Source organism: Rhodococcus sp. 2G (genome assembly GCF_001886355.1).
Classification (GTDB): Bacteria; Actinomycetota; Actinomycetes; order Mycobacteriales; family Mycobacteriaceae; genus Rhodococcus; species Rhodococcus pyridinivorans.
In genome coordinates this window covers 4,189,426-4,302,395 of the sequence record NZ_CP018063.1, presented here as the reverse complement: position 1 = coordinate 4,302,395, position 112,970 = coordinate 4,189,426, and the positions used below count along the sequence as shown (strand labels likewise).

The 112,970-nt window shown below is 67.7% G+C and carries 113 protein-coding genes and 4 pseudogenes (1 of these 117 running past the window's edge); 64 read left to right on the top strand and 53 right to left on the bottom strand.

Going from position 1 to position 112,970, the window contains the following annotated elements; translation table 11 throughout:
• From yidC to BO226_RS20430, 6 genes are all read left to right on the top strand, one after another.
• Positions 1–883 carry the 3' portion of a membrane protein insertase YidC gene (gene yidC / locus BO226_RS20455; protein WP_006550907.1) on the top strand. 212 nt of this gene lie to the left of the window's left edge, so 883 of the gene's 1,095 nt are visible here — the last part of the coding sequence; its start codon lies off the left edge, out of view; it ends in the stop codon at positions 881–883.
• Positions 884–905: 22 nt separating this feature from the next.
• Positions 906–1,451 carry a Jag family protein gene (locus BO226_RS20450; RefSeq protein WP_006550906.1) on the top strand — a complete coding sequence of 182 codons (546 nt, stop codon included), beginning with the start codon at positions 906–908 and terminating at the stop codon, positions 1,449–1,451.
• A gap of 110 nt (positions 1,452–1,561) precedes the next feature.
• Positions 1,562–2,242: a 16S rRNA (guanine(527)-N(7))-methyltransferase RsmG gene (gene rsmG, locus BO226_RS20445; protein WP_064256045.1), complete on the top strand. Its 681-nt coding sequence runs from the start codon at positions 1,562–1,564 to the stop codon at positions 2,240–2,242.
• Positions 2,243–2,865: 623 nt separating this feature from the next.
• Positions 2,866–3,837 carry a ParA family protein gene (locus tag BO226_RS20440; protein WP_064256046.1) on the top strand — a complete coding sequence of 324 codons (972 nt, stop codon included), beginning with the start codon at positions 2,866–2,868 and terminating at the stop codon, positions 3,835–3,837.
• Positions 3,834–5,066 (top strand): ParB/RepB/Spo0J family partition protein, encoded by a 1,233-nt coding sequence (locus BO226_RS20435; protein ID WP_071935973.1) that lies wholly within the window; start codon positions 3,834–3,836, stop codon positions 5,064–5,066. Before BO226_RS20440 ends, BO226_RS20435 begins: the two co-directional genes overlap by 4 nt.
• Before the next feature lie 58 nt (positions 5,067–5,124).
• Complete coding sequence (locus tag BO226_RS20430) at positions 5,125–5,814, top strand: hypothetical protein (protein ID WP_064256100.1); 690 nt, start codon at positions 5,125–5,127, stop codon at positions 5,812–5,814.
• Between the two features lie 75 nt (positions 5,815–5,889).
• Here BO226_RS20430 and BO226_RS20425 read toward each other — a convergent pair whose 3' ends face one another.
• From BO226_RS20425 to BO226_RS20410, 4 genes are all read right to left on the bottom strand, one after another.
• Entirely contained in the window at positions 5,890–7,068 is a 1,179-nt protein-coding gene (locus BO226_RS20425; RefSeq protein ID WP_024102537.1) for an N-acetylmuramoyl-L-alanine amidase, read from the bottom strand.
• 135 nt (positions 7,069–7,203) lie between these two features.
• Positions 7,204–7,533: a thioredoxin gene (trxA, locus tag BO226_RS20420; protein ID WP_006550900.1), complete on the bottom strand. Its 330-nt coding sequence runs from the start codon at positions 7,531–7,533 to the stop codon at positions 7,204–7,206.
• 46 nt (positions 7,534–7,579) lie between these two features.
• The gene (gene trxB / locus BO226_RS20415) at positions 7,580–8,545 is read right to left on the bottom strand and encodes a thioredoxin-disulfide reductase (protein WP_006550899.1); all 966 of its coding nucleotides are present in this window, start codon (positions 8,543–8,545) and stop codon (positions 7,580–7,582) included.
• A 200-nt stretch (positions 8,546–8,745) separates the two neighbouring features.
• A complete protein-coding gene (locus tag BO226_RS20410; protein WP_006550898.1) occupies positions 8,746–9,945 on the bottom strand; it encodes an NADH:flavin oxidoreductase in 1,200 nt (399 codons plus the stop codon).
• Positions 9,946–10,050: 105 nt separating this feature from the next.
• On the opposite strand from BO226_RS20410, the gene BO226_RS20405 reads away from it, so the two are divergent.
• Complete coding sequence (locus tag BO226_RS20405) at positions 10,051–10,602, top strand: TetR family transcriptional regulator (protein ID WP_064256047.1); 552 nt, start codon at positions 10,051–10,053, stop codon at positions 10,600–10,602.
• Positions 10,603–10,638: 36 nt separating this feature from the next.
• On the opposite strand, the gene BO226_RS20400 is transcribed toward BO226_RS20405, so the two are convergent.
• The 5 genes from BO226_RS20400 to BO226_RS20380 all read right to left on the bottom strand — a co-directional run bounded on the left by BO226_RS20400 (position 10,639) and on the right by BO226_RS20380 (position 19,007).
• Complete coding sequence (locus BO226_RS20400; RefSeq protein WP_064256101.1) at positions 10,639–11,361, bottom strand: hypothetical protein; 723 nt, start codon at positions 11,359–11,361, stop codon at positions 10,639–10,641.
• Positions 11,362–11,415: 54 nt separating this feature from the next.
• On the bottom strand, positions 11,416–11,964 hold the full coding sequence (gene sigM, locus BO226_RS20395; protein WP_064256102.1) for an RNA polymerase sigma factor SigM: 549 nt from the start codon (positions 11,962–11,964) through the stop codon (positions 11,416–11,418).
• Between the two features lie 142 nt (positions 11,965–12,106).
• Complete coding sequence (murJ, locus tag BO226_RS20390) at positions 12,107–15,925, bottom strand: murein biosynthesis integral membrane protein MurJ (protein WP_064256048.1); 3,819 nt, start codon at positions 15,923–15,925, stop codon at positions 12,107–12,109.
• Positions 15,922–18,405: a DUF6049 family protein gene (locus BO226_RS20385; protein WP_071935972.1), complete on the bottom strand. Its 2,484-nt coding sequence runs from the start codon at positions 18,403–18,405 to the stop codon at positions 15,922–15,924. Before BO226_RS20385 ends, murJ begins: the two co-directional genes overlap by 4 nt.
• Positions 18,402–19,007, bottom strand: coding sequence for an NUDIX hydrolase (locus BO226_RS20380; protein ID WP_033098068.1), 606 nt, complete (start codon positions 19,005–19,007; stop codon positions 18,402–18,404). The genes BO226_RS20385 and BO226_RS20380 overlap by 4 nt, the downstream gene beginning before the upstream one ends.
• A gap of 75 nt (positions 19,008–19,082) precedes the next feature.
• On the opposite strand from BO226_RS20380, the gene BO226_RS20375 reads away from it, so the two are divergent.
• The 6 genes from BO226_RS20375 (at position 19,083) to BO226_RS20350 (ending at position 27,792) form a co-directional block, all read left to right on the top strand.
• Complete coding sequence (locus tag BO226_RS20375) at positions 19,083–20,537, top strand: CCA tRNA nucleotidyltransferase (RefSeq protein WP_006550891.1); 1,455 nt, start codon at positions 19,083–19,085, stop codon at positions 20,535–20,537.
• Positions 20,538–20,678: 141 nt separating this feature from the next.
• Entirely contained in the window at positions 20,679–24,734 is a 4,056-nt protein-coding gene (locus BO226_RS20370) for a bifunctional nitrate reductase/sulfite reductase flavoprotein subunit alpha (protein WP_064256049.1), read from the top strand.
• 64 nt (positions 24,735–24,798) lie between these two features.
• A complete protein-coding gene (locus BO226_RS20365) occupies positions 24,799–25,203 on the top strand; it encodes a TOBE domain-containing protein (protein ID WP_064256050.1) in 405 nt (134 codons plus the stop codon).
• Entirely contained in the window at positions 25,200–25,952 is a 753-nt protein-coding gene (modA, locus tag BO226_RS20360; RefSeq protein WP_064256051.1) for a molybdate ABC transporter substrate-binding protein, read from the top strand. Before BO226_RS20365 ends, modA begins: the two co-directional genes overlap by 4 nt.
• Entirely contained in the window at positions 25,949–26,734 is a 786-nt protein-coding gene (locus BO226_RS20355) for an ABC transporter permease (protein ID WP_033098065.1), read from the top strand. The genes modA and BO226_RS20355 overlap by 4 nt, the downstream gene beginning before the upstream one ends.
• Positions 26,731–27,792 carry a sulfate/molybdate ABC transporter ATP-binding protein gene (locus tag BO226_RS20350; RefSeq protein ID WP_006550885.1) on the top strand — a complete coding sequence of 354 codons (1,062 nt, stop codon included), beginning with the start codon at positions 26,731–26,733 and terminating at the stop codon, positions 27,790–27,792. The genes BO226_RS20355 and BO226_RS20350 overlap by 4 nt, the downstream gene beginning before the upstream one ends.
• 3 nt (positions 27,793–27,795) lie before the next feature.
• Here the strand turns inward: BO226_RS20350 and BO226_RS20345 are convergent, their stop codons facing one another.
• Together BO226_RS20345 and BO226_RS20340 are read right to left on the bottom strand one after the other, a co-directional pair.
• Positions 27,796–29,088, bottom strand: coding sequence for an MFS transporter (locus BO226_RS20345; RefSeq protein WP_064256052.1), 1,293 nt, complete (start codon positions 29,086–29,088; stop codon positions 27,796–27,798).
• Between the two features lie 10 nt (positions 29,089–29,098).
• A complete protein-coding gene (locus BO226_RS20340) occupies positions 29,099–30,046 on the bottom strand; it encodes an NAD-dependent epimerase/dehydratase family protein (RefSeq protein WP_064256053.1) in 948 nt (315 codons plus the stop codon).
• Between the two features lie 166 nt (positions 30,047–30,212).
• Between BO226_RS20340 and BO226_RS20335 the strand changes: the two genes are divergently transcribed.
• Positions 30,213–30,881, top strand: a complete 669-nt coding sequence (locus BO226_RS20335; RefSeq protein ID WP_019290493.1) for a TetR/AcrR family transcriptional regulator — start codon at positions 30,213–30,215, stop codon at positions 30,879–30,881.
• Between the two features lie 13 nt (positions 30,882–30,894).
• Entirely contained in the window at positions 30,895–31,512 is a 618-nt protein-coding gene (locus tag BO226_RS20330; protein ID WP_019290494.1) for a YqgE/AlgH family protein, read from the top strand.
• A gap of 25 nt (positions 31,513–31,537) precedes the next feature.
• On the opposite strand, the gene BO226_RS20325 is transcribed toward BO226_RS20330, so the two are convergent.
• Both BO226_RS20325 and BO226_RS20320 read right to left on the bottom strand, forming a co-directional pair.
• Positions 31,538–32,491: a DUF1648 domain-containing protein gene (locus tag BO226_RS20325; RefSeq protein ID WP_064256054.1), complete on the bottom strand. Its 954-nt coding sequence runs from the start codon at positions 32,489–32,491 to the stop codon at positions 31,538–31,540.
• A gap of 5 nt (positions 32,492–32,496) precedes the next feature.
• A complete protein-coding gene (locus BO226_RS20320; RefSeq protein ID WP_064256055.1) occupies positions 32,497–33,657 on the bottom strand; it encodes a helix-turn-helix transcriptional regulator in 1,161 nt (386 codons plus the stop codon).
• A gap of 101 nt (positions 33,658–33,758) precedes the next feature.
• Here BO226_RS20320 and BO226_RS20315 point away from each other — a divergent pair, with 101 nt between their 5' ends.
• The gene (locus tag BO226_RS20315) at positions 33,759–34,412 is read left to right on the top strand and encodes a hemerythrin domain-containing protein (RefSeq protein ID WP_024102523.1); all 654 of its coding nucleotides are present in this window, start codon (positions 33,759–33,761) and stop codon (positions 34,410–34,412) included.
• A gap of 21 nt (positions 34,413–34,433) precedes the next feature.
• Here BO226_RS20315 and BO226_RS20310 read toward each other — a convergent pair whose 3' ends face one another.
• On the bottom strand, positions 34,434–34,838 hold the full coding sequence (locus tag BO226_RS20310; protein WP_064256056.1) for an SdpI family protein: 405 nt from the start codon (positions 34,836–34,838) through the stop codon (positions 34,434–34,436).
• A 96-nt stretch (positions 34,839–34,934) separates the two neighbouring features.
• Here BO226_RS20310 and leuS point away from each other — a divergent pair, with 96 nt between their 5' ends.
• Complete coding sequence (leuS, locus tag BO226_RS20305) at positions 34,935–37,802, top strand: leucine--tRNA ligase (protein WP_064256057.1); 2,868 nt, start codon at positions 34,935–34,937, stop codon at positions 37,800–37,802.
• Positions 37,803–37,870: 68 nt separating this feature from the next.
• Here the strand turns inward: leuS and BO226_RS20300 are convergent, their stop codons facing one another.
• From BO226_RS20300 to BO226_RS20290, 3 genes are all read right to left on the bottom strand, one after another.
• Positions 37,871–38,530: a hypothetical protein gene (locus BO226_RS20300; RefSeq protein WP_064256058.1), complete on the bottom strand. Its 660-nt coding sequence runs from the start codon at positions 38,528–38,530 to the stop codon at positions 37,871–37,873.
• Between the two features lie 59 nt (positions 38,531–38,589).
• Positions 38,590–39,186 carry a CsbD family protein gene (locus tag BO226_RS20295; RefSeq protein WP_024102519.1) on the bottom strand — a complete coding sequence of 199 codons (597 nt, stop codon included), beginning with the start codon at positions 39,184–39,186 and terminating at the stop codon, positions 38,590–38,592.
• 64 nt (positions 39,187–39,250) lie between these two features.
• Complete coding sequence (locus tag BO226_RS20290; protein ID WP_064256059.1) at positions 39,251–40,078, bottom strand: alpha/beta hydrolase; 828 nt, start codon at positions 40,076–40,078, stop codon at positions 39,251–39,253.
• Positions 40,079–40,221: 143 nt separating this feature from the next.
• Here BO226_RS20290 and BO226_RS20285 point away from each other — a divergent pair, with 143 nt between their 5' ends.
• Genes BO226_RS20285 through BO226_RS20275 form a run of 3 tightly spaced genes read left to right on the top strand, consistent with a single transcriptional unit; the run spans position 40,222 to position 42,132 of the window.
• A complete protein-coding gene (locus tag BO226_RS20285) occupies positions 40,222–40,605 on the top strand; it encodes a nuclear transport factor 2 family protein (protein ID WP_064256060.1) in 384 nt (127 codons plus the stop codon).
• Positions 40,606–40,629: 24 nt separating this feature from the next.
• Entirely contained in the window at positions 40,630–41,073 is a 444-nt protein-coding gene (locus tag BO226_RS26800; RefSeq protein WP_231911991.1) for a hypothetical protein, read from the top strand.
• Between the two features lie 9 nt (positions 41,074–41,082).
• Positions 41,083–42,132: a DUF6777 domain-containing protein gene (locus tag BO226_RS20275; RefSeq protein ID WP_064256062.1), complete on the top strand. Its 1,050-nt coding sequence runs from the start codon at positions 41,083–41,085 to the stop codon at positions 42,130–42,132.
• A gap of 55 nt (positions 42,133–42,187) precedes the next feature.
• Here the strand turns inward: BO226_RS20275 and BO226_RS20270 are convergent, their stop codons facing one another.
• Entirely contained in the window at positions 42,188–42,859 is a 672-nt protein-coding gene (locus BO226_RS20270; protein ID WP_037217432.1) for an SDR family oxidoreductase, read from the bottom strand.
• A 10-nt stretch (positions 42,860–42,869) separates the two neighbouring features.
• Positions 42,870–43,574, bottom strand: coding sequence for a SanA/YdcF family protein (locus tag BO226_RS20265; RefSeq protein WP_006550869.1), 705 nt, complete (start codon positions 43,572–43,574; stop codon positions 42,870–42,872).
• Between the two features lie 40 nt (positions 43,575–43,614).
• Between BO226_RS20265 and BO226_RS20260 the strand changes: the two genes are divergently transcribed.
• Together BO226_RS20260 and BO226_RS20255 are read left to right on the top strand one after the other, a co-directional pair.
• On the top strand, positions 43,615–44,625 hold the full coding sequence (locus BO226_RS20260) for a PHP domain-containing protein (RefSeq protein WP_064256063.1): 1,011 nt from the start codon (positions 43,615–43,617) through the stop codon (positions 44,623–44,625).
• A 3-nt stretch (positions 44,626–44,628) separates the two neighbouring features.
• Positions 44,629–46,071, top strand: coding sequence for a flavin-containing monooxygenase (locus BO226_RS20255; protein ID WP_064256064.1), 1,443 nt, complete (start codon positions 44,629–44,631; stop codon positions 46,069–46,071).
• Between the two features lie 4 nt (positions 46,072–46,075).
• On the opposite strand, the gene BO226_RS20250 is transcribed toward BO226_RS20255, so the two are convergent.
• Complete coding sequence (locus BO226_RS20250) at positions 46,076–46,696, bottom strand: class I SAM-dependent methyltransferase (protein WP_064256065.1); 621 nt, start codon at positions 46,694–46,696, stop codon at positions 46,076–46,078.
• 86 nt (positions 46,697–46,782) lie between these two features.
• On the opposite strand from BO226_RS20250, the gene BO226_RS20245 reads away from it, so the two are divergent.
• Positions 46,783–47,073, top strand: coding sequence for a putative quinol monooxygenase (locus tag BO226_RS20245; protein ID WP_064256066.1), 291 nt, complete (start codon positions 46,783–46,785; stop codon positions 47,071–47,073).
• A 47-nt stretch (positions 47,074–47,120) separates the two neighbouring features.
• On the opposite strand, the gene BO226_RS20240 is transcribed toward BO226_RS20245, so the two are convergent.
• From BO226_RS20240 to BO226_RS20230, 3 genes and pseudogenes are all read right to left on the bottom strand, one after another.
• The gene (locus BO226_RS20240; RefSeq protein WP_064256067.1) at positions 47,121–48,101 is read right to left on the bottom strand and encodes a pirin family protein; all 981 of its coding nucleotides are present in this window, start codon (positions 48,099–48,101) and stop codon (positions 47,121–47,123) included.
• 59 nt (positions 48,102–48,160) lie between these two features.
• Positions 48,161–49,060 (bottom strand): spermidine synthase, encoded by a 900-nt coding sequence (locus BO226_RS20235; RefSeq protein ID WP_064256068.1) that lies wholly within the window; start codon positions 49,058–49,060, stop codon positions 48,161–48,163.
• A gap of 65 nt (positions 49,061–49,125) precedes the next feature.
• Positions 49,126–49,416, bottom strand: a pseudogene (locus BO226_RS20230) (MFS transporter); the annotation flags it as partial.
• A 71-nt stretch (positions 49,417–49,487) separates the two neighbouring features.
• On the opposite strand from BO226_RS20230, the pseudogene BO226_RS20225 reads away from it, so the two are divergent.
• Both BO226_RS20225 and ggh read left to right on the top strand, forming a co-directional pair.
• Positions 49,488–50,211 (top strand): annotated as a pseudogene (locus tag BO226_RS20225) (LLM class flavin-dependent oxidoreductase); the annotation flags it as partial.
• A 120-nt stretch (positions 50,212–50,331) separates the two neighbouring features.
• Positions 50,332–51,669, top strand: a complete 1,338-nt coding sequence (gene ggh, locus BO226_RS20220; protein ID WP_064256070.1) for a glucosylglycerate hydrolase — start codon at positions 50,332–50,334, stop codon at positions 51,667–51,669.
• 49 nt (positions 51,670–51,718) lie between these two features.
• Here ggh and BO226_RS20215 read toward each other — a convergent pair whose 3' ends face one another.
• The 3 genes from BO226_RS20215 to BO226_RS20205 form a co-directional block, all read right to left on the bottom strand.
• Positions 51,719–53,797 carry a PhoX family protein gene (locus BO226_RS20215; protein WP_064256071.1) on the bottom strand — a complete coding sequence of 693 codons (2,079 nt, stop codon included), beginning with the start codon at positions 53,795–53,797 and terminating at the stop codon, positions 51,719–51,721.
• A 111-nt stretch (positions 53,798–53,908) separates the two neighbouring features.
• Positions 53,909–55,159, bottom strand: coding sequence for an alpha/beta fold hydrolase (locus BO226_RS20210; RefSeq protein WP_064256072.1), 1,251 nt, complete (start codon positions 55,157–55,159; stop codon positions 53,909–53,911).
• 60 nt (positions 55,160–55,219) lie between these two features.
• Positions 55,220–56,014 (bottom strand): LLM class F420-dependent oxidoreductase, encoded by a 795-nt coding sequence (locus tag BO226_RS20205; RefSeq protein WP_006550857.1) that lies wholly within the window; start codon positions 56,012–56,014, stop codon positions 55,220–55,222.
• Positions 56,015–56,380: 366 nt separating this feature from the next.
• Between BO226_RS20205 and BO226_RS20200 the strand changes: the two genes are divergently transcribed.
• The 3 genes from BO226_RS20200 (at position 56,381) to BO226_RS20190 (ending at position 58,112) form a co-directional block, all read left to right on the top strand.
• Entirely contained in the window at positions 56,381–57,337 is a 957-nt protein-coding gene (locus BO226_RS20200; protein WP_019290518.1) for an ERCC4 domain-containing protein, read from the top strand.
• Between the two features lie 367 nt (positions 57,338–57,704).
• A complete protein-coding gene (locus BO226_RS20195; RefSeq protein WP_019290519.1) occupies positions 57,705–57,893 on the top strand; it encodes a hypothetical protein in 189 nt (62 codons plus the stop codon).
• 6 nt (positions 57,894–57,899) lie between these two features.
• On the top strand, positions 57,900–58,112 hold the full coding sequence (locus BO226_RS20190) for a transposase (protein WP_024102496.1): 213 nt from the start codon (positions 57,900–57,902) through the stop codon (positions 58,110–58,112).
• 157 nt (positions 58,113–58,269) lie between these two features.
• On the opposite strand, the gene BO226_RS20185 is transcribed toward BO226_RS20190, so the two are convergent.
• On the bottom strand, positions 58,270–58,896 hold the full coding sequence (locus BO226_RS20185; RefSeq protein WP_006550849.1) for a TetR/AcrR family transcriptional regulator: 627 nt from the start codon (positions 58,894–58,896) through the stop codon (positions 58,270–58,272).
• 102 nt (positions 58,897–58,998) lie between these two features.
• On the opposite strand from BO226_RS20185, the gene BO226_RS20180 reads away from it, so the two are divergent.
• Positions 58,999–60,168 (top strand): acyl-CoA dehydrogenase family protein, encoded by a 1,170-nt coding sequence (locus BO226_RS20180; protein WP_064256074.1) that lies wholly within the window; start codon positions 58,999–59,001, stop codon positions 60,166–60,168.
• Between the two features lie 10 nt (positions 60,169–60,178).
• Positions 60,179–61,315: an acyl-CoA dehydrogenase family protein gene (locus tag BO226_RS20175; protein WP_064256075.1), complete on the top strand. Its 1,137-nt coding sequence runs from the start codon at positions 60,179–60,181 to the stop codon at positions 61,313–61,315.
• 10 nt (positions 61,316–61,325) lie between these two features.
• Here the strand turns inward: BO226_RS20175 and BO226_RS20170 are convergent, their stop codons facing one another.
• The 12 genes from BO226_RS20170 to BO226_RS20115 all read right to left on the bottom strand — a co-directional run bounded on the left by BO226_RS20170 (position 61,326) and on the right by BO226_RS20115 (position 68,405).
• Positions 61,326–61,619, bottom strand: a complete 294-nt coding sequence (locus BO226_RS20170; protein WP_064256076.1) for a gas vesicle protein K — start codon at positions 61,617–61,619, stop codon at positions 61,326–61,328.
• Positions 61,616–61,843 (bottom strand): gas vesicle protein, encoded by a 228-nt coding sequence (locus BO226_RS20165; protein WP_060652494.1) that lies wholly within the window; start codon positions 61,841–61,843, stop codon positions 61,616–61,618. Before BO226_RS20165 ends, BO226_RS20170 begins: the two co-directional genes overlap by 4 nt.
• Positions 61,840–62,628: a GvpL/GvpF family gas vesicle protein gene (locus tag BO226_RS20160; protein WP_006550844.1), complete on the bottom strand. Its 789-nt coding sequence runs from the start codon at positions 62,626–62,628 to the stop codon at positions 61,840–61,842. Before BO226_RS20160 ends, BO226_RS20165 begins: the two co-directional genes overlap by 4 nt.
• The gene (gvpJ, locus tag BO226_RS20155) at positions 62,621–63,019 is read right to left on the bottom strand and encodes a gas vesicle protein GvpJ (RefSeq protein ID WP_024102486.1); all 399 of its coding nucleotides are present in this window, start codon (positions 63,017–63,019) and stop codon (positions 62,621–62,623) included. The genes BO226_RS20160 and gvpJ (BO226_RS20155) overlap by 8 nt, the downstream gene beginning before the upstream one ends.
• Positions 63,016–63,312, bottom strand: coding sequence for a gas vesicle protein GvpO (gvpO, locus tag BO226_RS20150; protein WP_064256077.1), 297 nt, complete (start codon positions 63,310–63,312; stop codon positions 63,016–63,018). The genes gvpJ (BO226_RS20155) and gvpO overlap by 4 nt, the downstream gene beginning before the upstream one ends.
• A 4-nt stretch (positions 63,313–63,316) precedes the next feature.
• Entirely contained in the window at positions 63,317–63,571 is a 255-nt protein-coding gene (locus BO226_RS20145; protein ID WP_019290525.1) for a gas vesicle protein GvpG, read from the bottom strand.
• Positions 63,572–63,573: 2 nt separating this feature from the next.
• Complete coding sequence (locus BO226_RS20140; RefSeq protein ID WP_064256078.1) at positions 63,574–64,386, bottom strand: GvpL/GvpF family gas vesicle protein; 813 nt, start codon at positions 64,384–64,386, stop codon at positions 63,574–63,576.
• The gene (gene gvpJ, locus BO226_RS20135) at positions 64,386–64,796 is read right to left on the bottom strand and encodes a gas vesicle protein GvpJ (RefSeq protein ID WP_024102484.1); all 411 of its coding nucleotides are present in this window, start codon (positions 64,794–64,796) and stop codon (positions 64,386–64,388) included. Before gvpJ (BO226_RS20135) ends, BO226_RS20140 begins: the two co-directional genes overlap by 1 nt.
• Positions 64,793–66,061: an SRPBCC family protein gene (locus BO226_RS20130; protein WP_064256079.1), complete on the bottom strand. Its 1,269-nt coding sequence runs from the start codon at positions 66,059–66,061 to the stop codon at positions 64,793–64,795. Before BO226_RS20130 ends, gvpJ (BO226_RS20135) begins: the two co-directional genes overlap by 4 nt.
• Before the next feature lie 5 nt (positions 66,062–66,066).
• On the bottom strand, positions 66,067–66,774 hold the full coding sequence (locus BO226_RS20125; RefSeq protein ID WP_071935971.1) for a hypothetical protein: 708 nt from the start codon (positions 66,772–66,774) through the stop codon (positions 66,067–66,069).
• Between the two features lie 297 nt (positions 66,775–67,071).
• On the bottom strand, positions 67,072–67,599 hold the full coding sequence (locus BO226_RS20120; protein WP_019290529.1) for a TIGR04338 family metallohydrolase: 528 nt from the start codon (positions 67,597–67,599) through the stop codon (positions 67,072–67,074).
• Positions 67,596–68,405: a DUF2786 domain-containing protein gene (locus BO226_RS20115; RefSeq protein WP_037217436.1), complete on the bottom strand. Its 810-nt coding sequence runs from the start codon at positions 68,403–68,405 to the stop codon at positions 67,596–67,598. The genes BO226_RS20120 and BO226_RS20115 overlap by 4 nt, the downstream gene beginning before the upstream one ends.
• Positions 68,406–68,502: 97 nt before the next feature.
• On the opposite strand from BO226_RS20115, the gene BO226_RS20110 reads away from it, so the two are divergent.
• From BO226_RS20110 to BO226_RS20080, 7 genes are all read left to right on the top strand, one after another.
• Positions 68,503–69,957, top strand: a complete 1,455-nt coding sequence (locus BO226_RS20110) for an alanine/glycine:cation symporter family protein (protein ID WP_019290531.1) — start codon at positions 68,503–68,505, stop codon at positions 69,955–69,957.
• 47 nt (positions 69,958–70,004) lie between these two features.
• Positions 70,005–71,078: an ABC transporter ATP-binding protein gene (locus tag BO226_RS20105; protein ID WP_064256081.1), complete on the top strand. Its 1,074-nt coding sequence runs from the start codon at positions 70,005–70,007 to the stop codon at positions 71,076–71,078.
• Positions 71,079–71,235: 157 nt separating this feature from the next.
• The gene (locus BO226_RS20100) at positions 71,236–72,519 is read left to right on the top strand and encodes an ABC transporter substrate-binding protein (RefSeq protein ID WP_006550832.1); all 1,284 of its coding nucleotides are present in this window, start codon (positions 71,236–71,238) and stop codon (positions 72,517–72,519) included.
• 17 nt (positions 72,520–72,536) lie between these two features.
• The gene (locus BO226_RS20095) at positions 72,537–73,610 is read left to right on the top strand and encodes a carbohydrate ABC transporter permease (RefSeq protein WP_019290533.1); all 1,074 of its coding nucleotides are present in this window, start codon (positions 72,537–72,539) and stop codon (positions 73,608–73,610) included.
• 83 nt (positions 73,611–73,693) lie between these two features.
• Positions 73,694–74,515: a carbohydrate ABC transporter permease gene (locus BO226_RS20090; protein ID WP_064256104.1), complete on the top strand. Its 822-nt coding sequence runs from the start codon at positions 73,694–73,696 to the stop codon at positions 74,513–74,515.
• The gene (locus tag BO226_RS20085; protein ID WP_064256082.1) at positions 74,512–74,703 is read left to right on the top strand and encodes a hypothetical protein; all 192 of its coding nucleotides are present in this window, start codon (positions 74,512–74,514) and stop codon (positions 74,701–74,703) included. The genes BO226_RS20090 and BO226_RS20085 overlap by 4 nt, the downstream gene beginning before the upstream one ends.
• Positions 74,704–74,845: 142 nt before the next feature.
• Positions 74,846–76,975 (top strand): transglycosylase domain-containing protein, encoded by a 2,130-nt coding sequence (locus BO226_RS20080; protein ID WP_064256083.1) that lies wholly within the window; start codon positions 74,846–74,848, stop codon positions 76,973–76,975.
• Positions 76,976–77,012: 37 nt separating this feature from the next.
• Here the strand turns inward: BO226_RS20080 and BO226_RS20075 are convergent, their stop codons facing one another.
• Complete coding sequence (locus BO226_RS20075; RefSeq protein WP_024102478.1) at positions 77,013–77,600, bottom strand: TetR/AcrR family transcriptional regulator; 588 nt, start codon at positions 77,598–77,600, stop codon at positions 77,013–77,015.
• A gap of 81 nt (positions 77,601–77,681) precedes the next feature.
• On the opposite strand from BO226_RS20075, the gene BO226_RS20070 reads away from it, so the two are divergent.
• Genes BO226_RS20070 through BO226_RS20060 form a run of 3 tightly spaced genes read left to right on the top strand, consistent with a single transcriptional unit; the run spans position 77,682 to position 80,759 of the window.
• The gene (locus BO226_RS20070) at positions 77,682–78,914 is read left to right on the top strand and encodes an acyl-CoA dehydrogenase family protein (protein WP_006550825.1); all 1,233 of its coding nucleotides are present in this window, start codon (positions 77,682–77,684) and stop codon (positions 78,912–78,914) included.
• Positions 78,915–78,930: 16 nt separating this feature from the next.
• The gene (locus BO226_RS20065) at positions 78,931–80,004 is read left to right on the top strand and encodes a phosphotransferase family protein (protein ID WP_064060737.1); all 1,074 of its coding nucleotides are present in this window, start codon (positions 78,931–78,933) and stop codon (positions 80,002–80,004) included.
• Positions 80,001–80,759 carry an SDR family oxidoreductase gene (locus tag BO226_RS20060; protein ID WP_006550823.1) on the top strand — a complete coding sequence of 253 codons (759 nt, stop codon included), beginning with the start codon at positions 80,001–80,003 and terminating at the stop codon, positions 80,757–80,759. The genes BO226_RS20065 and BO226_RS20060 overlap by 4 nt, the downstream gene beginning before the upstream one ends.
• A gap of 88 nt (positions 80,760–80,847) precedes the next feature.
• On the opposite strand, the gene BO226_RS20055 is transcribed toward BO226_RS20060, so the two are convergent.
• Positions 80,848–81,948: an inositol-3-phosphate synthase gene (locus BO226_RS20055; protein WP_006550822.1), complete on the bottom strand. Its 1,101-nt coding sequence runs from the start codon at positions 81,946–81,948 to the stop codon at positions 80,848–80,850.
• Positions 81,941–82,498: a PadR family transcriptional regulator gene (locus BO226_RS20050; protein ID WP_064256085.1), complete on the bottom strand. Its 558-nt coding sequence runs from the start codon at positions 82,496–82,498 to the stop codon at positions 81,941–81,943. The genes BO226_RS20055 and BO226_RS20050 overlap by 8 nt, the downstream gene beginning before the upstream one ends.
• A gap of 253 nt (positions 82,499–82,751) precedes the next feature.
• On the opposite strand from BO226_RS20050, the gene BO226_RS20045 reads away from it, so the two are divergent.
• The 5 genes from BO226_RS20045 (at position 82,752) to BO226_RS20030 (ending at position 88,677) form a co-directional block, all read left to right on the top strand.
• Positions 82,752–83,153, top strand: a complete 402-nt coding sequence (locus BO226_RS20045; protein WP_082921003.1) for a DUF5318 family protein — start codon at positions 82,752–82,754, stop codon at positions 83,151–83,153.
• Positions 83,154–83,168: 15 nt separating this feature from the next.
• Complete coding sequence (locus tag BO226_RS27285) at positions 83,169–83,345, top strand: hypothetical protein (protein ID WP_153811623.1); 177 nt, start codon at positions 83,169–83,171, stop codon at positions 83,343–83,345.
• Positions 83,346–83,895: 550 nt separating this feature from the next.
• Positions 83,896–86,565 (top strand): transglycosylase domain-containing protein, encoded by a 2,670-nt coding sequence (locus tag BO226_RS20040; protein WP_064256106.1) that lies wholly within the window; start codon positions 83,896–83,898, stop codon positions 86,563–86,565.
• Between the two features lie 9 nt (positions 86,566–86,574).
• Positions 86,575–88,167, top strand: coding sequence for a glycosyltransferase family 87 protein (locus BO226_RS20035; RefSeq protein ID WP_039584401.1), 1,593 nt, complete (start codon positions 86,575–86,577; stop codon positions 88,165–88,167).
• Positions 88,168–88,194: 27 nt separating this feature from the next.
• Complete coding sequence (locus BO226_RS20030) at positions 88,195–88,677, top strand: hypothetical protein (RefSeq protein WP_064256086.1); 483 nt, start codon at positions 88,195–88,197, stop codon at positions 88,675–88,677.
• A 291-nt stretch (positions 88,678–88,968) separates the two neighbouring features.
• On the opposite strand, the gene BO226_RS28775 is transcribed toward BO226_RS20030, so the two are convergent.
• Positions 88,969–89,241 carry a hypothetical protein gene (locus BO226_RS28775; protein WP_019290541.1) on the bottom strand — a complete coding sequence of 91 codons (273 nt, stop codon included), beginning with the start codon at positions 89,239–89,241 and terminating at the stop codon, positions 88,969–88,971.
• Positions 89,242–89,284: 43 nt separating this feature from the next.
• Here BO226_RS28775 and BO226_RS20025 point away from each other — a divergent pair, with 43 nt between their 5' ends.
• The 10 genes and pseudogenes from BO226_RS20025 to BO226_RS19985 all read left to right on the top strand — a co-directional run bounded on the left by BO226_RS20025 (position 89,285) and on the right by BO226_RS19985 (position 95,933).
• Entirely contained in the window at positions 89,285–89,584 is a 300-nt protein-coding gene (locus BO226_RS20025; protein WP_019290542.1) for a YrhK family protein, read from the top strand.
• An 89-nt stretch (positions 89,585–89,673) separates the two neighbouring features.
• The gene (locus BO226_RS20020) at positions 89,674–90,921 is read left to right on the top strand and encodes a cation:proton antiporter domain-containing protein (protein ID WP_064256087.1); all 1,248 of its coding nucleotides are present in this window, start codon (positions 89,674–89,676) and stop codon (positions 90,919–90,921) included.
• A gap of 100 nt (positions 90,922–91,021) precedes the next feature.
• Positions 91,022–91,309 (top strand): annotated as a pseudogene (locus BO226_RS20015) (response regulator); the annotation flags it as partial.
• A gap of 521 nt (positions 91,310–91,830) precedes the next feature.
• Positions 91,831–92,049, top strand: a complete 219-nt coding sequence (locus BO226_RS20010; RefSeq protein WP_006550812.1) for a hypothetical protein — start codon at positions 91,831–91,833, stop codon at positions 92,047–92,049.
• 8 nt (positions 92,050–92,057) lie between these two features.
• The gene (locus BO226_RS27275) at positions 92,058–92,210 is read left to right on the top strand and encodes a hypothetical protein (protein WP_019290544.1); all 153 of its coding nucleotides are present in this window, start codon (positions 92,058–92,060) and stop codon (positions 92,208–92,210) included.
• A gap of 261 nt (positions 92,211–92,471) precedes the next feature.
• The gene (locus BO226_RS28190; RefSeq protein WP_231911992.1) at positions 92,472–92,813 is read left to right on the top strand and encodes a lipopolysaccharide assembly protein LapA domain-containing protein; all 342 of its coding nucleotides are present in this window, start codon (positions 92,472–92,474) and stop codon (positions 92,811–92,813) included.
• Between the two features lie 52 nt (positions 92,814–92,865).
• Positions 92,866–93,477, top strand: a complete 612-nt coding sequence (locus BO226_RS20000; protein ID WP_024102470.1) for a hypothetical protein — start codon at positions 92,866–92,868, stop codon at positions 93,475–93,477.
• A gap of 295 nt (positions 93,478–93,772) precedes the next feature.
• Positions 93,773–94,279 (top strand): annotated as a pseudogene (locus BO226_RS19995) (IS1634 family transposase); the annotation flags it as partial.
• Between the two features lie 261 nt (positions 94,280–94,540).
• A complete protein-coding gene (locus BO226_RS19990; protein WP_064256090.1) occupies positions 94,541–95,275 on the top strand; it encodes a WD40 repeat domain-containing protein in 735 nt (244 codons plus the stop codon).
• A gap of 121 nt (positions 95,276–95,396) precedes the next feature.
• The gene (locus BO226_RS19985; protein ID WP_064256091.1) at positions 95,397–95,933 is read left to right on the top strand and encodes a hypothetical protein; all 537 of its coding nucleotides are present in this window, start codon (positions 95,397–95,399) and stop codon (positions 95,931–95,933) included.
• Positions 95,934–95,936: 3 nt separating this feature from the next.
• Here the strand turns inward: BO226_RS19985 and BO226_RS19980 are convergent, their stop codons facing one another.
• From BO226_RS19980 to BO226_RS19970, 3 genes are read right to left on the bottom strand one after another with little or no spacing between them, the layout of a single operon-like run.
• Positions 95,937–96,317, bottom strand: a complete 381-nt coding sequence (locus BO226_RS19980) for a DUF2752 domain-containing protein (RefSeq protein ID WP_039584396.1) — start codon at positions 96,315–96,317, stop codon at positions 95,937–95,939.
• 26 nt (positions 96,318–96,343) lie between these two features.
• Positions 96,344–96,931 carry a GNAT family N-acetyltransferase gene (locus BO226_RS19975; protein ID WP_064256092.1) on the bottom strand — a complete coding sequence of 196 codons (588 nt, stop codon included), beginning with the start codon at positions 96,929–96,931 and terminating at the stop codon, positions 96,344–96,346.
• Positions 96,928–98,271, bottom strand: coding sequence for a glycosyltransferase 87 family protein (locus tag BO226_RS19970; RefSeq protein ID WP_064256093.1), 1,344 nt, complete (start codon positions 98,269–98,271; stop codon positions 96,928–96,930). The genes BO226_RS19975 and BO226_RS19970 overlap by 4 nt, the downstream gene beginning before the upstream one ends.
• A 154-nt stretch (positions 98,272–98,425) precedes the next feature.
• Here BO226_RS19970 and rpsF point away from each other — a divergent pair, with 154 nt between their 5' ends.
• From rpsF to dnaB, 5 genes are all read left to right on the top strand, one after another.
• Positions 98,426–98,713 carry a 30S ribosomal protein S6 gene (gene rpsF, locus BO226_RS19965; RefSeq protein WP_006550802.1) on the top strand — a complete coding sequence of 96 codons (288 nt, stop codon included), beginning with the start codon at positions 98,426–98,428 and terminating at the stop codon, positions 98,711–98,713.
• A gap of 64 nt (positions 98,714–98,777) precedes the next feature.
• Positions 98,778–99,296: a single-stranded DNA-binding protein gene (locus BO226_RS19960; protein ID WP_006550801.1), complete on the top strand. Its 519-nt coding sequence runs from the start codon at positions 98,778–98,780 to the stop codon at positions 99,294–99,296.
• Positions 99,297–99,337: 41 nt separating this feature from the next.
• Entirely contained in the window at positions 99,338–99,580 is a 243-nt protein-coding gene (gene rpsR, locus BO226_RS19955; protein ID WP_006550800.1) for a 30S ribosomal protein S18, read from the top strand.
• A 17-nt stretch (positions 99,581–99,597) separates the two neighbouring features.
• Positions 99,598–100,053: a 50S ribosomal protein L9 gene (gene rplI, locus BO226_RS19950; protein ID WP_006550799.1), complete on the top strand. Its 456-nt coding sequence runs from the start codon at positions 99,598–99,600 to the stop codon at positions 100,051–100,053.
• Between the two features lie 469 nt (positions 100,054–100,522).
• Positions 100,523–103,747 carry a replicative DNA helicase gene (dnaB, locus tag BO226_RS19945; protein ID WP_071935970.1) on the top strand — a complete coding sequence of 1,075 codons (3,225 nt, stop codon included), beginning with the start codon at positions 100,523–100,525 and terminating at the stop codon, positions 103,745–103,747.
• Between the two features lie 75 nt (positions 103,748–103,822).
• Here dnaB and BO226_RS19940 read toward each other — a convergent pair whose 3' ends face one another.
• The gene (locus BO226_RS19940) at positions 103,823–104,323 is read right to left on the bottom strand and encodes an ArsI/CadI family heavy metal resistance metalloenzyme (protein WP_006550796.1); all 501 of its coding nucleotides are present in this window, start codon (positions 104,321–104,323) and stop codon (positions 103,823–103,825) included.
• Between the two features lie 93 nt (positions 104,324–104,416).
• On the opposite strand from BO226_RS19940, the gene BO226_RS19935 reads away from it, so the two are divergent.
• Positions 104,417–104,776 carry an Rv2640c family ArsR-like transcriptional regulator gene (locus BO226_RS19935; RefSeq protein ID WP_006550795.1) on the top strand — a complete coding sequence of 120 codons (360 nt, stop codon included), beginning with the start codon at positions 104,417–104,419 and terminating at the stop codon, positions 104,774–104,776.
• A gap of 48 nt (positions 104,777–104,824) precedes the next feature.
• Positions 104,825–105,430, top strand: coding sequence for a phosphoribosylanthranilate isomerase (locus tag BO226_RS19930; protein WP_064256095.1), 606 nt, complete (start codon positions 104,825–104,827; stop codon positions 105,428–105,430).
• Positions 105,431–105,453: 23 nt separating this feature from the next.
• Here the strand turns inward: BO226_RS19930 and BO226_RS19925 are convergent, their stop codons facing one another.
• The 4 genes from BO226_RS19925 to BO226_RS19910 all read right to left on the bottom strand — a co-directional run bounded on the left by BO226_RS19925 (position 105,454) and on the right by BO226_RS19910 (position 108,449).
• Positions 105,454–106,404: a DUF808 domain-containing protein gene (locus tag BO226_RS19925; RefSeq protein WP_197481825.1), complete on the bottom strand. Its 951-nt coding sequence runs from the start codon at positions 106,402–106,404 to the stop codon at positions 105,454–105,456.
• Positions 106,405–106,609: 205 nt separating this feature from the next.
• Positions 106,610–107,017, bottom strand: a complete 408-nt coding sequence (locus tag BO226_RS19920) for an arsenate reductase ArsC (RefSeq protein WP_019290558.1) — start codon at positions 107,015–107,017, stop codon at positions 106,610–106,612.
• On the bottom strand, positions 107,014–108,093 hold the full coding sequence (arsB, locus tag BO226_RS19915; RefSeq protein ID WP_071935969.1) for an ACR3 family arsenite efflux transporter: 1,080 nt from the start codon (positions 108,091–108,093) through the stop codon (positions 107,014–107,016). Before arsB ends, BO226_RS19920 begins: the two co-directional genes overlap by 4 nt.
• A complete protein-coding gene (locus BO226_RS19910) occupies positions 108,090–108,449 on the bottom strand; it encodes an ArsR/SmtB family transcription factor (RefSeq protein ID WP_064256789.1) in 360 nt (119 codons plus the stop codon). The genes arsB and BO226_RS19910 overlap by 4 nt, the downstream gene beginning before the upstream one ends.
• Positions 108,450–108,530: 81 nt before the next feature.
• Between BO226_RS19910 and BO226_RS19905 the strand changes: the two genes are divergently transcribed.
• Positions 108,531–109,289, top strand: coding sequence for an IclR family transcriptional regulator (locus BO226_RS19905; RefSeq protein WP_006550790.1), 759 nt, complete (start codon positions 108,531–108,533; stop codon positions 109,287–109,289).
• A 103-nt stretch (positions 109,290–109,392) separates the two neighbouring features.
• Positions 109,393–110,589, top strand: coding sequence for a 4-hydroxybenzoate 3-monooxygenase (locus BO226_RS19900; protein ID WP_064256839.1), 1,197 nt, complete (start codon positions 109,393–109,395; stop codon positions 110,587–110,589).
• A 3-nt stretch (positions 110,590–110,592) separates the two neighbouring features.
• On the opposite strand, the gene BO226_RS19895 is transcribed toward BO226_RS19900, so the two are convergent.
• Positions 110,593–111,810 carry an alpha/beta hydrolase gene (locus BO226_RS19895; protein WP_064256790.1) on the bottom strand — a complete coding sequence of 406 codons (1,218 nt, stop codon included), beginning with the start codon at positions 111,808–111,810 and terminating at the stop codon, positions 110,593–110,595.
• Positions 111,811–111,944: 134 nt separating this feature from the next.
• A complete protein-coding gene (locus tag BO226_RS19890; protein WP_050993543.1) occupies positions 111,945–112,934 on the bottom strand; it encodes a bile acid:sodium symporter family protein in 990 nt (329 codons plus the stop codon).
• Positions 112,935–112,970 lie beyond the last annotated feature (36 nt).

The following is a 112,970-nucleotide window of genomic DNA, read 5'->3' as shown; positions in this document are numbered from 1 at the left end:
GGCACTTCAGAAGAAGTACGCCAAGGACCGGCAGCGCCAGGCACTCGAGATGCAGAAGCTCCAGAAGGAGCACGGCTTCAATCCGTTGATGGGCTGTCTGCCCGTTCTGCTGCAGGTCCCGGTCTTCATCGGCTTGTTCCACGTGCTGCGTTCGTTCAACCGCACGGGTACCGGCTTCGGCCAGCTCGGGCTGACTCCGGAGGAGAACGCGCAGATCGGCAACTATGCGTTCAGCCCGGAGGACGTCCAGTCGTTCCTGAGCGCCCGCCTGTTCGGTGCTCCGATTTCGTCGTGGATCACGCAGCCGATGGCGTCGCTCGAGGCGTTCGAGCCTTTCGGCGGCATTCCGACGCGCTGGCAAATTGCCGCCGTCGCGGTGCCGCTCATGATCGTCGCCGGCGTCGCCACGCACTTCAACGCTCGTGCCTCGGTCTCCCGCCAGAGCGCGCAGGCCGCCGCGAACCCGCAGGCCGCGATCATGAACAAGCTGGCCCTGTACGTCTTCCCACTCGGTGTGCTCGTCGGTGGTCCGTTCCTGCCGATCGCCGTCATCATCTACTGGGTCAGCAACAACATCTGGACCTACGGACAGCAGCACCTCGTCTTCCGCCGTATCGACAAGGAGGAAGAGGAGAAGAAGGCTGCGGCTCTGGCCCGCCGGAACGAGAACGCACCGAAGCCGGGTGCTCGCCCCGACAAGTCCAAGAAGAAGGGCTCGGCCGCAGCGTCCGACGCCGTCGATGCCACGGTCGACGAGACCGGCGAGGTGTCGCTGCAGAAGGACGCCGCGGCCGGCGACGGCTCCCCTGCGGCTTCGAAGTCCGGTGCGTCCGCTCCCAAGCCGGGTAGCCGACCCAAGAACTCCAAGCGCAAGCGGCGCTGACCGAAGTAGAAGAGAGCTGAATATGGCCAGTGACCTGGACAAGGTGGAAGAGGACCTCGCGGTGGCACCCGAGGAGCGCGACACTGCGGCGGACGCCGATCTCGATGACGACTACCTCATCGAAGAAGGCGAGATCGCCGGCGACTACCTGGAGCAGTTGCTCGACGTTCTCGATTTCGACGGTGACATCGACCTCGACGTCGAGGGCGACCGCGCGGTCGTGAGCATCGACGGCGGTAAGGATCTGACCAAGCTGGTGGGTCGCAACGGTGAGGTTCTCGACGCTCTGCAGGAGCTCACCCGTCTCGCCGTGCAGCAGGCGACCGGCGAGCGCAGCAAGCTCATGCTCGACATCGCCGGGTGGCGTGCAGGCAAGCGTGCCGAGCTCTCCTCGCTCGGCGCGTCGGCCGCGAAGCGCGTGCTCGAGACCAGCAAGCGCGAAGAGCTCGAGCCGATGACGCCGTTCGAGCGCAAGATCGTGCACGACGCCGTCGCGAAGATCGACGGTGTGTCCAGCGAGAGCGAGGGTGCGGAACCGCACCGCCGTGTGGTGATCGTCAAGGATTGAGTCGGCCGTGCCGACCGAAGAGGGACTCTGCGTCGTCAGGGTCCCTCTTCGCCTTTTCGTAACTGATGCTGTGGGTCCCGATGTTGTTTCGGGTGAGCCGACAGGAAAGGATGTTTCACGTGGAACAGCACGAGGCGGAACTGTCGACGGTCGCGCAGCGGGTCTTCGGGGATCGGACCGAACTTGCCGAGCGGTACCACCATTCGTTGTCGACGGCAGGTGTCGAGCGGGGGCTCATCGGGCCGCGTGAGGTGCCGCGCCTGTGGGAACGACACATTCTCAACTGCGCCGTGGTGGGCGAACTCATCCAGGAGGGTGAGACAGTCGTCGACGTGGGCAGCGGTGCCGGTCTTCCGGGTATTCCTCTCGCACTTGCCCGTCCCGACCTCCAGGTCACGCTCGTCGAGCCGCTTCTGCGCCGCACCGTCTATCTGGCGGAGTTCGTCGAATCCCACGGGATCGAGAACATTCTCGTGGTCCGTGGCCGTGCTGAGCAGCCGAGCGTCCTCCAGGAGGTGGGCGGCGCAGACGTCGTGACTTCCCGTGCCGTCGCACCTCTCGCCAAGCTCGCCAAGTGGTCGCTCCCCCTCGTCCACGAGGGAGGCCGGATGCTGGCGTTGAAGGGTTCGTCCGCTCGAGAAGAGATCGACCGCGATCACGACGAACTCGCTCGCCTCGGTGCCGGCAATCTCGAGGTGCTCGAGTGCGGAGGCAATCTCCTTCCGACACCCACGATCGTCGTGAAGGCCGAGCGGATTCCGCGGCCGGCGCGGCGTCGCAAGAAGCGCTGAGCGAATCGCCTGGCACGACGATCGCCCCGACACCCTCCCCTCCCCTACCGGGTCGGGAGGGTGTTGCCGTTTCCGAGACATTCTTTCCGACTCGAGGAATCTACTCGAGTACATTACCGGTGCAAAACGGTTGTTTCGGACGTTGTCACACCAGACCCGATCACCCCATGACGTTTCGTCACTGTGATGTTTCAGATTCTCTGAAATGTATTTATCAAACGAATTATCTTCCTGTGCACTACGATTGAAACTCACTAATGTGAATAGCATTGCGGACCAGAGCATTTCAGTCTGGGTGTTCGCGGTTCTCGAGCCCACTCGTATGGGTCGGGATTGTTTCACGTGAAACCACCGAGCCGCTCCTCCGCGTGTTTCACGTGAAACAACTCCGCTCCCCGTTTCACGTGAAACGTCACCCGGCCATGTCGCCGACGGAACCTAGAATGCGGATGGGATACTGACCAACTGAGAATGCGTGCGCGTGGTCGGAAGGCCGGGGACAGCTCCGGGCCCGGGACTCGCATTCTCCCTTCGGCGCCTCGACCCGGTCTTCGAAGTCGCGACCGGGAAGCGACGAGGATGTAGCGTGCGAACCGAGCGGATCTACGTGTAAGGAGTGTTCTATGACGGGTGGATCTGAATCCGCTGTTTCACGTGAAACCGGAGGCGCCGAGGACGACTTCTCCCCCGTACCCTTCGACGGTTTCTCCACCGTCGACACCCCGATCGGCGCGGCTGCTCATCGCGCCACCCAGGTCCTGCATCCGAGCGACGCCAACGCACTGCCCAAGCCGCGCGAGCGTCGCGTCTTCACGATCGCCAATCAGAAGGGCGGGGTCGGTAAGACCACCACGGCGGTGAACATCGCCTCCGCGCTCGCCGTGCAAGGATTGTCGGTCCTCGTGGTCGACCTCGATCCGCAGGGCAACGCGAGCACCGCCCTGGGCGTGCCGCACTATTCCGGTGTGCCCTCGAGCTACGAGATCCTCCTCGGCGAGATCAATGCCGCCGAGGCCGTGCAGCAGAGCCCGCACAACGAACGCCTCTTCTGTATCCCCGCCACGATCGATCTCGCCGGTGCCGAGATCGAACTCGTCTCGATGGTCGCGCGCGAGAACCGCCTCCGGAACGCCCTCACCAAGGAGGCGCTAGGCGACCGCGAGTTCGACTACGTGATCATCGACTGCCCGCCGTCGCTCGGTCTGCTCACGGTCAACGCGCTCGTCGCGGCGAAGGAAGTTCTCATACCCATCCAATGCGAGTACTACGCACTCGAAGGTGTCGGGCAGCTCCTGCGCAACATCGAGCTCGTCCAGTCGCACCTCAACCCCGAACTGCACGTCTCCACCGTCCTCCTGACGATGTACGACGGTCGCACCAAGCTGGCCGATCAGGTCGCCGCAGAGGTGCGTGCGCACTTCGGCAGCGCGGTGCTGCGTTCGGTCATTCCCCGCAGCGTGAAGGTTTCCGAAGCTCCCGGTTACGGGATGACCGTTCTCGACTACGATCCTGGATCGCGCGGCGCGATGAGCTACCTCGACGCCGGGCGCGAGTTGGCGGCACGCGGGGTACACGAGAATCAGGGGAACAGATGAGCGCGACACGTAAAGGCGGGCTCGGTCGAGGTCTGGCAGCGCTCATCCCCACCGGTCCCCCGGTGGATGCAGAGCAGAAGCCCACGGCCGCCCCGAGTTCCACTGCCACCGCTCCCACGGCCACCGCTCCCACCAATACCGCGGCTCCGGCCGTTCCTGCGCCGGCCAAGTCCGCACCGGCCGCGGGTGAACCGTCGAAGCCTGCTTCGGGCGGACAGTCCAAGTCGGCTGCGTCGCGTCGCCCCGGCTCGTCGGTCCTGAACCTCCCGTCCTCGGGTCTGGGCATGGCAGCCGCCGATCTCATCATCGGCGACGGCAGAACGCCGGCGCCCGCGTCCCCGGCGGAGCCCGTCGAGGACGACGCGGCACGGGCGTCCGGAGCGGCATCCGAAAGCGAACCCCTCCCCTCCCCCACCGGAGCGGTGTACCTCGAGATCCCGATCGACCGGATCGAGCCCAACCCGAAGCAGCCGCGGCAGGTCTTCGACGAGGAAGCGCTCGCCGAGCTCGTCCACTCCGTCCGCGAGTTCGGGCTCATGCAGCCGGTCGTGGTCCGCCGTCTCGAAGGCGACCGATTCCAGCTCGTGATGGGTGAGCGTCGCTGGCGTGCCGTCCAGGAGGCAGGCCTCGGCACGATCCCCGCGATCGTCCGCGACACCGAGGACGAATCGCTGTTGCGCGACGCGCTGCTCGAGAACATCCACCGGGTGCAGCTCAACCCCCTCGAAGAGGCCGCGGCCTATCAGCAGTTGCTCGAGGAGTTCGAGGTCACCCACGAGGAACTCGCGAGTCGGCTCGGACGGTCGCGGCCGGTCATCACGAACATGATCCGGCTGCTCAAATTGCCGGTCGCGGTGCAACGACGCGTGGCGGCCGGAGTGCTGTCGGCCGGGCACGCGCGTGCCTTGTTGGCGCTCGAGGCCGGTGCCGACGCTCAGGAGGCACTCGCCGCACGCATCGTCGCCGAGGGCCTGTCCGTGCGGGCGACGGAAGAAGCCGTCGTGCTCGCCAACCGCAACGACACCCCCGACGCTCCGCAGCAGAAGCGTCGGAAGCCCATCCAGATGCCGGGGCTGCAGGACGTCGCGGAGCGCCTGTCGAACTCCTTCGACACGCGCGTGACCGTGAGCCTCGGCAAGCGCAAGGGCAAGATCGTGGTGGAGTTCGGTTCGGTCGACGACCTCGAACGCATCGTGAAGATGATGGAGTCTCAGACCGACCTTTCTTGACTCCTCGTCGGAGCAAGACAACAGTCTGTAGACGAAAGACGTGGAGGCGAGCTATCCCGTGTCGACCCGAGTATCACCGCTCACGTTGAGTGGGATCGAGCAGTTGCCTGCTCATGCGCGACGGTGCGTTTTCTGGGAGCTGGATCCCACCTCATCGTCCGACGTTCAGCAATTCGCCGACCCCGAATTCGAGAAGGAAGCATGGCTGTCCATGGTCCTTCTCGAATGGGGGTCGTGCGGCCAGATCGCGACGATCGGCGACAAGGCCGCCGGGTGCGCGCTCTACGCTCCGCCGGGCATGGTTCCCCGCGCGCAGGCCTTCCCTACCGCGCCCGTCAGCGCCGACGCGATCCTGCTGACATCCATGCGGACCGAACCGCACGCGGACGAGCCGGATGTCGGAGCCGACCTCATCCGCGGTGTCGTCTCCGATCTCGTCCGTCGTAACGTCCGTGCCATCGAGGCCTTCGGGATCCGACGTACCGCCGACCTAGAAGCGAGCGATGTGCCGCACGCGACGGCCGCACTCGGGTGCTCCGACACGGAGTGCATGATCGACGGAGACTTCCTCGAGGACATGGGCTTCGAGGTCGTCGCCCCGCACTACCGCTACCCGCGGCTGCGTCTCGAGCTCGACCGCGACCACGAGTGGAAGTTCGCCGTGGAGGCCGCCCTCGATCGGCTCCTCGAGGAGTCCTCTCTCACCGTCGCGGATCTGACCGCAGGTTCGGCCGTCGGCGCCCACTGACGTACACCGGACACCGACGAAGAAGGACCGCCCCGCAGACTCTGCGGGGCGGTCCTTTTCTCGTCTACGGGCCTGCTAGCGACTGTCGGAGATGGACAACTCTTCGGCAAGCAACTCGGCGAAGGTGTACGTGCCGGTCGGCTGGTCGTCCTGGCCGAGCAGGTACAGCCGCTTCACCGCGATGAGGATCGCCTCGGCGATGATGTCGCGGCTGCGCGGATCGGCGAGCAGCGCGGCGTCCTGCTCGTTGGTGAGGTAACCGAGATCGATCTGCACCGTCGGCATGTTCGTCAGGCGCAGCAGATCCCAGGTGCGGCCGTGGCTGCGGCAGTCCTGCAGGCTCGTGCGGGCGACGATCTCGCGCTGGATGTAACCGGAGAGCACCTGTCCGATCATCGACTCGGACCCGTGCGAGTTGCCGTAGTGGAAGCTCGCGATGCCGTTCGCGGCGGGGCTGTGGCTCGCGTCGCACCGCAGCGAGATCATGAGGTCGGCACCGAACGCGTTGGACGTGCCCGCGCGTTCGACGTCGGTCGGATTCACGTGGTACGGCCGCGACAGGAAGGTCTCCATGCCCGTCGCCGCCATCCGGCCCTCGAGCCGACGCGCGAGATCCCACAGGATGTCGGCCTCGGAGATCGGGCCGTGGGGGCTCGGCACGATGATGCCGTGGGTGTTGCCGCCGAGACCCGGGTCGATGACGATGCGCTTGCCGCTGAGCTGCGGACCGGAGCGGCGCACGATCTCCTCCTCGGAGATCGCGTGGGGCGACCCGCCCGACACGCGCGTGCCGAGCAGTTCGAGCGAGCGCAGTGTCTCGGCACCGCAGATGCCGTCGGAGGCGAGTCCGATCTCGCGCTGGAAGGAGCACAGACCCTCGTGGGTCTTCGGACCGAAGTAGCCGTCCACGCGGTCGACGTAGAAGCCGAGATCCTGCAGACGGGTCTGCAGGGCCGCGACGTCGTCGCCGTAGAGCGGAGCGGAGAGCTGATACATCAGGGTGCGCGCACCGAGCTTGTACGACGCTTCCTTCAAGGAACGGTAGGTCGCGGGGCCTACGGTCCCGTCGACGAGCAGACCGCGCTGCTGCTGGAACGCGCGCACGGCTCCGTCGAGTTCACGATCGAAGGGGACGTCCGATCCCATCCAGTCGCCCGACTCCTCGGGCTCGTTGTGCAGGAAGCCCAGGCCGGCCAAGGTGCTCCGGATCTCGGCGACCGCCGGACCGTGGTCGCCGTGACGAAGAGGGCGCATGTATCGGGCCTTTCCGTGCTGACAGGATCGGTGCCCGGCGTGAGGGCTGGGCAGCATCGAACGGGGGTTGGATGAAGGATGTGCCCGTGAAGACGGGCTCACGGGCACATCCGAGAGGTTGATCCTGGGACGGTACTACAGGACGTCCGCGAGATCCCGAAGCAACGCCGCCTTGCCCTTGGCCCCCACGATCGTCTTCGTCGGCTTGCCACCGGAGAAGAGGATCATCGTGGGAATCGACATGACCTGGTAGTCGCGTGCGGCCGACGGATTGGCGTCGATGTCGAGCTTGGCGACGGTCAGCTTGTCGCCGTGTTCGGCCGCGATCTCCTCGAGAACCGGAGCGACCATCTTGCACGGACCGCACCAGGTGGCCCAGAAGTCGACGAGGACGGGCTTCTCGGACTGCAGTACGTCCTCGACGAACGACGAGTCGGTGATGGTGACGGTGTTCTTGTCGGCCACGGATGTCTCCTGAATCTCGGGGTGGAATGTGGAACGGGGTGGTGGATCAGGCCTCGGCGAGCGTCGGCGCCTCGACCTCGCGGTTCGCGACGAGCCACCGCTCCGCGTCGATGGACGCCGAGCATCCGGTGCCGGCGGCGGTGATCGCCTGGCGGTAGGTGTGGTCGACGAGGTCGCCCGCGGCGAAGACACCCGGCACGGAGGTCGCGGTGGACGGCGCCGAGACCTTCACGTAGCCCTCGTCGTCGAGGTCGACCTGACCCTTGACGAGCGAGCTGCGCGGGTCGTGGCCGACGGCGACGAACAAGCCGGTGACCGGCAGGTCGCTGCGCTCGCCGGTGACGGTGTCCTCGAGGACGAGGTTGGTGACGCTGTTCTCGCCCTGCACCTCGGCGACCTTCGCGTTGGTGACGAAGCGGATCTTCTCGTTGGCGCGGGCGCGCTCGAGCATGATCTTCGAGGCGCGGAACTCCTCGCGGCGGTGGATGAGGGTGACGCTGCGCGCGAAGCGCGTCAGGAAGGTCGCCTCCTCCATCGCGGAGTCGCCACCGCCGACGACGGCGATGTCCTGGTCGCGGAAGAAGAAGCCGTCGCAGGTCGCGCAGGCGGAAACGCCGCGGCCGAGCAGCTGCGACTCCCCGGGCACACCGAGGTAACGCGGCTCGGCGCCCATCGCGAGGATGACGGCGTGGCTGCGGTAGGTCTCGCCATTGGCGACGACCGTCTTGACCGGGCCCGTGAGGTCCATCTCGTCGACGTCCTCGGTGCGCAGATCGGCGCCGAAACGCAGTGCCTGCTCGCGCATCTGGTCCATGAGCTCCGGGCCCATGATCCCGTCCTTGAAGCCCGGGAAGTTCTCGACCTCGGTGGTGGTCATGAGCTCGCCACCGAACTGCGTTCCCTCGAAGACGAGCGGGGTGAGTTCGGCGCGGGCCGCGTAGATGGCGGCGGTGTATCCGGCCGGTCCCGAACCGACGATGATGAGGTCGTGAATCGTGGGCGAGGTCGTCATGCGGCGGAGCCTTCCGGTTGGGTGAACGGGGGCGCGAGGACTGCGGGCGATCCGGTCGGAACCGGACGGCAGCCTACAGATACTGTCAACACCAGGGTAAACGGTGTTGTTCCCCTTCCGCCGTGCGTCCCGCCACAGACGCCCCGTACGGACCGGCCGGTGGCCCGACCGGCCCGCCCTCGATGCGAACCGGTACGGTCTCAGGCCGCGCCGGGCACGTCCCGCAGCGTCTCGCGGATCACGCAACGCGTGCCCGTATAGATGGTCGGCATGCACTTGTTGCAGTGGATGCACAGACCTTCGTGTGCCGTCTTCTCCTCGAACTTGCGGACGAGATACGGATCACGCAGCAGCGCGCGGCCCATGGCGACGAACTCGAAGCCTTCGTCGAGCGCCGTCTCGATAGTGTCGAGCCGGTTGATGCCGCCGAGCAGGATCAGCGGGATCTTCAGTTCCTCCCGGAACTGCCGGGCCATGGGCAGGAAGAATGCCTCCTCGAACGGGAGCTTCGGGAAGATCTTCGGCCCGTAGACCTTCAGTCCCCAGCCGACGACCTTCGGCTGCGACGCCTGGAACTCCTTCATGGGGACGTCGCCGCGGAAGAAGTACATCCCGTTCAACAGCGAGCTCCCGCCGGTGAGCTGCATGGCATGGATGGTGCCGTCGGACTCGATGAGCTTGGCCATGGGCAGGGACTCGTCGAGCCACAGACCCTGGGGCACGCCGTCGGTCATGTTGAACTTCGCGATGACGGCCACCCCCTCCCCCACTGCCGTGCGGACGGCCTCGAGCACGCGACGCGGGAAGGCGGTACGGCCCTCGATACTGCCGCCGTACTTGTCGGAGCGCTTGTTGAGATTCGGGCTCATGAAGGAGCTGAGCAGGTAGTTGTGCCCGAGGTGGACCTCGACGGCGTCGAATCCGGCCTCGACGGCGAAGCGCGCGGCGCGTGCGTAGTCCTCGACCACCCGATCGAGCTGCTCGAGTGTCGCGCCGCGGACGAGCCCCATGGCGGGGGCGCTGATGCGCGTGGACGGCGCGAGCGTCTTCATCTTGTTGGAGATCTGGTTGGCGACGAGTCCGGCGTGGCCGATCTGCGCGGAGGCCAGACCCCCGGCGGCGTGCACGGCGTCGGTGAGCCGGGTCAGGCCGGGGACGGAGTCGGCGTCGAGCACGAGGGTGTCGCGGTGGACGCGGCCGTCGTGGGAGACCGAGCAGTAGGCGACGGTCGTGAGGGCGGTGCCGCCGCGGGCGACCTCGGCGTGGAATTCGACGAGTTCGTCGCTGACGGCTCCTCGAGGCATGACCCCTTCGAAGGTTGCCGCCTTGACGATGCGGTTGCGGAGGGTGAGCGGCCCGAGTCGGGCCGGTTCGAACACGGTGGGTCGCGGCGAAGACATGCCCCTACTTTCGATGCCAGTGGTATCGTAATTGCGCTTCGACTATAACGCTCGTCACACTCCGCGCCAGATCGATTCCCACTCGGTCCCGACATCACGGATCCCATGCCCAGCACCGCTCCGGGGCGCCCCCGCGACCCCCGAATAGACAACTACGTCCTCACCGCCACCCGCGAGATGCTCCGCTCCCACGGCTGGGACGGGCTGAGCCTGCGGGCGGTCGCCGCCCGCGCCGGCGTCGGCCGCGCCGCACTCACGCGTCGGTGGCCGACGAAGGCCCACCTGGTGCTCGACGCACTGCTCGGTTCCGCACCCGATCTGACGCCCTACGACGGCATCGATCGCAAGGGCTGGATCGAATGGGTGGTCACCGGGAGCATCGAATTGTTCTCCCGGCCGGAGGTCCGCGCTGCGCTCCCGGGGCTTCTCGCGGCACTGCGGGACCACGACGACCTCCGCAACACGCTCTGGCGCACGTTCAGCGGCCCCAGCACCGCCCTGTTCGCCGACGGCGACGGCTCGGACGTCGAGATCGACGCCAAGGCCGTGCTCGTGATGGCAGCGGGGGCGGCGTTGTTCGCCGGCCTCATCGCCGCGGAGGACGACACACCCGCGCTGCGCGCGCGGATCCTGGAACTGTTGTCGACCGTGGCGTAGCGCCGGACCCGAGCGCCGGACCCGAGCGCCGAAAGGTCAGCCGATCGTCTTGCGGACCAATATCGCGGGATCATCTGCGTCGCAGTCGGTTCCGACCACCAGAGCGGTGAGCGCCGGTGCGTCCGGTCCGCTCAACAGGACGAGGACGGCATCGTCGCCGGCGTACCGCACCGCGCGTGAACCGATCGGGGACCGGCCTTCGAAACCGTTCGCGTCCAAGCATTCTCGGAGACGATCGGCTCCACCGAAGAGATCGGGATCGGTGTCGCCGATCATCGCCCGCAAGGTGGAGGGTTCGAACAGGGCCTCGTCCTCCGCTGCCGCGACGGGAACACCGGTCGGGTCGTCGCTACCGAAAGCCGTTCCGCGCACGACCACCACGAGCATCACCGCCACTGCGGCCGCGACCGCGGCACCGGCCACCGCCCACCGGCGACGCCGTGCGATGCGGGACGGTGTGGACCGGACATCGGACCGGTCGTCGGATCGATCCTCCGCGAGAGCGGCACCGATACGCGCGGCGATCTCGGGCGGAATCGATTCCTTCGGTGGAGCGCCGCGCAGGGCCGACAACCGCGCCTGCGTCGCGTCGAGCCGCGCCAGATACGCGACGGCCCCGGGATCGCGGCGCACGCGCGGCCACAACCGGGCGGCGAGCTCCTCGTCGAGCACCCCGGCATGCAGATCGGCGAGCAACTCCGCGGAGTACGGCGGACGCATCTCGGCGGAGTTCGACGGACGCATCTCGTCCTCGTTCATGCGCGACTCTCCTCCGCGGTTCGGCATCCCTCACCAGAGTAAGACGGAGGAGGATCACGATCGGTTCCCCTCGGAGCGAAGGTCGTCGAGAAGAACTGCGAGCCGGCTCCGCGCGCGGGCGCAGCGGCTCTTGACCGTTCCCTCCGGAACACCGAGACGTTGCGCCGCCTCCCGGACGGAGAAACCTTCCACATCCACCGCGACGACGGCTGCCCGCTGGTCGGGTGGCAGTGTGAACAGGGCGGATTCGATGTCGAGTGCGATCTCGGTGTCGTGGATGGGATCGCGCGGGGTACGCAGGTCGTGCGAATCGTCCTCGAACAGTGGGACGGTCACGCGGACACGATTGCGGCGGATGCGATCGAGGCACGCGTTGACGACGATCGAATGCAACCAGCTGCGGACCGCGGCGTCCTCCCGGAAACCCGAAGCCCTCCGGTGCGCCGAGAGCAGTGCCTCCTGCAGCGCGTCGGCCGCGTCCTCGTTCGAGTAACTCGTCCGCCGCGCGACCTGCCACAGATGGTCGTGATGTCGTGCCAGCAAGGCGGAGAAGGCATGCCGATCGCCTGCGACGTGTGCTGCGAGCAGCTCGGCATCCGACACTGCTCCATCGGACGCCACCCCGTCCGACACGCTTCCGCCGTCGTCGACACCCCCGTCGGGCACGGCGATTTTTGCGATCCCCCCGAAAATTCGCACGCGCGGATGGTAGCCGATCCGGACGATTCCGCCCGGCTGTCCGCGGTCAGCGTGCGGCTTCGAATTCCACTTCGGAGAGGGAACTCTTGTTGCTTCCGCCGCTCGAGCTCAGATCGGTGATCCACACCAGCACGTGCGAAGTCTGGCCGTCCGCCTCGACCGGGATCGTGGTCTCACCGGAAGCCAGTGTGCCCGAACCGATCACCTGCGTCTGATCGAGCGACGTCGACTCGGACGGTGCGCTGCGCACCTCGACGACCGTGCCCGGCGTGTCGGTGGTGACCTTCACCGCGGACAGTTCCGACGCGTCGGCGAGCGTGAACAGAAGTCCGACACCGTTCTTCAGCGACGGGAACGGATCGAAGTAGGCATCGGTGCTCCACGCGGTGGACGGATCACCGTCGATCGCCTGCGACGCGGTGGCGGGCGAATCGGGTGTGCCCTGAGGCGAGAACACCGACACGGAGGTCGCGGAGACCGGAGCGCTCGCCGCCGGTCGCGGCGGCGCGGCCTCGACCTGCTCGTCGCCCGCCCCCTCCTCGGCGGGTGCCTCGGCAGTGGGAGTCAGACCGAACTCCTGACTCGTCAGCGGAGCATCGTCGGCATCGCCGGCGAGCAGGTTCGCGATCCACCATCCGATGAGCGCGAGCAACAGCACCGTCGTGGCACCGAGCGCGGCCAGGGCGATGAGCATCCGCTGCGAATGTTTCTTCTTCTGTTCCAACGCTTCGGGATCCGCGAGTGCATGCGTCTCCGCGGCGGCAGCGCGCTGCCCGATCCGCAGTGCCGGGATCATCTCGGTCTTCTGATCGACGACCGACGCCTGGTCGAGGATGTGCTGCACGGTCGCGGCGGTCCGGATACCGCCGTCCTCGGACAGGGCACGCACCGCGACCGCCGAGATCTCGAACGGCACATCGGGACGCAGGACGCGCGGCTCCACCGGCACACCGTCCTTGCGGTCGGGCTCCGGCATTCCGCCGACGGTGGCACCGCTGTGGTGCGGGACGGGAACGCCGCCCGGAGCCGACGGCTCACCGAGCGGCCACCGTCCGGTGATGAGTCCGTACAGGCTCGCGCCGAGACCGCGCACGTCGGACATCGCGTCGGAATCGGAGAAGGTCGCGGGGAAGGCCAGCACGGCGTCACCCGCCACGCTGATGCGGATGCGATCCGGGTGGTCGATCGACAGGGCACTGCCCGCACGGTGCGACGCCTCGGCGGCGGCCGCAAGCGCGCGGATCGCGCGTGCTGCACCGATCGGCGACGGCTCGGTGGTGGACATCTCCTTCAGCGACCGGCCGGGAGTCCACTCCGAGATGACGATGCCGCCCGAGCTGCCGCGCACCACGTCGAGGACGCGGGCGAGTCCGGGCGAATTGATACGACCGAGGCGCAGGGTGCGCGAGAGCACGGCCTGCGGCGAGTCGGGGCCGGTGCCGTCGGCCGCGCGCTGTTCCGCGTCGACGAAGGTCAGCGCGACCTCGCGATCGAGCTTGACGTCGAGTGCCTGCCAGAAACGCAGACCGCGCGCGCCTCCGTGCGGAGCGAGCAGACGGTAGCGACCACCGGCGACCGAGGCACCGGCGATGAGATCGGGGCCGCGCATCGGACGGCGCGGCTGGGAGGCCGGGCCCGCGACACGCACCGGCGGGAGCTGCGGGGATCCGACGGGGATGACACCCGTGTCGAGGTTCGGATCGCGCGGCGGGCGCTTGCCGTCCTTGTCGGCAGACTTCTGCCGTGCGGCGGCATCGATGGTGGACTTGCCGGCAGCGTGGTCGTCGCTCACCCTCACTCCTTCGTTGTCGACTCGTCCACTTCCGGTGTGCAGACGCGGGTCGCCGCTGGGGGCCGCGAAGAACCGTGGTCGACGGCTCCCGGACCGTACCTGCTGCTGATCAGGGTACGGGAGTTGTCCGTGCGCATTGCTGCGACCGGGCACGTCCCTGATGGCGGGCATGACCTCTGTGATGGCGTCATAAGGTCCGACGCCGTACTCGCCGTAGTCGATACGCGGCAGGATGACGGTCTTCTCGGCATCCGATTCGGCGTAGCGCGGACGCGGGACGGGGGCGGGAGCCGGTGCCTCGTCGGAGGTGGTTCCGGTCTCGGGTCCGGAGGGGGCCTCCTCGACCGGGGCGGTGCCGCGCAGTGCCGCGACCTTCCGTCGCACGGCCGCTTCGATCGCGAGGATCTCGGACACCTTGAGCAGGTACATCCCGACCAGCGCGACGAGCACCATGAGCACACCGTTGAGCCCGACCCGCACGAGCGAGCCGATGCCCCCGAAGCGGTCGGCAAGGACGTCGAGTTGCAGGAGACGATCGGTGACGAGCACGACAATCGCCGCGGCGAGCGACGCGAGCACGACGTGCCAGACGGTGCGTCCGACGTTCGCCATCTGCAGGTCGCCGAGTGTGCGGTGCAGCAGATAGCCGCCGATGAACGCTCCGACGGTGAACGCGACGCCCGTGGCCGCGCCGAGGAGCAGCACCACCTGCTCGTCGTTCGCCGCGACGACGGGCGCCAGCGCGGACAGGCCGATCTTGACGGCGGTGATGCCGAGGATGATCCAGGTGGGGGTCCAGGCCTGTTCCCTGGCATAGAACACGCGCAGGTGGATGAGCACCAGCGCGTACGGGATGAGCGTGAACGCCGACCAGCTCACCGCCTGGCCGAGGCGTTCGGCGTTGCTGCCGCCGAAGTTGCCGTAGCCGTACAGCGCGGCGCCGACCTGCGAACCCGCGATCGTCAGGAAGGTGACGATCGGGATGAGCGAGATCATGGTGAGGCGGGTCGCGACGGACAGGTCGTCGACGACGGCCGGGGTGTCGTCCGCGGCGGCGTTGCGACTCAGGCGCGGCATGATCGCGGTGAGCACGGTGACACCGAGGACGCCGTAGGGCAGCTGCAGCAGCAGCCACGCGTTGTTGTAGATCGCGGGACCTGCCTCGTCGGCGCCTGACGACACACGCGTGGCGAAGACCATCCCGGCCTGGCTGATCAGCACGTACAGCACGATCGCGGCGGCCATGCCACCGAACTGCCGGAGCCGGTCGTCGAGACCCCACAACGGCCTGAGATTGATGCCTTCGCGGCGCAGCGCGGGTACCAGGCACATCGCCTGCGTGATGACGCCGAGCAGCACGCCGATGCCGAGGACGAGCAGTTTCGGATCGCTCATCCGCACCGGATCGAGGGTGATCTCGCCCGGCATCAGGTAGTAGATCACCAGCACGGTGAGCACCACGAGGTTGTTGCACACCGGGGCCCAGGCGCCCGGCTTGAACACCTGCCGGGTGTTGAGGATGCCCGTGAACAGGCCCGACAACCCGTAGAACATGATCGCGGGCAGGAGCAGGTACGACAGCGCTGTGGTCAGCGACGTCGAGACCTTGCCGGACTCGTCGAGGAAGACGTGGGTGGTCAGGACCGGGGCCGCGGCCACCGCGAGAACGGTCGCCGTGCCGAGCAGCACCAGCGCCGCGGTGAACAGTCGCCGGACGAAGGCCTCACCGCCGTCGGGGTCCTCCCGCTCGGCCCGCACCAGCACCGGCACGACGATCGAGGTCAGGACGGCGCCGAGCACCAGCTCGGAGATCATGTTGGGGATCTGGTGCGCCACGGTGAAGGACGACGCGACGCTAGCACCGAGCAGGGTCAGGATGAGCAGCTGCTTGAGGAAGCCGGTGATGCGGCTGACCAGAGTCGCCACGGCGATGGAGCCGGTCGCCGCGAGCAGGCTCTGCGGCCTGCGGCGACCCACACCGGCACCCGTGACGTCCGGTGAGGTGGTGGGAGAGTCCGACGGTCCCGGGTTCGGGTGTGTCTCCACGTCGTCCCGTGTGGAGTTCCCGGTCATTTCTCATACCCTTCGTCGGCTGGATCCGGCTCTCCCCGGAACCGGTGCAGAAGTCGCCTGCCCGCCAGGAACAGCAGGAGGGCTCCCGCACATCCCGTGACGACGGCGAGGATCTGGCCGTACGCATTGGAACGTACCGTCACCGTCGTCGAGCTGCCGAGAGGCAGGCCGGAGTCGGTGGTGAGTGCGAACTCCAACCGGAGGTTCCGCGAGTCGCTGATCTGAGCCGGCACCGTGAGGGTGCGGCTGCCGCGCGGCGGGAGCTGGGTCGGCCCGATGTCGGTGATGTCCACCGTGTCGGGCGCGTCCACCTGCAGTCGCACGGTGATGCCCACGGGCAGGTCGTTGCGCGCGGTGAGCAGCAGCGGACTCTGTTCGGACGTCAGGGTGTAGACACCGCCGGTCGAGATGACCGTCACTGCGTCGTAGATGTCGTCGACGGCCTCCCGCACCTCGGAGGCGCGGTGCTCGCCGGTCGCGTAGGCACCGTCGGCGTCGGCACCGCGACGACCGGCCAGGCTCATCGCGCGCAGCAGGTCCTCGCGCAGCGGGGCGGTGAACTGCTGCGGGGTGAGCTGGGCCTGCGGGTCCTCGACCAGCGCCGTCTGGATCGCGTCGAGGCGGCCGATCTGTTCCTCGGCCTCGGACACGACCGCCGCGGAGGCGCCGTCGGTGATCGCCTGCTCGGGATAGACGAGCATCGAGGCCGTCGGGTCGTTCGCGGTGTTCGCGGCCGCGTCGACGAGCGCGGCGAGCGGTCGCGGCGTGGTCAGGCCCGAGCGGACGAGCGTGGAGAGCATCGACAGCACGGAGGCGGCGTCGTCGGGCGATGCCGACCAGTTCTGCGGCGGCGCGAACAGCACCGATCGGCCCGCGGCCGGCAGTGCCGCCCCGGTGACCTCGCTGACCGTCGGCACCATGGCCGGCCAGGCCAGCGCGCCGAGGGCGTCCTGCAGGCGGGCCGTCGAGGAATCGCGGGAGAGGTCGTAGCGCGCCGAGGAGGGGACGAAGGACGGCGTCTGAGGGTCGGTGCCCATCCCGGCCAGTGCCGCGGACGCGGACGAGTCGAACAGGGCGGCGGTGAGGCCGGAGACACCGGAGATCCGGAAGCCGTTGCCGCCCGGCGCGGTGGACGGCGTCGACGACGTGCCCGCGAGCAGGGCGCGTCCGCCCTCGACGGCGTTGTCGGACACCAGAGCGGTCACCGGGCCGTCGGCGGCGAGCATCGATCCGGTCTTCTCGGTGAGTACGCCGGAGTCGGGCCACATCACGCCCGGGGTGGAGGTGACGCCGAGGATGGAGTCGACGATCGTCGCCGGTGATTCGAGCGCGGAGTCGGTCAGGGACGAGTCGGCGAGGTCACCGAGCGCGGTCAGGTCGACCTGCGCGAACGGCACGGCCAACGTGCAGGTCGTCGCCGCGAGGGCACGCAACCGCTCGAGCCAGGCGACCGCGGCATCCGTGCCCGAGCCCGGACGCGCATCGCCGGTCGGTTCGTTCGGATCCTCGACGACGAGATAATCGCGCGTCATGTTCGCGACGGTCACGAGCAGGTCCGGGTCCACGGCCAGGCACAGTCCCTCGAGGACGCGGGGTTCGGTGCGGGCGGTGTCCTCGACGGCGCGCAGCAGACCGTCGAGCCTCCCGCCCTCGGTGAGCGAGGCCGCGAGGTCGTCGTCGACCAGGCGTACCGGCTCGGTGCCGGAACCGGCCACGCCGGCGGCGAGCCTCGGCCGATCGGCCAGTGGCCACAGCATCGTGACCGCGGCGGGGCGGGACACGTCGGGCGGTACGGCGGGGAACGCCTTCTCCTCGCGGTCGAGCCGGCCGTCGTCGGACGAGCGGGTCGTGCCCCGCGACCCGCCGTTCCCGGTTTCGGTCTCCTCGGTGACCTCGTCGCTCGCGGGAACCGCGAGCACGGGCAGCAGGAAGCGTGCGTCGTCGAGCCGGGCCGCCCCGCCGTATTCGGGGACCCCGTTGACGTTCACCAGCAGCGGGTAGACGCCGGGAGTGTCGATGTCGAGCGACGGCACGAGATCGGAGCGCAGCGGCAGTTCGAGTTCGAAGTCGGCACGTTCGCCCTGTCCCAGCCGGTCGGCGACCTCCTCGAACTCACCGACCGTGTCGAATCCGGCCTGGTCGAGGGACAGCGAGGTGCGCAGCGCTGCGGAGTCGGAGACCACCGGTGCGCGCTGCAGCCGCACCCAGACGTCCTCGACGTCCCGGTCGCCGATGTTCGCCACCGTGCCGCGGACCGTGACGACGGACTCGCTCGTGATAGTCACCGTCTGCGGCGTCACCTCGTCGATGCTCAACTCGAGGAAGCGCGGCTCGTCGGGGTCGGTCTGGGCTGCGGCCGGGTTCGCCGTGGCCGTCGGGAGAAGAGTCGTCGGCAGAAGAGGCGTCACGCCTGCCGTTGTGAGGACGAGTACGAGCACGGCGAGCACCGCGGCGCCCGCCCGGGACACCACCACCGTCATCCGCGTGGGGCCCCCGGTTCGTCGGCATCGGGGAGTCGTGTGTGGTCCATCTCGGCGATGAGCTGATCGGCGATGTCGGCGAGCTTGCGTTCGTCGGCGTACGCCAGGCGGGTCCGCAGTTCGCGCAGCGGCACCCACGCCACCTCGGTGACCTCGACGTCCGCGTCGGAGAGTTCTCCGCCGAGATAACGCAGCAGATAGTGGTGCACGGTCTTGTGGACCCGGCGGCCCTCGGTGACGAACCAGTAGTCGATGCTGCCCAGCTCGGCGAGCACCGAACTGCGCACGCCGGTCTCCTCGCGGACCTCGCGCATCGCGGTTTCCTCGGCGGTCTCACCCTGCTCGATGTGGCCCTTCGGCAACGACCACAGCAGGCGTCCCCGCCGGTCGGTGCGGCCGATCAGGGCTGCGCAGAGTTTCTCGGGCGGACCACCGAGTCCGTCGACCACCAGACCTCCCGCGGAAGTCTCGCGGACGGTCCGCATGCGAGGTCCGGGCGAAGCGGACGATCCGGGCGAAGCACCGTGTGCGGTCTTCTTTGCGCCCGCGCCACGCCGCCGCGAGCTGCGGCGGTTGCGGTTGGCACGTTCGGCGGGCGACACCTCATAGATAGTAGATGGACCGACGTCGGTCCCGGCTCAACCACACGAACGCGCTGCTCGGTAAGGTGCAAAGACGTGAACTCCCCCACCGCAGACACCGACCGTCGTACCCGGCTGCTCGCCGGAGCCGAGGCCACTCTGCGCGATCTGTCCGACATCCTCGCCCCGCTGGGGGCGCGATTCGCCGAAGCCGGACACGAGCTGTATCTCGTCGGGGGCAGCGTGCGCGACGCGGTGCTCGGTCGCCTCGGCACCGACCTCGACTTCACCACCGATGCGCGTCCGGAGGTCGTGCAGGAGCTGCTGCGCGGATTCGTCGACCACCAGTGGGACACGGGTATCGACTTCGGGACCATCAGTGCGGTGAAGGGACTCGAGCAACTCGAGATCACCACCTTCCGCAGCGACGCTTACGACCGTGTCACGCGTCACCCCATCGTGAAGTACGGCACGAGTCTCGAGGACGATCTCGTGCGCCGCGACTTCACCGTCAACGCGATGGCCGTGCGGATCGGACCGGACGGTGCGGGTGAGTTCGTCGACCCGCTCGGCGGCATGGACTCCCTGCTCGCCGGCGTGCTCGACACCCCGGCGAAGCCCGAGGACTCCTTCCACGACGATCCGCTGCGCATGCTGCGCGCGGCGCGGTTCGTCTCCCAGCTCGGCTTCGCCCTCACCGAGCGCGTGCACACCGCGATCGTCTCGATGGCCGACGAGATCCTGCGGATCAGCGCCGAGCGGGTGCAGGCCGAGCTCGACAAGCTGATCCTCGGCGACTATCCGATCGAGGGCATCGACACGATGGTCGAGACCGGTCTGGCGCAGCGGGTGATCCCCGAGATCCCCGCGATGAAGCTCGAGATCGACGAGCACCACCAGCACAAGGACGTGTACTGGCACTCGCTGACCGTCCTGAAGCAGGCCATCGACCTCGAGGACGGCGATCCCGATCTCGTCCTGCGGTGGGCCGCGCTGCTGCACGACATCGGCAAGCCCGACACCAAACGCAACGAGCCGCAGGGCGGCGTCAGCTTCCACCACCACGAGGTGGTCGGAGCGAAGCTCGTGCGCAAGCGCATGCGCGCCCTCAAGTACTCGAAGCAGATGATCGAGGACGTCAGCCGTCTGGTCTTCCTGCACCTGCGCTTCCACGGCTACGGCAGGGGACAGTGGACGGATTCGGCCGTGCGCCGTTACGTGCACGACGCCGGGCCGCTGCTGCCGAAGCTCCACAAGCTGGTGCGCGCCGATTGCACGACCCGCAACAAGCGTCGGGCCGCCGCGCTGCAGGCCACCTACGACGGTCTCGAGGAACGGATCGAGCGCATCGCCGCCGAGGAGGATCTCGCCAAGGTCCGGCCCGACCTCGACGGCAACGCGATCATGGAACTGCTGGGTATCTCCGCAGGTCCGACGGTCGGCAAGGCGTGGAACTTCCTCAAGGAACTGCGGCTCGACCGCGGCCCGCTCGAGCGCGACGAGGCCGAGGCCGCGCTGCTCGAGTGGTGGGCACAGCAGCAGGAGGCCTGACTCCGAACGTCTGATCTCACATCGTCGTGACGGCGGCGTGAGCCAGATGTCACCGCGTGCTCACCGCGGGTGACGCCACCGCAACACCGCTTCTCCAGCATGGACACCGGCGTAGTCGAGACGGTGTCGAGGAGTTGCGGGATGCAGGACGAGATCACCACGGTGAAATCCACCTGCTCCTACTGCGGTGTGGGATGCGGGATGCTCCTCGACGTCGCCGTCGACCCGGAGACGGGTGACCGACGCGTGGTGAGGGCATACGGAGACAAGGATCACCCGACCAACAGGGGTCGGTTGTGCACGAAGGGCGCGACCAGCGCGGAGATGCTCGCGGCCGGGGGCCGGCTCGATACGGCGTGGATGCGTTCCGAGCGGGCGGCCGAGGTCGCCCCGCTCCCCTTCGACGATGCGATCGCCGAGACCGCGCGGCGCCTGAACGATATCGTCTCGGCCCACGGCTCCGACGCGGTGGCTCTCTACGTCTCGGGACAGATGTCGCTCGAGGCCCAGTATCTCGCGACGAAGCTCGCGAAGGGATACCTGCGCACCTCGCACATGGAATCGAACTCGAGACTGTGCATGGCCGGCGCCGCGACCGGGTACAAGCAGTCGCTCGGATCCGACGGCCCGCCCGGCTCGTACGAGGACTTCGACCGCGCCGACGTCTTCTTCGTGTCGGGTTCCAATATGGCCGACTGCCATCCCATTCTGTTCCTGCGCATGATGGATCGGGTCAAGGCGGGAGCGCGACTGATCGTCGTCGATCCGCGGCGCAGCGCGACCGCCGACAAGGCCGACCTGTTTCTGCAGATCGCGCCGGGCACCGACCTGGCGCTTCTCAACGGTCTGCTGCACCTGATCGTCGAGAACGGACACGTCGACCGCGACTTCGTCGAGAAGCACACCGACGGCTGGGACGCGATGGAGTCCTTCCTCGCCGACTACCCACCGCACGTCGTCGCCGAAGTCACCGGTCTGGCCGAGGCCGACATCCGCACCGCGGCGCAGTGGATCGGCGAGGCCGGGGAGTGGATGAGTTGCTGGACGATGGGTCTGAACCAGAGCACCCACGGCACGTGGAACACCAACGCGATCTGCAATCTGCACCTCGCGACCGGGGCGATCTCCCGCACCGGCAGCGGGCCGTTCTCCCTCACCGGCCAGCCCAACGCGATGGGCGGCCGCGAGATGGGATACATGGGACCGGGTCTGCCCGGTCAGCGCAGTGTCCTCTCCGACGACGACCGCGCGTTCGTCGAAGATCGCTGGTCGCTGCCGCGCGGCACGCTGCGCACCGAGGGCGGCGCCGGCACCGTCGACATGTTCGAGCGCATGGCCGCCGGAGAGATCAAGGCGTGCTGGATCATCTGCACCAATCCCGTGGCGTCGATCGCGAATCGGAGCACCGTTCTCGAGGCACTCGGGAAGGCCGAGCTGGTGATCGTGCAGGACGTCTATCGCGAGACCGAAACCGCTTCGTACGCAGACGTTCTCCTACCCGCAGCTCTGTGGGCCGAATCCGAGTATGTCACCGTCGGATCCGACCGTACCGTCAATCTTCTACAGCAGGCCGTCGAACCCGTCGGTGAGTCGCTGCCCGACTGGGAGATCATCGCGCGAGTCGCGCAGGAGATGGGTTTCGGCGACGCCTTCGACTATTCGAGTGCCGAGGAAATCTTCGAGGAGATCACCGGATTCGCGAATCCGCAGACCGGCTACGACCTGCGCGGCATGACCTACGACCGACTGCGGGAAGGGCCCGTGCAATGGCCGTGCCCGCCGGAGTCGGCCGCGACACGGCACCCCGTCCGCTATCTCAACGACGGGACGAGCCGGACCCCGGTGGTGCGCGAGGACGGTTCCCGTCCGCAACTGGCGTTCGCGACCCCCGACGGCCGCGCTCGTTTCTTCCCTCGCCCGCACATGCCCGCCGCGGAAATGCCGGACGACGACCACCCCTTCGTCCTGAACACCGGACGCGTCCCGCACCAGTGGCACACCCTCACCAAGACCGGGAAGGTCGAGAAACTCACCAAACTGAATCCCGGACCGTTCGTCGAGATCAATCCCGATGATGCACAGCGACTGTCGATCGTCGACGGCGACCGGGTCGAGATCGCATCGCGGCGCGGCCGGGCCGTGCTGCCGGCCGTCGTCACCGACCGGGTGCTGCCCGGGAACTGCTTCGCCCCCTTCCACTGGAACGACCTCTTCGGCGACGATCTCGCCATCAACGCCGTGACGAACGACGCCGTCGACCCGGCATCCCTGCAGCCCGAATTCAAGGTCTGCGCCGTGTCGGTGGAGAAGGTCGCGGGTGCGGTCGAACCGGTGCTCGAGAGCGGTTCGGTGCTCGACCGTCTCGAGTCTGCGCTGGGACTCGGGACGATTCCCGCACCCACCTTCGACGACGCCGAACGAGGGTATCTCGCAGGTCTTCTCGCCGGACTCAGGACGGCGGAGATCACTGCCGCGCCGACCCTTCCGCCGACCGCGCCGTTCCCGGCCGACAAGCGGGTATGGGTCGACGGACTGCTCGCCGGGATGTACGCGCACTCGGCCCCGGTTCCCGACGCGACGCCCACCGAGGCGGTGCCGGACGGGCCGGTCGTCGTGGTGGCCTGGGCGTCGCAGACGGGCAACGCCGAATCCTTCGCGGCGAGTTGCGCACAACGGCTCCGCGATGCCGGTCGGGCCGTGCGGCTGAGGGGGCTGAACGAACTCGACGTCGCCGCGCTGGCCGACATCGACGACCTCGTGGTCGTCACGAGCACCTTCGGCGACGGCGACCCACCCGACAACGGCGGGTCGTTCTGGCGGTCGCTCGCGGCGGACACCGCGCCCGAACTGAGCGGAACGCGTTACGCAGTAATGGCTTTCGGAGATTCGAGCTACGACGATTTCTGCGGCTTCGGGCGCCGTGTCGATGACCGTCTGAGCACTCTCGGTGCGACCCGCCTGGCCGAGCGCGTCGACTGCGAACCCGGAGAGGACGAGCGCGCGCAGAACTGGCTCGACGCCCTCGTACCGCTGCTGGGAGGCTCGACGACCCCGGTCGCATCGGCTGCTCCCGCAGCCCCTGCCTATACCCGCAACTCGCCGCTCGTCACCCGGATCACCCGCAACATCGCACTGAGCGGTGCGGGTTCGGCGAAGGACGTACGTCAGTTCGGATTCGAGATCTTCGATCCAGCATTCGAATACGAGGCCGGCGACGCACTCGGGGTGATGCCGACGAACGGCCCGGAGGCCGTCGACGAATGGCTGCAGGTCACCGCCCTCGACCCGGAGACCGCCGTCGAACTCGGCGACCGTCCTACCGTGCCGCTGCGCGAGGCCGCGACCCGTCACCTCGACATCACCCGGGTGACACCGGAACTGCTCCGGTTCGTGCAGAAGCAGAGCGGCAGTGCCGAACTCGCGAAACTCCTGCGACCGGGCAACAAGATCGAGCTGCAGCAGTGGCTGTACGGGAGGCAGGCGATGGACGTCATCGCCGAGTACCCGTTCAAGGCGCCCTGGGACGAATGGAAGGACCTCCTCGGCCGTCTGCGTCCGCGCCTGTACTCGATCTCGTCGAGCCCGAAGACGAACCCGCGCGAGGTACAACTGACGGTGTCGGTGGTGCGCTACGAATTCGAGGGTCGATCCCGGGCGGGCGTGTGCTCGTCGTTCCTCGCGGATCACAGCAAGGGTGTGGACATCCCGATCTTCGTGCAGCGCAACGAGCACTTCCGGCCACCGGCACCCGAGACCGACATGATCATGGTCGGTCCCGGTACGGGCATCGCACCGTTCCGCGGTTTCCTCCACGACCGTCGCGAGGCCGGGCACACGGGCCGCAACTGGTTGTTCTTCGGCGACCAGCGATCCGAGACCGACTATCTCTACCGCGACGAGATCGAGTCGATGCACGCCGACGGTTTCCTCACCGAGCTGGGACTGTCCTTCTCCCGCGACCAGCGGCAGAAGATCTACGTGCAGGACCGGATGCGCGAGCATGGTGCGCAGGTGTGGAAGTGGCTGCAGAACGGTGCCCACTTCTATGTGTGCGGCGACGCCGGACGTATGGCGAAGGACGTCGACGCGGCCCTGCGCGAGGTGGTGCAGGCACACGGACGGCTCGACCGCGACGCCGCCGCGGCGTACGTCGAGCAGATGGCCGCCGACAAGCGGTACGTCCGCGACGTCTACTGATCTGCTTGCCGGTCCGCAGATGCGGATATAACGTAGCGTTCATGACGCATCTGCGGAGACACGCGTGACCGCCCTCCGGATCCGCGACGCCGCGTCGCTGCTGGGGGTCAGCGACGACACGGTCCGTCGCTGGATCGACCAGGGGCTGCTGCGCGCCGGCAAGGATTCCGCCGGACGCAAGACAGTCGACGGTCGCGAGCTGGCGGAGTTCGCCCGCGCTCAGGCCGACGCCGGTCCCGATCCGCTCGGGGTGGGCAGCTCCGCTCGCAATCGCTTCGTCGGGCTGGTTACGCGCGTCGTCTCCGACACCGTCATGTCGCAGGTGGAGATGCAGTGCGGTCCGCACCGCATCGTCTCGCTCATGAGCACCGAGGCCGTGAACGAACTCGGTCTCGAGCCGGGCAGCATCGGGGTGGCCGTCGTCAAGGCGACCACCGTCATCGTCGAGACACCCGGAGGGGACGGATGAGGCGCCGGGCGCTCGCCGCGTTCGCTGCCGGTCTCACCGCTGCGGCACTGACGTCGTGCGGCACCGGCGGTGGCTCGGATGTCCTCACCGTCTATGCGGCGGCCTCGCTCCGGGCGCCGTTCACCGAGATCGCCGAACGATTCGAGAAGGCGAACCCCGGAGTGACGGTGGAATTCTCGTTCGCCGGCTCGTCCGATCTCGAGACCCAACTCGAGCAGGGGGCACCCGCCGACGTCTTCGCCTCCGCCGACACCCGGACGATGGACACCGCCGTCGCGGCCGGACTCGTTGCCGGTGAGCCGATCCCGTTCGCGACCAACACGCTCACGATCGTCACCGAACCGGGGAACCCGAAGAACGTCACCTCGTTCGACGATCTCACCGGCGACGGTCTCTCGGTGGTCGTGTGCGCGCCCCAGGTGCCGTGCGGGGCGGCCACCGAGCGACTCGAGGAGACCGCCGGTGTCGAGCTCGCGCCGGTGTCCGAGGAATCGTCGGTGACCGACGTGCTCGGCAAGGTCACCTCCGGTCAGGCCGACGCCGGTCTGGTCTACGTCACGGACGCGAGGGGGGCCGGCGAGAAGGTCACCGTCGTCCCCGTCCCGGAAGCCGCGGAGATCGTCAACATCTATCCCGTTGCACCATTGTCGAATTCCCGAAATCCCGGTCGCGCCGACGCCTTCGTGCGCTTCGTCACCGGCACGGGCGGTCGTGCCGTCCTGGCCGACGCAGGATTCGGTGCACCGTGACCGCGACGGGACTGCCCCGGTGGTTGTTCGTTCCCGCGGCACTCGGGTTGCTGTTCGTCGTCGTGCCCCTGGTGTCGATGCTGCTCACCGTCGACTGGACGACCTTCCCCTCGCTGGTGACATCCCCGGCGTCCCTCGACGCGCTCGTCCTGAGCCTGCGTACCTCCGCGGCCGCCACGATCCTGTGCATCCTGCTCGGCGTGCCTCTCGCAATGGTGCTGGCGCGCAGTAGCTTCCGGTGGATATCGGTGATCCGCGGGTTCGTCCTGCTGCCGCTCGTGCTGCCCCCGGTCGTGGGCGGTATCGCCCTGCTCTACACCTTCGGTCGTCGCGGACTGATCGGTGAGCACCTCGATGCGCTCGGGATCCACATCGCCTTCACCACCACCGCGGTCGTGCTCGCGCAGACCTTCGTCGCACTGCCCTTTCTCGTCACGAGTCTCGAAGGTGCGCTGCGCAGTGCGGGTTCACGCTACGAGGACGTCGCGGCGACACTCGGTGCGCGTCCCACGACGGTCTTCCGGCGCATCACCCTGCCCCTCGTGCTGCCCGGCCTGGTCTCCGGTTCGGTACTCGCATTCGCCCGCGCACTGGGCGAATTCGGCGCGACCCTCACCTTCGCCGGCAGCCTCCAGGGTGTGACGCGCACGCTGCCGCTCGAGATCTATCTGCAGCGGGAAACCGATCCCGATGCCGCCGTCGCGCTGTCGCTCGTGTTGATCCTGGTGGCCGTCGTGATCGTCGTGGCCGTGTACTCGCGGCGGAAGGACCGCCCGCTGTGAGCCTGACGGTGCGGGCCCGGGTCGCCGCACGCGACGTCGACGTCGACCTCGAGGTCGCGCAGGGTGAGATCGTCGCGGTGCTCGGCCCCAACGGAGCCGGCAAGTCGACGCTGCTGGGAGTGGTCTCCGGTCTGCTGCGTCCCGATGCGGGTCGCGTGGAACTCGACGGTCGCGTCCTCACCGATACCGCGACCGGCGTCGCCGTCGCTCCGCACGACCGGTCGGTGGTGCTGCTCGCCCAGCAGGCGCTGCTCTTCCCGCACCTGACGGTCGCGGACAACGTCGAGTTCGCACCGCGCAGTGCGGGTGCGGGTCGGCGTGAGGCCCGTGTGCGCGCCGAGAGGTGGCTGCAGGAGGTCGATGCCGCAGCACTCGCCGATCGTCGTCCGCACGAGTTATCGGGTGGGCAGGCGCAACGGGTCGCACTCGCACGTGCCCTCGCGGCCGAACCGCACCTGCTGTTGCTCGACGAGCCGATGGCCGCGCTCGACGTCACCGCGACACCGGTGTTGCGGTCGTTGCTGCGACGCGTCCTGCGCGACAGTGGACGCACGGGCCTGCTCGTCACCCACGACCCGCTCGACGTGCTCGCCCTCGCCGATCGGGTGATCGTGATCGAGGCCGGGCGGATCGTCGAGGACGGGCCGGTGCGCCGGGTGCTGACCCGGCCGCGCAGTGCCTTCGCCGCCCGCATCGCGGGGAGCAATCTCGTCACCGGCATCGTGCGAGCTGAGGCGCTGGAATCCGCGGACGGTCTCGTCCACGGCCGCGTCCACGACGACTGCGTCCCGGGTACGGCCGCCGTCGCCGTCTTCGCGCCGTCGGCGGTCGCCGTCTACACCGAGGCCCCGCACGGGAGCCCGCGCAACGCCCTGAGGGTGAGGATCGCGGAACTCGAGGCGCAGGGTTCGTCGGTGCTCGTGCGATCGGATACGGGTATCGCGGCGGAGATCACGACGGCGGCACTCGCCGACCTCGACGTCCATCCGGGTGACTCCGTATGGTTCGTCGTCAAGGCCACGGAGGTGGGGATCCATCCGGCCGCGCTGAGCGCGTGATCGCTACTGCCGCGTGCGGCGCACGACGAGCACGGCGACGAGCCCGATCAGGTAGACGACCCCACCTGCGACGGCCAGCTCGGGTGTGCGCCCGTCGGGGTCGATGACGAAGGCCGCCACGACGATCGCGCCGAGGAAGGCGATGTTGAAGACGGTGTCCTGCAGCGCGAAGACCTGACCTCGGCGCGCGTCGTCGATATCGATCTGCATCGCGGCGTCGCCGGTGAGTTTGATGGTCTGACCGGCGAGGCCGAGCAGGAAGGCCGCGACGAGCAACGGTCCGGCCGACACGGTGGTGACGAACGCGAACTGCACGATCGCGGCGGCGATCAACCCGACTGTGACGGTGCGCGGCCGGCCCAGCCGCGGGATCAGGATCGGTGCGAGCACCGCTGCGAGGAGCATGCCGGTGGCGGTGCAGGCGACCGCGACACCGAATCCGGAGAATCCCGCGAGCAGGTCGGAGCCATTCTCCTCGGCACGCAGGACGAGCACCATGATGAGCGTGTCGACGCCGAACACGATGCGGTGCGCGCCGATTCCGAGCATCGCGATCGTCACGCCAGGAGCTTCGAGGACGGCTCCTGCACCGGTCCGCAGACCCGACAGGACAGTGCGGATCACGGTCCGGGGACGTATTCCCTCGGGGCCGAGGGCATTCGCGGCGAATCCCGCTGCGGCGACCGCACCGACGAGCGAACCGCTCACTCCGAGGAGGACGGCCGTCCCGGAGCCAGTGTCGCCCGCGCCCACGAATCCTATGGTCGCGACCGCCGTGGCGGCCCCGACCGCCGAGACACCCGAACCGACCGTCGCCAGAACGGAATTGACCGGGACGAACCACGACTGGGCGACCACGTGTGGGAGCGAGGCCGAGACGCCCGCCAGGACGAATCTGCTCACACCGACGGCGGCGAGCGCGAGCAGCATGAGTGGGGTCTGCGGTCCCCCGAGGAGCAACACGGCCGCCGCTGCCGCGATGAACACTCCGCGGAGCAGGTTGGCCCAGACGAGGACGAGGCGCCGGTCCCACCGGTCGAGCAGGGCGCCGGCGAACGGACCGATCACCGAGTACGGCAACAGCAGCACCGCGAAGCCTGCCGCGATCGTCACCGGGTCGGTGTGACGTTCGGGGTTGAACAGGATCGCCCCGCCGAGTGCGGCCTGGAACAGTCCGTCACCGAACTGGCTCGCGAACCGCACTCCGGTCAGTCGTACGAGACCCGGCGAGTTCCGCAGGGCGGTTGCGGTCGATCGCCACGCCCGCTGCCTGGACTGCTGCCCGGAGTCTCGCACAAGCACGACACTATCGGCTCCGCCACCATTCGACGGTGCGGGCGGCCGCCTCGTCGAGCGGGGTGGGCGACAGGCCGAGTACCTGTTCGGTGCGGGTCGAGTCCATGACGAACGGGGCATCGAACTGGTAGAGCATCTCGGCGAGTTCCTCCATGTCCCGGTTCACGTGGCCGCCGGCCCGCACCAGCCAGGACGGGATCGTCCCCACCGCGGGCGCGGGCAGGCCGGCCGTCCGCGTGAAGGCGGTGGCGATCTCGCGCTGTGCCACGGCCGGTCCGGTGGGTGCGTGGATCACGGTGTTCCACACGGTCGGCTCCCCCGCTGCCGCGATCATCGCCGCGGCCAGGTCGGGAACGTAGGTGAACGAATGCGGGACGTCGGCCGAGCCGAGCACCCGCACCTTCTTCCCGGCGAGCACGGTGGGCACCATGCGTTCGCCGGCCATCGCGTTCAGTACCCGCGGACCGAAGAAGTCCGACGCGACCACGCTCACCGTCGGTGCGCGATGCGCTGCCCGGGCGGCGAGGAGCTGCCGTCGGACCCCGCGCTTGCCGGTGTCGGCCTCGCGGGGCGAGTCCTCGGTCATGACCCGGTCGGGTTCGCTGTACGAGTAGAGGCTCTCGGGGAAGACGACGACCGTCTTCTCCGACAGGTTCGCGGCGGCGTCGAGAACGACCCGCTCGGCGACGGGGAGTTCGCGTGCCCACACGTCGGCGCGGTAGGCCGACCCGTGGACGCACATGTACACCGCGTCGGCAACAAGTCCGTCTTCGTCGACGAGTGCTGCGGCCACGGCCTCGGGATCCGTGACGTCGACACGCAGGCGTTCGATGCCCGCGCCTTCCGGTCCACTGCCCGATCGGGTGAGAACGCGCACGCGATGTCCTTGTGCGGCAATCTGTTCGGCGACGGTCCAGCCGACGGGTCCGGCTCCTGCGACCACCTGGAGATGCGACATGATTCCTCGCTTCGGAAAAGTGTGAGCACTGCTCTCTGATGACGTCGACGATCCTCCGTGCAGCCGTGCTTGTCAAGAGCAGTGCTCTCATTTGTTGACGGTGCTCTCTGTTCGACGGCAGAATGGTCCGGTGACGACACCACGGGCGCGCGCACGCGCACAGACGATGGCCGACATCCTCCGGATCGGCCGCGAGCATCTCGGCACCCACGGAGCGGCGGCGCTGTCGCTGCGTGCCGTCGCCCGAGACCTGGGCGTCGTCTCCTCCGCCGTCTACCGCTACGTCTCGAGCCGCGACGAGCTGCTCACCCTGCTCGTCGTCGACGCCTACGACGAACTCGGCGACAGTGTCGACCGTGCCGTCGACGCAGTCGACCCCTCCGATCACCGCGAACGGTTTCTCACCCTCGGCCGGGCGGTGCGCTCGTGGGCGCTGGCCGAACCGGCCCGCTACGGGTTGCTGTTCGGCAGTCCGGTGCCCGGTTACGCTGCCCCGGCCGAGCGCACCACCGCACCCGGTATCCGCGTGGTCCTGCGACTGGCCCGGATCGTGGACGAGGCCCACGCCGCGGGTGTATTGGACGACACGGCCGCTGCCCCACCTCCGGAGAGCCTGGGGGAACCGCTGGGCCGGATCCGGGACGAGTTCTCCCTCACGGCCCCGGATTCCGTACTGGCACGCGGTCTCTGGGTGTGGCCGTCGTTGTTCGGGTCCGTGAGCTTCGAGGTCTTCGGGCAGTACGGCCCCGACACTTTTCCGGACCGCGAGGTCCTGTTCGAACATCATCTCGCCCTGTTGGCACAGACCGTCGGGTTCCACCCCACGCGCCGGTGACGGCGGTGACAGAATGGCTGACGTGGCGCAGCATCAGGACGAACCCGAGGACCGCACCGCACCCTCGACACCCAGGGTGCGGGCCGGAAGCCTGCTCGTCTCCGCCACCGATCTCACCGAGCCGACCTTCCGCCGCACCGTCGTCTACATCATCGAGCACACCGATGCCGGCAGCTTCGGTGTCGTCCTGAACCGCATCAGCGACACCTCCGTCGACGCCATGCTGCCGCAATGGTCGTGGCTCGCCGCCGAACCGAAGACCCTGTTCGTAGGCGGTCCCGTCCACCGCAGTTCGGCGCTGTGCCTCGGCACGCTGCGGGTGGGGGCCGACATCACCGACGTCCCCGGCATCCGCCACGTCGACGGCCGAGTGGTGATGATCGACCTCGATGTCGATCCCGGGCACATCGCCCACTACGTCGAGGGTGTGCGGATCTTCGCGGGATACGCGGGGTGGAGCGCAGGTCAGCTCGACGGCGAACTACGCAACGACGACTGGATGGTGGTCTCGGCACTGCCCACCGATGTGCTCGCCCCCGCGCACCTCGACGTGTGGGCGAGGGTGCTGCGCCGGCAGCCGCTGCCGATGGCGTTGCTCGCGACGCACCCCATCGAGGTCGAGCGCAACTGAGCCCCCCTCGGGCGACCGGGACCGGTCAGCGGGCGTCGGCGAGAGTGTTGAGCGCGCCGGCCATCTCCTCGGCCCTCGTTGCGGTCACGGTGAATTCGTGTCCCGAGGCCGTGGTCACCACGACGGCAGGCCCGGTGCGCGTGACCAGGCCGTACCGCTTGCCGCCCTTGGCCCGCAGGCCCCAGCCGCCCCAGTCCTGGAACGGGCGGGTCTCGGTGACCTTCGCCCCGACGATCTCGTCGAGGTCGTATCCGAGCGCGTCGGTGGCCAGATTCGACACCCGGATCCCGTCCGCGTCGACCACCACGGTGTAGCGGAGCAGACCCAGCACGAGCAGAGCGACGGGCGCGATCAAACCCAGCGGCCACCAGCTCTGCGTCGCACCGCACACGACGAGCGCGGGGATCAGGACGAGCAGCGACAGTCCCGCCGTCGTGCCCACACCGGTGCCCACCTGCTCGACGATCGGCAGTTCGGCACGACCGCGCGGCAGCGCCGGATCCGGAGCGGCGGTCGCCGCCTTCCGCTCCCGACCGTCGCGCAGGAGCCGTCCCCCGAACCAGCCCACCGCGATACCCACCCACATGCCGAGCACCGCCGGCCAGCCCTCCAACGCGGCCTGCGTGGCGTCGGTCGTGTCGAGCTGCCCCGCGAGACCGGCCAGGAACAGTGCGGTGATCGTGCCGGTGACCCCGAGACCGATCGCGAGCATGTAGCGACGCATGAGCAGTTGCGCCTGCGCGATCGCGGCGATCGCGCAGCACCCTCCCCCGACGAGCACGATCAGCAGGGCGGCGGTCCACGCCGAGGTCATGGGTGGTCCGAACGAATCGGGTGTCGTGCCCGACCAGTGCGTGGCGATCTCCTCGGGCAATCGTGGGATCCACGAGCGGGTGAGCACGAGTACGGCCACGGCACACAGCAACGGAACGGCCAGTCCGAGCAGCGCACCGACGGGGTCGACCTGACGCGTCGTCATGGGGGTCAGCCTAGGGTGCGGGCCTCCACCGGCGCCGTCCTCGTTCCGCTCTCGTCGAACCATCCGTCGGGTCGCAGGTCGCCACCGAACCGGGGCATGTACTCGGTACACGCGAGTCGCGAGACGAGGCTGCGCCGGCTGTTCACACCGGTCTTGGTGAAGATGTTCTTCAGGTGGTCCTGCACGGTGTACGGGCTGATGAACAACCGACTCGCGATCTCGTTGCGAGACCGTCCGGCGAGCACTTCGACGAGTACTTCCGATTCGCGTGGCGTCAGACCGTAGGCGGCGGTGACCAGGGCGACGATCTCGGGCAGGCGTGCCCGCTCGAAGGTCATGACGACGCGGCCGGTCTCGTCGAAGATCGCGGCGCGCAGTACGAGCCATTCGCCGTCGAGGGTGCGGACACGCACATCCGCGGGCACGGGTCGTGTTCTACGGACCTGACGGGCGATCACATGCGCCGGTCCGGGGCGCCCCCGAGCGGGACTCTCCCAGCCGAGGCGTTCGAAGAAGACCATCGCTGCGGCAGTGACGGAATCGAATTCGTCGTCCGCCCCGATTACCACCACGGCCGGACCCGAGCATTCGCAGGCGGTGCCCTCGACGACCGTGTTCCGTGTTCGTGCGGATGCGTGCCGGATCAACGTGGTGCGGAATCCGTTCGCGATGTCGTCGAGAACGTCGTCGAGCATCGTGAGTTCGGCGTCGGAGAAACCTCGGCCCGACGCGCGGAGCAGATCACCGACACCCCAGCACCGACGGTCTCCGTCCCGGAAGACCAGCTGCACTTCGTGTCCCATGCCCAGATGCGACACGAGTTCGAGATACCGCCTGTTGCCGTATCCCGGTCCGCGGCCGGAGGGTTCTTCGATCCGCCGCACTCCGGACCGGTGCTGCATGAGCGCGTAGAGGCTGTCCGGATCGAGGTCCGGACCGTACTCGAACTCGATCGACAATCGGAGTACCTCGGCCGGGTCGTCGAGGCCGCGGGTGGTGAAGCCGGTGGGAACCCCGACGGCCGGGTCCACGGGTGCGACACAACCACCGTCGTACGGAATGAAAGCGCCGAGCACATCCATCACGAACTCGCGAAACTGCGCCCCGTCCGCAGCCGCGGATGCTGCGTCGTGGATGCCTGCCCTCAACCGCTGTGCAGAGCGCATATCCCGAAGTATCCCCCTCGAATGTGGGATTGAGAACACCTCACGCGGCGACGAGGCTCCATGGGCACGGGGACATTCATACGGAAGTCGAGGTACCCGCCATGACCACCACTCACGCCACGCCGTTGTCCGCCGAGGATCTGGAGGTCGTGCATCTGATCCACTCCGCTCTACGCCGGGACACCGAACGTCTCGCCGACTTCGCGCAGAAGTGGCGGACCGCCGATCCCGGCACGCACGATGCGCTGCTCCTCGGCTGGCACGGATTCAGCACCGAACTGCACACGCACCACTCCGTCGAGGACGTCTACGTCTGGCCGTTCATGCGGCCACGCCTCGCACACGATGCGGGGGCGATGGAGGTGCTCGATGCGATGGAGGCCGAACATTCCGTGATCGACCCGGCGTTGGCGGAGATCGAGGCTGCGCTCGACGACCGGGAGACGGCGACCGAGCGGCTCGGCGGTCTGCTCGACGGTCTCGTCACGTCGCTGGGTGCTCACCTCGCGCACGAGGAACGGGACGCCTTCCCGCTGATCGAACAATCCATCACCAAGGAGGAATGGCACGACATCTCGATGCGGGCGTTCGCGCAACTGGACAAGCGCGAGGTCTCCGAAATGCTGCCCTACCTCTTCGAGGGAGCACCGAAGGACCGCGTGGCCGTCGTGCTGAAGAGTCTCCCGGTACCGGTGCGGGTGCTCAACCGGTTCTGGTGGACACCGCGCTACGCACGGGAGCGCCGCTGGGCGTGAGGACTGCCGGTGGGAGGACCGTCAGGCGGTCGGCTCGCACGCCCCGCGCAGGCTGCACGCCCCGCACGAGGTACCGCAGCCGGCTGTCTCCTCCGGCTTCGTCGCCGCAGCGACCCGCGCTGCGACGGATCCGCCGGCTCCGGCGGTGATCAGGGCGGCCATCACGGTGACGACGACTGCGATGATCCCGGCGACGGTGGGCAGCGTCAGCGACGCGACACCACCGAGGGCGAGGAGCACCGCGGACCCGAGCATGCTGGGTGCGGCGACCTTGTTGGCCAGGGCGAACGCCTCGTCGTCACGCAGCGCGTCGGGGGTGCGCACACCGGCCCAGCGGTTGCGCGGGAGCTTGCCGGTCAGTGCCGCGACACCCACCGCGCCGACGACGAGAACGAGCACGAAGAGCAGGACAGCGACGATGAGCACCCGACCAGGATACGCGGCCGGTGGTGCCACCGGTCTGCGCGGGTGCGGGCACGTTCTACCCTGGTGGGAGCACTCACACGCCCGGCCGAGTAGATAGTGATCACCGTGACCCGTCCCGAACAGACCTCCCAGCACGAACCCGGCAGCACTCCGCAGCATCGGTACACCGCCGAGCTCGCGGGGCGGATCGAGCAGCGCTGGCAGGAGCTCTGGCGCGAGCGCGGCACCTTCCACGCCCCCAATCCGGTGGGCGATCTCGCCGGCGAGGTGCCCTCCGACAAGCTGTTCGTGCAGGACATGTTCCCGTACCCCTCGGGCTCGGGCCTGCACGTGGGGCACCCGCTCGGGTACATCGCCACCGACGTGTATGCGCGCTTCAACCGCATGCAGGGCCGCAACGTGCTGCACACCCTCGGTTACGACGCCTTCGGTCTGCCGGCCGAGCAGTACGCCGTGCAGACGGGCACGCACCCGCGCACGACCACCGAGGCCAACATCGGGAACATGAAGCGGCAGCTCTCCCGGCTCGGTCTCGGGCACGACGAGCGTCGCTCGGTCGCGACGACCGACGTCGACTTCTACCGCTGGACGCAGTGGATCTTCCTGACGATCTACAACGCCTGGTACGACCGCGAGGCCGGCCGGGCGCGTCGCATCTCCGAACTCGAGGCCGAATTCGCCGACGGCACGCGTCGTCTCGAGGACGGACGCGACTGGGCGTCGCTGTCGGAGGGTGAGCGCGCCGACGTCATCGACTCGTACCGCTTGGTCTACCGGTCGGATTCGCTCGTCAACTGGTGCCCGGGTCTGGGCACGGTGCTCGCCAACGAGGAGGTCACGGCCGACGGCCGCTCCGAGCGCGGCAACTTCCCGGTCTTCCGGAAGAACCTGCGCCAGTGGATGATGCGGATCACCGCCTACTCCGACCGCCTGATCGACGATCTCGAGCATCTGGACTGGACCGACAAGGTCAAGTCCATGCAGCGCAACTGGATCGGGCGCTCGCACGGCGCCCAGGTGAAGTTCGCCGTCGCCGACCACGATTCGGCGATCGAGGTGTTCACCACCCGGCCCGACACCCTGTTCGGTGCCAGCTACGTGACCCTCGCTCCCGAGCACGAACTCGTCGACCGGATCGTCGCCGCGTCCTGGCCCGAGGGCGTCGACCAGCGCTGGACCGGTGGCGCCGCCGATCCGGCTGCCGCGGTCGCGGCCTACCGCGCGTCGATCGCCGCGAAGTCCGATCTCGAGCGGCAGGAGTCGAAGGAGAAGACCGGTGTCTTCCTCGGCGCCTACGCCGTGAACCCGGTCAACGGCGAGCGACTGCCGATCTTCATCGCCGACTACGTCCTCACCGGCTACGGTACCGGCGCGATCATGGCCGTTCCCGGCCACGACCAGCGCGACTGGGAGTTCGCGACCGCCTTCGGTCTGCCCATCCGCGAGGTCATCTCCGGCGGCGACGTCACCGCCGAGGCGTACACCGGCGACGGTGTGCTGGTGAACTCCGGCCTGCTCGACGGTCTCGACGTCGCCGAGGCGAAGAAGACGATCGTCGCGAAGCTCGAGGAGGACGGCGCCGGACGCGGCACCATCCAGTACAAGCTGCGCGACTGGCTGTTCGCGCGGCAGCGGTACTGGGGCGAGCCCTTCCCGATCGTCTACGACGAGCAGGGACGCGCCCATGCTCTGCCCGAATCCGCTCTGCCCGTGGAACTTCCCGAGGTGGAGGATTACGCGCCGGTCTCCTTCGATCCGGACGACGCCGATTCCGAACCGTCCCCGCCGCTCGCGAAGGCGGTGGATTGGATGAACGTCGAGCTCGATCTCGGCGACGGCCTGAAGCGCTACACGCGCGACACCAACGTGATGCCGCAGTGGGCCGGCAGCTCGTGGTACCAGCTGCGCTACATCGACCCCACCAACTCGGAAGCCTTCTGTGACAAGGAGAACGAGGCGTACTGGACCGGCCCGCGGCCGGAACTGCACGGCCCGAACGACCCGGGTGGCGTCGATCTCTACGTCGGCGGTGTCGAGCACGCGGTGCTGCACCTGCTGTACGCGCGGTTCTGGCACAAGGTGCTCTTCGACCTCGGGTACGTCACCTCCTCGGAGCCGTACCGTCGCCTGTTCAACCAGGGTTACATCCAGGCCTACGCCTACACCGACTCGCGCGGCGTGTACGTGCCGGCCGAGGAGGTCGTCGAGCGCGACGGCACGTTCTACTGGACCGGCCCGGACGGTGAGCAGGAGGTCGCTCGCGAGTACGGGAAGATGGGCAAGTCGCTCAAGAACTCCGTCAGCCCCGACCAGATCTTCGACGAGTACGGCGCCGACACCCTGCGCGTCTACGAGATGTCGATGGGCCCGCTCGACCAGTCGCGTCCGTGGGCGACCAAGGATGTCGTCGGCGCGCACCGCTTCCTGCAGCGCGTGTGGCGTCTCGTCGTCGAGGAGGAGGGTGGCGCGCTGCGCGTCACCGACGACACCCCCGGCGACGACACGCTGCGGGCGCTCAACAAGACGGTCGCGGGTGTGTCGGACGACTTCACCCACCTGCGCGACAACACGGCGATCGCCAAGCTCATCGAGTACACGAACCACCTGACGAAGCAGTACCCGTCGGGTGCGCCGCGCAGCGCCGTCGAACCGCTCGTGCTCATGCTCGGCCCGGTCGCCCCGCACCTCGCCGAGGAGATGTGGTCGCGTCTCGGACACACCGAATCGCTTGCGCACGGCCCGTTCCCGGTCGCCGACGAGAAGTGGCTCGTCGAGGACAGCGTCGAGTACCCGATCCAGGTCAACGGCAAGGTGCGCAGCCGCATCACCGTCCCGGCCGACGCCGCACCCGACGCGATCGAGGCCGCCGCGCTCGTGGACGAGAAGATCGCCGACCTGCTCGGCGGTGCCGCACCGCGCAAGGTGATCGTGGTTCCCGGCAAGATGGTCAATGTCGTGAAGTAGCAACCGCTTACGACGGACGAGACCCCGGTGCACAGGATGCACCGGGGTCTCGTCGACTACAACCGGGATCAGGGGTGCTTGTGTTCGATCTTCTCGAACTCGGCGACCTCGCCCGCATCGTGCGCGCGCTCCTCCGCTTCCTTCGCCTCGAGCTGCTTGGCGACGGCATCCTTGAGGGAGACCTTGGCGGGCTCGGCGGCCTCCTGCTCGGCCTTGCGGATGCGCTCCTCGTCCTTCTTCTTCGCGGTCTCGGCGGCCTGGCGCTTCGCGGCGGCCTCCTGGTCGGCCTTCGCGATCTCGGCGGCCTTCTTCTGCTCGGCCTCCTTCTCCGCCTGCTTCGCGCGTTCCTGCGCACGCTCCCGGGCCTGCTCGACTTCGTTCTCGCGGTCGCGTCGCGCGGCTTCCTGCTGGGCAGCGGCACGTTCACGCGTTCGACGGAGTTCGGCGTCTGCCGCGCGCTTCTCGGCCGCGGCCTGCGCGTCGAGTTTCTCCGCGCGCTTCACCGCCTCGGCGCGTTCGGTGGCGAGCGCCCCGCGGGTGGCGATCTCCTGGTCGTCGAGCACGCTGCCGACGATGCCGTCCAGCATGCCCAGCCCCCGCTCGTACATCAGGCGCGGTGGGGCGTCGGTGGGCAGGAACCGCAACTGCTGCTCGATCAATCCCAGCGGGAAGCGGGCGATCTTGTACTGCAGTCGCAGAACGCTCTTGGGCAGAGTGGCGAGGTTCATGGGCGCATCTCCAACTTCGATGGGGGTACAGCTCCGGTAGGGAATGTCGGTGGTGTTCGTCAGCGATCCGGCTCGTCGGTCAGCGTGCGTTCGAGGGCGTCGGCCTTGCGGCGTTCCTCCTCGGCCTGGAGGCGTGCACGTTCAGCGTCGTGGGAGGCTCGTCGGTGGTCCTCGTCGGCGGCCGCGACCTCTGCGGCGGCATCCGTGACCTGCTCGTTCTCCTCGCGACGTGCCTGTTGTTCGGCGGCTGTGGCCTCACGGGCGGCGTCGGATCGCCCTCGGACGATGTTCTCCTGATGTTCGAGGTCGGCGGCCTGTTTGCGGACCCGTGCCTCCCGCTCGGCCTGCGACTCGACGGCGTCGGTCCGCTGCTGCACGGCCTCGCGTTCCTGCTGTCCGGCCTCGCGGACGGCGTCGAGCTGCTCGACCGCCTCGTCGCTCTCGGCCTCGGCCATGTGCGAGAGGGTGTCGGCCTTCCTGGTCTGCCGGGCCTGCTCCTGCTCGAGACGGCCTTCGGTGGTGAGGGAGTCGTTGCCGGTCAGAGCGCCGGCGACCTCCTTCGCCTTACCGACCACGGTCTGCTTCAACCCGAGGCGTGCCTTGTCGGCCGGACCAGGGCGAGCCCTGTCGGATGTGTTGTCTTCGACCACGGTCATCTCCTTCCGTACGGGACACGAAGGGGACGGCCCCATGGCTTGGGGTAGCCAGACGCGGTCGGCTTCAATCCTCGAGAGCCTCGAGAGGGTGGATGTGCGCGCCGACGAAGTCGACGACATCGCCCAGGACCTCGTCCCGATTCGTCTCGTTGAAGATCTCGTGCCGCGCTTCGGGATAGGTCTTCGACGACGCCCCGCGACCTGCCAGCGACGACCATCCGGTGGCGGTGCCGTCGAGGGGAACCAGTCGATCGTCCTCGCCGTGCAACCACAGCACGGGCACGTCGTCGACGGCACCGGCGGCGGTGATCGTGTCGATGCAGGTCTTCAGCGCCTGCACGGTGGTGCGCTTGAACGGGCCGTGCCAGACGAGCGGGTCGGCCACGTAGGCGCGACCCACCTCGGGATCACGGGAGAGGGTGGACGGATCGATGGGGGTATCGGGGATCTCCTCGGCCGTGAGCAGGGCGTCGACGGCCGCCCACCTGCCGAGGACCGGGCCGGACAGGACGACCGCGGCCAGTTCCGAGCCGTATCGCTGCGCGTACCGGGCGGCGATCATGCCACCCATCGAGTGTCCGACGAGCACGACCGGCAGGTCGGGATGCTCGCGTCGCGCCGTGAGATCGAGCAGACGGAAATCGTCGACCACCTTCTCGAAGTCGTCGATCAGGACGCGTTCGCCGTCGCTGAGACCGTGACCGATGTGGTCCACCGCGTAGACGGCGGCGCCGTCGGCGACGAGGCGCGCGGCCACATACTCGTAGCGTCCGCAGTGCTCGCCGTAACCGTGGCACAACAACGCCACGTAGCGCGGGGCCTCGCCGACCCACGTGCGGGCTGCGAGAGCACCGGCGTGTCCGTCGAGGGTGAAGGCGACAGCGTCGATCATCGGGTCTCCGATCGTTCCGGGTGATGGCGATGTCATCGTCCTCCGGCGCGGGGTCTTCCGAGTGGGAATCGCGAGTGCATCCGCGGATCCGGCCCACTACCGTCGAATTGAAACGTGTTCCCGATTCGAACGAAGGAGACCCCATGGCACCGAGTCGGGACGCGATCCGCTCCACCGTCGAGAACTACGTGAAGTCCGTGGCCTCCGGCACCGTCGACGATGTCCTCGCGCTGTACGCACCGGGCGCGACGGTCGAGGATCCCGTCGGCACGCCGGTCCGCGCCACCGAGGCCGAGATCCGCGAGTTCTACGGAGTGGTCGAACCGCTCGCACAGACCGGTGAGGTGATAACCCTCAAGGTCGCGGAGAACAACGCCGCTTTCGTGTTCCGCCTGGTCACGCACCTGGGTGAGCAGGATCTGGTCATGGAGGTCGTCGACGTGATGACCTTCGACGACGACGCGAGGATCACGAGCATGAGGGCGTTCTGGAGCCAGGAGGACATGCAGACCGTCCCCGCCTCCTGATGGACAGTCTCATCGTCGAGGTCGATGGTTTCACGTGGAACATCGACGATCGGGGCGACGGACCCGCGGTCGTCATGTGCCACGGCTTCCCCGGCCTGGGGTATAGCTACCCGGCACCAGTTCGCGCCGCTCGTCGACGCCGGATACCGTGCCGTCGCCCCCGACATGCCCGGCTACGGCCGAACCGACCGGCCCCGGGAGGCCGAGGAGTACACGAACGTCGCGATTTCCAAGCGCCTCGTCCGACTGCTCGACGTCCTCGGGACGATGTCGGGGTCGTCGGCGCTCGAACGGATGCGTGCCTTCGTCCCCGATCTGCGCGGTGTCCACCTGCTCGAGGGCGCGGGGCATTTCGTGCAGATGGAACGTCGCGACGAGGTGAACAACCTCCTCCTGCGTTTCCTCTCCGGGATCCGGATACCGACGAGAACCGCCGAACAGCACTTTCACCGGCGATCATCGACCTAGCATGACGGCGTGGCCACCGACACGGTTCGTGGATTCGGTCTGGCACTCGCCCTGACGGCACTGGTGGCGGGTGCCTGCTCGTCGGGCGGTTCGGTCGAGACGACGACGCCCGTGCAACTGCATGTCGCCACCGCGCAGGACGACCCGTGGACGCCGCGTCTCGTGCCGCCGCAGGTGCCGGTCGCGGTGCCGCCAGCTCCCCCCGAAGTCGTCGAGGAAGGCGGTGATCCGGTCACCGCGACCGCCGGGACCCCGGCCGTTTCCGGTGATCGGCCGGCGCTCTACGGGGGCAGTCTCGACCGGCCCCTGTGCGACCGCGAAGGGCTCATCCTTCATCTGGAGGAGGATCCCGCCAAGGCCGAAGCGTGGCGCGGTGTCCTCGGCGTGCCCGACATCCGCGGCTACACCGACACCCTCACGGCGGTCCTGTTGCGCGCCGACACCCGGGTGACCATGCACGAGTACCGCGACGGTGCGGCGCGGCCCGTGCAGTCGCTGCTCGAACGCGGCACGATCGTCCTCGTCGACGAACTCGGTGTTCCGCGCGTGCGGTGCGTGCGCGGCAATCCGCTGTCCGCGCCGGTGCTCACCGGAAACGACGAACTCGAAGGTCCGAAATGGCCCGGACTGAACGCCGAGCGGATGTTCGTCGTCCAGCCCGCCGCGACTGCTGTGCGGGAGTTGGAGGTCATCGACATCACGACCGGCGCGATGGTCCCCGTGCCGGTCGGTGAGGCCCTGCCGAAAACCATGGCTCCGGCCGCACCGGAGACCATGGAGGAAACCCGCCCGGAGACCGAGGCGCTGCAGGTACCCGTTCCTGCACCGCGGCGCGATCCGGTGCCGGAAGCCGCGGCACCACCACCGCCTCCTCCCCCGGAACCGCCGCCTCCGCCTCCCCCCGCTCCGGAACCGCCGCCACCGCCACCGCCGCCGGCTCCGGAACCCGCTCCGGCACCGGCACCCCCGCCGGCGCCGCGGGCTCCCGCGCCGCCGCCTCCGCAGATCCAGATCCAGATTCCGGGCGCTCCCCCGGTCGTGATCCCCCTGCCGTTCTGAGCCGCCTGCCGTTCTGAGCCGCCTGCCGTTCTGAGCCGTCAGCTCTTTCGAGTCATCAGCGAGGACGCAGAACGACCTCGGTGGGGTGGGCGTCGACCGGCGCCTCGACGACCTGCCGCACCGCACGCGCCACCGTGCCGGGGCTGAGGAACTGCGACGGGTCGTACTCGCGGCCCTCCGACGCGACGATCGCGCGCTGCATGTCCGTGTCGATCCGGCCCGGGTGGATCGAGGTGACCCGCAGCGCGGGTTCCTCCTCGCGCAGCGCGTCGCCGAACGCCCGCAGTGCGAACTTGCTCGCGGCGTAGGCACCCCACCCGGGGCGAACGCGCAGACCCGCCCCCGAGTTGATGAGCACCACGTGGCCGTTCGCGGTCCGCAGGGCCGGTAGCAACACCTGCGTCAGGGCGACGACGGCGACGACGTTCGCCTCGAACGTCTCGCGCCACTGCCGGGGCTCGCTGTCGGCGATCGTGCCCAGTTCGGCGACGCCCGCGTTGTGGACGAGCACGTCGAGCCGATCGATGTCGGCGGCGGCCGCGGCGACGGCGACGTGATCGAGCAGGTCCACGGGCCACGGCGTGGCGTCGGGCAGTTCCTCGAGGATCGCATCGAGCGACTCGCGACGTCGTCCGCCGAGGAGCAGATCGTGGGTGGGAGCGAGTTCCTGGGCGATCGCGGCGCCGAGACCGCGACCCCCTCCGGTGACGAGAGCTGTGGGGCGCATGATCACGAGCCTAGGAAGCAGACGGTGGGGCGGCCACCGCACCGTGCTCGAGACCGGCCAGGATCTCGGCGAGCCGGTCGTCCGGAGGGGTCTCCACCGCCGGGTCGCGCGGGAACCGGAGTTCGAGGAACGCCTTGGGTCGCGACAGCACGTACTCGCGCGCCAGATTCCTCAGCCGCGTGCGCAGTCGCACGTCGTTGGCGGCGCGGACTCCGGCGATGTCGATGCCCGCCCGCCGGCACAACGCCACTGCACGCGGAAGATGGAAGGCCTGGGTCGTGATCAGCGCCTGCCGCACGCCGTAGGTGGCCACCGCACGCCGGGCGGTGTCGTAGGTGTCGAGACCGTACGGGTCGGCGACGATCCGTTCCCGGTTCACACCCTGCTCGACGAGATACGCGATCATCGCCTCGATCTCGTCGCCCGAGGTTCCGGCCCCGTCGCCCGAGACGAGCACGGCTTGCACCCGTCCCCGTGCCATCAACGCGACCGCGACGTCGAGGCGGCTGCGGAGCACCCGCATCGGACGGCCCTCGTGCACCCGCGCGCCCGGCACGATCACCACCGGGGCGGGCGGCGCGCCGTCCACCTCGTACATGAGGTCCTTCGCTTCGGACGCCACGCGGGCGGAGACGAGTGTCAGCGCGGACACCGCACCGACGACCAGTGCGGAGACCGCACCGAGGGGGGACGACGACCGGACGGATTCGAGCATGCGTCCCAGATTACGGACGCCCGGCGGCCACAATGGAGGGGTGGACCCCGTCGACGCACTCCGCGAAGTAGCCTTCTGGCTCGAACGCGAACACGCCGACACCTACCGTGTGCAGGCCTATCGACGCGCGGCGGAGGTGCTCGCCGAGGTGAGCGACCACAAGCGGGAGGTTCTGCGGAAGACCGACTCGTGGACCGATCTGCCGGGCGTCGGGAAGAAGACCGCGACGGTCGTCCGGGAGTCGTTCGAGAAAGTGCCCGCCTATCTCGAGCAGTTACGCGAGGAGGCCGACCCGATCGGGCGCGGCGGCCGCGACCTGCTCGAGTCCCTGCGCGGCGACCTGCACACCCACTCGAACTGGTCCGACGGCGGCAGCCCGATCGACGAGATGCACCGCGTCGCGTCGACGATGATCGGGCACGAGTACTTCGCCCTCACCGACCACTCCCCTCGCCTGAAGGTCGCGAACGGGCTCACCGCGGAGCGGTTGCGCTCGCAGCTCGCCGTCGTCGCGGAGATCAACGAGAACGACAGTGGTTCAAGGATTCTGACGGGTATCGAGGTCGATATCCTCGACGACGGGTCGCTCGACCAGGACGAGGGGCTGCTCGCCGAACTCGACGTCGTCGTCGCGAGCGTGCACTCGAACTTGCGGGCCGACCGGTCGGCGATGACGAAACGCATGCTGCGTGCGGCGGCGAATCCCCACGTCGACGTCCTCGGGCACTGCACCGGCCGGCTTGTCGCCGGGGGGCGCGGAAACCGTCCCGAGTCGAAGTTCGACGCCGAGAAGGTCTTCGCCGCGTGTCGCGACCACGACACCGCCGTCGAGATCAATTGCCGGCCCGAACGCCGCGACCCGCCGTCGCGTCTCATCGACCTCGCGCTCGAGACGGGCTGCCTGTTCTCCATCGACACCGATGCGCACGCACCCGGGCAGCTCGACTGGCTCGGGTACGGTTGCGAACGTGCCGTCGAGCGGGGTGTCGAACCCGAACAGGTGATCAACACCTGGGAGATCGACGACCTGCTGGCGTGGGCCGACAGGTAGGAGATGCGCGTGGAACACGTCGACGTACTGATCGTGGGAGCCGGATTGTCCGGCATCGATGCCGGTTACCGGTTGCAGACACAGTGCCCGGATCTCGGGTACGCCATCCTCGAGAGTCGCGACGCGACCGGTGGTACGTGGGATCTGTTCCGCTATCCGGGGATCCGATCGGACAGCGACATGTACACGCTCGGCTTCCCGTTCCGCCCGTGGCGGGGCGAGAAGTCCATCGCCGACGGCCCCGACATCCTGCAGTACATCCGCGACACCGCCGCCGAATTCGGCATCGACCGACGGATCCGGTTCGGCCACAGGGTGATCGATGCATCCTGGTCGTCGGAGGACGCCCGGTGGACGGTGCGTGCCTCGACCGGGCAGGGAACCGTCGAGATGTCCTGTTCCTTCCTCTATCTCTGCAGCGGCTACTACAGCTACGAGTCGGGTTACCTCCCCGACATCCCCGGTCTGCAGGACTTCGCGGGCACGGTCGTGCATCCGCAGTTCTGGCCCGAGAACCTCGACTACGAGGGGAAGAAGATCGTGGTGATCGGCAGTGGCGCCACGGCCGTCACGCTCGTGCCCGCCCTGGCGGAGAAGGCCGAGCACGTGACGATGCTGCAGCGCTCCCCCACCTACGTGATGTCGCTGCCCGCGCGCGACCCGATCGCGACGCGGATTCGACGCCTGTTGCCGGACAGGGTGGCCCACCGCGCAGTGCGGACGAAGAACGTCGTAGCCAATCTCGGCTTCTACCAGTTCTGCCAGCGGTTCCCCTCGGCCGCGAAACGCATGTTGCGCACCCTCGCCGAACGTCGCCTGCGCGGCAGGATCCCGGTCGATCCCCACTTCTCACCGCGCTACGACCCGTGGGATCAGCGACTGTGCGTGGTCCCCGACTCCGACCTGTTCCGCACCCTGCGCGCCGGGAAGGCCGAGATCGTCACCGACCGGATCGACACCGTCACCGAGAAGAGTGTCCGCCTCGAGTCCGGTCGCGAACTCGAGGCCGAGATCCTAATTCCCGCAACGGGTCTGCAACTGGTGCCTGCCGGGGGCATCGAGTTCGTCGTCGATGGGGAGAGGATCGACCTCTCGGCCCGGTTCATCTACCGTGGCATGATGCTCGACGGCCTGCCCAATGCCGCGATGTGTCTCGGCTACACCAACGCGTCGTGGACCCTGCGTGCCGATCTCGCGTCCCTCTACGTGTGCCGGTTGCTGCGGTACATGCGACGCAACGGTTACCGTTCGGCGGTTCCGAGGTATTCGGGCGACGGGCGTACCCGCCCGCTGCTCGGTCTCGACGCCGGGTACATCCACCGCGCGGAAGGTGCTCTGCCCAAGCAGGGTTCGCGCAGCCCGTGGTTGATGCGGCAGAACTATCTCCTCGACCTGCCCACCATGAGGTTCGGTCGTGTCGACGAATCGATGCAGTTCACGCCCTGACCCGTCAGCGTCGGCGCGCCGCCAGGTGGACGTCGGGGAAGCGATGGTCGGCGTCGGGGCGGCCGACCGTCCGCCACACCTCGTCGAATCCGGCGTCGGACAACGCCGCGGCGAGACGATCCGGGTGCCACCGCCACGCCGGCGCCACCGCGTGATCGAACTCGACCACCTCGCCCGGGATGTCGGTTGTCTGGCCCACGATGAGCACCACGCCGCCGGACGGAATCCGCTCCGTCCAGCCGTCGAGGATCCCGGGGATCTCGAACGGCGGAACGTGGATGAGGCTGAACCGCGCGATGATCGCGCTCGGAACCACGTCGCGGAGTTCGTCGGACCCGAGTCGCGCGTCGTCCCGCACGAATCGCAGCGCGGGGTAGGCGCCCCGCGCGATGCGCAGCATCTCGGTGCTGGGATCGAGGCCGATCACGTCGAGTCCGCGGTCGGCGAGATCCGCGGCCACGTATCCGGGCCCGCAGCCCACGTCCAGCACGACACCCTGCACCTGGCTCTGGCACACCATCTCGGCGAAGGCGGCGACGGTGTGGCGTTCGAGCGGAGTCAGGTACGGATCGGGAAACAGCTCGACGTACAGATCCGCGAGGGCATCGTATCCGGGCTGGGTCACTCCGGCATGGTACGACGGGCCGCGATGAGTTCGACCCCGTTCGCAGGTCCTATCCACGACGAGGCAGTGACCACGGGAGGGAATTCATGATCATCGTCGCAGGACATCTCACCGTCGACGCCGACAGGCGTGAGTTCTATCTGGCGACCTGCAGGTCCGTCGTCGAGGCCGCCCGTAGAGCGCCGGGCTGCCTCGACTTCGCTGTCACCGCCGACCTGATCGAGCCCGACCGCGTCTGCATCTACGAACGGTGGGAGTCACAGGCACACCTCGACGACTTCCGCGGCAGCGGACCCGACGGCGATCAGGCCCGGGAGATCCGGTCGATGGAGGTCTCCGAGTACCTCGTCCCGGATGTGCAGCCGTCGAACGAGTAGTTCTCGTCGCAGATCCCGCCGGAAATCGACAGGATCTGCGCACGCCGTCAGCGTTGCTCGAGCTTCTCGTCGGGATACCGCGCGAACCGGCCGGCGTCACGTTCGTGCACGGGACCGTCGCTGTCCCAGGGCCATCCGCCGAATCCGGTGCGGCGGTAGTCCTCGAACGCCTGGCGGACACCCGCCTCGTCGTTGAGCACGAACGGGCCGTACGAGACGACGGGTTCGCCGATCGGGCGACCCTGCAGCATCAGGATCTGCGTGCCCTCGTCGCCGCCGGTGAGGTGCACCGGCACCGACGCGTCGACGACGACCCCGTGCCCGGACTCGATCGTCCGGTCACCGATCCGCACGGGGGAACCGTTGTACACGTACAGGACCCGTTGCGTCTGCTCACCGCGCGCGGCCGGCAGTTCCCAGCGCGCACCGGACGACAGGTCGATGTTCCAGATCGCCACGTCGGTGCCGGGTCGGGACGCCCACGAATTCGGCGGGGGCGGCGGCGGAGTCACGTCGTCGAGCTCACCGGCGATGACGCGGACGGAGACGGTGCGTCCGTCCTCGTCCGAGACGGTCACGGTGGGGGTGTCCTCGTTCCACAGCATCGAGAAGTGCGGATCGACGGTCTTCGACTCGGCGGGCAGGTTCAGCCAGATCTGGAACAACTCGAGCGGATTGTCCGAATCCTTGTTCAGCAGAGGGAACATCTCGCTGTGGACGACCCCGTTGCCGGCGGTGAGCCACTGCGTGTCGCCCTCACCGAAACGCGCCGCCGCACCCACCGAATCGGAGTGGTCGACGAAACCCGAGCGCACGAAGGTCACCGTCTCGAAGCCGCGGTGCGGGTGCCCGGGGAATCCTGGGACGGTGGTGCCGTGGTACATGCTCCAGCCCGCAGGGTTGCCGAAGTCCTGGCCGAGCGGGCGGCCGTCGAGCGACGCGTCGGGTCCGAGCTCGTCGTTGCCCGCCGGATACGCGTCGACGTGGTGTGCGACGAACAGGAAGGGATCGATCGTCTGCCAGGGCATACCGAGCCGGAAGACCTGGAGTACCGGAGTAGGGGCTGCTGACGTCATGACCCGTGCAACTACGTGCCCGTGCTCTTTGTTCCGGGCGGTGTGGTGGCCTCGCTGTCGTCGAGCACGCGCGCCCCGGCGGCGAACTTCTCGACCTGGTCACCCAGCCGGATCTGCGCGGGGACGGCTCCGCCGAGCAGGTCGCGGGCCAGGGCCGGGGAGTCACCGAGCGGCAGGTCGCTGCCGGCGATGACGACGTTGCCGTAGCGGCGTCCCTTGAACATCGCGGGGTCGGCGATGATCACGGTGTGCTCGAAGACCTCACCGATCGTCGCGGCCTCACGTTTCGCGACGGTCAGGTCGCGGAAGTCGCCGCAGTTGACGACGTAGACACCGCCGGGCGCGAGCACGCGTCGGGCGTGCTGTGTGAACTGGAGGGTGGTGAGTGCGACGGGAGTGCGGTTGTAGGCGAAGACATCCCGCACGATCACGTCGCGGCTCGCGTCGGAGAGCGAGGTGAGGACCTGACGGGCCTCCCCCACCCGGATACGCAGCAACGGAGCGCGGGGCAGATCGAACCAGTGGCGGACGAGTTCGGCGAGGCGACCGTCGATCTCGACGACGACCTGCCGAGCGTCGGGGTAGACCGCGGCGAAGTAGCGCGCCATCGTGCACGCACCCCCACCGAGGTGCAGCACGCGCAATCTAGAGTCGTGTTCGAACCTGCTCTCGACGAGCATCGCGACCCACCGCATGTACTCGAACTCGAGCAGGGCCGGGTCGCTCAGGTCGATGTGCGAGCTGGGCACCCCGTTGATCTCGAGGACCCATCCGTCGGCGAGATAGCGGTCCTTGACGAGCTCGCACGTACCCGTGTCGATGTCGTACAACCCCTCGGCCGGGCCGCCCGGTGCACCCGTCTTCTCCTTGCGCGGCGACGATGCGGCGCGGCCACCTCGTTGCCTGCTCATACGACGAGCCTAGTACCGGCTCGTTTGCCTCGGATCAGAGGTGGAGGTCCTCCCTGCGCATCATCGCGGTCGCCGATGTGGCCGAAGACGACACCGCCGATGGGTCGGACCACGAAACCCACGGCGAAGGTCGCGAAGGCCGGCATCGTGCCGACGAACGAACTCTGGTCGGGGAAGAACAGCTGGTTGAACACCAGGCTCGCAGCCGTCGCGTAGAGGAAGAAGTCGTACCACTCCACGAAGTCGTACCACTCCACCGTGGTGCCGAGCAGGCTCGCCGCGACCACGGTGCGTAGTCTCCTGCGACGATCGAGATCGGACTCGGGTGCGGAACTGGGCTGTGACAGCGTGGTCACGGACTCGATTCCCGGTGGTGGACAGCGTGCAACCCGGCGACGCCAACCACGTCCGACACATTCACACACGGGCGGGCAACGGCCCGGTCGACTTCAAGGGCGAGTACATCCGGGTCGAGAACGCCCAGCTCCAGCGCATCCCCCGATCCGGTGCCGCCGCTCTTCTTCGGCGGGTCCTCTCCTGCCGCCGGCACCGTCGCATCGCAGTTCTGCGACACCTATCTCACGTGGGGTGAGCCGCCGGCCGCCGTCGCCGACAAGATCGCGTGGATCCGCGGCCTTGCCGACATCCAGGGACGCACCCTCGACTACGGCATCCGCCTGCACGTCATCAGCCGGGACACCTCCGACGAGGCCTGGGCCGAGGCCGACCGCCTGCTCTCCGCGCTCGACCCCGCGACCATCGAGAAGGCCCAGCAGAGCCTGGCCCGCTCCGGTTCCGAGGGGCAGCGCCGGATGGTCGAGCTGCACGGCGGCGGCAGCGCTTACGCCGCGAGCAAGGACGCCCACAGCCTCGAGGTCTCCCCCAACCTGTGGGCGGGAGTCGGACTCGTCCGCGGTGGCGCGGGCACCGCGCTCGTGGGTTCCCACGAGGAGGTCGCCGACCGCATCGCCGAGTACGCCGAGATCGGACTCGACCACTTCGTGCTGTCGGGCTACCCGCATCTCGAGGAGGCCTACCGCTTCGGAGAGGGCGTGCGTCCGATCCTCGAGCGTCGCGGCCTGCTCGCCCCGGCCTCCCACCGCCCGGGCGACCTGTCGGGCTCGACGGCCTTCCTGCCCTCCGCGCACTGACCATCCCCTGACACATCGATACAGCACAGCTCGACACAGCGCCGGCACGAAATGTGTCGGCGCTGTTACAGCTGCGGCCCTCGTCGTGCGGATCCGTCCGCAGCACAGAGAATGGGGGCCATGCCGGACCGAGGATTCACCTCCACACAGCTCGCCGCACGCGCGGCGTACCTGCTGCGTGGGAACGACCTGGGCGCCATGACGAGTGCCGCTCCCAAGCTTTATCCACACATGTGGAGTTGGGATGCGGCGTTCGTCGCCGTGGGGCTCGCGCCACTCAGTGTCGAACGGGCGGTGGTCGAACTCGACACCCTGCTCTCGGCACAGTGGAAGAACGGGATGATCCCGCACATCGTCTTCGCCAACGGTGTCGACGGCTACTTCCCCGGCCCGGCGCGCTGGGCGGTCTCCGAACTGGCCGCGCACGCACCGGCGCAGGTGCAGACCTCGGGCATCACACAGCCTCCCGTGCACGCCATCGCCGTACAGCGCATCCTCGAGCATTCACGACGGCACGGCCGCTCGACACGTGCTGTCGCCGAGGAGTTCCTGGATCGCCGGTGGGCGGATCTCGTGCGGTGGCACCGCTGGCTCGCGCACGCACGCGATCTCGACGGCAACGGCCGCATCGCGCTGTACCACGGGTGGGAGTCGGGCATGGACAACTCCCCGCGCTGGGATACGGCGTACGCCAACGTTATCGCCGGTCCGGTGCCGCCCTTCCATCGCGAGGATCTCGAGCACGTCGCCGACGCCACCCAGCGACCCACCGACCGTGAATACGCGCGTTATCTGTGGTTGCTCGAGGAGATGAAGACGGCGCGCTACGAGGACAGCGTGCTCGCGAAGGCCATGAGCTTCGCGGTCGAGGACGTCTTCGTCAGCGCGGTGTTCTCACTGTCGTGCGAGGTGCTTGCAACCATCGGTGAGGAGCATTCCCGTCCCAACGCGGATGTGCGCGAGCTGTATCAGTGGGCCGAGCAGTTCCGGAAGGGCGTGATCGCCACGACCGACTCCCGCACGGGCGCGGCGAAGGATTTCGATCTACGCAGCGGGAAGTGGGTCGCCACCGACACTCTCGCGATGTTCGCGCCACTGCTGTGCGGCGGTCTCGACCGGCAGGCCGAGAGGGCGCTGCTGCGCACCTTCGAAGGGCCGAAGTTCTGCGGGCATCCGGATCTTCGCTATGCAGTACCGCCGTCGACGTCCCCCGTCTCGGGCGACTTCCGTCCCCGCGAGTACTGGCGCGGACCGGTGTGGCCCGTGATGACGTGGTTGTTCTCGTGGGCGTTCGCCCGTCGTGGCTGGGCCGAACGGGCCAACGTGCTTCGCGCGGAAGGACTCCGGCAGGCGAGCGACGGCACCTTCGCCGAGTACTACGAACCGTTCACCGGTGACCCGCTCGGCAGCATGCAGCAGTCGTGGACCGCCGCAGCGGTATTGGACTGGCTCGGATGACCCGTGCGTGGTTCCGGGAGCGAGCGCGACCGGAACCACGCACGAGGTGTCAGACCCCGATACGTCCGCCGTCGGACTTCCACGCCGCGACCACGGCGGGACGCGGCTGGGAGTCGCCTCCGTCGGGCCAGTGCGAGGCCGGCGACGCCCACGACGCGTCGTCCGTCTCCCCGGGATGCTGCACGCACACCACGACCCGGCCGTCCTGCACGATCGGCCCGCACGTCTCGGCGCCGATCGGCACGGTGAGGAACTGCTTCGTCTCACCGCGACGCGGACCGTCGAGGACGACGCTGAACAATCCGTCGTTGGAGCCGAGTGCGTTGCCGTCGGTCGAGATCCACAGATTGCCGAACGAATCGAAGGCCAGGTTGTCGGGGCACGAGATCGGACTGACCTGCGACTTGTCGAAGCCGCCGAAGTAGGTGTCGGCCTCGTTCGGGTCCCCGCACACGAGCAGCAGCGTCCACGTGAAGGACGTACCCGCGTGGTCGTCGTCGATCTCGAGGACCTGACCGTTCTTGTTGTTCTCGCGCGGATTCGCCTCGTCGGCCGGCGCGGCGCCGTCGACGCCGCGCTTGGTGTTGTTGGTGAGTGCGACGTAGACCTTGCCGGTGACCGGATTCGGTTCGAAGTCCTCGGGGCGATCCATCTTCGTCGCGCCCACCCGGTCGCCGGCGAGGCGGGTGAACACCGCGACCTCTTCGGCGCTCATGCCGTCGACCAGCGACTCGGCGCTGCCGTCCTCGTTCGCGCGCAGCAGCGGGATCCACTCGCCGCTGCCGCGGAACTCGCCGGCCTCGGGAAGTGTTCCGGATCCGTCGATCTCGTCCGGATGGTCACCGCTGAGCTTCGCGACGTAGAGCGTGCCGGCGTCGAGCAGGGTCATGTTGTGCCGCATCGCAGCTCGCGAGTTTCCGGGCTGCATCTTCCGCGACGAGACGAACTTGTACATGTAGTCGAAGCGTTCGTCGTCACCGCTGTACGACACGACGGTGCCGTCGTCGGTGATGTGGACGGTGGCCGCCTCGTGCTTGAACCGTCCCAGTGCGGTGTGCTTGACGGGCACCGAATTCGGATCCCACGGATCGATCTCGACGATCCACCCGAACCGGTTGACCTCGTTGGGTTCCGCGGCGATGTCGAAGCGCCGGTCGAATCGTTCCCACTTCCGTTCGGTTTCCGCGCCCTCGAGTCCGTACCGGGCGAGACGTTCGGCAACGACCGGATCGGTGACGCTCTCGGCGTTGGCGAAGTACTGGTTGAAGTTCTCCTCACCCGACAGCACGGTGCCCCACGGCGTGAGGCCACCGGCGCAGTTGTTGAACGTCCCTGCGACCCGCGTACCGGTCGGGTCGGCGGTGGTCTTCAGCAGGTCGCTGCCCGCGGCCGGTCCGGTGAGAAGGAACTCGGTTGTTCCGGTGATACGACGGTTGTACTCGCCGAATTCCGGTGTCAGGCGCCCGGTCCCGGGCTCGCCCTTCACCTGGACGACCGACAGCCCGTGACCGGCGATGCCGATGCGTACCTGTTCCTCGGTCGGGTCGTCCGCATCGTAATCGGCGAACATGAAGGGCTCGGTGGTGTATTCGTGATTGACGACGAGCAGGTAGGTGTCGGGTCGGCCGTCCACCGGGAGCAGACCGGCGAAGTCGTTGTTGAACCCGAACTGCTTCTCCTGAGCGGTCGCCGTCTGGTTGCCGATGTCGAAGGGCGGTGCATCGGGCAGCACCGGATCCCCCCATCGGATGACGACGTCGTTCTCGTATCCCTCCGGAACCGTCACCGCGTCATCGGTGTTCGGCGCGACCGCCGTGAAGTTCGTGCCGTCGGGCACCGGCCCGAGATCGCCTGCCGCCCCCGCGTCACTACCGGCGGCGGCAGCGGAATCGTCCGCACAGGCCGTCAGAACGCCACCGGCGCCGACGGCGAGCACGGCCATGGCCCCGCCCCGCAGGACCCCGCGACGCGAGACGGCCGCGCGCACGATGTCGCCGAAGTATTCACTGCGGGAGGTGTTCGGAACGGCGTGCGAACAGGCATCCCCGCACTTGTACTTGCACGTGATGTTCGAGCGCGACGATATGCCGTCGTGCGTGACGAACAAGGGCAGGACTCTACGGGCCACAACGTTCTCCTCGTAAATCGGTTCGACGCCGGAACCGTAGGAGCGTCAGGCGAGTCGGACGGAACGAGAAGGTGAACACCCGATGAGCATTCGGCGGCCGTGAGACGGCGGTCACAGACCGGGCCGAGGTCCGCCCGGGGCGATGCGGTCGGGATCCACGATCGGCCGGACACCGGGACGGTCGTCATCGAAGAACGCGCCATCCGGCGACTCCTCCTCGTCGTCCTCGACCTCGCCGGGCCTGCCGTCGACGAAGGGCACCACCCGGTTCGTGATCGCGGTGTTGTATTCCGCGGGAGCCTGGATCGGATTGGCGTGTCCGGTGCGGTCGAGTTTCGACACCAGCAGCGTGCCGTCGACACCGCCGGACTGGTCGATCAGGATCCGGTGACTGTACTCGACGTCGACGACGTTGTCGTTCACGGCGTTCCGTGGCCGGAGGAACGCTATGGCGGGACGGATCTTGTCGTCGCGTTCGTCGGCGAGTGCCCTCAGGTTGTCGATTGCACCGGAGGCGACGATCGCCCGGAACTGCGATTCGATCAGTCCGTTGCTCGCGGCGTCGGTCGAGAAGATCTTGTCGTGGAGCACCTCGACCGCGACGTCGTGCAACTCTTCGGTGTCGATACGGCGGTACCACCGGTCCGAGGGGAGCACGAAACGGTCCATGCGGGCGGCGACCTCGACGAGCATGCGCATGCTGCGGCTCTCCCGTGCGCCGGGCAGCCAGCCGATCCAGCGCAACAGGTCCTCACCGGCGTCGCGCGCGTCGGCCCGCACGGCGTGCAGGTCGAGTGGCGTGCAGTCCAGGATCACGCCGGTCACCTCGAGATCGGTGTCCTGATACAGGTGCTGGGCGACCTCGAGGGCGATGATCCCACCCATGCTGTGCCCGGTGAGCACGATGTTCTCGATCCCGGACCACGCGGCACGCTCGTGGATCAGGCGGCTGACGACGGCGGTGTCGAGACCGCTGTTGTCGTACTCGACCGCCCACACCTGCCCGAGTTCGCTCAGTGCGGGCAGTGCCGTGGCGGTCTCGGTCGCGTCGAGGTTGCCCAGGCCCACCAGGTCGACGACCGCCGTGTCGCGGTCCTCCCGCGTCGCCGCGTCGTGGATCGGATGTAGCTGTGGCTGCGTGAGAGCGAGTCGCTCACGGACCGGCGCGACGTCCCATGCCCAGTACTGGGTGAACAGGGCGACGAGCGGGAGCGCCGCGACGGCGGTGCGCGCGAGGGCTCGTCGAAGCCGGCCGAACCGTACCCAGTGATGACCGGCGCGGGTATCGCGGAGACGTCGCCGCCGCCGACCGTCGTCCCAGTCGTCGGCGGTGCAGGGCGGTAGCCATGGTGCGTTCGACATGCACCACCGATGCTACCGACGTACTGTGCTCGGCTCAGGGCCCGTCGGCACGGGCCGGGATCAGCTCAGCCCCGTCAGCGGGGGTGCGGAGTTGTCGTCTCGCCACGCGATGGCTTCGCGCAGTTCGGTGAGGTCGTAGTCGGGACCACCGACACCCACCGTGAACTGCGTGATCCCGAGCTCCACATAGGACGGGGCCGCGTCGGCGCCGGGCCACGAGGTGGACCGTTCGATGTCCTCGGGTCGACGACCGGCCTCGGCGCAGCGCTGCGCGAGGATCTCGGATTTCTCGGCGTGGGTCTCCATCTCGCCGAAGCTGTGCCAGATGTCCGCGTACTTTGCGACCATCGGAAGCGTCTTCTTCGGGCCGCCGCCACCGATGAGGATGGGAATGTGCCGGGTGGGCTGCGGGTTCAGCTTGCCGAGGCGATTCACGATGCGGGGCATGTACTCGGCGAGCAGGTCGAGGCGGGAGCCCTTGGTGCCGAACTCGTAGCCGTACTCGTCGTAATCTCGTTCGAACCAGCCCGAGCCGATGCCGAGGATGAGACGACCGCCGCTGATGTGGTCGACGGTGCGGGCCATGTCGGCGAGCAGGTCGGGGTTGCGGTAGCCGCCACCGGTGACCAGTGCGCCGATCTCCACACGCTCGGTCTGCTCCGCCCAGGCGCCGAGCATCGTCCAGCACTCGAAGTGGGCGCCGTCGGGGTTGCCGTAGAGCGGGTAGAAGTGGTCCCAGTTGAACACGATGTCGGCGCCTGCGTCCTCGGCGCGGAGCACGGTGTCGCGGATGACGCCGTAATCGGGTTGCTGCTGGGGCTGTAGTTGGAGTCCGATGCGAATGGGGCGCGTCATGGAGTCCAGGTTAAGAGAGTGTGTCTCATGTGGACGGCTTCTTGAAGCAAGTGAGTGCAGCACCGAGATGGAGGAACCCGACGAAATGTTCCCCGCAGGGCTCGATAGCGATCGGCGGACGAGGGGAACGCGCACGACGATGACCTCCAGCTCGGGCGCAGCCGGACGGCGGGCCTTCTGCCCGGCCGAACCTCTGCTCTTGTCGGACATGTGGCAGGACCTTTCATCGACGACCGGTTTCTGTCGCGCCCACCCGATGCATTCCTGCCTCGCACACGCGTGTCCGGCAGGCTTGTCGGCGGGCGATCGGTATCGGACACTGCTCGGTATGTATCGCCGAGCGAAAGGCCGCCGAACTTCGTGGACATGGTGATCGCCCGCAACCCGGACCCGGAATCACGGCTGCCGTTCCTGCTGCGCCTGCCCCTGTCGGACGGACTGGTGTTTCGCACCTCCGACACCTGGCCGCGTACCAAAGCCCTGTTCTGCTATCCCGTTCCGGCCGACGAGTGGCCTGAGGACCCCGAGATCGTCGAGCAGGTTCGGTTGCGTTCGTGTGTGCGTCGCGGCGCCGCGATCGACGTGGTCCTGGACCGGGGACGGGAGAACCGGTCGCAGATCGTGTTCACCCAAGCTCGGGGGCGCGATGCCGTGTTCTGGCAATCCCCGCGCACTCGGAAGCAGGCACGTCCGAATGTGCGCACCCCCACCGCCCGAGCCGCCGGCATCGCCGAACTGACGATCGTCGTCGATTCCCACGAGCGTTACCCCTACAAATTCCCCGGGCAGCAGGTCGACACCGTCCGCCGTGCGCTGGCGTGCGGAGACTACGGTCTGCTCGTCGACGACCGGTTGGTCGCCTCGGTCGAACGCAAGTCGTTGGCCGACCTGGTAGGCAGCCTGACCAGCGGGAGGCTGCGTTTCGCGATGGCCGAGCTCGCTGCCCTGCCCCGCGCCGCAGTGGTGGTCGAAGACCGTTACTCGGCGGTGTTCAAGTTCGAACGGGTCCGGCCGGCGATGATCGCGGACGGTCTCGCCGAGCTGCAGGTCCGCTACCCCGGTGTGCCGATCGTGTTCTGCGAGACTCGTCAGCTCGCCGAGGAGTGGACCTACCGCTATCTCGCCGCCGCGCACGAGTGGACCGGCGTCGAGGACGCGGCGTGTGACCGCATCACACCGCAGCACAAGGACGCTCCCACCGCGGAACCGTCCACCGCCGACGTACGCGCGTGGGCCCGCGGCGAGGGCATGAAGGTCCCCGATCGTGGCCGGCTCCGTCCCCAGGTGTGGGCGGCCTGGCGCAACGCTCACGCCTCGGGGTGAGGCTGAACGCCGCAGCAGCCGATGCCACGTCCTGCCGTTTCGTGCGGAAGGCGCGGCGACTGCCACGCGCGCTCGATAGACCGCGCCCCATCCAGCGGTTCGACGCCACGCCGTGCTGAGCACGGCGATCACGTCATCGTCGAGCACGATTACTGAATCGTCCCTGATTTCATCGAGGGTGAGCCAGACATCCCGGAAGGATCACCCCAGACTCATCATGGCGAACTACAAATACCCTCAGGAACTGGCGTGAGCGAGCGACCCGACTCGCCGTCGAAGCCCGCCGTGACCCCGACACCCGCACCGGCGCGCCATCAACCGGATCGCCGAGCAGACCGGCGTCCACAAGGAAGCCCTGCGGACCTGGGTGCGCAAAGCCGAAGACGACGAGCTCCCGACCGAGCCGGTCGATGCCGAAGCGCGCATCCGCCGTCCGGAGAAAGAGAACCGCGAACTACGGCAGTTGATGGAGATATTTCGCTCTGCCACAGTGTTTTTCGCGAAGGTGGAGTTCGTCCCCCGCAAGTGGGAGGTGGCCCCACGCCGACTGAAGTAATCGCCTGTGTTCATCGACGAACACAAACACCGCTGGGGGATCGAACCGATCTGTCGCGTTCTGTCGGAGAACACCGGCCGGGAAGACGTCGAAGCGGCCACCGTGCAATGGGTGCATTGGTTCGATACCGAACGGGTCCACGGCATACTCGACTACCGCACCCCGACCGAGATCGAGACCGCCTGCTATGCACAACCACCGGCCGCACCTGCGGCCTGAGGACTGAACACACGCTCAGCCTCAACAAGACTCGGGACTTGACGATCCAGTGGAACAACCCGACCCGAGTGGTCGGACGATCAGCCATGCCAGCAGAGCGACCGTTACCGCACAACCATATTCACAGCAACGCGCTCAGCTGATCGGTGCATTCGGGCTAAGGAAACATCTCGTATCGTCGCCCGAGTTCCCGCAGGAAGGACTCGAGAACGAGGTCGAAGCTCTCGGCATCGATCTCGGCGGCGTACTCGCGAAGCCGATGCGCCTGCGACAGATGCGGATACCGCTCGTTGTAGGTGTCGATGTGATCGTCGAATCCGCCCGCGAACGAGGTGATCGCGGAACCGATGACGATGTACTTGATCGAGGCTCCGATCATCGTTGCGAAGCGGGGCGGCCAGCCGGCGCGGGTGAGGCCGCCGTGGATGGCGTCGGACGCCTGGAGGGAGACGGGCCGGGTGCCGGGACTCGAGGCGAGGAAGGGCACCATATTCGGGTGCGCGGCGAGCGCGTCGCGGTAGGTGCGAGCCCAGCGTCGGAGCGCTTCCTGCCAGTCGTCCTCGGCGAACCCGCTGACGTCGACCGATTCACCGATGGCGTCGGCGATGTCGTCGAGCAGTTCTTCCTTGGTGGCGTAGTGGCTGTACAGCGACGGGGCGCGAACACCCAGTTCGGCGGCGATCCGACGCATCGAGACGGCGTCGAGGCCGTGCTCGTCGACGAGTCGTAGCGTGACGTCGCGGATGAGCTCACGGCTGAGCAGAGGCGTGCGCGGGCGCGCCATCCATCGTCCTCCTTCCGGCCCGGCCTGGACGAGCTAACAATGTAAGGTTAGTTTGGAATCGCGAGGAGCGCTACGGCGCCGGCATCCCTGGAAGGTCCCTCCATGAACCTGAAGCTCACCGAGGAGGAGCGTGCGTTCCGCGACGAACTGCGCACCTTCTTCACCACCGAGATCCCCGCCGAAGTGCGTGCGAAGACCGCCTCCGGCACTCCGCTGGGCAAGGACGACTACGTCGCCGTCCAGCGCATCCTGCATTCGCGCGGCCTCGCCGTTCCCAACTGGCCCGTCGAATGGGGCGGTCAGGACTGGACGCCGATGCAGCGCAACATCTGGCTCAGCGAGCTGCAGCTCGCGTCGGTGCCCGACCCGCTGCCGTTCAACGCGTCCATGATCGGGCCGGTCATCGCGCAGTTCGGCTCGCAGGAGATGAAGGAACGCTTCCTCCCCGCCACCGCCAACCTCGACATCTGGTGGTGCCAGGGCTTCTCCGAGCCCGAGGCCGGCTCCGACCTCGCGTCCCTCAAGACCCGCGCCGTCCGCGACGGTGACGACTACATCGTCAACGGTCAGAAGACGTGGACGACGCTCGCGCAGCACGCCGACTGGATCTTCTGCCTCGTCCGCACCGATCCGAACGCGAAGAAGCAGGCCGGCATCTCGATGCTGCTCTTCCCGATGGACACCCCGGGCGTCACCCTCCGTCCGATCAAACTGATCGACGGCAGCTACGAGGTCAACGAGGTGTTCTTCGAAGACGTGCGCGTTCCCGCCGAGAACCTCGTCGGCGAGGAGAATACCGGCTGGACGCAGGCGAAGTTCCTGCTCGGCAACGAGCGCACCGGCATCGCCCGGGTCGGCGCCACCAAGGTCAAGCTCGCGCGGGCGAAGTCCCTCGCGGCCGAGACCCGCTACGGCAGCGGCTCGCTGCTCGACGACCCGATCTTCGCGGCACGCCTGGCCGAACTCGAGAACGAGCTGCTCGCTCTCGAGCTCACCCAGCTACGCGTCGTCGCGGGCTCGGCCGACGGCAAGCCCAACCCGGCGTCGTCGCTGCTCAAGATGCGCGGCTCCGAGCTGCAGCAGGCCGCGACCGAACTGCTCGTCGACATCGCCGGCCCCGATTCGCTGCCCGCCGGCGAGGCCGGTATCGACTCGCCCGACTGGGCGCAGCTGACGATGCCGACCTACCTCAACAACCGCAAGGTCACCATCTACGGCGGGTCGAACGAGGTTCAGCGTTCGATCATCGCTTCCTCGATTCTCGGACTGTGAGGCCCCGGACATGAACTTCGAACTCGACACCGAACAGGACATGCTCCGCGCGACCGTCCGCGACCTGCTCTCCGGCGCGTACGACGTCGAGTCGCGCAACCGGGTGGCCGAAGGTGACCTGGGCTGGAACCGCGACGTATGGAAGCAACTCGGCGAACTCGGCGTGCTCGGCCTGCCCTTCGCGGAGGAGCACGGCGGCATGGGAGCCGGACCGGTGGAGGTCATGGCCGTCATGACCGAGATCGGCCGCGCGCTCGCACCCGAGCCCGTGCTCGACTGCGTCTACCTGCCCGGCCGGCTCGTCGCCGAGGTCGGCACCGACGCGCAGCGCTCCGACATCCTGCCGCGACTGTCCGAGGGCACCGTGCTCCTCGCGTTCGCGCACGACGAGCCGGGCAGCCGCTGGCCGCACACCGAGGTGGCCACCACCGCGGCGCGCGACGGCGACTCCTGGACCGTCTCCGGTCGCAAGAATCCTGTGCTGCACGGTGATTGCGCCGACACCTTCATCGTCTCCGCCAAGTTGCCGGAGGGCGGCGTCGGACTGTTCGTCGTCGACGCATCGGCGGACGGTCTGGTCCGCACGCCGTACCGCACCCACGACGAGCGTCGCGGTGCGCAACTCGTGCTCGACGATGTTGCGGCGACCCCGCTCGGTGAGGCGGCCGACGCGTCCGCCGCCATCACCGCGGCGCAGGTGCACGCGCAGGCGGCACTGTGCGCCGAGGCGGTCGGTGCCCTCGACTCCTCGGTGCAGCTGACCACGAGCTACCTCAAGCAGCGCAAGCAGTTCGGTGTGCCGCTGTCGATGTTCCAGGCGCTCACCCACCGTGCGGCCGACATGTACGTGCTGTACGAGCTGGCGTCGAGCATGAGCCTGTACGCGACCATGGCCCTCGCCGACGGCATCGTCGACCCGACCATCGCCTCGCGCGCCAAGCTGCAGGTCGGCCGGTCCGCTCGGAAGATCGGCCAGGAGTCCGTGCAGATGCACGGCGGCATCGGTGTCACGGCCGAGCACTCCATCGGCCACTACCTGAGCCGCCTGACCGCGATCGAGCACACCCTCGGCACCATGGACGATCACCTGCGGGTGCTCGCCGGCGGTGTGAAGGACTACGAGCTCGTGGAGATCGCCGCAATGTGACCGATCGGGCTCACTCCCGGGGCAGCAGTGTCCCCAGCGGACCGAGATCGATGTTGAGATCCTCGGGGGTGAGCCCGAAATGGTCGCGCAGCTCGCCCATGCGCTGCTCGAGCAGCATCAGTGTCGTGCCGAGCCGTTCGATCTGCTCGTCGCTGAGATCCCCTGCATCCATGCGGTGCAGGGCCTGACGTTCCATCAGCTGCCGGAGCACTTCGACGAGCGTGAGCACCAGCGTCACCAGACCCCGCTCCACGGATTCGGGATCGGCGTCGATACGCGACGGGAAGTTCACCGGCTCGCTCACGAACCCTCCCGGGCCCCACGGGGAACGGGGACGTCGACCCCGGGCAGGGACAGGGTACTGATCGACGAGATCAACGCGCGTAACGAGATCCGCACCAGATCGATCTCCGCGATCGACAGCGTGATGTCGCCGGTGATGACCACGCCGCCCGACAGCACCCGATCCAGCAGATCGATCAAAGCGATCCGCCGTTCCTCGTCCACCGATCCGTCGGCGTATCTCACGGCGAGATCCGTTCTGCTCCAGCGAACGAGTAGGGCGGCCACGGGCCGCTCGTCTCGAGCCTGATCCCCGGATTCAGGGACCCGAGTTCCTCCACCTCGGAATAGAATTCGTCCGCCCTGTCGTCGTCGACGAGATATGTCCCGTTGAGCAGCATCCACTCCTGGCTGCCGCTCAGTGCCGGATCGGTCGGCGCGCTCCGGCGACCCGCGGCCGACACACGCAGCAACCGATCGTGGATATCGGCGGCGCGTTCGGCCGCATCGCGTTCGATGCTCTCCTGCGCCGCCAGTTGCGCGCGACGACGCAGCAGATAGGCCGTGCCCCTGCCGGAACCCGCACCCTCCGCATGCGCTTCCGCGGCGGCCGCGGTCAGCGCCTTGCGATCGGCGAACGCCTTGACCCCCCATTCGGTACGACCGGTCACGAGGGCGAGCGCAGACGCGAACTGCTCCCGGTGCTCGGTGAGCAGGGCCCGGACCCGTTCGTCGTCGAGGCAGACGGTCGCGAGTCGGAGGGGTACCACGGAGACGTGCCGTGCCAATCCGGCGACGACCGAATCATGGGCGCGGGCCACTCTTTCCAGCCAGTCCAGGTCCTCTAGATTGCGAGCCAGTGCGGCCTCGCCGAAATCGTCCAGGGGCACCGTTCCGACGACGGCGGTCAGTCCGCCCTCCTGCACTGTGCGGACCTGCTCGCCGGCGACGCCGGAGGCGCCCTCGGTCTCGTGGCCGACGAGCGTCCCGTCGGTCACGGCGTACATCCAGGTCCCGGTCGTGTCAGTCACGGTTCTCCTCGTCCACGATCTCCGCCGGTTCCGGCTCCAGTTCCTCCGCTCGGGCCTCGAGTGCGGCCAACCGTTCGCGAAGCTGCCGGTTCTCCAATTCGAGTTCCACCCGGCTCGAATCGACCTCGGGTGAGCGAGCCTTGCTCGTCAACCACGGATCGCTCTCCCACCAGTCGATCCCGACGGCCTTGGCCGTCTCGAGCGATGCGATGACGAGGCGGAGCTTGATCGTGAGCAGTTCGATGTCGAGCAGATTCACCTGGATGTCGCCGGCGATGACCAACCCCTTGTCCAGGACACGTTCGAGGATGTCGCCGAGATTGGTCGACCGTCCTCCACCCCCGTAGGGCTGCGGCGACGACATGCCGCCTCCCCCACCGACCACCGTCATGACCCGGTCCTTGCGCCGATGTCGCTGCTGCCGCGTCCGTAACGCCGGGTCCGCCGGTACGCGAGCAGTTCACCGTCCAGATCGACCTCCACCTCGTAGAGCGCGAGCATGTCGGCCGACGACGGAATCCGCCTGTCTTCCACGACCTCCACCTCGACGACCCATCCGTCCTCGGTGGGTTCGACGGAGGTGACCCCCTGAGCTTCCTTCGAGGTCAGTTCCTTCAGATGTGTGAGGGCCGCCGATGCGGCCTCGGCCGCCGAGATCGCGGGCGGGCCGGTGTCCTGCGCCACGGGATCACTCCTTTCCCCCGGCGGGGCCGGAGCCGCCCCGGGAGATCATGCGGTTCAGCACGGCCTGCTGCGCCTCGTCCTTCTCCTCGGGGGTCAGCTCACCCGCCTCCGCCGCTTCCTCGATCTGCTCGAGTTCGCGCCGCACGTTGGCGGGATCGTGCAGTTGCTGTTCGACCTGCTCCTGGATGATCTCTCCGAGCCACATCACTCCCCTGACGGGAGCGAGGGGCAGCGTGAGCAGGGAGGTCAGCAGACCCATCGTCAACCTCCTTCGCCGGGGTCGGATTTCGCCACGAAGTCGTAGGCCGCCATCGGGCCGAGCAACGAGATCTCGACCCGGTCCTCCCATTCCCGACCCAGTTCCTGCAGGGCCTGTTCGAGTTCGTCCTGCCGCTCGAGTTCGACGAGGACGGCGATGTGCACGGCATCCTGCTCGTGCGTGGGTTGCCGCTCGTTGACCATCGGGTCGAGCGACGACAGGGCCTCGACCGTGCGGCGCGTGTCCTCGTTCCGTTTGGCCTCGATCGCCGCGTTGATGATTTCCCCGAGCGCCATTCGCGCCTCGCGGGTCGCGTCCTCGGACTGCCCACGGATCTGCTCCCGCAACTGCGCCGCCTCGGAGTTCTCCTCGAGGATCTCCTGCAGGATCGCCCTCTCGTCGTACCGTCCCTTCACGACGAACTGTGCGAGACCGTCGAGTTGGTCGAGGGCCGAGGCGAGTTCGTCCTCGTTCCCCTCGAGCAATTCCGCGGCCACCGCGTCCCGGTCGGTGAGGACGGCACCGAATCTCAGCGGGAGCACGGGGGCGACCGTCACGGTCCCGTCGAGCAACGCGGCGTGCGCCTGGAGATCGTCCGGTGTGCCGAGAGCGCGATCGGTCGGGATCTCGCTCACCAGTGCAGCGATGCGACCGGACTTGACCACCGACACCTCGGCCGGCGGATTGCCCACCCCTTCCGCATGCTCCTCCGGTTCCACATCCGACGGGACGATGCCGTAGACGTAGACCGCAGTGGTCGTGGCGGTTTCGTCGCTGTCGCCCTGCTCGGGTCGTTCGGTCTGTTCGGTGGACATCAGTCCTCACCCCTGCGTGATCGTCGAGCGGGCTGCCGCTGCTCCTGGACGTCCCCGAGGAACTCGCTGACTTTCTCCCCCGCAGCCTCGAGCGCGCCTTTCGTCTTGTGCTTGGAACCGCCGGAGGTGATGTCGCCGACGAGATCCGGAAGGCCCTTCGGCTCGTTGTCGGAGATCTCGAGCCGGTTCACCGCTTCCGCGAAACGCAGATAGGTGTCGACACTGGCCACGACGACGCGGGCGTCGATGGTGAGCAGTTCGATACCGACGAGCGAGACACGCACGAACGCGTCGATGACGAGGCCCTTGTCGAGGATGGTGTCGATGACGTCGGCGAGGCCGGACGAGTTGGGACGGGCCATACCGCCCCCGCCGCCTCCACCGCCGCCCCCTGCAGGTTGGATGGTCATGACCGGGATCCTCTCGAGCGGGACGAGCGCGTACCGGTGCTCTTCGTCGCCCGGGTCCGCTTGGCGGGCGCACGTTTCCGAGGCGGTTCGGGCTCTTCCTCTTCGTCGTCGGGTTCTTCGTCGGAGGACTCGTCCTCCTCGGGATACTCGTCCTCGAGATCCTCCTCGTCCTCGGCCGACTCCTCGTCGCCTTCGTCCTCGGACGGCTCACTCTCCTCGAAATCCTCGTCCTCGTCGCGGATCTCGTCCTCGTCACCGGAGGCGTCGGTCTCCCACTCTTCGCCGTTCTCGCCGGTGTCCTCCTGCTCCTGCTCCTCTTCCTCCCGGCGCGCGGTCTCGTCGTCCTTGACGACCTCGCTGTCGCGGATCTCGCCGTGCCAGCCGACGACGTCGTCGGGATGCAACACGGCTTCGGTCATGACGTGGCGCCGGAAGTGCTTCAGTTCCAGGCGTGACCGGCGACCCACCGCCCGCCACAGATTCGCGGTGCGCTCGAACAGGCCCCGGGGGTGGTACTCGAGCACCAGGAGTATCCGGGTGAGATCCGGCGTGAGTTCATGGAAGGTCACCGCGCCGTCGATGTAACCTTTTCCTCCCTTGGAACGCCACACGATCCGTTCGAACGGCACCTGTTCGAGGATCGTGGACTCCCAGTTCCGACGCGACCAGAAAACCTTGCCCGTCCAATGGAGTTTCTCGTCCTGGACCTGCTCGACCTGTTCGACCTTCTTCATGAACTTCGGCCAGTCGGCGAATTGCGTCCACAGGTCGTAGGCCAGATCGACCGGCACTCCCACGTCGATGCTCTCGACGATGTTGGTGAGCTTGATCTTCTTGTTGCCGCCGCCGCCCCCCTTGCCCCCGCCGGTGACGGCCTCCTTGACGTCCTCGAACTTGTCCTTCGCCGTGTTCTTCAGATTCTCGAACCCCGAGCTCGCCGCCGCCTTCAGCGGCGACTCGCCCTGAGCGAGCTTGTCGACGCCGGTGAGCGCACTGGCCAGATTTCCGCCTTTGCCCTCGGAGTAATCCTGTAATCGTCCCGCCGTGCCGGTGACCCTGTCCGACAGGCTCGACAACGCATTCTGCGCGACGGTTCCTGCGAGGCCCTGCAACGACTGCTGCAGACCGCCGGTCAGTCCGCCCGTGGCCTTCCCCGCCGTGTCCGAGGCGGTGCGGCCCGCCTTACCGGCGGTATCGGTCGCGGTCTTCCCGGCCTTGCCCACCGCGTCGGCGACTCCGCCCGATACATCGCTCAACCTGGCCATCGCTCTCACCGCTTCGTTCGACGTACGGGCGCACGACCGGAGGAGGACGACGCAGTGCTACGCGCTGCGCGCTTGCGCGGCTTCGGAGGTGCCTCCTCCGAGTCGTCCGGATCTTCGCTGTCGGCCGTCTTCTTGCTGCGGGACGTCCTCGGACGGGATGTGGCGCGGGCTGCACGGCGCCGCGGTGCGGGACGCTCGGGTTCCGGCTCCTCTTCGTCGCCCGAATCCTCCTCGCCCGAATCCTCCTCGCCCGAATCCTCTTCGTCGGCACCCTCTTCGTCCGTCTCGTCGTAATCCGGCTCCTCGTCCCGATTCCGGCTGCCGCGACGCCTGCTGCCGCGACTTTCCTCCTCGTCGCGTGATTCGTCGTATTCGTCCTCGTATTCGGCGTCCTCGGGTTCCTCCGATCGCCCGCCACCGCTCGCACGGGACTGCAGACGTTCGTTGAGGGCGTCGATCCGGTTGCTGGCCGCGGTCACGGCAGCGGCACGAGCCGCATGCATGAGTTCTCCGCGAACGGATTCGGTGATCTTGTTGATCTCGGGAGACGAGCCGAGCATCGAGGCGCTGCGCTGCAGGAGTTCCTGCGGATTGCTGGGCAGTTTGCCGGTCATTCCGGCGCCGGCGAGCATCATCGCCACCCGCATCTTCTTGGTACGGCCGAGGAAATATCCGATGCCCACACCGAGGGCGACTCGTGCTCCGGGTTTCATCACCGTTCTCCTTCGTATGCCGCGCGTCGTGTGGCGTGCTCGGAAGGGGCCGGGGAGGTCTCGGTACGGTACGCAGCCGATGCGCGTCTTTGTGTGATGCAAACCACAGTACGTCACTCGAGGCCTTGATTCGCGTGCTTCGTCGGCATGCGGATTCCGGAGTGAACGACGGGCTCGAAAAGTACCAATCAGTATGTTGTGCAGCAGGATACGAGTCTTGCTACAGATCTCGACCGGCCGTCCGCGGGCATGCCAAAGAAAGGTTCTCGAGCCGGTAATGATTCCGGAAACCGGAGGCTATCGCCGCGGATGCACCGGGGTGGCGATCCCTGTCGCCTGCAAAGCGAATGCTGCTTCCGGACCGATGATTTCGCCGACGAGTGCGAGGAAGCGGTCGACGAAGGCCGGCCCGTGGGCCCCCTCGGTGGCGTCGTCGGGATCCTGCGGATCGAGATGGTGCGCGAGTTCGTGCAACACCACCATCTCGCGGAACGCCCACGCGGTGTTCACCCGGTGCTCGGGAAGAGCGATCGTCGCGCAGTCGCGTTCGTAGTGTGCGGCCGCGTTGCCCGCACGGGCCCGCACGCGCACCGGCACGGCGGCGCGCTCCCACCGGGTGCGTACCCAGTCGAGGGCGAGCACGGCGTCGATGTAGTCCTGGACCGAGGCGATGGAGGCGAACCGTCTCTCCACCGGGAGCGTGACGTGGGAACCGGCGACCTCGACGGTCCGCAGACCGCGCTCGTCGGCGCGGTCGAGCATCTTCCGTACGATCGACTCCGCTTCGTACACAGCGGTTCTGCGGGTGTCGCGCACCTTGGTCACCGTTCCAGCCTCCTCGGAGCCGACGGCAGTTCGGGTGCCGTTCCCAGCCGGGCCGCGCGTCCGGCGCGGTCGCCCGCGCGCCGGGCATCGGCCGAGCGCGCCGACGGGGCCCGGTTTCCCCGCCAACTGCCCCGTGCCTGCGACGTACTGCGGTAGAAGTCCTGCAGTTCCAGACTCTTCCCACGCAACACCAACGCCGTACCGGGCGAAGATGTTTCCACCTCGCGTTCGATCTCCTGCTTCGCCTCGGCCAGCCGGGCGCCGATGCGGGCGGCAAACGCCGACTGGAAGTTCAGCCGGGCCGTCACCGCGGCAACGGGCTTGCGCACGCGTGTGCGCACACGGCGGCCACCGCGTTCCTCGACGACGGTGCGCACCGTGGTCTCGTTCCGGTAGGTGCCCTCGCGCAGATATGCGTCGGACGCCCGCACCATCTGCACGAGCAGGGAGGAGTACAGCGCCTCGCACACGTCGATGTCGTCGGCGAAGCCGTAGGCGTAGATGACGGTGGAGTTCGCGGTGATGTCGCACTGCACGTCGTTGGCCCCGGCGATCGCGATGAACAACTGGGCGTAGGTGCGCAGTCCCTTCTTGCCCGTCTCGCCGATGGTGATCAGTCGCTGCACGGGAGTCGCGCGGCGTTCCTTCGCCGCCGTGTGACTGCGCGCGACCGCCAGATCGATCGAGGAGGACGTCGCGAGCCGCTGCGCCGCGGCGAGGAAGGCGTCGGCCTCGTGAGGGTTGTCGGTGGACTCCGCCTGGCGGAGCAACCCGCCGATACGACTCAACATCTTGTCCGAACTCACCCAGCGAGCGTAGAGCTTGGCACCGACTCCGCCCACGAGACCGGGAACACGCACGAAGTTCCTGCGAAACCACCCGCGACCCACCAAGATCGTGCAGATGGACACTGCGGTCGATTTCGTCACCGATATCAACGACACGTTCTGGTATGCGGTGATCGCACTGCTCATCGGTTCGGGCCTGTACTACACGATCCGGTCCCGGTTCATCCAGATCCGGCTCCTGCCCGACATGCTGCGTTCCATCGTGGAGAAACCCGAGAGACAACCCAACGGAGAACCCGGCCTGTCCGCCTTCCGGGCCTTCTCCGTCTCGGCGGCCTCCCGCGTGGGAACGGGCAACGTCGCCGGTGTCGCGATCGCGATCAGCCTCGGTGGTCCCGGCGCGGTGTTCTGGATGTGGGCGATGGCCCTGGTCGGTGCAGCGACCGCTTTCCTCGAGTCCACGCTCGCCCAGCTGTACAAGGTGCGCGACGAGGACGGCAGCTTCCGCGGTGGCCCCGCCTACTACATGCAGTACGGGCTGCGGAAACGCTGGATGGGCATGATCTTCGCGGTCATCATCACGATCACCTACGGATTCGTGTTCAACGCCGTGCAGACCAACTCGATCGTCGACGCCGTCTCGAGTTCCGTCGGCGAGAAGACCATGGCACTCCAGGTGATCGTGGGGCTGGCCGTCGCCCTCATCGTCGGCGCGGTGATCTTCGGCGGAATCCGCCGCATCTCCGGCGTCTCCCAGATCGTCGTGCCGGTCCTGGCGTTCGTCTACCTGGTCATCGGCATCATCGTCGTGGTCCTCAACATCGGCGAGGTTCCGACCATGTTCCGCCTCATCGTCGAGAACGCCTTCGGTCTCGAGGAGGTCATCGGTGGTGGCTTCGGCGCTGCCTTCATGAACGGCATCCGCCGAGGTCTCTTCTCGAACGAGGCCGGCATGGGCTCGGCGCCCAACGCCGGCGCCGCCGCCGCGGTTTCCCACCCGGTCAAGCAGGGCCTGGTCCAGAGCCTCGGTGTCTACTTCGACACCCTGCTGGTCTGCTCGATCACGGCTTTCATCATCCTGCTGTCGGAACCCGAATTCGGCAGCGGTCTCGAGGGCGCCGCTCTGACGCAGAACGCGCTCGCGCTGCAACTCGGTGACTGGACGGTGCACTTCCTCGCCGTGCTGATCTTCTTCCTCGCGTTCACCTCGGTGATCGGCAACTACTACTACAGCGAATCCAACATGGAGTTCCTCACCGGATCGCGCCGCATTCTGCCCTACCTGCGCTCGGCGGTCGTGCTGTGCGTCTTCCTCGGGGCCATCGGCTCGCTGCCGCTGGTGTGGGCGCTGGCCGACCTCGCCATGGGAATCATGGCCACCGTCAACCTCATCGCCCTGATCCCGCTGTCGGGTATCGCCTACGCGTTGTTCCATCACTACAGCGCGCAACGCAAGCAGGGTCGCGACCCCGTCTTCCGCGCCGGTGACGTCCCGGGCCTCCGCGGAATCCAGGTGTGGAACGACGACGACGTCACGCCGGTCGAGAGCCGATCGAGCGACGCACGGTAGATTCCCCTACCGCACGAGCGTGTACCGCTTCGGAAAGGATCTTCGAGATGGCGTCGGTGACCTTCGACAAGGCCATGTGCCTGTTCCCCGGCTCGAGTACGCCTGCGGTCGACGCGCTCGACCTCGAGATCGAGGACGGCGAGTTCCTCGTCCTGGTCGGACCGTCGGGCTGCGGCAAGTCGACCTCGCTGCGCATGCTCGCAGGCCTCGAGGAGGTGCACAGCGGACGCATCCTCATCGGCGACCAGGACGTCACCGGGCAGGATCCGAAGGAACGCGACATCGCGATGGTGTTCCAGAACTACGCCCTCTACCCGCACATGTCGGTCGCGGAGAACATGGGCTTCGCGCTGAAACTGGCCAAGACACCCAAGAACGAGATCCGCGAACGGGTCGTCGAGGTCGCGAAGATGCTCGACCTCGAGCAGTTCCTCGACCGCAAGCCCAAGGCGCTGTCCGGCGGTCAGCGTCAGCGCGTCGCGATGGGGCGCGCCATCGTCCGCCAGCCGCAGGTCTTCCTCATGGACGAGCCGCTGTCGAACCTCGACGCCAAACTCCGCGTGCAGACCCGCACGCAGATCGCACAGCTGCAGCGCCGCCTCGGCACCACCACCGTCTACGTCACCCACGACCAGGTCGAGGCCATGACGATGGGCGACCGCGTCGCTGTGCTCGAGAAGGGCATCCTGCAGCAGTGCGCGTCGCCGCGCGTGCTCTACAACAAGCCCGCGAACGTCTTCGTCGCCGGTTTCATGGGCTCGCCCGCGATGAACCTGTTCCGCCTCCCGGTCTTCGACCGCGGCGCGATGATCGGCGACACCCACGTACCGGTGCCGCGCGACGTGGTCGGCCAGGTCACCGAGAAGGAGGTCGTGCTCGGGATCCGGCCCGAACACCTCGAGATCTCGAATGAGGGTCTGGCCATGGATGTCGACGTGGTCGAAGAGCTCGGCTCGGAGGCCTACGTCTACGGCCGGGCCGACGTCGGCGGGATCGGCCAGCAGATCGTCGCCCGCAGCGACTGGCGCAACCCTCCGCAGAAGGGCGACCGGCTGTACCTGCGCTTCGACCCCGAGCACGTGCACGTCTTCGGAACGTCCGACGGGAAGCGGATCGGCTGATCACCGCTCCGGGATCGGTCTGCGGAGTCGACACTCGACCGATTCAGGATGGGCGGAATGCCGACTTTTACCGGTGCTGCGTGCCACAGTAGTGGCCGGTGTCGGTGCAGCTGGGTCACCGACGTGTGTTCTACGACCTCGAAATGGGGAGTTGTTGATGGTTCTGAATACGAAGGCGATGCGGAGGGCTGCGATCGCCGCTACGGCCGCGACCGCGCTCGTTCTCGCGGGCTGCTCGTCGGACAACGGTGGCGACGACACCTCGACCGGCGGCGAGGATACCGCTGCTTCCGGTGAGGGCCGCGGCCCGATCACGATCGTCGAGGGGCAGGATCCCCTGAACGCGGCGCTCGAGAGCATCATCGCCGACTGGAACGCCGAGCATCCCGACGAGCAGGTGACGTTCAAGCCGCTGGCCAAGGAGGCCAACGACCAGTACGACGACATCGCCCAGCGGATGCAGGCCCGCAGCGACGAATACGACCTCATCGCCGTGGACGTCACCAACACGGCGGAGTTCGCCGCGAACGGCTGGCTGCTCCCCCTCGAGGACGACCTGGCGATCGACACCGAGGGCCTGCTGCCCGCGACCGTCGAGTCGGGTACCTACAACGGCACCCTGTACGCCGCCCCGAAGAACACCAACGGCGCGTTCCTCTACTACCGCACCGACCTCGTCGACGAGGCCCCCGCGACCTGGGACGACCTGAAGGCCGAGTGCCCGAAGGCCGAGGAGGCGGGTATCGCCTGCTACATCGGTCAGTTCAAGAACTACGAGGGCCTGACGGTCAACGTCACCGAGATCGTCAACGCCTTCGGTGGCTCCTTCGTCGCCGAGGACGGCCTGACCCCGGCCGTCGACGACAAGACGGCCGAGGGCCTGCAGTTCATCGTCGACAACTTCGAGGACGGCATCATCCCGGCCGCCGCGCAGACCTACACCGAGGGCGAGTCGCAGACCGCCTTCGGCAACGGCGAGGCACTGTTCCTGCGCACGTGGCCCGGTTTCTACACCGACGGTGAGACCTCATCGGTCGCCGGCAACTACGGCATCGCCGTCCTGCCCGGCGTCGACGGCCCCGGCGTCTCGACGCTCGGCGGTTACAACGTCGGCATCAGCGCGTTCTCGGATGCTCCCGCCACCGCGCGCGACTTCCTCGAGTTCATGCAGACCCGCCAGGCGCAGATGTACTACGCGGAAGCGGGCGGCGCCCCGGTTCTCGCCGAGGTCTACGACGACGCCTCGATCCTCGAGCAGTACCCCTACTTCTCGACGCTGAAGGAGGCCCTCGAGGCCGCCAAGCCGCGTCCGGCGTCGCCGTACTACTCGGCCGTGTCGAAGGCGATCGCCGACAACGCCTACGCTGCGATCCGTGGCGAGAAGACCGTCCAGCAGGCGCTGGACGACACCCGGGCCGGCATCGAGACCGCCGGCAACTGATGCTCTAGGAGCAGTACATGGCTGACCCGCAGGTCGACACTCCCGCGGATCCGCCACACGCCCCCGCGGTCGGGACCGTCCCCGGTCCCGACCGCGGACGTGTCGGCGGACGTCACCGCGTGCCCGCACCTCCCGTCACGGCGGTGAAGAAGCGGCGCAAGATCCCGGTGTGGATGTTCGTCGCCCCGTCGATGCTCGTCCTGGCCGTGATTATCCTGTACCCGCTCGGACGAGCGGTGTGGATGTCGCTGCACGGTGACTCGAAGCGACTCGACCCCGAGACGGGCCGATTCGTCACCGGGGGTTTCGTGGGGATCGAGAACTACACGCGCTGGATCACCCAGACCTGCAACACCGCCACCGGTTCGATCCCGTGCCCTCCGGGCACCCTCGGCTCCCAGTTCTGGCAGTCGATCTTCAACACCTTCTTCTTCACCGTCGTCACGGTCTCGCTCGAGACGGTGATCGGTTTCGCGATGGCGATCGTGATGGCCAAGTCGTTCCGGGGTCGCGGCCTGCTGCGCGCCTCGGTGCTGGTGCCGTGGGCGATCCCCACCGCCGTCACCGCCAAGCTGTGGTTCTTCATCTTCGCCAACGACGGTGCCGCCAACAAACTGCTCGGCACCGACTACCTGTGGACCGCCGATCCGTGGCCCGCGCGCTTCGCGATCATCGTCGCCGACGTGTGGAAGACGGCACCGTTCATGGCGCTGCTCATCCTCGCCGGCCTGCAGATGATCCCGCAGGACGTCTACGAGGCCGCGAAGGTCGACGGCGCGAACGCCTGGCAGCGGTTCAAGATGATCACGCTGCCGCTGGTCAAGCCCGCCCTCATGGTGGCGATCCTGTTCCGCACCATGGACGCGCTGCGCATGTACGACCTGCCCGCGATCATGATGGGGTCCAATCCGGCGACGTCCACGATCTCGGTGCTCGTCGTCGACCAGATGCGTCAGGGTTCGAACTCCGCGTCCGCCCTGTCGACGATCACCTTCCTGCTCATCTTCGCCGTCGCCTTCGTGCTGGTGCGGTTCCTCGGCGCCAACGCGGTGAGTACGCAGGAGAAGCAGCGTAAGGGGGAGGTCGTATGACCGTCACCACCGAGATTCCCCGGAGCCGGCCGGAGCCGGAGCCCACGCCGGTGCAGACCCGCAAGGTGCCGTTCAAGCGCAGGATGAGCACCGTCGGCACCTATCTGGGTGTCGCGCTGATCGTCATGTGGGGCCTGGCCCCCTGCTACTGGATGATCGTCACGGCCCTGCGCGACCCGTCGGAGACGTTCAGCACGACCCTGTGGCCGTCGAACCCGACACTGCAGAACTTCGCCGACGCGCTCGACCCCGACGCCAAGGTCAACTTCTCGCGGGCGCTGCTCAACAGCGTCATCATCGCCGGCGCCACCACGGCGGTCGCGCTGCTGCTCGGCGTGTTCACCGCCTACGCCCTGTCGCGCTTCGAGTTCCGCGGTAAGTACTTCGTCACCGGCATCATCCTCGGCGCGTCGATGTTTCCGGTCGTCGCGCTCGTGACGCCGCTGTTCCAGCTGTTCACCGACATCGGCTGGATCGGCAAGTACCAGGCGCTGATCATCCCGAACATCTCGTTCGTGCTGCCGCTGACCGTCTACACGCTCACCTCGTTCTTCTCCGAACTGCCGTGGGAGCTCGAGGAGGCCGCCCGCATGGACGGCGCGACGCGCGGGCAGGCGTTCCGCCTGGTCATGCTGCCGCTCGCGGCACCTGCGCTGTTCACCACGGCGATCCTCGCCTTCATCGCGACCGTCAACGAGTACCTGCTGATGTCGCAGCTGTCGAGCGAGAGCACGGCCCCGGTGACGGTGGCGATGGCACGGTTCACCGGCACCGACCCGTACGTCACCCCGTACGCGTCGATCATGGCCGGCGGCACGCTCGTCATGGTGCCGCTCGTGGTGATGGTGCTGCTCTTCCAGCGACGCATCATCTCGGGTCTGACCGCGGGTGGCGTCAAGTCGTGAGGAAGGTTCCGCGCCGGAACCGACTCGAGATGCTGCTCGGCCTGCTCACGGTGTTCACGGTGATGGCCGTGATCTCCGCGGTCGCCGAGCTGACGTCGCCGCAACCCGGCATCGTGCCGTCCCTCGTGCTGCTTACATTCGTCGTGATGTGGGGGTTCGCGTTCCGCGCGTGGCGCCGATCGGGCTGACCCTGTCGTGACGATGGCCCCGCCGTGACGTGAGAAGGAGCACCGTACCGGTGTTCCGGAGGCGTCTCGTCGTCGTTTCCGTACCATACGGTGGGCGGGAGACCCTCCCGTCCGGATTTCCGGTACCGAGAAAGTGGAACGAGTGACGAGCCCGACAAGGTCGACATCCTCGCGCGCCGCCGCGGCCGCAGCGAAGAAGCGCAGGGGACGCATCGTTCGCTACGCCGTACTCGTCGCGTTCGTTCTCGCCGTGCTCGTCCCGCTCGGGATCTTCGCCACCGCCTACTACTCGGCGGAGGTGCCGACCCCGGCGGACATGAAGACGAACCAGCTCGCGCGGGTCTACGCATCCGACGACGCCACCGAGATCACCCGGGTGGTCCCGCCGGAGGGCAACCGTGTCGAGGTCGGGATCGCGCAGATCCCCGAGCACGTCCGCAACGCCGTGCTGTCGGCGGAGGACCGCAACTTCTACAGCAACCCGGGCTTCTCGATCACCGGTTTCGCACGCGCAGCCCGCGACAACGTCATGGGCAAGGACACCGCCGGCGGCGGTTCCACGATCACGCAGCAGTACGTCAAGAACGTGCTCGTCGGCTCCGATCGCACGCTCGAACGCAAGATGCGCGAACTCGTCATCTCCACCAAGATGGCGCGGCAGTGGTCGAAGGACGAGATCCTCGAGGCGTACCTCAACACCATCTACTTCGGTCGTGGCGCCTACGGCATCGGCGCGGCGTCCCAGGCGTACTTCGGCAAGCCTGTCGAGGAACTGTCGGTCTCCGAGGGCGCTGTCCTGGCCGGGGTGATCCAAACACCGTCGTCGCTCGACCCCGAGTACAACCTGCCTGCCATCGAGGAGCGCTGGAACTACGTGCTCGACGGCATGGTCGAGATGAAGGTCCTCGACCCGGCCGAGCGGCCGGACCAGGTGTTCCCCCCGACGGTGCCGTCGGACACCCTCGTGCTGGCCACCGAGGCGACCGGACCGGAAGGTCACATCCGTACCCAGGTGCTGCGTGAGCTGTCCGCGGCGGGGATCAGCGAACAGGCCCTCAACACCGAAGGTCTGCGCATCACTACCACCATCGACCTGAAGGCCCAGCAGGCGGCGATCGACGCCGCTCGGTCCACGCTGTCCGGCGAACCCGGGGAACTGCGCACCGCCGTGGTCTCGATCGATCCCCGATCCGGTGCCGTGCGCGCCTACTACGGCGGTGAGGACGGTGCCGGTTTCGACTTCGCACAGGCCCCCGTCCAGACGGGTTCGGCGTTCAAGGTGTTCGGCCTGCTCGCCGCGCTCGACGACGGGATCGGCCTCAACGCGCGTTTCGACAGCTCCCCGCTCACGGTGGGCAATATCCGCATCGGCAACGTCGAGGGTGAGTCGTGCGGACGTTGCACGATCGCCGAGGCGCTCAAGCGGTCGCTGAACACGAGCTTCTACCGGCTCATGATGTCCATGTCGAACGGCCCGCAGAAGATCGCCGACGCCGCGCATGCGGCGGGGATCCCGCTGACGATCCCCGGGGTCGAGGGGCAGACGCTGAGCGAGAACGGCGGTCCGCCGGAGGGCGGCATCGTCCTCGGCCAGTACCAGGCACGGGTCATCGACATGGCCTCCGCCTACGCGACGATCGCCGCGTCCGGTGTCTTCCACGAGCCGTACTTCGTGCAGAAGGTCGTCACGGCCGACGGTGTCGTGCTCCTCGATCGTCCGCCGTCACCCGGCGAGCAGCGCTTCGACGCCGCGGTCGCCGACAACGCAACCCAGGCCATGATGCCGATCGCCGCATACTCGCGCGGACACGCGCTCGCCGGTGGCCGGCCGTCGGCGTCGAAGACCGGCACCACGCAGCTCGGCGACACCGGGTTGAACAAGGACGCCTGGATGGTCGGGTACACGCCGTCGCTGTCGACGGCCGTGTGGATGGGCACCCCCGACGCCGGGGCGATCACCAACAGCTGGGGCGGGTCGATCTACGGTTCCGGACTGCCGTCGGACATCTGGAAGAGAACGATGGACGGCGCCCTCGAAGGCACGCCAGTCGAGAGCTTCCCGTGGCCGGCGCCGATCGGTGGTCAGGCGGGTGTCCCGAAGGACGCCGGCATCGAGGCCACCACCGCTCCCCCGGCGCCGACCTTCCAGCTGCCCGACCTGTCGAACCTGCCGCCGATCACGATTCCCGCGCCCCCGGTCGATCTGCCTGTCCCCGTGCCTTCGCAGATCGAGGTGTTCCCCGGCGTGACGATCCAGATCCCCGGCTTGTAGATCCGCACTCCGCCCATCGAGGGGAGGTGGTTCGGGTCTACGGCCCGGCCAGCACTGTCGGCAGCAGCGCGGCCGAACAGTCGACGACCTCGTCGACGCTCGGTGTGCCTTCGCGGAACCGGTCGATGGCCAGCGACTCCACGAACGCCCACCACGCCCGCAGCCGCATGCGGGTGACGGGGGTGTCATCGCAGCCCAGCGCCGCGACGACCCGCTCGACCATGGTGTCGCGCATCGAGTCGTGGATGTCGCGGATCTGAGGGTCGGAGCCGACGCCGCTGTGGAAGAACGTCTGGTAGTTGTCGCCGTGGCGGTCGATGAACGACACGAACGGGTGCAGCACCGCCCGGAGGGGATCCTGCTCGTCCGGATCGGGATCCGCCGCGCGGAGCAACCGGCGTGATGCGGCGCCGACGACGGCGACGTAGAAGTCCTGCTTCGTGGGGAAGTAGCGGAACAGCAGGCCGCGGGAGATGCCGGCGATCTCGGCGACGCGGTCGATCGACAGGGCGTGGATCGGGCGCGTCGACAGCTCCTGCAGCCCGATCGCCACGAGTTGCCGGCGACGTTCCTCGGGTGGCAGGCGACGCCGTCCTTTGGACGCCTCTTGTCGCGGGGTGCTCATACCGATAGCCTAACTGAGCATCGCTCAGTTACGACCGCCCGACCGGGCAGATTCCCGGTCGAACTCGACGGAAGGCACCCGATGGATTTCGCACAGTCCGAGCGCAGTCGCGACTATCTCGAACGCCTCCGAGCGTTCATCGTCGCCGAGGTCACGCCCGTCGAACAGCGACTGCGGGCCGAGCGACGCACCCCGGGCGAGGGACGACGCGACATCGACGCCGCCGAGAGGTGGGCCGTCTCCCCCGAATTCCGCGAGCTGCAGCGCAAGGCCCGCGCCGAGGGCCTGTGGAACCTCTTCCTGCCCGACGCCGAACTCGGTGCCGGACTGTCGAACATCGAATACGCCCCGCTCGCCGAGGAGATGGGCCGCTCGCAGTTCGCCTCCGCGGTGTTCAACTGCGACGCCCCCGACACCGGCAACATGGAGGTCCTCTACCACTACGGCAGCGAGGCGCAGAAGGAACAGTGGCTGCGCCCGCTCCTCGACGGTGAGATCCGTTCGGCCTTCTGCATGACCGAACCCGAGGTCGCGTCGTCGGACGCGACGAACATGGCCGCGACCGCCGTGGTCGAGGGCGACGAGATCGTGCTCAACGGCCGTAAGTGGTGGAGCACCGGCGTCGGCCATCCCGACTGCAAGGTGCTCATCTTCATGGGCCTGACCGATCCGGAAGCCCACAAGTACCAGCGACATTCGATGGTCCTCGTGCCCTTCGACACCCCCGGCGTGAAGGTCGAACGCATGCTCCCGACGATGGGCTTCTTCGACGAGCCCGGCGGCCACGGCGAGGTGTCGTTCACCGACGTGCGACTGCCGCTCGATGCCGTCATCGCCGGTCCCGGACGAGGATTCGAGATCGCCCAGGGCCGGCTCGGTCCCGGCCGCATCCACCACTGCATGCGCCTCGTCGGGCTGGCCGAGCACACCCTCGAACTCGCGTGTCGCCGCGGCCTCGAGCGCACCGCCTTCGGCAAGCCGATCATCAACCTCGGTGGAAACCGCGAACGCATCGCCGACGCCCGTATCGCGATCAACCAACTGCGGCTGCTCGTCCTGCACGCGGCCTGGCTGCTCGACACGCAGGGACTCGCCGGAGCGCGCTCGGCGGTCTCGGAGATCAAGGTCGTCGCACCGCGCGTCACCCAGCAGATCGTCGACTTCGCCATCCAGATCCACGGTGGTGGCGGGCTTTCCGACGACTTCCCCCTCGCCGGTGCGTGGACGGCGGCGCGAGCACTGCGTCTCGCCGACGGACCCGACGAGGTGCACCAGGGGCTCGTCGCCCGGTTCGAACTCGGCAAGTACGCGTGAGAGGGAGATTTCGACGATGACCACACTTCCCGACAACGCCCGCACCGTTCGCGAGGAAGACGCCTTCGACGTCGACGCGGTCGCGGCCTGGCTCGCCGAGCACGCCGGCATCACCGGAGTGCCGGAGGTCCGCCAGTTCTCCGGCGGCGCATCCAACCTGACCTACCTGCTGCGCTATCCGGATCGCGATCTCGTGCTGCGCCGGCCGCCGGCCGGGGCGAAGCCGTCGTCCGGGCACGACATGGCACGTGAGTACCGCATCCAGTCGATGCTCGCACCGGTCTACCCCTACGTGCCCACCATGATCGGCCTGTGCACCGATCACAACGTGCTCGGCAGCGACTTCTACGTCATGGACCGCGTTCCCGGCACCATCCTGCGGACGAATCCGCCCACGCAACTCGACCTCTCCGAAGCGGATACCCGCACCCTGTGCCTGCGCATCGTCGACCTGCTCGTCGAACTGCACGGCATCGATCCGGAGTCCGCAGGACTGTCCGAACTGGGTCGCGGATCCGGTTACGTCGCACGGCAGGTCGCGGGCTGGACGTCGCGCTACGCCAAGGCCCGCACCGACAACGTCCCCGACTTCGCCCGTGTCACCGAGTGGTTGGCGGCTCGGCAGCCGCAGGACGTCGCGCAGACCGTGATCCACGGCGACTTCCGGCTCGACAACATCGTCCTCGACGAGAACGATCCGCTGAATCCGGTCGCGGTCCTCGACTGGGAGCTGGCCACCATCGGCGACCCCCTGATGGACCTCGGCTCGTCGCTCGCCTACTGGGTCCAGGCGGACGACGACGACATGCTGCTGCTGACGAAGCGACAGCCGTCCGATCTCCCCGGCATGCTCACTCGTCAGGAGATCGTCGAATACTATTCCGAGCGAACCGGACTGCCGGTGGACGGTTGGGGATTCTACGAGGTGTTCGGACTGTTCCGCCTCGCCGTGATCGCCCAGCAGATCTACTACCGCTATCACCACGGCCACACCTCCAATCCTGCCTTCAAGGACTTCTGGATCGTGGTCGGCTATCTCGAATCCCGTTGCAGTGCATTGATCGATCGATACGAGAAGGAGAGCCGATGAGCCGCCCGCAGCGACGGAACATCCTCATCACCGGTGCGAGTTCCGGCCTCGGTGCCGGAATGGCGCGTGAATTCGCCGCGCGAGGAAGGAATCTCGCGCTCGCCGCTCGGCGCGTCGAACGGCTCGAGGAGCTGCGGGACGAACTGCTCGCCGCGTACCCGGGCATCACCGTGAGCGTGCGCGCTCTCGATGTGAACAAGCACGACGACGTGTTCACCGTCTTCCGCGAGTTCGACGAGGAGCTCGGTGGTCTCGATCGGGTGATCGTCAACGCCGGCCTCGGCAAGGGACAACCGCTCGGTACCGGCTACTTCCGCGCGAACGCCCAGACGGCGAACACCAACTTCCTCGGTGCACTGGCGCAGAGCGAAGCGGCCCTCGAGCTCATGCGGCCCCGTGGGCGCGGGCACGTCGTCCTCATCTCGTCCATGAGCGCGGTGCGGGGCATGCCGCGCAACCTGACGACCTACGCCGCGTCGAAGGCCGCCGTCGCCTCGCTCGGTGAGGGGATGCGGGCCGACCTCGCCGACACCGACATCTCGGTGAGCACGATCTTCCCGGGATACATCCGGTCGGAGATCAACGAGAAGGTGAAGAAGGTCCCGTTCATCGTCGACACCGAAACAGGTTGTCGCGCACTGGCGGCTGCGATCGAGAAGGAACCGGCCAAGGCGTACGTGCCGGGCTGGCCGTGGATTCCGCTCGGCTACGCGATGAAGGTGCTGCCGCTGTCGGTGATCCGGAAGATGGCGTAGGTGGGTCCGGAACCCACAGCGGCAACGGCGAAGGCCGCATCCCAAGTGAGGGATGCGGCCTTCGCCGGAAATACTGCCGGAGAACGACTTACGCGTCGGCTCCGATGATGAACGCCTCGAGCTGGGCACGAGCGGAATCGTCGGCCATCTGGACCGGCGGGGACTTCATCAGGTATGCCGAAGCCGGGAGGATCGGGCCGCCGATGCCGCGGTCCTTGGCGATCTTCGCCGCGCGGATGGCGTCGATGATGATGCCGGCCGAGTTCGGGGAGTCCCAGACCTCGAGCTTGTACTCGAGGTTCAGCGGGGCGTCACCGAAGGCGCGACCCTCCAGGCGGACGTATGCCCACTTGCGGTCGTCGAGCCACTGCACGTAGTCGGAGGGGCCGATGTGCACGTCGCGGTCGTGGACCTTGCCGGCGAGGGGGCCGTTGAGGTTCGACGTGACGGCCTGGGTCTTGGAGACCTTCTTCGACTCCAGACGCTCGCGCTCGAGCATGTTCTTGAAGTCCATGTTGCCGCCGACGTTGAGCTGGTACGTGCGGTCGAGCACGACACCGCGGTCCTCGAACAGCTTTGCCATCACGCGGTGGGTGATGGTGGCGCCGACCTGCGATTTGATGTCGTCGCCGACGATCGGGACACCGGCGTCGGTGAACTTCTGCGCCCACTCGGGGTCGGAGGCGATGAACACGGGGAGAGCGTTGACGAAGGCGACGCCCGCGTCGATGGCGCACTGCGCGTAGAACTTGTCGGCCTCTTCGGAACCCACGGGGAGGTAGGAGACGAGAACGTCGACCTGGGCGTCCTTGAGCGCCTGAACCACGTCGACGGGCTCGGTGTCGGACAGCTCGATGGTCTCGGCGTAGTACTTGCCGATGCCGTCGAGCGTGTGGCCGCGCTGCACGGGCACGCCGAGCGGCGGCACATCGGCGATCTTGATGGTGTTGTTCTCGCTCGCGAGGATCGCCTCGGACAGGTCGAAGCCGACCTTCTTGGCATCCACATCGAACGCGGCGACGAACTGGACGTCGCGCACGTGGTAGGGACCGAATTCGACGTGCATCAGGCCGGGGACGGTGGTCTCGGCGTCCGCATCCTTGTAGTACTCGACGCCCTGGACCAGGGAAGAGGCACAGTTCCCCACGCCCACAATGGCCACGCGCACCGCGGTGCTGTTCTCACCCATGGTCGGGTTCTCCTTCTTTGTTGCGTGCTGCTGACGACTGCTCGGCGGCGATGAGTTCGTTGAGCCAGCGCACTTCGCGCTCGCTGGACTCGAGGCCGAGCTGATGGAGCTGACGGGTGTAACGATCGAGTGTGCCGCTGGCCCGTCCGATCGCATCGCGGAGCGCTTCTCTGCGCTCCTCGACCTGGCGGCGCCTGCCTTCGAGAATTCGCATCCGCGCTTCGGCGGGAGTGCGACCGAAGAAGGCGAGGTGCACGCCGAATCCGTCATCGGTGTAGTTCTGCGGTCCCGTGTCGGCGACCAGCTCGGTGAAGCGTTCTCGACCCTGCGGGGTGAGCTGATAGACGCGGCGGGCACGTCGTTTCACGGGACCGGGAATTCCCGGATCCTCTTCGATGAGGCCGTCCGCCTGCATCCTCCGCAGAGTCGGATAGAGCGACCCGTAGGAGAAGGCGCGGAAGGCTCCGAGGAGCCCGGTCAGACGCTTGCGCAGCTCGTAGCCGTGCATGGGCGATTCGAGGAGGAGCCCGAGTATCGCCAGTTCCAGCACGGGTCACCTCCTGTTTCCGTTCGAACCAACCGATTGATACGACACGGAACTATATCGCGCCGATATATACGACGATACGCCCCATACGGTTCGTGTCACGTCCGGTTGCGGGCGGGCACCCTTCTCCGGACCCGATCGGACATGCGTCGGTGTCACCTCGACCACCCGTCTTCGATGTCCGGTGGGCCACTCCCCGCCCATCGCCGCATCGCCCGCACGTACTCTGGAAGCCGTGCGAATTCAGCGGCAGGTGGTGGACTACGCGTTGCAGCGGCGCTCGCTGCTCGCAGAGGTCTACTCGGGGCGACGCGGAGTCAGCGAGGTCTGCGACGCGAGCCCCTATCTGCTGCGGGCGGCGAAATTTCACGGCCGGGGCAGCGATGTGATGTGCCCCATCTGCCGTAAGGAGCAGTTGACTCTTGTCTCGTGGGTCTTCGGCGACAAACTCGGTCCGGTGTCCGGGTCGGCGCGCACCCCCGAAGAGTTGGTGCGTCTGGCCGCCAGCCAGGAGGAATTCTCGGTTCACGTGGTCGAGGTGTGCCGCACCTGCAGCTGGAATCACCTGGTGCAGTCGTACGTCCTGGGATCGCAACCAGCACCCGAGAGCCCGCGTCGCCGGTCGACGGGATCGAGCCGTCGTACCGCCAGCGAGTGAAGGGGTACCGGCAACGTGCCCGTACGCTTTCTCGTGGAGTTCGCTCCTGGGTCCGACCCGCACGACCTGATCGTCGCGTCGTCCGCTGCGCACATCGTCGATCGACTGCCGTCCGTCGGCATCGCCGATCGGCTCTTCGTGGAGCAGTGTCGAGGCCGCGGCGTGATGCGTCGCGAGAACAGTTGGAGATGAGTACGTGAGTTCCCCCGACAACGAACCCGAGGACAACAAGGCCGTCCCGCCCCAGCGCAGCGGTCCCGCCGGACCGCAACCCGGGCAGCAACGTCCCGGTCCTCCTGCCGGTGCCGGTCAGGGACAGCCGGGTCCGGGACAGCCCGCTCCGGGACAGCAGCGCCCTGCCCAGGGCCCGGTGCAGGGTCGTCCGTTGCCGCCGCAACCGCGCCCGCAGGGTCAGCCGGGAGCACAGGGCCAGCCGGGCCGACCGGGCGGACAACCCGGTGGTCCCGCAGGTCAGCAACCGCCGCGCCCCGGCAGCCGGCCGCCGTACCCGCCCCAGGCTCCCGGTCAGGGACAGCGTCCTCAAGCCCCCGTCCAGGGACAGCGCCCTCAGTCCCCCGGCCAGGGACAGCGTCCTCAGTCCCCCGGCCAGGGACAGCGTCCTCCGGCTCCCGGTCAGGGGCAGGGACCGGGCCCCCAGCAGGGCCGACCGGGACAGCCGTACCCACCGCGCGGACCGGTGCCCGCCCCGGGCGCCAACCAGCCGCGTAACCCCAACCAGTCGATGCCGCCGCGGCCCGGCACGTTGCCGCCCGGCGCGGTGCCTCCCGTCCAGCGCACGCCGCAGGCCGATCCGACCGTCGCCATGCGTCCCGGAGCGGACGCGGCAGGTGCGCAGCGTCCCGGAGCGGACGCGGCAGGTGCGCAGCGTCCCGGAGCGGACGCGGCAGGTGTACAGCGTCCCGGAGCGGATGCCCCGACGCAGCGGGTCTCCGCGGCGAGCGCTGCAGTCGGTGCGAGTGCTGCAAAGAGTGCGAGTGCTGCGGACGATGCACCCACGACGCGCGTTGCCGGTGGCCCGCCCGCAGGCGGACCTCCCACGGTTCCGCCCGGTGGCGGTTCGGGTGGCGGCGCCGGGGGTGGAAAGGGCGACGGCAAGAGCAACCGCTGGCGCACGATCCGCCGGATCGGTTACGGCGTGGTCGCCGCCGGCATCCTCGTCCCGATCCTCATGTTCATGCTGGCGTACATCGTCCAGGACGTGCCGCGCCCCGGTGAGCTGCAGACGAACCAGGCCGCGACCATCTTCAACTCCGACGGCCAGGGTGTCATCACGAAGGTGATCCCACCGGAGGGCAACCGCACCGAGGTCGAACTCGACGCGATCCCCGTGCACGTCCGCAACGCCGTGCTCGCCGCCGAGGACCGCGATTTCTACAGCAATCCCGGCTTCTCGGTCACCGGCTTCGCGCGTGCCGCCCGCGACAACGTGCTCGGCCGCGACAGCGCCGGTGGTGGTTCGACCATCACCCAGCAGTACGTGAAGGTCGCCGTCGTCGGTTCCGAGCGGACGTTGACGCGAAAGCTCAAGGAGCTGGTGCTGTCGACGAAGATGGCGAACCAGTGGGCCAAGGACGACATCCTCGCGGCCTACCTCAACACCATCTACTTCGGTCGCGGTGCCTACGGCATCGCAGCGGCGTCGAACGCGTACTTCGGCAAGCCCGTCGGTGAGCTCACCGTCGAGGAGGGCGCCGTGCTCGCGTCGTCGATCCAGTTGCCGTCGCTGCTCGATCCCGAGCAGAACCCCGAGGGTGCGGAGGCGCGCTGGAACTACGTGCTCGACGGCATGGTCGCCGCCGGCACGCTCGATGCCGCCGAACGGTCGGGTATGAAGTACCCGGCCTACGTGCCGATCGCTGAGCTCGACAACGGCGACCAGTCGTCCGGCCCCGAAGGTCTGATCAAGAACCAGGTGCTCGCCGAGTTGTCCCGCGAGGGCATCGACGAGAACCTCCTCAATACGGCCGGTCTCCAGATCACCACGACGATCGACCCCCAGGCCCAGCAGTCGGCGGTCGAGGCGGCGCAGAGCAATCTCGAGGGCGAACCCGAGGAGTTGCGTACCGCGGTGGTGTCGGTCGATCCCCGGTCCGGGGCGATCCGCGCCTACTACGGCGGGGAGAGCGGTGTCGGTTACGACTTCGCCCAGTCCGGTCTGCAGACGGGGTCGTCGTTCAAGGTGTTCGGCCTGGCCGCCAACCTCGACCAGGGCGTGCCGTTGTCGCAGACCTACGACAGCGGTCCGCTGACGGTCAACGGCATCAAGATCGGCAACGTCGAGGGCGAGTCGTGCGGGCAGTGCACCATCGCCGAAGCGCTCAAGCGGTCGCTGAACACGAGCTTCTACCGGATGATGCTCGAGATGGACAACGGCCCGCAGGCCATCGCCGACATGGCGCACAAGTTGGGTGTCGCGAAGGAACTGCCGGGCATCGGTGAGACACTCACCGAGCCGGAGGGCGTCGGCCCCAACTACGGCATCGTGCTGGGCCAGTACCAGTCGCGCGTGCTCGACATGGCCTCGGCGTACGCCACGCTCGCGGCGTCCGGCCGTCATCACGAGCCGTACTTCGTGCAGAAGGTCGTGACGTCCGACGGCGAGGTGCTCCTCGACCGTGGCACCCCTGCCGGTGAGCAGGTCGTCGACGCGGCGGTGGCCGACAACACCACTTCCGCGATGACCCCGATCGCCGCGTACTCGAACGGCCACGCCCTGGCCGGCGGCCGTCCGTCCGCGTCGAAGACCGGTACCGCTCAGCTCGGCGACACCGGCTCCAACAAGGACGCGTGGATGGTCGGTTACACCCCGTCGCTGTCGACCGCGGTGTGGGTCGGCACCGAGGAGGGCCTGCCCCTCGAGAACAGCTGGGGCGGCATGATCTACGGCTCGGGTATCCCGTCGGACATCTGGAAGGACACGATGGACGGCGCTCTCGAGGGCACCGAGGTCGAGTCGTTCCCGAAGCCGGAACCGATCGCCGGTGTCTCCGGCGTGCCGGCGTGGACCGCGTCGACGACAGCTCCGGCCACCCGTGAGCAGACCACCACCTCGCGTGTCGTGCCGAGTCTTCCCGAGGTTCCGGAGATCACCACGCAGAACGTGGAGATCTTCCCCGGCGTCACCATCCCCGTTCCGGGTGTCGCCCCGCAGACGACCACCCAGAACGCGCCCTCCCGTCCCGGCAACGGCGGTCAGGAGGAGGACAGCGGGGATACCGGCGGCGGAACCGGCGGTGGTACCGGCGACGACTCCGACGAGGGTGGATCGCCTCCGCAGAACCGCATCCCGGGACTCGAGAGCCCCGCGATCCCGGGCGCGCAGGGAGGCGGATTCCAGGGCGCGCAGGGCGGTAGTCCCCAGGGCGCGTTCGAATACGCTCCGGCCGGGTAGCCTCGCCGCGTGAGCGACGACCGGGGATCCGACGCCCGGCCGGTGGTGTCCGCTGCACCACCGGCCGAGGATCGTCGTTCCCTGGACTGGCGCGACACCCCCGGGCGTACCGACCCGACGGTGTCGCGCCTGACCGCCGTCATCGGCGGTCCGGTGGGCCGGCACGCCGTGCTCGGGCGCACCCGCTTCTTCACTCCCCTGCGGGCGATGTTGCTGCTCGCGGTCGTCTTCCTCGCCTTCGGCTGGTTCACGAAGGCGGCCTGCGTCCAGCAGGGACCCGTCGGTCCCGACGGCGCGCTCGGCCTGGACTGGAGCGGCAACCGGCAGTACGTGGCGATGTGTTATTCCGACATCGTTCCGCTCTACGGTGCCGAACGGCTCGCCGAGGGCGCCTTCCCGTACCGGACGTCGTGGGAGGAACCCGGCCCGGACGGGCAGATGCAGACCCGGTACATGGAGTATCCGGTGCTCGCGGGGCTCTACCAGTACGGCTCGATGCGCATCGCGAAGGCGTGGGACGCCACACCGTGGCTCCCCGATGCACTGCAGGTCGCGATCTACTTCGCCGTCGTCGCGGTCGGTCTCGCGCTCGCCTGGCTCGTCACGGTGTGGGCCACCGCGATGTCGGCGGGCCGCAGGATCTGGGACGCCGCGCTCGTCGCGGCGTCACCACTGGTCGTGGTGCACGCCTTCACGAACTTCGATGCCCTGGCCACGGCCTTCGCCGCGGGTGGTCTGCTGGCGTGGGCCCGCCGTCGACCGGTTCTCGCCGGCGCCCTGCTCGGCCTCGGTGCGGCGACGAAGTTGTATCCCTTGCTGTTGCTCGGTCCGCTGCTGGTGCTGTGCCTGCGGACCGGCCACCTGCGGTCGTTTGCCCGCACCGCGGGAGCGGCCGCCGCGGCGTGGCTAGTGGTGAACCTGCCGATCATGGTGCTGTACCCGAGCGGGTGGGCGGAGTTCTTCCGACTCAACTCCGATCGCGGAGCGGATCCGGATTCGATCTACAACGTGCTGCACTCGTTCGTGGGCTGGCCGGCCTGGTCGGCCTCGACCTTCAATGGGGTCTCGCTCGTGTTGTTCGCCGCGGCCTGCGCCGCGATCGGGTGGATCGGGCTCACCGCGCCGCGCCGTCCCCGCCTCGCGCAGCTGTGTTTCCTTCTCGTCGCGGCCTTCCTGCTCACGAACAAGGTGTGGAGTCCGCAGTATTCGCTGTGGCTCGTGCCGCTCGCCGTGCTGGCCGTACCCCACCGGCGCGCACTGGTCGCCTGGATGACGATCGATGCGCTGGTGTGGGTTCCGCGCATGTACTACTACCTCGGTCCCGATCGGAAGGGGCTGCCGGAGCAGTGGTTCACCGCCACGGTCTTCCTGCGCGACGTCGCCGTCGTGGCACTGTGCGCGGTTGTGCTGTGGCAGATCCGGCGTCCGGTGCGGGATCCCGTGCGGTACGGCTTCGTCGACGATCCCGTCGGTGGTGTGCTCGACCAGGCTCCCGACCGTCCGCCACGATGGCTGCCCGCCAGGTTGCGACCTGCTCACCATCGGGTCACAAGAGAAGAATCATCCGAACGAGGGATGTCGGAGACTTCGTCGGTCCCCTAGGCTCGGGAACGAGCACGAGGGGGGACAATGGCGAGCGGCGGACGGGGATTCGGAGCGGGGACGGATGTCACCGCCTCACAGTTCACGACGTGTGAGTCGGCGTGGACGGTCGCGAGCGGCGACGCCACCGCGATCCCACGACTTCTGCGCGACCTGCATCCGCTCGTGATCGCCTACTTCCGGGCCCGTGCGAAAGCCGCCGGAGGTACCTTCGCCGACGCCGATCGTCTCGCCCTGGCCGCCTGCCGTGCGATTCTCGCCGAGCTCACCGCGCCGTCCGGAGCCGACCGGCCTTTCCTGCGGTTGGCCTACACGCTGGTCGCCGACGCGGCCGATGCCGAGTTCGCGAGCCCGCGGGCCTTCCCTCTGACCCGACTCCAGCAGGAGATCCTCATCCTGCGCACCATCGTGGGCCTCGACTCGTGGCAGACCGCGGTGGCGCTCGCCGTGGCGCCGGGACGGGTCGGTGTCGAGCAGCACGCGGCGCTGAGTTCCCTGCGCGCGGCCTGAACCGGGTGGACAGAGTCCACATCCACGGGTGCGAGATGAACAGCCGCCTCGCCGCTTCGGTCTTCGAGTCCGCTGCCAGTCAGGAGAGCAGAACTTCCTTCTCGCGGGCGGGGTAAGTCCCGGGGAATGGTGGGAATCTGGTGAGGACATCCGGACAGGTCCACGGCGTGTCGATCCATCACCGGGGGGTGGGCCATCGCGTAGTGATCAACGAGTTACCTACCACAGTGACTCACAGAAAGCAGCTACGCGATGACCCACGATCATCCTGCCCTGCCCTGCCCTGCTCGCTCAGCTCGACGCACTCACCGGCGCCGACAGCGCCAGCGTGTTCGCCGAACTGATCCGCACCGGCCTGCAGGCCTGCAGGCGCTGATCGAAGCCGAGGCCACCGACAAACTCGGTGCCGGCCGGTATGAGCGCACCGCCACCCGCACCACGCAGGCGTTGAGTTTGGCCAGGGTTCGTTTTGCCGAGATTCGCAGTACGAACTACCAGCCAGAGATAGGCGGCCGCACCGACGCGCACCACAGGCATCGGATCGGACCAGCTGCCGAACCACATTCGTCGGGCGTACCCGCACCTGCACGCGGGTACTCGTCCGGCCATGGCCACCGATCGCACCCACGCAGATCCGTCGCTGCGACTGTCCGTCGGCCGGGAGCAGGTCGTGATCGACAACCGGTACGAGACAGCCTCGATCGTCAACGACGTCCTGATCGCGGTGTTCTTCACCGTCGGCAGCGTGTTGTTCTTCTTCGACTCCACCCAGACCGCCGGCACCTGGCTGTTCTTGCTCGGCTCGCTCGATTTTCTCGCCCGGCCTGTGATTCGCCTGAGCCGGCGCACTCATCTGCGACGGCTGGGACATCACTCCGGCGCCACCGGCGGTGACTACGACTACTGACCGTCCCGATCTGGGTCCGCGATCCGCGCACGAGCCCGCTCGTTGAGCCGTGCAGGATTGCCAGAGGTCGATCGGGGAATGCGACGGTCATGCACATCGATGTCGTTCTCGCCGTGGTCGGCGCGCTCGGCGTGGTCGTGGCAGCGATTTCCTCGACGATGCGACGCCTGCCGTTGTCCGAACCCCTACTCGGTCTGCTTGCCGGGGTACTGCTCGGGCCGCACGTGCTCGATGCGTTGCCGATTGCACCGGTGACGGTCGAGCACGGTCTGTTCCATGAGCTCGCCCGGATCCTGCTGGCCGTGTCCGTCATGGCGGTTGCGTTGCGTTATCCCATCGCCGCGGTGCGTCGCCACCGCCGCGCACTGGCCGTGTTGCTGTTGATCGTCATGCCCGCGATGGCGGCGATGTCGGCCGGACTCGGATGGGCGGTGGCCGGTTTACCGTTGGCCGCGGCGCTGCTGTTCGGCACCGCGATCTGTCCCACCGATCCGGTGCTGGCCTCGAGTGTGGTCACCGGCGATCTTGCAGAACGGGACCTTCCCGCCCGGGACCGACAGCTGCTCTCGCTCGAATCCGCCGCGAACGACGGCCTGGCGCTGCCACTGGTGGTCGCCGCGATCGCGGTCGCCGGCCCACTCAGCGCCGGTGCGGCGGTCACCGAATCACTGTGGCAGGTCCTCGGCGCCCTGGTCGCCGGCGCACTCCTCGGCGTCGTCGGCGGTGCAGCACTGCGACTGGGTGACAAGCACGGCGCCACCGCACACGGCCCGGCCCTGTTGTTCACCGTTGTGCTGGCACTGGGAATCCTCGGCGTGGCCGGTCTGCTGCGGGTCGACGGGGTGCTCGCCGTATTCGGCGGCGGCCTGGCCTTCAACGCCGTCGGCACCGGCGCCGAACGGACTTCCGAAGTCGAGATCGACGAGGCCGTCAACAGGTTCGCAGTCCTGCCGTTGTTCTTCCTGCTCGGCGCCGCCCTACCGTGGCAGCAGTGGGCCGAGCTGGGCTGGAAGGCGCCCGCCCTGGTGGTCGCTGTCCTGCTTCTGCGGCGGATCCCGGTCGTACTGTTGTTGCGACGGCCACTGCATCTACCGCTGCGCGACGCGGTGTATCTCGGCTGGTTCGGGCCGGTGGGGGTATCCGCATTGTTCTATCTGACGATGGAAGCCGAACGTCTCGGCGTCGACGACGCCGTGCTCGGCGCCGGCACGCTCGTGCTGACCGCGAGCACGGTCGCGTTCGGTCTCACCGGCGCGGCGGGACGCAAACTCTACATCCGGGCCGGAGCAGGACAAGGCGATCGCGTGCAACCGGCCCCTGATAGGGACCGGAGGTAGACGGCAATGACGTGGTTACTCAGTGCGCTCGGCGCAGGGGGAACCCCCCGGCACTCATCGCAGGGGCGTTGCGGGACATCTATGCAACGTTGTGGCATAGCAAGCCTTGCAGTTCCTGCACCGCCACGGGGCCTGTACAGAGATGCGCTCCGCCCGGATCTGGTCCTGCTCGATTTGAATCTCCCCAGCCGCGATGGCCGTGAGGTGCTGGCTGACCTCCTCCGCAGCCGAAGAAGACTTGCTACGCAGTTACCGGCTGCACGCCAACGCCTGCATCACCAAACCCGTCGACTTCGATCAGTTCGCCGACGTGATCCGCAAGATCGACAACTCTTTCTTGCATGTGGTGCGGCTACCCGGCCACCCTCCCACACCCAGCACGCTCTGAGTCCGAGCGGCCGGCGCAGAGTTGAGGTCACCGCAACGCTCGCCTTCCGGCTCGTCGAACGTGGCGGCGGACGGGACGAGGCGAACCAGGCCGCTGCCTGGGCTGAGGTCACCGCGATCGCCGCTACGCGCACACCCTTTCTGCCCGCGGCCTCGAGGAGCGTGACCGGTAGCCCTGTCGTGAGAGGGACGGCTCATTCCGGGCACGAATTGACCCGGACCGCACCGAGTGATTGCAATCGCATAACCATCAACCCACATCCTCCCTCCTGCCTTGGCACGCCTCCACCGCGTTACTAGGGTGGACCGTAGAAACGAAAGCGCAAGATCCACAGCCGATTTCACGATGCACCATAGATCGCAACAGTTGCTTCGCCGCAACGAACAGCGTATCGGAGGGCGCACCCGCCGGGTAACGCCGATCGGATCGAGCACCCAGTCCCGCACACAGCACACATCGGGTTGGGACGGCGGACCGAGCACCGTGCGCGATGCCGCCGCTTTCGTGGACAGGAGCACACGATGCGAACCAGAAGCCGTCTATCCGGCCTGCTCAGCCTCCTGATACTGATCTGGTTGATCATCGGCGCCGTCGCCGCAGGACAACGCGGATACTACGGTGACGCCTCGACCAACTGCGCCAGCGTCGGCACCATCGCCGTAACCATCGTGGCCGGACCCCTGAACTACATGGGAATCAACCCGACCGTGGACTGCGAGTATCCGCAACCCACCAGCTGAGCAGGATCATGAACTCGCACTTCTTTCTCCCCCGGACCGTGGCCACCGAATGGATCAAGCTGCACCTGGACCGCATGTACGCGCCGACCTCAGCAGACCGGCCCGAGCGCGACACCACGGTCGGCGACACACGGCCGAACACCTCCACCGAACCGCACTGAACTGGCCTCGGACAGCGCGTGGCGCCCATGTCGAGCACCCCTCGAGATCTCGACCCCTCACACTGCCTCGCAGCAGTGATGTCACATCGCCCCGTGCGGGCCATGTAAAGCATGCTGAGGAACATCGATGAATCCCTACTATCCCCTCGCTGTCGCCATCTACCTCCTCGTGGCCGTGTGGCAGGGCACCCTCGGCACATTCTGACCACCCACGGGATCGCCCTGGTGCCTGCTTCGGACCGATGAAGAGAGAAACCGATCATGCGTACCCACAACTCACACCCCGCCCGGCGTTCCGGTGACGCCGACCCAACCCCCACCGGGTCCGCAGACCACACCGCCCCCGCAGCTGGAGCGGTCGAACCGACCCGCACCGGCCGGATGCTGGTGGCACTGACCATAGGAGCCGTGGTCACCGTCGCGCTGCTGGTGTTCATCCTGCAGAACACCGAACGCACCGCCATTGCCTTCCTCGGCTGGAATTTCACCCTCCCGCTGGGCGTGGCGCTACTGTTCGCGGCTCTGGCCGGACTGCTGATCGCCGCGGTGATCGGCGGCGCCCGGATCTGGCAGCTGCGCCACGCCTACCGCAAAGCGCAGTGATCCGGCGAACGTCCGAACCGACGCCCGGTCGATCACGACGAAAGGAGACCCTGTGGAACCCCCTGCACGACATCGCCTACACACCCACCGCATCTCGGCCGCGCGTCGCCGCGCCTGGTCGCTCCTCGTTCTCGCGTTGACGGCGCCCCTGCTCGTCGCATGTGGGGCAGGGCAGATCACCCAAACCGACACCCAGCAGGCCGCCATCAACGGCACCAACGCCGAACTCGGCGACCTGCTGCTGCGCAATGTGTACTTCGAGGCCGAACCCACCGATCCAGCCGTCCCCCGATACGGACAGGTCACACTCTCCTTCACCGTCATCAACCAGTCCTCCACCCCCGACCGGCTCGTCTCGATCGACTCCCCCGCCGGAGAGTTGACACTCGATGCCTCCGATCAGGCACGCGAACTTCTGCCCGGCAGTTCCCTGGCCGCCGGAGAACCCATCGAACAACTCCGACCGACCACGGCACCGGATCGTCCCCTGACGGTGCGCGGCCGATTCCCCGCCGAAGCGATCCGCCCCGGCCTGACCCACCCGGTGACCTTCACCTTCGAACGAGCCGGCACGGTCACCTTCGAGGTGCCCTTCGACGCCTGGACCCCGAACGAACCGCTGCCCACCGAGCGGCCGCTCCCGCCCCAGCCGGCGAGCCCTTGATATCTCGACGTCTCTGCACGACAGGAATTCTCAACCATTCTCACACCGATGCGGTCCTGCCCTTCGCGGTGTACGCCCTCGATGACCCGGTCCGTGTGGTCATCGACGTCGCCCCCTGATTCAGGAACGCACCCAGGAATCCCGGCACAGCGACAACTGCCTCGACCCACCGGCACGACCCACCGGCACGACCCACCCCGGCATCGGCCGAGCGGAGTTCTCAGCCCGAGCACCGACCATCGGGTTCGTAGGCGAACATGAACATGCACATCCGGGCCACGCCCGTTGTCGGCGGGCGGCCCAGGAAGCCCGCACCCGGGCCGTAGTCGACGGGGACGCCGCGCCGAAGTCCACATGGTTTGTGACAGTCACCGCGAAGGGCCGGCGGCTGGACACTGCCTCGCTCGAACGCGCCAGGATGCTCGTCGTCCTGAAAGGTTACGTCACCAACCTTCCTGTCTCCCTGATGGATCCGAGCGAGATCATCGGCAAGTATCACGAGTTGTGGCATGTCGAACAGTCGTTCCGGATGTCGAAGACGGATCTGCGGGCCCGGCCGATCTTCCACCGCACCCGCGATGCGATCGAGGCGCACCTGACGGTGGTGTTCGCGGCATTGGCGGTCTCCCGGGTGGTGCAGGAACGCAGCGGTCTCGCGATCGTCAAGGTTGTCAAACTGCTGCGTCCGCTGCGGTCGGCGACCATCGCGATCAACGGCACCTGACACATCTTCCCACCGCAGGTCGACGCCGACCTACAAGGACTGCTCGACCGGATTTCGGGGTCCTCACTCACGCACTAACGAAAGGAGCCAGCTCGGGCGGCGGAGGACGGTCGAATGGTTTGCCGCTGTGGGACATCGCCGATACCGGTGCGGCGGTGGAACTGCCGTCTCTGAGCCCATCCGTCGAGGATCGGTTCAGCGGTGCCGCGGCACTGTCGAAGACCGGATCACTCGCTGCAGCAGGAACATCCGGCGGGTCCGTGCACCTGTGGATCTGGCGGACCCTGCAGCGCCGCAGTTCGCCGGGACAACCGAGGGCGTCGTCACGGTGTCGTCGGAGTGGTCGAGTTCGCTCCCGACCGACCCGTCGTGGCGGTAACGGCGACGGGGGACGCGAAAGTCGCGATCGTCGGCGCCTCCGATCTCGCTGCTCCGCGTGTCGTCGGCACCTTCGAAGCCGACAACTATCCGTACATGCTGTCGTGGCATCCCACTGCCGACATCGTGGCTGTAGCGAGTGCCGGCGGTCTCGTCGGACTGTGGGATCTTTCCGATCCCACCGACCCGACTCGGATCTCCGAGTCGTCCGGATTCGAGAGTCAGGCGCAGACGGTCGCGTTCGGTGGCGACGGAACGATCCTGGCCGCGGCGAGCACCGACCGCAGTGTGCGCCTGTGGGATGTCGCGGACCCTGCCGTCCCACGCGAACTGGCGTGGATCACCGGGCGGGCGGACGCGGTGTACTCGCTGCACTTCTCCCCCTACGGGGATCGTCTCACGGCCGGCGTCGGCGACGGGTCGGCGTGGATCTGGGATGTCACCCGACCGGACTCCCCCACCACCCACGCGGTGCTCACCGCCTACGGAAGCCGGTTCTACGACGCCACCTTCGCGCACGACGGAGCGGCGCTCGTCGGAGGTGGTCCCGACCGTTCCGTGCGACTGTGGCAACTCGACCCCGAGCCCGTCGCGGCGACACTGTGTTCCACCGTCGGCACTCCGGTGACCGAGGACGAATGGGAACGGCACCTGCCGGGTGTTCCCTTCCGGCCGCCGTGCGGCGACACGGCGTGAATCGGAATGGCCGGAAGATGTTCCGACCGAGACAGATTCATCCGATTGCAGGATACGCACAGGCCTCGCGGTGTGGGAACGTCCTGGTGGGGGATTCAACGCATCGATCATCGGAGGAAGCATGTCTCGTATTCGCAGTTCGGGTCTGCGCGCGGTTCTGACGGCGGTCACGGTGGCGGCGGTCGCATTCGGTGCGCCCGTTGCCGCTTCGGCCGCTCCCACCGGCAGCGCCGGCAGCAACGATCTGCCCGGCAGCGTGTCCGAACTGCCCGGCAGCGTGGTGGATCTGGGTGGACGGGCGATCGATCTGGGCAGTGCGATCCTGGGCAACGGATCATCGCTGCCGACGACCCAGCAGTGCAACCAGTCGCGGCAGTCGGGAGGGGAAGGTGTCACCGGCACCTACCACGAGTTGGGTCGCAGCGGTCCCACGTCGTTCCTGCTCGAATGGGAGACCTACGACGTTCCCGACCGGATCCAGGTGTTCTACGGGGGTTCCCAGATCTACGACACCGGCCGTATCGGTGACAGCATCAACGAAGGCACCGGATCGGCAGTGGTGAATGTGCCGGCAGGTAGCGCATCCTCGATTCTCGTCCGAGTGACCGGGGATCCCGGGACGGACTGGGACTACCTGGTCAACTGCCCGATCCTCTGACGGTCAGATCCGTAGGGCGGTGAACGGCGCGACCGGGATGTTGCGCACGACGAACCACATCGCCGTCAGGATCAGCACGAGGTGCGGGGTCCACCGGTATCGCGTCCACCGCGGCATCGGTGTGCCCTGCGCCCTGCTCCACGTCCATAGACCGAAGGCCACGGTGAGCACAGCCAGCGCGACGAGACCGAGGGCGTTGTAGTGCAATGCTGCCGGCATGTCGAGATGGACGAGCGAGTACAGCATCCGCGACGAACCGCAACCGGGACACAGGATTCCGAACAGTGAGTAGGTGGGGCACGGCGGAATGACCCCGCCCGGCGTGGTCGGGTCGGCCCACGCCACCGCGGCGCACACCGCGACCGCACCCACGGCGATCGCCATGGGGGCTGCGAGCGCGCGCCTCGTCCTCATCGCACCGTGCGCTCCTCGAGCCGGGCGCATACCCCGGGCCACTCGTCGTCGGTGAGGGAGAACAGCGCGGTGGTCCGCCAGCTGCCGTCGCGGCGCCTGCGGTGCTTGCGAAGCAGGCCCTCCTCGGTAGCGCCGAGCCGGCGGAGGGCGTCGCGCGAACGGGTGTTGCGTTCGTCGGCGTGCCAGGTCACGCGCACGGCCCCGAGGTCGTCGAAGGCGCGCTGCAGCAGAAGCAGTTTCGACTCGCTGTTCACGTGGGTCCGCTGCACCCGGGTCGACAGCCAGGTGTAGCCGATCACCAGTGTGCGGTGGGCCGGTTCGAGGAGGTAGTAGGACGTCGACCCCAGCACCTCGCCGGTCGCCCTGTCGACGATCGCGTACGGCAGCCGGGACGGATCGGCCACGGCCTCGCGCACGAATGTGCGCGCGTCGTCGAGGTCGCGGATCACAAGGTGTGCCCAGGCGAAGATCGTGTCGGGATCGTCGGCGGCCTTCAGCAGACCTTCGACGTGCGCGTCGGCGAGGGGCTCGAGTCGGATACGAGGGCCCTCGAGGACGGGATGTTCCATCCAGTGGTCGTTCATTGCGCTCTCCCGGTCGTCGTCGGACGGCGAGTGTAGCCCGTCCGTTCCGTCTGCTGCCACGGAGTTCTGGGCGGGACGCGCAGGAAGACGAAGAACAGCACGACCAGCAGGACCGCTCGTCCCCACACTCCGATGTGGACGAGCGTGAGCGGCAGGGCCATGTCCGTTTCGCCGGCGGTCGCGGCGAACCACCGGAAGATGCCGATGCCGATGGCGAGATCGGCGAGCAGATAGGCGGCGACGAGACCCCATGGCACGCGCAGCAGAATCAACATCGGCAGCAGCCACAGCGTGTACTGCGGTGAGTGCACCTTGTGGAAGAGCATGAACCCGCACAGCATCGCGGCCCCGGTACCGAGCCACGGATAGACGCCGTCGCGGAGGTATCGGCGCCATCCGAGCCACAGGGCGAGCGCGAACGACAGCGCGATCAGCGTCGGCGACAACTGGGCCACCAACTCGTTGTACTGGGGGGTGTTCTCGTATTCCTGGTAGCCGCCCATCAGCGGCCGCAGACCCCAGTACCAGATGGAGTTGCTGGTCCCGTCCGCTTCCCGGTTCTGCTGGAAGGCGAACGACGCCCGCCAGCCCTCGTAGCCGAGGATCGCGAAGGGCAGGTTGATCGCGGCGACCGTCGCTGCCGCCGTGCCCGCGACGGCGAGGGCGCCGGGGACGTCCCGCTTCCGATCGGGTGAGCTCCCGCCGGTGAGGACATAGGCCATGAGCGGCAGAACGAAGATGCCCGGATAGAGCTTGAGACAGAAGCCCACGCCCAGCAGCACTGCCGCGACCACTCCGCGAGTCCGCAGCGACCAGCGTTCGATCGTCAGCACCGCGGCGGCGGTGACGGTGACCGCCACGACCGGCAGGTCCCAGTTGAGGAAGGCGTAGAGCACGAGCGGCGGCGTGAGCGACCACAACAGCGCGGCCCATCCGGCCATCCGGGCGAGCAACCACGCGGTGACCAGCCCGAAGGGGGCGAGCAACAACGCCGACTGCAGGAGGAACTCCGCATCGGTGTGGGCACCGATGGCCCCGATCCACATGAGCACCCCGCTGAGCACGGGGTACTCGACGGTGCCCCCGGTCAACGCTCCCGACGAGGTGATGCCCCCGTCGACGAAGGGGAAGACGTGGAGGTTGATGCCGCGGCCGATCCACAACTGCTGGATGTCGGAATAGCAGACGTCGACGTCCTTGATGTCCTCGAACCGCAGCGTGCGGCCCTCGGCGTCGAAGGTGGGGCCTGCGCACCGGGCCTTGTTCAGGTAGCCGAACCACATCATCACCGCGCACGTCAGGACGGCGACGAGCGAGACGGTCCCGGAGCTCGTGCGCATGTCCTCACCCTAGGACAAATCCCCTGCCCGCGACGGTCGGCGATTTCGCTGGTCGCCGGGCCGTCGTGTACCCTTCATGGGTTGCTGACGCAACGACCCTCCTGTCACGGAACGTCCGTGACCGTTCACAGTCCATAGGAGGTGATGAGGTCTTATGCGTCATTACGAATTGATGATCATCCTGGACCCCAGCCTGGACGAGCGCACTGTCGCTCCCTCGCTGGAGACGTTCCTCAACGTCATTCGCCAGGAAGGCGGCAAGGTCGACAAGGTCGACGTGTGGGGTAAGCGCCGTCTCGCCTACGAGATCGCCAAGAACAGCGAAGGCATCTACGCGGTGATCGACATCAGCGCGACGCCTGCTGCCGTTGCAGAGCTGGATCGCCAGCTCGGCCTGAACGAGTCGGTGCTCCGCACCAAGGTTCTGCGCCACGGCAAGTGAGCCTGTCGGCGCCGGGCCGTAGGCTCTGGCGCATCAGGACTCCCCACACTGCAGGAGGAACCACATGGCAGGCGACACCGTCATCACCGTGGTCGGCAATCTGACCGCCGACCCCGAACTGCGTTTCACCCCCGCGGGTGCTGCGGTTGCGAACTTCACCGTTGCATCCACGCCCCGCGTGTTCGACCGTCAGTCCAACGAATGGAAGGACGGCGAGGCTCTGTTCCTGCGCTGCAACATCTGGCGTGAGGCAGCGGAGAACGTGGCCGAGAGCTTGACTCGCGGCTCGCGTGTGATCGTGCAGGGCCGGCTCAAGCAGCGCAGCTACGAGACGCGTGAAGGCGAGAAGCGCACTGTCGTGGAGCTCGAGGTCGACGAGATCGGCCCCTCGCTCCGTTACGCCACGGCCAAGGTCACCAAGGCCGGTCGCGGTGGCGGTGGCGGAGGCTTCGGTGGTTCCTCCGGTGGATCGGGCGGTGGCCGTCCCGCTCAGAACACGAACGTCGGCGGAGACGACCCGTGGGGCGACGCCCCGCAGTCGGGTTCCTTCGGTGGTTCCGGGGACGACGAGCCTCCGTTCTGATCCGACCTCGATCGGAACATCCAAAATTACGGAGAACGACCATGCCTAAGTCGCCCGCGCGCGAGAAGGTTTTGAAGAAGAAGGTCTGCACCTTCTGCAAGGAAAAGAACGTGCAGATCGATTACAAGGACACGACGCTGCTGCGCAAGTACGTCAGCGATCGCGGCAAGATCCGCGCTCGCCGCGTCACCGGCAACTGCGTGCAGCACCAGCGCGACGTCGCTGTTGCTGTCAAGAACTCTCGTGAGGTGGCTCTGCTCCCTTACGTCTCGACGACTCGCTGAGGAAAGGGAGGGACACGATGAAGCTCATCCTTACTGCTGACGTGGACAACCTCGGTGCGCCTGGCGACACCGTTGAGGTCAAGGACGGCTACGGCCGCAACTACCTGCTGCCCCGCGGCCTGGCGATCGTCGCCACCCGTGGTGCCCAGAAGCAGGTCGAGGGCATCCGCCGTGCCCAGGAGGCTCGCGCCGTGCGCGGCCTCGAGCACGCTCAGGAGCTCAAGGCCGCCATCGAGGGCCTCGAGGACGTTTCGCTGAGCGTCAAGACCTCGAGCGACTCGGGCAAGCTGTTCGGCTCGGTCACCGCTGCCGATGTCGCCGGTGCTCTCAAGGCTGCCGGTGGCCCGGTTGTCGACAAGCGCATCATCGAGCTGCCCAAGGCCCACATCAAGGCGACCGGCAAGCACCAGATCGTCGTGAAGCTGCACCCGGATGTCACCGCGAAGTTCACGCTGAACGTCGTGGCTGCCTGATTCCGGCTCCTCGAGGAGCCCCGCGCCTGGTCGGCGTGGGGCTCCTCGTCGTCTGTGCACAACCTGTGGATAAACCGGGGGGTAAACCACACCGTTGTGACTCCTCGGAATGTCGTTCGGGGAACGAATGGGTGAACACGCCCGGCCCTCCGACACGCCGAAATTCTTCTTCTCCACACGTGTGAACAGGCATTTTTCTGCTCCTACCTGCAGTTATGAGAGATGTGAGATGTGTTGTCCCCAGGTTGTACACATCCCGTGCACAAGGCTGTCCTCCTCTTTCCACAATTCATCCCCAACTGTGTGCACAACCCGAGTTGTGGAGGGTCATCCGGATCCCTAACGTCGGGCGCACGACTCCACACACAGGATGTCGGTAGGGGCGAGTAGAACCGGACACGAAACCCCGGGTACCGACACCGGGAGTGCGTGCAGGTATCCGCCGGAGCACAGCGCGCCGGACGGGGACATGTGGAGGAAGGCAGGCACTGCAGTGGCCGTCGTTGACGATCGTGGAAATCCCGAATATTCGGGACCTCCCGAGGAACCGAGTGGAGACTTCGGTCGACAGCCCCCTCAGGATCTCGTGGCCGAGCAGTCCGTGCTCGGTGGCATGCTGCTGAGCAAGGACGCCATCGCCGACGTCCTCGAAGTGCTGAGACCCGGCGACTTCTACCGTCCGGCCCACCAGGCCGTGTACGACGCGATCCTCGATCTCTACAGCCGTGGCGAACCCGCCGACCCGGTCACCGTGTCGGCCGAGCTCGACCGGCGCGGCGAACTCAAGCGTCTCGGCGGAGCCGCCTATCTCGTCACGCTCACCCAGACCGTCCCCACCGCGGCCAATGCCGGCTACTACGCCGAGATCGTCGCCGAGAAGGCCGTCCTGCGTCGTCTCGTCGAGGCAGGCACGCGCATCGTCCAGTACGGCTACGCCGGCGCCGACGGCCAGGACGTCGCCGAGATCGTCGACCGCGCGCAGGCGGAGGTCTTCGAGGTCGCCGAACGACGCACCACCGAAGACTTCGTGCCGCTCGAAGAACTCCTGCAGCCCACGATGGACGAGATCGACTCCATCGCCAGCCGTGGCGGTATCTCCCTCGGCGTGCCCACCGGCTTCGCCGAACTCGACGAGCTCACCAACGGGCTGCACGCCGGCCAGATGATCATCGTCGCCGCGCGTCCCGGTGTGGGTAAGGCCCTCGCGCTCGACACTCCCCTGCCCACCCCCACCGGCTGGACCACGATGGGCGAGGTCGGTGTGGGCGACGAACTCCTCGGCGCCGACGGCCGCCCCACCCGCGTCCTCGCCGCCACCGAGGTCATGCACGGCCGGCCGTGCTTCGACGTCGTGTTCTCCGACGGCACCGTGATCGTCGCCGACGAGCAGCACCAGTGGCGCACCGGCGACGGCGCGATCCGCACCACGGGCGAACTCGCCGCCACCGCCGACGCCGGGCACACCGTCGCGAACACCGAGGCACTGTCGTTCCCGGCAACCGAGCTGCCCGTCTCCCCCTTCACGCTCGGTGCGTGGCTCGGCGGCCCGTCGTCCGATCCCGAACTGCACATGCGTATCGACGGCGAAGGTGGTTTCACGAGCGCCCTCGTCGCGCTCGGCGCCCACATCCCCGCCGAATACCAGCGGGCATCCGAACCGCAGCGTCGCGAACTCCTCGCGGGTCTGCTCGACGCCGGTGGAGAGATCGACGACGACGGCACCATCCGGTTCGTCGGCTCGTCCGAGCGTCTGGTGCAGGGCGTCGCCGAACTCCTGTCGGGCCTCGGTTACGCGCCGGTGCTCGACGGCACCGATATCTCCTTCGCCACCGCCGACGACGTCTTCGTCCTGCCCAGCAAGGCCGTGCGGCACAAGGAATGCCGCGCCACCATGCCGCGCGAGCGCCGCATCGTCGCCGTCCGCCCGGTTCCCTCGGTCCCGGTGCGGTGCGTCGAGGTCGACGGCGACCACATGTACCTCGCGGGTCGCGCGATGGTGCCCACACACAACTCCACGCTGAGCATGGACTTCATGCGGTCGTGCTCTATCAAGCACGGCATGGCGTCGGTCATCTTCTCGCTCGAGATGGGCAAGACCGAGATCGTCATGCGTCTGTTGTCCGCGGAGGCGAAGATCAAGCTCGGCGACATGCGATCCGGACGCATGACCGACGACGACTGGACGCGTCTCGCCCGCCGCATGAGCGAGATCAGCGAAGCGCCGTTGTTCATCGACGACTCACCGAACCTCACGATGATGGAGATCCGCGCAAAAGCGCGGCGGCTCAAGCAGAAACACGACATCCGTCTCATCGTCATCGACTACCTGCAGCTCATGTCGTCCGGCAAGAAGGTCGAGTCACGTCAGCAGGAGGTCTCCGAGTTCTCGCGTAGCCTCAAGCTTCTCGCGAAGGAACTCGAGGTTCCGGTCGTCGCGGTGTGTCAGCTCAACCGTGGTCCCGAGCAGCGCACCGACAAGCGGCCGCAGGTCTCCGACCTCCGTGAGTCGGGCTGCCTGCCGGCGTCCACACGCATCATGCGCGCCGACACCGGTGCCGAAGTCACGCTCGGCGAGTTGCTCGAGTCGGGCGAACAGCCCCTCGTGTGGTCGCTCGATGAACGCATGCGGATGGTCGTCCGGCCGATGGTGAAGGTCTTCCCCAGCGGCCGTAAGGAAGTCTTCCGGTTGGAGCTGGCCTCGGGACGTCGTGTCGAAGCCACCGCGAACCATCCCTTCCTCACCATCGACGGCTGGATGCCGTTGGGCGAGTTGGTCGCCGGTGAGCGTGTCGCAGTGCCGCGTGCGGTGCCCGCACCCCTCGACGTGATACCCGCATCCGACGACGAGGTGGCCGCTCTCGCGGACACTGCCGTGGCCGGCCGACTGATCCCCACCCGCGCGTTCTCACTCCCCAAGGAGCAGGTCGCCGAGCTCGTCTGCCACATCTGGGAAGACAGCGGTGAGGTCGCATGGGACGCAGGCGCTGCCCGCGCCGTCGTCCGCTACCGGTCGGTGGAGCGTCGTCTGGCCGACGACCTCGCGCGCCTGCTCCTGCGCATCGGTGTGTTCGCGCGGATCACCGATACCGGCGAGGGCTGGGACCTCACGGTCACCGGGGCGGAGAACCAGGCGGTCTTCCTCCACGACGTGGGCAAGCACGGAACCGCGGCGCAGTGGGTCCTGGCGCAGCTCGGACCGAAGCTCGTCAAGCACAGCCCCGACACCGTCACCCCCGAGATCGAAGCCGAGCTCGGCGAATTGCTCGCCGTCGAACAGCTCGCTCCGATCGGACCGGTCGCGTCCGCCACCCCGCGCACCACCGAGGGTGCACGCTCGCGCCTCGCCCGGGTCGCCGATGTCCTCGACACGGCCGACATCGACATGGTCGCCACCAACAATGTGTTCTGGGACGAGATCGTCTCCGTCACGAGTCTCGGCGAGCAGGACGTCTACGACGGAACGGTGCCCGGCACACACAATTTCGTCGCCGACGGCATCGCGGTGCACAACAGCCTCGAGCAGGACGCCGACATGGTCATCCTGTTGCACCGCCCCGACGCCTTCGAGCGCGACGACCCGCGTGGTGGCGAGGCCGACCTCATCGTCGGCAAGCACCGTAACGGCCCGACCGCGACCATCACCGTTGCCCACCAGCTGCACCTGTCGCGGTTCGTGGACATGGCGCGAGGCTGATACGAGTCGTCGCCCCGCCCGGCGGCGAGGCGACAGATCTCGTTCCGGTTCCGTGATATTCGTAGCGAAAGGCGGTCAGCAGCAGGAGGTTACGCCGGTTTTCGGCGTGGAGTTGTCGTCCTGCTGCTCGTCCGGGGCACCGGTCGTGCAGCATGTTCCGCCGCTGGCTTCCTGCGTGCCGTCGAGATGCTGCGGGCTCGACCCGAAGGTGGCCGAATCCGCCAGGACGGTGTACACCTCCCACTTCTCCCCTGCCGGACCCGTCACCCACGCCTTGTCTTGCGTGGCGTAGCAACAGGTCGTGCCCATCTCCTCGTCGGCGAACAGGCCCGCCTCGGTCAATCGGGCGATCTCGGTGTGCACCTTCTCGGACGAGTCGACCTCGACCCCGAGATGGTTGATCGTGCCGCCCTTGCCCGGGTTCTCGAACAGCACCAGCTTCAACGGCGGATCGGCGATCGCGAAGTTGGCGTAGCCCGGTTCGAGCTTGGCCGGTTCGGTGCCGAACAGTGTCGAGTAGAAGGCGACCGCTTCGGGCAGGTCGTCGACGTCGAGGGCGAACTGGATGCGTGACATGACTGCCTCCACCTGTGTGACATATATCGAATTACCGCCCACAGGATGCTCCTGTATTTCGACATATGTCAAGAAGGTGGTTAGGCTCGAATCATGCCGAAAGCGCTGCCCGTGATCGATGTCCGCGCCCCGATCTGCTGCGCGCCGGTATCGGCTGCGCCGATGCGCGACGACGCCGCCCTCGAGGTCGCGTTGCGGTTGAAGGCCCTGGCCGATCCGGTGCGCATCAAACTCGTGTCGATCCTGCTCACCGCCGACGAAGGTGCGGTGTGCACGTGCGATCTTGCCGCCGGTGTGGATCTGGCGGAATCCACGGTGAGTCATCACCTCGGACAACTACGCAAGGCGGGCATGGTCGAATCCGAGCGACGCGGGATGAACGTCTATCACCGTGCCCGCGCCGAGTCCCTCGAGGCGCTCAGGGTCGTCCTGGATCCGAACTGCTGCCGCTGACGGTCGCACACATATCCTCGAGATGGAGAAGCGGCGAGGAAGGTAGTGATGACGTTCATCAAGATGTGCGGACTGCAGGACGAGGCGACCGTCGATCTCGCCGTCGAACTGGGCGTCGACGCGGTCGGTTTCGTCCTCGTGAAGAGCCCTCGTCGCATCTCCCCGGATCGGGCCGCGACGCTCCGCACCCGCGTGCCGGCGGGAACACTCGCCGTCGGCGTCTATGTGAATGCGTCCCTCGACGAGATCGTCACGACGGCCCGAGCCGCGAATCTCGATCACGTCCAGGTGCACGACCTGCGGTCGGCCGACGACGTGCGCGTGCTGCACGACGCGGGATTCACGGTGATCCGCGCGATCAACACCGGAGGAGCCGAGGCGCTGTCCGAGGACTTCGGCGCCGACCTGTTGCTCGTCGACGGTGCCGTCGCCGGTGCCGGGAAGACGTGGGACTGGCAGGACCGCAGTGCCCTGCCGTCCGGCCGGTGGGTCCTCGCGGGCGGGCTGAACCCCGACAATGTCGAGAGGGCGCTTGCCACGTCCGGGGCGTGGGGTGTCGACGTCTCCAGCGGCATCGAGGCCGAACGCGGCATCAAGGATCCCGGTCTCATGCGGGCGTTCGCGCAGGCGGTCCGGAGAAACGCCCCCGAGTGACCCGTCCGGGGGATCCGGCGGCGTCAGTGCGCGGCGTCGGCCTTCTTCCGCCGCGGGATCAGGTGCATGAGCAGCACGACGATCGCACCCACGATCAGGCCCACCAGAGCGGATGTCACGGTCCCCGCGGTCCACGACAGCACGCCGCCGAATCCGCCGTGCACGAGCTCGCCGAACGAGTGCTCGAGGTCGTGCAGACGATCGGCAGGCCAATGGAATCCGGCCTCGCCGACATTGACGAGCAGGATGTGCCCACCGACCCACAGCATGGCGGCGATCCCGACCACGGTGAGAACGGTCATCAGCTTCGGCATCGCCTTCACGAGACCGCGACCGACGCGCTGAGCGAAAGTGGACTTCCGTTTCGCGAGCGCCAGGCCGACGTCGTCCATCTTCACGATCAGGGCGACCACGCCGTACACCAGGACGGTGATGAGGACGGCGACGACGATGAGGACGAGCAGGCGAGTCAGGAAGGGTTCGTCCTCGACCGAGGCCAGCGAGATCACCATGATCTCGGCGGACAGGATCAGGTCGGTGCGGATCGCGCCGCCGATCATGGCCTTCTCGAACTCGGGGCCCTTCTCCGCTGCGGTGGCCTCTTTTTCGTGGTGGCCGCCGGTGAGCGCTTCGTAGACCTTCTCGGCGCCCTCGTAGCAGAGGAACAGACCGCCGGCGATGAGCAGATACGGCAGGGCCTGCGGGAGGAACTGACTCAGGATCATCGCGACCGGCAGGATGATCAGGAGCTTGTTGCGGATCGACCCGATCGCGATCTTGCGGATGATCGGCAGTTCGCGATCGGGGGTGAACCCGTGCACGTAGCGGGGGGTGACGGCCGTGTCGTCGACGACCACTCCCGCTGCCTTGACGCTCGCCCTGCCGGCTGCGGCGCCGATGTCGTCTATGGATGCCGCGGCTGCCTTCGCAAGTACCGCGACGTCGTCCAGAAGGGCGACGAGACCACCAGCCACGGGAACCTCCCACAGTTCGGCTGCACCGAGCCGATCGACCGACACGCGATTGCGAGTCGTCTCAGAACGCTACCGGACCTGCGATGACGTGCAACGCGGTGTCCGGAGCAGGTCGGGGACGACGTGCGTCCACACCGAGTGCCCTACATGGGCGCCCAGCGTGACAGACCTGTGGGTACCCGGTGGATGCGGTTACCGAACTCGATCATGCCGGTGGCGTCAGTTCGGCGATCAATGCCTCGACCTTCGCCCGGATCTCGTCACGGATCGGACGCACGGCGTCGAGCCCTCGTCCGGCCGGGTCGTCGAGCACCCAGTCCCGGTAGGACGTACCGGGGAATACCGGGCAGGTGTCGCCGCACCCCATCGTGATCACGACGTCGGAGGTCTGCACGGCGTCGGCGGTGAGGATCTTCGGGTTCTCGCCGGAGATGTCGATTCCGACCTCGGCCATCGCCGCGACCGCAGCAGGGTTCACCTCCTCGGCGGGTGCGGACCCGGCGGAACGGACTGTGATGCGATCCCCTGCGAGGCGACTCAGGAACCCGGCGGCCATCTGGGACCGTCCGGCATTGTGCACGCACACGAACAACACGGACGGAACGGCGGTCACGACGCACCTCCGGCACGGGCGACGAAACGTGTGCGCAGGGCCAGAGCGACGTACACGAGTGCGACGAGGACCGGCACTTCGATGAGGGGGCCGACGACTCCCGCCAGTGCCTGCCCGGACGCGACCCCGAACGTGCCGATCGCGACGGCGATGGCGAGTTCGAAGTTGTTGCCCGCGGCGGTGAAGGCGAGTGTGGTGGTGCGTTCGTAGCCGAGTCCTACTGCAGCGCCGAAGAGATACCCGCTCCCCCACATGATCGCGAAGTACGCCAGCAGGGGCAGGGCGATGCGTACGACGTCGAGTGGTCGCGAGGTGATCTGTTCACCCTGCAGCGCGAACAGGACCACGATGGTGAACAGCAGTCCGTACAGCGCCCACGGTCCGATGCGCGGCAGGAAGGTCTGCTCGTACCAGCTGCGGCCCTTCGCCTTCTCTCCGAATCGACGAGTGAGGAAACCGGCGACGAGCGGGATCCCGAGGAAGATCAGCACGGATTTCGCGATCTCCCACGGGGAGACGTCGAGACCGGTCTGCTCGAGGCCGAGCCATCCGGGCAGCACCGACAGGTAGAACCAGCCGAGAGCGGCGAACATGATCACCTGGAAGACCGAGTTGATCGCGACCAGCACGGCTGCGGCTTCCCGGTCGCCGCACGCGAGGTCGTTCCAGATGATCACCATTGCGATACAGCGCGCGAGGCCGACGATGATCAGACCGGTGCGGTATTCGGGCAGATCCGGCAACATCAGCCACGCGAGCGCGAACATCAGTGCGGGACCGACGATCCAGTTGAGGATCAGCGACGAGATCAACAGGGTGCGGTCGCCGGTGACCGTGTCGAGACGGTCGTAGCGCACCTTCGCCAGCACCGGGTACATCATGATCAGCAGACCGAGGGCGATCGGCAGCGAGATCCCGTCGACCTCGATGAAACCCAGGGCTTCTCCGAGTCCGGGAATCATGCGGCCGAGCAGCAGGCCGACGACGATGGCGGTGCCGATCCACACGGGAAGGAAGCGGTCGAGTGTCGACATCCTGCCCATCACGGGAGTGTCCACCGCAGTTCGCTCACTCATGCAGGTACCTCGGTCGACTCGATCCCGAGCACATCGGAGAGTTGCCGTAGCGCGACCGGAACCACCCAGTAGTACACCCAGGTGCCACGACGCTCGCACTCGAGCAGGCCTGCCTCGCGCAGAACTCTGAGGTGGTGCGAGATCGTCGGTTGGGACAGATCGAACGATCCCGAGATGTCGCACACGCACGCCTCACCGCCGGCATGGCTCGCGACGAGCGACAGCATCCGCAGACGCACCGGATCGCCGAGGGCCTTGAACATCCGGGCGAGGTCGGCGGCGCGATCGTCCGTCAGGGGTTGGCGCACGAGCGGAGAACAGCAGGCGTCGTCACCCGCGAGATCTTGATTCGACACACGTCTATATTGACGGATGTCGAATCTACGGACGGATCCGGATGGTAAAACTGCCCGGATCGGACACGGAACAATGGCGGCATGGCCAACTCGCCGTCCGGTGACTCGATGCTCGACCGCGTCGTCCGCATCCTCGAGTCGTTCGACGACACCCAACCCCGCCTGACGGTCGGGAGTCTCGCCCGCAGGTCCGGCATCCCGCAGGCCACGACCTACCGGCTCGTCGGCGAGCTGGTGCAACACGGTCTGCTCACCCGGGACGACGACGGCCGGGTACGGCTCGGTCTGCGCCTGTGGGAACTCGTCGCGCGCAGTGCACCCGCGCGCGATCTGCGGGAGGCGGCGCTGCCCTTCCTGCAGGACGTGCAGTCGGTGGTGCACCAGCACACCCAGCTCGCGGTCCTGCAGGACGACGAGGTCCTCGTCCTCGAACGGCTGTCGGCGTCCGATTCGGTGGTCAACCAGGCCTCGGTCGCGCGTCGGCTCCCTGTCCACGACACGTCGCTGGGCATGTCGATGCTCGCGTTCTCACCTGCGGAGGTGCAGGAAACCTATCGGCGACGACATCCCGAAGTGGAGAAGCGCTTCGCTGCGACGACGAGAGATTTCCGTCGCGCGCTCGCGGAGGTCCGCCGGCGGGGCTATGCGCGCTTCGACGGTGTGCTGGACGAGGGCACCACGGGCATCGCGGTGCCCGTCCTCGCGCGGTCGGGTCATGCCCTGGCGGCGCTCGGCGTGGTGGTGCCCACCGGTGCGTCCCGGCAACAGGCCGTCGTGCCTGTCCTCATGGCCGCTGCCCGCGGCATCGCGCGCGGAGTCGGCGAGCGTCCCCCGGACTGACCCGATCATTTTCTCATTGAACGAGAAGCCAGCGTATGCGGTGGGAGAGGCGCACGACACTCGACGGGACGCGAATCGGATACGCGCAGCGAAGGACGAACACATGAACGCAACCCGCACGGTCGTCACCACCGAAGTCGGCATCGTCGGCGGCGGCCCGGCAGGTCTCATGCTCTCCCACCTCCTCGCGAAGGCGGGGATCGACAACATCGTCGTCGAGAAGCGTGATCACGAGACCATCCGGACCACCCACCGTGCGGGGATCCTCGAGCACGGCTCGGTGTCGCTGCTCACCGAGAGCGGAGTCGACACCCGTGTCCTGAACGAAGGGCACCGCCACGACGGCATCGATCTGCGCTTCGGAGGCGAGAGCCACCGCATCGATTTCCGGGACCTCGTGGGTGAGTCGGTGTGGTTGTATCCGCAGAACGAGGTCTTCGTCGACCTGGCCGCCTCGCTCGAACGCGACGGTGGCGATGTGCGCTACAGCGTCTGCGACGCAGAGGTTCTCGACATCACCACCGACACACCGAAGATCCGGTTCACCGAATCCGACGGCACGCCGGTCGAGGTCCGGTGCCGCATCCTCGTCGGAGCGGACGGATCACAGAGCATCTGCCGCAAGGCGATTCCGGGCGACGTCCGCACCGACCACTTCATCGAGTACCCCTTCGCATGGTTCGGGATCCTCACCGAGGCTCCCCCGAGCGCTCCCGAATTGATCTATGCGCGTTCGGATCATGGATTCGCCCTCATCAGTCAACGCAACGAGTCGGTGCAGCGGATGTACTTCCAGTGCGACCCGTCCGAGGACGCGTCGACGTGGAGCGAGGAGCGGATCTGGGACGAACTGCAGAAGCGTGTCGACGGCCCCGACGGTTTCGAACTGAAGCGCGGACCCATCTTCGAACAGATGGTCCTGCCGTTCCGCTCGTACGTGTGCGAACCGATGCGGCACGGAAACCTCTTCCTGGCAGGCGATGCCGGCCACACCGTTCCGCCGACCGGTGCCAAGGGACTCAACCTCGCCCTGGCCGACGTCCGGGTGCTCTTCCGCGCGCTCGACTCGTTCTTCTCCACCGGTTCGTCCGACCTGCTCGACGCCTACAGCGACACGGCGCTGCAGCGCGTGTGGAAGGCACAGAACTTCTCGTACTGGATGACCTCGATGCTCCACACCCGTGAGGACGCAACGTCGTTCGAGAACAAGCGGGCGCTGGGCGAACTCGCCGCGGTCGTCGGCTCCCGGTACGGGCAGCAGTATCTCGCGGAGGCGTACACGGGCCGGCCCGACCGCTGATCGTCAGGGCGTGCGGGCCAGGAGTTCGTCGAGCCGATCGAGAACCCGCCTGTTGAGGAGGGTGCGGTTGCCCATCTCGCAATGCCCACCCGCACCCTCGGCGTCGGTGAACGGGATGAGGGTCACCTTGTCGCCCAATCGATCTCCGAACGTTCCTGCACCGCGCGCGAGGGCATCGCTCTCGGCGGCGGTCACCACGACCGGGCACGAGATATGCTCCCCGACCTCGTCGAGCGTGTACGCGTTCATCTCCGCGAACAGTTCCCGGATGTCCGAGACTCCGTTGACCCAGAATCCGCGGGCGACGATCTTCCAGCGCAGCGACGGATCCGACTGCACCGCAGCCATGATCGTGTCGGCGTCCTGTGCGCTCATCGAGAGAGGATCGTCGAGGACCTCGGGGGAGAGGCCGAACGCTGCCCCGAGGGCCCGGGTGCCGGCCGCGACGCTCCACTGACCGGGATCGGCGACCACCGCGGCCAGACGATGCTCACCGGATGCTGCGCGCGTCGCGAGATATCCACCGAGACTCCATCCGCTCAGGACGATGCGTTCGGGGTCGACGATGGGGGAGGCCGTCGCATGATCGATCACCGCGCGCACGACCACTTCCCAGTCCGGACGCATCGGCATCTTCTGCTTGTAGAGCATCTCACCCTGGCCCGGTCCGTCGAACAGGAGACAGTGGTAGCCGCGCCGCAGCGCTGCCACGGCCGATGCGAAGTACATGTCGGTGATCGTGGCGTCGTATCCGTTGGTGAAGACGATGAGCGGCCGCACGCTGTTCTCGTGGCCGGGTGCGGGAATCAGATAGCCCGGAAGCGTGGTGTCCTCGAACGGAATCCTGGCAGCCTTGACGGGTGTGTCCCCGATCGCCAGCCCGGCATCGAAGGCCGCGACCTGCTTGTCGAAGGCGCCGATCAGACGTGGGTCGACGGGAGATCCGTACAGCGGGTGGTAGGCGGTCGCGTAGTAGGCGCTCGCCCGCAGGAACAGCTCGCGGGCCGAGTCGTCGTGCCCGGCGGTCGCGCAGGACTCCGCTTCGGCGACGAGACGGTCCCCGGTCTCGACCCACGCCCGATAGAAGTCCCCGTCGTCACCGTCGCCCACCTGCCGGGCCACTGCGGCGATCTCGCCGAAGTCGGCGCCGCCGTAGGGGATGTAGGCCAGCGGCCAGGTTCCGAACTCGTCGTGCAGATGATCGTGGAATAGCAGACCCATGTCGGTGCTCCTTCGAGCCGAGGTTCGCGGATCGGGATTCTCCCTGCACGGTGACGGCACGACGACGTCACCGTTATCGGAATCAGCGGATTTCACCCTCGATTTCGTCGAACAGGAGCTTCGGCCTCGCTCTCCTATACGGCTACGAGCCCGTCCGGTGCCTTCTTCGCCAGGCGTCCGGCGAGGGCCGCGCACACCAGGAGCTGCATCTGGTGGAACAGCATGAGCGGCAGCACGATCAGGCCGATGGGCTGGCCGGGGAACAGCACGATCGCCATGGGCAGACCGGTGGCGAGGGACTTCGTGGAGCCGCAGAAGAGGATCGCGACACGGTCCTGATATTCGAAACCGAGTCCGCGCGACGAGTACCAGGTGAGCGCGAGCACGATCGCGAGCAGCACCGCGCACACACCGACGAGGGCGAGCAGGCGGCCGACCGAGATCATCGACCAGATACCCTCGTTCATGCCGCGGCTGAACGCCACGTACACGACCAGCATGATCGATCCGCGGTCGACGAGTTTGAGCGGCTTGCCGTGGGCCTTCACCCAGCCGCCGATCCAGCGCCGCAGGAGCTGACCTGCGACGAACGGCACGAGCAACATCAGCACGATGTCGAGCACGGCCGACCCGCTGAAGGTGACGCCCTGGGTGGACATCGTCAGCGCGACCAGCAGTGGAGTCGCGAAGATTCCGATGAGACTCGAGGCGCTGGCCGAGACGATCGAGCCGGGGATGTTGCCGCGCGCCACCGAGACGAGCGCGATGGCGGACTGCACCGTGGACGGCAGCAGGCACAGGTACAGGACGCCGAGATAGAGCGGGTCGCTCAGGATCGACGGCACGAGCACCTTGGCGGCCAGACCGAGCAGCGGGAAGACGACGAAGGTCGTGGCGAGGATCGTCAGGTGCAGACGCCAGTGCTCGAGACCCTCGATGGTCTCCTGCGTGGACAAGCGCGCGCCGTACAAGAAGAACAGCAGCCCGATGGCGATCTTGGCGGCCCAGTTCACGCCGTCGAGTACGACCCCGTCGGCGGGCAGCAGAGCAGCGACGGCGACGGTGGCGAGGATGGCGAGCAGGAACGGGTCGAGCCGTCCGAGCACGGGGATCTTGGAGAGCACGAATCGACGGTACGGCAGCCGGATGTCATTACAGAA

What these genes read in the sequence shown, in the direction of transcription:
- BO226_RS20450 (WP_006550906.1), top strand. Translation starts at nt 906, where the DNA reads ATGGCCAGTGACCTGGACAAGGTGGAAGAGGACCTCGCGGTGGCACCC.
- rsmG (WP_064256045.1), top strand. Translation starts at nt 1,562, where the DNA reads ATGTTTCACGTGGAACAGCACGAGGCGGAACTGTCGACGGTCGCGCAG.
- BO226_RS20440 (WP_064256046.1), top strand. Translation starts at nt 2,866, where the DNA reads ATGACGGGTGGATCTGAATCCGCTGTTTCACGTGAAACCGGAGGCGCC.
- BO226_RS20435 (WP_071935973.1), top strand. Translation starts at nt 3,834, where the DNA reads ATGAGCGCGACACGTAAAGGCGGGCTCGGTCGAGGTCTGGCAGCGCTC.
- BO226_RS20425 (WP_024102537.1), bottom strand. Translation starts at nt 7,068, where the DNA reads ATGCGCCCTCTTCGTCACGGCGACCACGGTCCGGCGGTCGCCGAGATC.
- trxB (WP_006550899.1), bottom strand. Translation starts at nt 8,545, where the DNA reads ATGACGACCTCGCCCACGATTCACGACCTCATCATCGTCGGTTCGGGA.
- BO226_RS20410 (WP_006550898.1), bottom strand. Translation starts at nt 9,945, where the DNA reads ATGTCTTCGCCGCGACCCACCGTGTTCGAACCGGCCCGACTCGGGCCG.
- BO226_RS20405 (WP_064256047.1), top strand. Translation starts at nt 10,051, where the DNA reads ATGCCCAGCACCGCTCCGGGGCGCCCCCGCGACCCCCGAATAGACAAC.
- BO226_RS20400 (WP_064256101.1), bottom strand. Translation starts at nt 11,361, where the DNA reads ATGAACGAGGACGAGATGCGTCCGTCGAACTCCGCCGAGATGCGTCCG.
- murJ (WP_064256048.1), bottom strand. Translation starts at nt 15,925, where the DNA reads ATGACCGGGAACTCCACACGGGACGACGTGGAGACACACCCGAACCCG.
- BO226_RS20385 (WP_071935972.1), bottom strand. Translation starts at nt 18,405, where the DNA reads ATGACGGTGGTGGTGTCCCGGGCGGGCGCCGCGGTGCTCGCCGTGCTC.
- BO226_RS20370 (WP_064256049.1), top strand. Translation starts at nt 20,679, where the DNA reads ATGCAGGACGAGATCACCACGGTGAAATCCACCTGCTCCTACTGCGGT.
- modA (WP_064256051.1), top strand. Translation starts at nt 25,200, where the DNA reads ATGAGGCGCCGGGCGCTCGCCGCGTTCGCTGCCGGTCTCACCGCTGCG.
- BO226_RS20340 (WP_064256053.1), bottom strand. Translation starts at nt 30,046, where the DNA reads ATGTCGCATCTCCAGGTGGTCGCAGGAGCCGGACCCGTCGGCTGGACC.
- BO226_RS20335 (WP_019290493.1), top strand. Translation starts at nt 30,213, where the DNA reads ATGGCCGACATCCTCCGGATCGGCCGCGAGCATCTCGGCACCCACGGA.
- BO226_RS20330 (WP_019290494.1), top strand. Translation starts at nt 30,895, where the DNA reads ATGGCTGACGTGGCGCAGCATCAGGACGAACCCGAGGACCGCACCGCA.
- BO226_RS20325 (WP_064256054.1), bottom strand. Translation starts at nt 32,491, where the DNA reads ATGACGACGCGTCAGGTCGACCCCGTCGGTGCGCTGCTCGGACTGGCC.
- BO226_RS20320 (WP_064256055.1), bottom strand. Translation starts at nt 33,657, where the DNA reads ATGCGCTCTGCACAGCGGTTGAGGGCAGGCATCCACGACGCAGCATCC.
- BO226_RS20315 (WP_024102523.1), top strand. Translation starts at nt 33,759, where the DNA reads ATGACCACCACTCACGCCACGCCGTTGTCCGCCGAGGATCTGGAGGTC.
- BO226_RS20300 (WP_064256058.1), bottom strand. Translation starts at nt 38,530, where the DNA reads ATGAACCTCGCCACTCTGCCCAAGAGCGTTCTGCGACTGCAGTACAAG.
- BO226_RS20295 (WP_024102519.1), bottom strand. Translation starts at nt 39,186, where the DNA reads ATGACCGTGGTCGAAGACAACACATCCGACAGGGCTCGCCCTGGTCCG.
- BO226_RS20290 (WP_064256059.1), bottom strand. Translation starts at nt 40,078, where the DNA reads ATGATCGACGCTGTCGCCTTCACCCTCGACGGACACGCCGGTGCTCTC.
- BO226_RS20285 (WP_064256060.1), top strand. Translation starts at nt 40,222, where the DNA reads ATGGCACCGAGTCGGGACGCGATCCGCTCCACCGTCGAGAACTACGTG.
- BO226_RS26800 (WP_231911991.1), top strand. Translation starts at nt 40,630, where the DNA reads ATGGTTTCACGTGGAACATCGACGATCGGGGCGACGGACCCGCGGTCG.
- BO226_RS20270 (WP_037217432.1), bottom strand. Translation starts at nt 42,859, where the DNA reads ATGCGCCCCACAGCTCTCGTCACCGGAGGGGGTCGCGGTCTCGGCGCC.
- BO226_RS20265 (WP_006550869.1), bottom strand. Translation starts at nt 43,574, where the DNA reads ATGCTCGAATCCGTCCGGTCGTCGTCCCCCCTCGGTGCGGTCTCCGCA.
- BO226_RS20255 (WP_064256064.1), top strand. Translation starts at nt 44,629, where the DNA reads ATGCGCGTGGAACACGTCGACGTACTGATCGTGGGAGCCGGATTGTCC.
- BO226_RS20245 (WP_064256066.1), top strand. Translation starts at nt 46,783, where the DNA reads ATGATCATCGTCGCAGGACATCTCACCGTCGACGCCGACAGGCGTGAG.
- BO226_RS20240 (WP_064256067.1), bottom strand. Translation starts at nt 48,101, where the DNA reads ATGCCCTGGCAGACGATCGATCCCTTCCTGTTCGTCGCACACCACGTC.
- BO226_RS20235 (WP_064256068.1), bottom strand. Translation starts at nt 49,060, where the DNA reads ATGAGCAGGCAACGAGGTGGCCGCGCCGCATCGTCGCCGCGCAAGGAG.
- ggh (WP_064256070.1), top strand. Translation starts at nt 50,332, where the DNA reads ATGCCGGACCGAGGATTCACCTCCACACAGCTCGCCGCACGCGCGGCG.
- BO226_RS20210 (WP_064256072.1), bottom strand. Translation starts at nt 55,159, where the DNA reads ATGTCGAACGCACCATGGCTACCGCCCTGCACCGCCGACGACTGGGAC.
- BO226_RS20205 (WP_006550857.1), bottom strand. Translation starts at nt 56,014, where the DNA reads ATGACGCGCCCCATTCGCATCGGACTCCAACTACAGCCCCAGCAGCAA.
- BO226_RS20200 (WP_019290518.1), top strand. Translation starts at nt 56,381, where the DNA reads ATGGTGATCGCCCGCAACCCGGACCCGGAATCACGGCTGCCGTTCCTG.
- BO226_RS20185 (WP_006550849.1), bottom strand. Translation starts at nt 58,896, where the DNA reads ATGGCGCGCCCGCGCACGCCTCTGCTCAGCCGTGAGCTCATCCGCGAC.
- BO226_RS20180 (WP_064256074.1), top strand. Translation starts at nt 58,999, where the DNA reads ATGAACCTGAAGCTCACCGAGGAGGAGCGTGCGTTCCGCGACGAACTG.
- BO226_RS20175 (WP_064256075.1), top strand. Translation starts at nt 60,179, where the DNA reads ATGAACTTCGAACTCGACACCGAACAGGACATGCTCCGCGCGACCGTC.
- gvpJ (WP_024102486.1), bottom strand. Translation starts at nt 63,019, where the DNA reads ATGACGGTGGTCGGTGGGGGAGGCGGCATGTCGTCGCCGCAGCCCTAC.
- BO226_RS20145 (WP_019290525.1), bottom strand. Translation starts at nt 63,571, where the DNA reads ATGGGTCTGCTGACCTCCCTGCTCACGCTGCCCCTCGCTCCCGTCAGG.
- BO226_RS20140 (WP_064256078.1), bottom strand. Translation starts at nt 64,386, where the DNA reads ATGTCCACCGAACAGACCGAACGACCCGAGCAGGGCGACAGCGACGAA.
- gvpJ (WP_024102484.1), bottom strand. Translation starts at nt 64,796, where the DNA reads ATGACCATCCAACCTGCAGGGGGCGGCGGTGGAGGCGGCGGGGGCGGT.
- BO226_RS20130 (WP_064256079.1), bottom strand. Translation starts at nt 66,061, where the DNA reads ATGGCCAGGTTGAGCGATGTATCGGGCGGAGTCGCCGACGCGGTGGGC.
- BO226_RS20125 (WP_071935971.1), bottom strand. Translation starts at nt 66,774, where the DNA reads ATGAAACCCGGAGCACGAGTCGCCCTCGGTGTGGGCATCGGATATTTC.
- BO226_RS20110 (WP_019290531.1), top strand. Translation starts at nt 68,503, where the DNA reads ATGGACACTGCGGTCGATTTCGTCACCGATATCAACGACACGTTCTGG.
- BO226_RS20105 (WP_064256081.1), top strand. Translation starts at nt 70,005, where the DNA reads ATGGCGTCGGTGACCTTCGACAAGGCCATGTGCCTGTTCCCCGGCTCG.
- BO226_RS20100 (WP_006550832.1), top strand. Translation starts at nt 71,236, where the DNA reads ATGGTTCTGAATACGAAGGCGATGCGGAGGGCTGCGATCGCCGCTACG.
- BO226_RS20095 (WP_019290533.1), top strand. Translation starts at nt 72,537, where the DNA reads ATGGCTGACCCGCAGGTCGACACTCCCGCGGATCCGCCACACGCCCCC.
- BO226_RS20090 (WP_064256104.1), top strand. Translation starts at nt 73,694, where the DNA reads ATGAGCACCGTCGGCACCTATCTGGGTGTCGCGCTGATCGTCATGTGG.
- BO226_RS20075 (WP_024102478.1), bottom strand. Translation starts at nt 77,600, where the DNA reads ATGAGCACCCCGCGACAAGAGGCGTCCAAAGGACGGCGTCGCCTGCCA.
- BO226_RS20070 (WP_006550825.1), top strand. Translation starts at nt 77,682, where the DNA reads ATGGATTTCGCACAGTCCGAGCGCAGTCGCGACTATCTCGAACGCCTC.
- BO226_RS20065 (WP_064060737.1), top strand. Translation starts at nt 78,931, where the DNA reads ATGACCACACTTCCCGACAACGCCCGCACCGTTCGCGAGGAAGACGCC.
- BO226_RS20060 (WP_006550823.1), top strand. Translation starts at nt 80,001, where the DNA reads ATGAGCCGCCCGCAGCGACGGAACATCCTCATCACCGGTGCGAGTTCC.
- BO226_RS20055 (WP_006550822.1), bottom strand. Translation starts at nt 81,948, where the DNA reads ATGGGTGAGAACAGCACCGCGGTGCGCGTGGCCATTGTGGGCGTGGGG.
- BO226_RS20040 (WP_064256106.1), top strand. Translation starts at nt 83,896, where the DNA reads ATGCCGCCGCGGCCCGGCACGTTGCCGCCCGGCGCGGTGCCTCCCGTC.
- BO226_RS20030 (WP_064256086.1), top strand. Translation starts at nt 88,195, where the DNA reads ATGGCGAGCGGCGGACGGGGATTCGGAGCGGGGACGGATGTCACCGCC.
- BO226_RS28775 (WP_019290541.1), bottom strand. Translation starts at nt 89,241, where the DNA reads ATGTGGTTCGGCAGCTGGTCCGATCCGATGCCTGTGGTGCGCGTCGGT.
- BO226_RS20025 (WP_019290542.1), top strand. Translation starts at nt 89,285, where the DNA reads ATGGCCACCGATCGCACCCACGCAGATCCGTCGCTGCGACTGTCCGTC.
- BO226_RS20020 (WP_064256087.1), top strand. Translation starts at nt 89,674, where the DNA reads ATGCACATCGATGTCGTTCTCGCCGTGGTCGGCGCGCTCGGCGTGGTC.
- BO226_RS20010 (WP_006550812.1), top strand. Translation starts at nt 91,831, where the DNA reads ATGCGAACCAGAAGCCGTCTATCCGGCCTGCTCAGCCTCCTGATACTG.
- BO226_RS27275 (WP_019290544.1), top strand. Translation starts at nt 92,058, where the DNA reads ATGAACTCGCACTTCTTTCTCCCCCGGACCGTGGCCACCGAATGGATC.
- BO226_RS28190 (WP_231911992.1), top strand. Translation starts at nt 92,472, where the DNA reads ATGCGTACCCACAACTCACACCCCGCCCGGCGTTCCGGTGACGCCGAC.
- BO226_RS19985 (WP_064256091.1), top strand. Translation starts at nt 95,397, where the DNA reads ATGTCTCGTATTCGCAGTTCGGGTCTGCGCGCGGTTCTGACGGCGGTC.
- BO226_RS19980 (WP_039584396.1), bottom strand. Translation starts at nt 96,317, where the DNA reads ATGGCGATCGCCGTGGGTGCGGTCGCGGTGTGCGCCGCGGTGGCGTGG.
- BO226_RS19975 (WP_064256092.1), bottom strand. Translation starts at nt 96,931, where the DNA reads ATGAACGACCACTGGATGGAACATCCCGTCCTCGAGGGCCCTCGTATC.
- BO226_RS19970 (WP_064256093.1), bottom strand. Translation starts at nt 98,271, where the DNA reads ATGCGCACGAGCTCCGGGACCGTCTCGCTCGTCGCCGTCCTGACGTGC.
- rpsF (WP_006550802.1), top strand. Translation starts at nt 98,426, where the DNA reads ATGCGTCATTACGAATTGATGATCATCCTGGACCCCAGCCTGGACGAG.
- BO226_RS19960 (WP_006550801.1), top strand. Translation starts at nt 98,778, where the DNA reads ATGGCAGGCGACACCGTCATCACCGTGGTCGGCAATCTGACCGCCGAC.
- rpsR (WP_006550800.1), top strand. Translation starts at nt 99,338, where the DNA reads ATGCCTAAGTCGCCCGCGCGCGAGAAGGTTTTGAAGAAGAAGGTCTGC.
- rplI (WP_006550799.1), top strand. Translation starts at nt 99,598, where the DNA reads ATGAAGCTCATCCTTACTGCTGACGTGGACAACCTCGGTGCGCCTGGC.
- dnaB (WP_071935970.1), top strand. Translation starts at nt 100,523, where the DNA reads ATGTGGAGGAAGGCAGGCACTGCAGTGGCCGTCGTTGACGATCGTGGA.
- BO226_RS19940 (WP_006550796.1), bottom strand. Translation starts at nt 104,323, where the DNA reads ATGTCACGCATCCAGTTCGCCCTCGACGTCGACGACCTGCCCGAAGCG.
- BO226_RS19935 (WP_006550795.1), top strand. Translation starts at nt 104,417, where the DNA reads ATGCCGAAAGCGCTGCCCGTGATCGATGTCCGCGCCCCGATCTGCTGC.
- BO226_RS19930 (WP_064256095.1), top strand. Translation starts at nt 104,825, where the DNA reads ATGACGTTCATCAAGATGTGCGGACTGCAGGACGAGGCGACCGTCGAT.
- arsB (WP_071935969.1), bottom strand. Translation starts at nt 108,093, where the DNA reads ATGAGTGAGCGAACTGCGGTGGACACTCCCGTGATGGGCAGGATGTCG.
- BO226_RS19905 (WP_006550790.1), top strand. Translation starts at nt 108,531, where the DNA reads ATGGCCAACTCGCCGTCCGGTGACTCGATGCTCGACCGCGTCGTCCGC.
- BO226_RS19900 (WP_064256839.1), top strand. Translation starts at nt 109,393, where the DNA reads ATGAACGCAACCCGCACGGTCGTCACCACCGAAGTCGGCATCGTCGGC.
- BO226_RS19895 (WP_064256790.1), bottom strand. Translation starts at nt 111,810, where the DNA reads ATGGGTCTGCTATTCCACGATCATCTGCACGACGAGTTCGGAACCTGG.